Source organism: Phycisphaerales bacterium, from assembly GCA_040217175.1.
Lineage (GTDB): Bacteria > Planctomycetota > Phycisphaerae > Phycisphaerales > UBA1924 > JAHCJI01.
Genome location: JAVJNT010000001.1, coordinates 688518 through 803860 on the forward strand (window position 1 = coordinate 688518; position 115343 = coordinate 803860).

93 protein-coding genes and 2 tRNA genes (1 of these 95 only partly in view) are annotated in these 115343 nt (G+C 68.2%); 52 read left to right on the forward strand and 43 right to left on the reverse strand.

Features of this window, described 5'->3' with window-relative positions; all coding sequences use genetic code 11:
- A protein-coding gene (locus RIA68_03015) for an OPT/YSL family transporter (protein MEQ8316405.1) crosses the window boundary here: on the forward strand, positions 1–190 show its 3' portion. Its footprint begins 2345 nt before the window's first position; the window shows 190 of its 2535 coding nt (coding positions 2346–2535); its start codon lies off the left edge, out of view; it ends in the stop codon at positions 188–190.
- 12 nt (positions 191–202) lie between these two features.
- Entirely contained in the window at positions 203–961 is a 759-nt protein-coding gene (locus RIA68_03020; protein ID MEQ8316406.1) for a hypothetical protein, read from the forward strand.
- Position 962: 1 nt separating this feature from the next.
- On the opposite strand, the gene RIA68_03025 is transcribed toward RIA68_03020, so the two are convergent.
- Entirely contained in the window at positions 963–1970 is a 1008-nt protein-coding gene (locus RIA68_03025; protein ID MEQ8316407.1) for an ABC transporter substrate-binding protein, read from the reverse strand.
- Between the two features lie 258 nt (positions 1971–2228).
- On the opposite strand from RIA68_03025, the gene RIA68_03030 reads away from it, so the two are divergent.
- Genes RIA68_03030 through RIA68_03045 form a run of 4 tightly spaced genes read left to right on the forward strand, consistent with a single transcriptional unit; the run spans position 2229 to position 8699 of the window.
- Positions 2229–4709, forward strand: coding sequence for a secretin N-terminal domain-containing protein (locus RIA68_03030; protein MEQ8316408.1), 2481 nt, complete (start codon positions 2229–2231; stop codon positions 4707–4709).
- A gap of 21 nt (positions 4710–4730) precedes the next feature.
- On the forward strand, positions 4731–6416 hold the full coding sequence (locus RIA68_03035) for a GspE/PulE family protein (protein ID MEQ8316409.1): 1686 nt from the start codon (positions 4731–4733) through the stop codon (positions 6414–6416).
- A gap of 4 nt (positions 6417–6420) precedes the next feature.
- Positions 6421–8109, forward strand: coding sequence for a mechanosensitive ion channel (locus RIA68_03040; GenBank protein MEQ8316410.1), 1689 nt, complete (start codon positions 6421–6423; stop codon positions 8107–8109).
- Positions 8109–8699, forward strand: a complete 591-nt coding sequence (locus tag RIA68_03045; protein MEQ8316411.1) for a DUF1801 domain-containing protein — start codon at positions 8109–8111, stop codon at positions 8697–8699. The genes RIA68_03040 and RIA68_03045 overlap by 1 nt, the downstream gene beginning before the upstream one ends.
- Positions 8700–8705: 6 nt before the next feature.
- On the opposite strand, the gene RIA68_03050 is transcribed toward RIA68_03045, so the two are convergent.
- From RIA68_03050 to RIA68_03060, 3 genes are all read right to left on the reverse strand, one after another.
- Positions 8706–9752 carry a pyridoxal-phosphate dependent enzyme gene (locus RIA68_03050; protein MEQ8316412.1) on the reverse strand — a complete coding sequence of 349 codons (1047 nt, stop codon included), beginning with the start codon at positions 9750–9752 and terminating at the stop codon, positions 8706–8708.
- 560 nt (positions 9753–10312) lie between these two features.
- Positions 10313–10615 (reverse strand): hypothetical protein, encoded by a 303-nt coding sequence (locus RIA68_03055; protein ID MEQ8316413.1) that lies wholly within the window; start codon positions 10613–10615, stop codon positions 10313–10315.
- A 59-nt stretch (positions 10616–10674) separates the two neighbouring features.
- The gene (locus RIA68_03060; protein MEQ8316414.1) at positions 10675–10881 is read right to left on the reverse strand and encodes a hypothetical protein; all 207 of its coding nucleotides are present in this window, start codon (positions 10879–10881) and stop codon (positions 10675–10677) included.
- Positions 10882–10940: 59 nt separating this feature from the next.
- On the opposite strand from RIA68_03060, the gene RIA68_03065 reads away from it, so the two are divergent.
- Both RIA68_03065 and RIA68_03070 read left to right on the forward strand, forming a co-directional pair.
- Positions 10941–12179, forward strand: a complete 1239-nt coding sequence (locus RIA68_03065; protein ID MEQ8316415.1) for an aminotransferase class I/II-fold pyridoxal phosphate-dependent enzyme — start codon at positions 10941–10943, stop codon at positions 12177–12179.
- 6 nt (positions 12180–12185) lie between these two features.
- The gene (locus RIA68_03070) at positions 12186–13139 is read left to right on the forward strand and encodes a calcium/sodium antiporter (GenBank protein ID MEQ8316416.1); all 954 of its coding nucleotides are present in this window, start codon (positions 12186–12188) and stop codon (positions 13137–13139) included.
- 48 nt (positions 13140–13187) lie between these two features.
- Here RIA68_03070 and RIA68_03075 read toward each other — a convergent pair.
- The 4 genes from RIA68_03075 to RIA68_03090 all read right to left on the reverse strand — a co-directional run bounded on the left by RIA68_03075 (position 13188) and on the right by RIA68_03090 (position 15433).
- Positions 13188–13262 (reverse strand) — tRNA-Ala (locus RIA68_03075).
- 85 nt (positions 13263–13347) lie between these two features.
- Positions 13348–14460, reverse strand: a complete 1113-nt coding sequence (locus RIA68_03080) for a glycosyltransferase family 9 protein (protein ID MEQ8316417.1) — start codon at positions 14458–14460, stop codon at positions 13348–13350.
- A complete protein-coding gene (locus RIA68_03085) occupies positions 14453–15070 on the reverse strand; it encodes an HAD-IIIA family hydrolase (GenBank protein MEQ8316418.1) in 618 nt (205 codons plus the stop codon). The genes RIA68_03080 and RIA68_03085 overlap by 8 nt, the downstream gene beginning before the upstream one ends.
- Before the next feature lie 36 nt (positions 15071–15106).
- On the reverse strand, positions 15107–15433 hold the full coding sequence (locus RIA68_03090) for a hypothetical protein (protein MEQ8316419.1): 327 nt from the start codon (positions 15431–15433) through the stop codon (positions 15107–15109).
- A 100-nt stretch (positions 15434–15533) separates the two neighbouring features.
- Here RIA68_03090 and queA point away from each other — a divergent pair, with 100 nt between their 5' ends.
- The 11 genes from queA to RIA68_03145 all read left to right on the forward strand — a co-directional run bounded on the left by queA (position 15534) and on the right by RIA68_03145 (position 29991).
- Complete coding sequence (queA, locus tag RIA68_03095) at positions 15534–16679, forward strand: tRNA preQ1(34) S-adenosylmethionine ribosyltransferase-isomerase QueA (GenBank protein ID MEQ8316420.1); 1146 nt, start codon at positions 15534–15536, stop codon at positions 16677–16679.
- Positions 16680–16752: 73 nt separating this feature from the next.
- On the forward strand, positions 16753–18237 hold the full coding sequence (locus RIA68_03100; protein MEQ8316421.1) for a UDP-N-acetylmuramoyl-L-alanyl-D-glutamate--2,6-diaminopimelate ligase: 1485 nt from the start codon (positions 16753–16755) through the stop codon (positions 18235–18237).
- Positions 18234–19532: a UDP-N-acetylmuramoyl-tripeptide--D-alanyl-D-alanine ligase gene (gene murF / locus RIA68_03105; protein ID MEQ8316422.1), complete on the forward strand. Its 1299-nt coding sequence runs from the start codon at positions 18234–18236 to the stop codon at positions 19530–19532. Before RIA68_03100 ends, murF begins: the two co-directional genes overlap by 4 nt.
- Positions 19533–19535: 3 nt before the next feature.
- Positions 19536–20705: a phospho-N-acetylmuramoyl-pentapeptide-transferase gene (mraY, locus tag RIA68_03110; GenBank protein ID MEQ8316423.1), complete on the forward strand. Its 1170-nt coding sequence runs from the start codon at positions 19536–19538 to the stop codon at positions 20703–20705.
- Positions 20706–20711: 6 nt separating this feature from the next.
- A complete protein-coding gene (locus tag RIA68_03115; protein ID MEQ8316424.1) occupies positions 20712–22073 on the forward strand; it encodes a hypothetical protein in 1362 nt (453 codons plus the stop codon).
- A gap of 119 nt (positions 22074–22192) precedes the next feature.
- Positions 22193–23608 (forward strand): hypothetical protein, encoded by a 1416-nt coding sequence (locus RIA68_03120; GenBank protein MEQ8316425.1) that lies wholly within the window; start codon positions 22193–22195, stop codon positions 23606–23608.
- Positions 23609–23658: 50 nt separating this feature from the next.
- On the forward strand, positions 23659–24636 hold the full coding sequence (locus RIA68_03125) for a hypothetical protein (protein MEQ8316426.1): 978 nt from the start codon (positions 23659–23661) through the stop codon (positions 24634–24636).
- 216 nt (positions 24637–24852) lie between these two features.
- Positions 24853–25962, forward strand: coding sequence for a hypothetical protein (locus tag RIA68_03130; GenBank protein ID MEQ8316427.1), 1110 nt, complete (start codon positions 24853–24855; stop codon positions 25960–25962).
- Between the two features lie 46 nt (positions 25963–26008).
- Entirely contained in the window at positions 26009–28024 is a 2016-nt protein-coding gene (locus RIA68_03135; GenBank protein MEQ8316428.1) for a peptide ABC transporter substrate-binding protein, read from the forward strand.
- 4 nt (positions 28025–28028) lie between these two features.
- Complete coding sequence (locus RIA68_03140) at positions 28029–29036, forward strand: ABC transporter permease (GenBank protein ID MEQ8316429.1); 1008 nt, start codon at positions 28029–28031, stop codon at positions 29034–29036.
- 4 nt (positions 29037–29040) lie between these two features.
- Positions 29041–29991, forward strand: a complete 951-nt coding sequence (locus RIA68_03145) for an ion transporter (protein MEQ8316430.1) — start codon at positions 29041–29043, stop codon at positions 29989–29991.
- Between the two features lie 45 nt (positions 29992–30036).
- Here RIA68_03145 and RIA68_03150 read toward each other — a convergent pair whose 3' ends face one another.
- The 3 genes from RIA68_03150 to RIA68_03160 all read right to left on the reverse strand — a co-directional run bounded on the left by RIA68_03150 (position 30037) and on the right by RIA68_03160 (position 34321).
- Positions 30037–31785 carry a GC-type dockerin domain-anchored protein gene (locus RIA68_03150; protein ID MEQ8316431.1) on the reverse strand — a complete coding sequence of 583 codons (1749 nt, stop codon included), beginning with the start codon at positions 31783–31785 and terminating at the stop codon, positions 30037–30039.
- A gap of 118 nt (positions 31786–31903) precedes the next feature.
- Entirely contained in the window at positions 31904–33076 is a 1173-nt protein-coding gene (locus tag RIA68_03155; protein ID MEQ8316432.1) for a bifunctional methionine sulfoxide reductase B/A protein, read from the reverse strand.
- A gap of 99 nt (positions 33077–33175) precedes the next feature.
- Positions 33176–34321 (reverse strand): alkene reductase, encoded by a 1146-nt coding sequence (locus RIA68_03160; protein ID MEQ8316433.1) that lies wholly within the window; start codon positions 34319–34321, stop codon positions 33176–33178.
- Positions 34322–34692: 371 nt separating this feature from the next.
- Here RIA68_03160 and RIA68_03165 point away from each other — a divergent pair, with 371 nt between their 5' ends.
- From RIA68_03165 to RIA68_03210, 10 genes are read left to right on the forward strand one after another with little or no spacing between them, the layout of a single operon-like run.
- Complete coding sequence (locus tag RIA68_03165) at positions 34693–36111, forward strand: anthranilate synthase component I family protein (GenBank protein ID MEQ8316434.1); 1419 nt, start codon at positions 34693–34695, stop codon at positions 36109–36111.
- A gap of 1 nt (position 36112) precedes the next feature.
- Positions 36113–36751, forward strand: a complete 639-nt coding sequence (locus tag RIA68_03170) for an aminodeoxychorismate/anthranilate synthase component II (protein ID MEQ8316435.1) — start codon at positions 36113–36115, stop codon at positions 36749–36751.
- The gene (trpD, locus tag RIA68_03175) at positions 36748–37767 is read left to right on the forward strand and encodes an anthranilate phosphoribosyltransferase (protein MEQ8316436.1); all 1020 of its coding nucleotides are present in this window, start codon (positions 36748–36750) and stop codon (positions 37765–37767) included. Before RIA68_03170 ends, trpD begins: the two co-directional genes overlap by 4 nt.
- A 59-nt stretch (positions 37768–37826) precedes the next feature.
- A complete protein-coding gene (locus RIA68_03180; GenBank protein ID MEQ8316437.1) occupies positions 37827–38570 on the forward strand; it encodes an indole-3-glycerol phosphate synthase TrpC in 744 nt (247 codons plus the stop codon).
- Positions 38563–39180, forward strand: coding sequence for a phosphoribosylanthranilate isomerase (locus RIA68_03185; GenBank protein MEQ8316438.1), 618 nt, complete (start codon positions 38563–38565; stop codon positions 39178–39180). Before RIA68_03180 ends, RIA68_03185 begins: the two co-directional genes overlap by 8 nt.
- A complete protein-coding gene (gene trpB, locus RIA68_03190; protein MEQ8316439.1) occupies positions 39177–40406 on the forward strand; it encodes a tryptophan synthase subunit beta in 1230 nt (409 codons plus the stop codon). Before RIA68_03185 ends, trpB begins: the two co-directional genes overlap by 4 nt.
- A 3-nt stretch (positions 40407–40409) precedes the next feature.
- Positions 40410–41174, forward strand: a complete 765-nt coding sequence (trpA, locus tag RIA68_03195; GenBank protein MEQ8316440.1) for a tryptophan synthase subunit alpha — start codon at positions 40410–40412, stop codon at positions 41172–41174.
- A gap of 33 nt (positions 41175–41207) precedes the next feature.
- On the forward strand, positions 41208–41954 hold the full coding sequence (locus tag RIA68_03200) for a hypothetical protein (GenBank protein MEQ8316441.1): 747 nt from the start codon (positions 41208–41210) through the stop codon (positions 41952–41954).
- 9 nt (positions 41955–41963) lie between these two features.
- Positions 41964–42941 (forward strand): hypothetical protein, encoded by a 978-nt coding sequence (locus RIA68_03205; GenBank protein MEQ8316442.1) that lies wholly within the window; start codon positions 41964–41966, stop codon positions 42939–42941.
- A 9-nt stretch (positions 42942–42950) separates the two neighbouring features.
- Entirely contained in the window at positions 42951–43694 is a 744-nt protein-coding gene (locus RIA68_03210) for a hypothetical protein (protein ID MEQ8316443.1), read from the forward strand.
- An 87-nt stretch (positions 43695–43781) separates the two neighbouring features.
- Here the strand turns inward: RIA68_03210 and RIA68_03215 are convergent, their stop codons facing one another.
- A complete protein-coding gene (locus RIA68_03215) occupies positions 43782–44474 on the reverse strand; it encodes a hypothetical protein (protein MEQ8316444.1) in 693 nt (230 codons plus the stop codon).
- Between the two features lie 165 nt (positions 44475–44639).
- Here RIA68_03215 and serS point away from each other — a divergent pair, with 165 nt between their 5' ends.
- Together serS and RIA68_03225 are read left to right on the forward strand one after the other, a co-directional pair.
- The gene (serS, locus tag RIA68_03220) at positions 44640–46049 is read left to right on the forward strand and encodes a serine--tRNA ligase (protein MEQ8316445.1); all 1410 of its coding nucleotides are present in this window, start codon (positions 44640–44642) and stop codon (positions 46047–46049) included.
- Positions 46050–46052: 3 nt separating this feature from the next.
- Entirely contained in the window at positions 46053–47405 is a 1353-nt protein-coding gene (locus RIA68_03225) for an APC family permease (GenBank protein ID MEQ8316446.1), read from the forward strand.
- Here RIA68_03225 and RIA68_03230 read toward each other — a convergent pair.
- Positions 47333–48070, reverse strand: a complete 738-nt coding sequence (locus tag RIA68_03230) for a hypothetical protein (protein ID MEQ8316447.1) — start codon at positions 48068–48070, stop codon at positions 47333–47335. The two genes, RIA68_03225 and RIA68_03230, sit on opposite strands and share 73 nt — an antisense overlap.
- 174 nt (positions 48071–48244) lie before the next feature.
- On the opposite strand from RIA68_03230, the gene RIA68_03235 reads away from it, so the two are divergent.
- Positions 48245–48316: transfer RNA gene (locus RIA68_03235), tRNA-Asn, on the forward strand.
- Positions 48317–48375: 59 nt separating this feature from the next.
- On the opposite strand, the gene RIA68_03240 is transcribed toward RIA68_03235, so the two are convergent.
- From RIA68_03240 to lepA, 7 genes are all read right to left on the reverse strand, one after another.
- Complete coding sequence (locus RIA68_03240) at positions 48376–49323, reverse strand: efflux RND transporter periplasmic adaptor subunit (protein ID MEQ8316448.1); 948 nt, start codon at positions 49321–49323, stop codon at positions 48376–48378.
- Between the two features lie 27 nt (positions 49324–49350).
- Entirely contained in the window at positions 49351–51489 is a 2139-nt protein-coding gene (locus tag RIA68_03245; GenBank protein MEQ8316449.1) for a hypothetical protein, read from the reverse strand.
- The gene (locus RIA68_03250) at positions 51489–53099 is read right to left on the reverse strand and encodes an HlyD family efflux transporter periplasmic adaptor subunit (GenBank protein MEQ8316450.1); all 1611 of its coding nucleotides are present in this window, start codon (positions 53097–53099) and stop codon (positions 51489–51491) included. Before RIA68_03250 ends, RIA68_03245 begins: the two co-directional genes overlap by 1 nt.
- 327 nt (positions 53100–53426) lie before the next feature.
- Positions 53427–53846: a PilZ domain-containing protein gene (locus RIA68_03255; GenBank protein MEQ8316451.1), complete on the reverse strand. Its 420-nt coding sequence runs from the start codon at positions 53844–53846 to the stop codon at positions 53427–53429.
- Positions 53847–53875: 29 nt separating this feature from the next.
- Positions 53876–63340 carry an Ig-like domain-containing protein gene (locus RIA68_03260; protein ID MEQ8316452.1) on the reverse strand — a complete coding sequence of 3155 codons (9465 nt, stop codon included), beginning with the start codon at positions 63338–63340 and terminating at the stop codon, positions 53876–53878.
- Positions 63341–63515: 175 nt separating this feature from the next.
- Complete coding sequence (locus tag RIA68_03265) at positions 63516–63914, reverse strand: VOC family protein (GenBank protein MEQ8316453.1); 399 nt, start codon at positions 63912–63914, stop codon at positions 63516–63518.
- Between the two features lie 11 nt (positions 63915–63925).
- Complete coding sequence (lepA, locus tag RIA68_03270; protein ID MEQ8316454.1) at positions 63926–65746, reverse strand: translation elongation factor 4; 1821 nt, start codon at positions 65744–65746, stop codon at positions 63926–63928.
- A 188-nt stretch (positions 65747–65934) separates the two neighbouring features.
- Here lepA and RIA68_03275 point away from each other — a divergent pair, with 188 nt between their 5' ends.
- Entirely contained in the window at positions 65935–67362 is a 1428-nt protein-coding gene (locus RIA68_03275; GenBank protein MEQ8316455.1) for an MFS transporter, read from the forward strand.
- 20 nt (positions 67363–67382) lie between these two features.
- Positions 67383–68486, forward strand: a complete 1104-nt coding sequence (locus tag RIA68_03280; protein MEQ8316456.1) for a GntG family PLP-dependent aldolase — start codon at positions 67383–67385, stop codon at positions 68484–68486.
- Here the strand turns inward: RIA68_03280 and RIA68_03285 are convergent.
- The 5 genes from RIA68_03285 to RIA68_03305 all read right to left on the reverse strand — a co-directional run bounded on the left by RIA68_03285 (position 68461) and on the right by RIA68_03305 (position 72275).
- The gene (locus RIA68_03285; protein ID MEQ8316457.1) at positions 68461–68820 is read right to left on the reverse strand and encodes a PilZ domain-containing protein; all 360 of its coding nucleotides are present in this window, start codon (positions 68818–68820) and stop codon (positions 68461–68463) included. The genes RIA68_03280 and RIA68_03285 overlap by 26 nt on opposite strands.
- Positions 68821–69006: 186 nt before the next feature.
- The gene (locus tag RIA68_03290; GenBank protein ID MEQ8316458.1) at positions 69007–70464 is read right to left on the reverse strand and encodes a FapA family protein; all 1458 of its coding nucleotides are present in this window, start codon (positions 70462–70464) and stop codon (positions 69007–69009) included.
- A 51-nt stretch (positions 70465–70515) separates the two neighbouring features.
- Positions 70516–70902 (reverse strand): response regulator, encoded by a 387-nt coding sequence (locus tag RIA68_03295; protein ID MEQ8316459.1) that lies wholly within the window; start codon positions 70900–70902, stop codon positions 70516–70518.
- A 43-nt stretch (positions 70903–70945) separates the two neighbouring features.
- Positions 70946–71356 (reverse strand): hypothetical protein, encoded by a 411-nt coding sequence (locus tag RIA68_03300; GenBank protein ID MEQ8316460.1) that lies wholly within the window; start codon positions 71354–71356, stop codon positions 70946–70948.
- A gap of 214 nt (positions 71357–71570) precedes the next feature.
- Complete coding sequence (locus RIA68_03305; GenBank protein MEQ8316461.1) at positions 71571–72275, reverse strand: GC-type dockerin domain-anchored protein; 705 nt, start codon at positions 72273–72275, stop codon at positions 71571–71573.
- 345 nt (positions 72276–72620) lie between these two features.
- Here RIA68_03305 and RIA68_03310 point away from each other — a divergent pair, with 345 nt between their 5' ends.
- The 8 genes from RIA68_03310 to RIA68_03345 are packed head-to-tail and all read left to right on the forward strand — an operon-like array spanning position 72621 to position 85121.
- The gene (locus RIA68_03310) at positions 72621–75671 is read left to right on the forward strand and encodes a VWA domain-containing protein (protein MEQ8316462.1); all 3051 of its coding nucleotides are present in this window, start codon (positions 72621–72623) and stop codon (positions 75669–75671) included.
- A gap of 37 nt (positions 75672–75708) precedes the next feature.
- Complete coding sequence (locus tag RIA68_03315; GenBank protein MEQ8316463.1) at positions 75709–76758, forward strand: MoxR family ATPase; 1050 nt, start codon at positions 75709–75711, stop codon at positions 76756–76758.
- 53 nt (positions 76759–76811) lie between these two features.
- Positions 76812–77273, forward strand: coding sequence for a GxxExxY protein (locus tag RIA68_03320; GenBank protein ID MEQ8316464.1), 462 nt, complete (start codon positions 76812–76814; stop codon positions 77271–77273).
- A gap of 1 nt (position 77274) precedes the next feature.
- Entirely contained in the window at positions 77275–78204 is a 930-nt protein-coding gene (locus tag RIA68_03325; protein MEQ8316465.1) for a DUF58 domain-containing protein, read from the forward strand.
- Positions 78201–80303 carry a VWA domain-containing protein gene (locus tag RIA68_03330; GenBank protein MEQ8316466.1) on the forward strand — a complete coding sequence of 701 codons (2103 nt, stop codon included), beginning with the start codon at positions 78201–78203 and terminating at the stop codon, positions 80301–80303. Before RIA68_03325 ends, RIA68_03330 begins: the two co-directional genes overlap by 4 nt.
- Positions 80300–82387 carry a hypothetical protein gene (locus tag RIA68_03335; protein ID MEQ8316467.1) on the forward strand — a complete coding sequence of 696 codons (2088 nt, stop codon included), beginning with the start codon at positions 80300–80302 and terminating at the stop codon, positions 82385–82387. Before RIA68_03330 ends, RIA68_03335 begins: the two co-directional genes overlap by 4 nt.
- Positions 82384–83316, forward strand: a complete 933-nt coding sequence (locus RIA68_03340) for an ABC transporter ATP-binding protein (GenBank protein MEQ8316468.1) — start codon at positions 82384–82386, stop codon at positions 83314–83316. The genes RIA68_03335 and RIA68_03340 overlap by 4 nt, the downstream gene beginning before the upstream one ends.
- Positions 83313–85121, forward strand: a complete 1809-nt coding sequence (locus RIA68_03345; protein ID MEQ8316469.1) for an ABC transporter permease subunit — start codon at positions 83313–83315, stop codon at positions 85119–85121. Before RIA68_03340 ends, RIA68_03345 begins: the two co-directional genes overlap by 4 nt.
- A gap of 6 nt (positions 85122–85127) precedes the next feature.
- Here the strand turns inward: RIA68_03345 and RIA68_03350 are convergent, their stop codons facing one another.
- Entirely contained in the window at positions 85128–85814 is a 687-nt protein-coding gene (locus RIA68_03350) for a nitroreductase family protein (GenBank protein MEQ8316470.1), read from the reverse strand.
- 108 nt (positions 85815–85922) lie between these two features.
- On the opposite strand from RIA68_03350, the gene RIA68_03355 reads away from it, so the two are divergent.
- Both RIA68_03355 and RIA68_03360 read left to right on the forward strand, forming a co-directional pair.
- Positions 85923–86537 (forward strand): LemA family protein, encoded by a 615-nt coding sequence (locus RIA68_03355; protein MEQ8316471.1) that lies wholly within the window; start codon positions 85923–85925, stop codon positions 86535–86537.
- A gap of 24 nt (positions 86538–86561) precedes the next feature.
- The gene (locus RIA68_03360) at positions 86562–88574 is read left to right on the forward strand and encodes a M48 family metallopeptidase (protein ID MEQ8316472.1); all 2013 of its coding nucleotides are present in this window, start codon (positions 86562–86564) and stop codon (positions 88572–88574) included.
- A 102-nt stretch (positions 88575–88676) separates the two neighbouring features.
- On the opposite strand, the gene RIA68_03365 is transcribed toward RIA68_03360, so the two are convergent.
- The 4 genes from RIA68_03365 to RIA68_03380 all read right to left on the reverse strand — a co-directional run bounded on the left by RIA68_03365 (position 88677) and on the right by RIA68_03380 (position 94070).
- On the reverse strand, positions 88677–89387 hold the full coding sequence (locus RIA68_03365; GenBank protein ID MEQ8316473.1) for a hypothetical protein: 711 nt from the start codon (positions 89385–89387) through the stop codon (positions 88677–88679).
- Between the two features lie 468 nt (positions 89388–89855).
- Complete coding sequence (locus tag RIA68_03370) at positions 89856–90179, reverse strand: hypothetical protein (protein MEQ8316474.1); 324 nt, start codon at positions 90177–90179, stop codon at positions 89856–89858.
- 474 nt (positions 90180–90653) lie between these two features.
- Positions 90654–91085, reverse strand: a complete 432-nt coding sequence (locus tag RIA68_03375; protein MEQ8316475.1) for a hypothetical protein — start codon at positions 91083–91085, stop codon at positions 90654–90656.
- A gap of 192 nt (positions 91086–91277) precedes the next feature.
- Entirely contained in the window at positions 91278–94070 is a 2793-nt protein-coding gene (locus tag RIA68_03380) for a beta-galactosidase (protein MEQ8316476.1), read from the reverse strand.
- A gap of 216 nt (positions 94071–94286) precedes the next feature.
- On the opposite strand from RIA68_03380, the gene RIA68_03385 reads away from it, so the two are divergent.
- The 8 genes from RIA68_03385 (at position 94287) to RIA68_03420 (ending at position 103142) form a co-directional block, all read left to right on the forward strand.
- On the forward strand, positions 94287–96149 hold the full coding sequence (locus RIA68_03385; protein MEQ8316477.1) for a TolC family protein: 1863 nt from the start codon (positions 94287–94289) through the stop codon (positions 96147–96149).
- Between the two features lie 48 nt (positions 96150–96197).
- Positions 96198–97814: a phytoene desaturase family protein gene (crtI, locus tag RIA68_03390; protein ID MEQ8316478.1), complete on the forward strand. Its 1617-nt coding sequence runs from the start codon at positions 96198–96200 to the stop codon at positions 97812–97814.
- A 7-nt stretch (positions 97815–97821) separates the two neighbouring features.
- A complete protein-coding gene (locus tag RIA68_03395; protein MEQ8316479.1) occupies positions 97822–98637 on the forward strand; it encodes a lysophospholipid acyltransferase family protein in 816 nt (271 codons plus the stop codon).
- Complete coding sequence (locus RIA68_03400; protein ID MEQ8316480.1) at positions 98634–99782, forward strand: glycosyltransferase family A protein; 1149 nt, start codon at positions 98634–98636, stop codon at positions 99780–99782. The genes RIA68_03395 and RIA68_03400 overlap by 4 nt, the downstream gene beginning before the upstream one ends.
- A 92-nt stretch (positions 99783–99874) precedes the next feature.
- Positions 99875–100120 carry a hypothetical protein gene (locus RIA68_03405; protein ID MEQ8316481.1) on the forward strand — a complete coding sequence of 82 codons (246 nt, stop codon included), beginning with the start codon at positions 99875–99877 and terminating at the stop codon, positions 100118–100120.
- Positions 100121–100164: 44 nt separating this feature from the next.
- Complete coding sequence (locus tag RIA68_03410; GenBank protein ID MEQ8316482.1) at positions 100165–101076, forward strand: hypothetical protein; 912 nt, start codon at positions 100165–100167, stop codon at positions 101074–101076.
- A 48-nt stretch (positions 101077–101124) separates the two neighbouring features.
- Entirely contained in the window at positions 101125–101640 is a 516-nt protein-coding gene (locus tag RIA68_03415) for a DUF456 domain-containing protein (protein MEQ8316483.1), read from the forward strand.
- A 47-nt stretch (positions 101641–101687) separates the two neighbouring features.
- A complete protein-coding gene (locus RIA68_03420; protein MEQ8316484.1) occupies positions 101688–103142 on the forward strand; it encodes a PhoH family protein in 1455 nt (484 codons plus the stop codon).
- 3 nt (positions 103143–103145) lie between these two features.
- On the opposite strand, the gene RIA68_03425 is transcribed toward RIA68_03420, so the two are convergent.
- The 13 genes from RIA68_03425 to RIA68_03485 all read right to left on the reverse strand — a co-directional run bounded on the left by RIA68_03425 (position 103146) and on the right by RIA68_03485 (position 115308).
- On the reverse strand, positions 103146–103586 hold the full coding sequence (locus RIA68_03425) for a hypothetical protein (GenBank protein ID MEQ8316485.1): 441 nt from the start codon (positions 103584–103586) through the stop codon (positions 103146–103148).
- Complete coding sequence (locus RIA68_03430) at positions 103583–104218, reverse strand: tetratricopeptide repeat protein (protein MEQ8316486.1); 636 nt, start codon at positions 104216–104218, stop codon at positions 103583–103585. The genes RIA68_03425 and RIA68_03430 overlap by 4 nt, the downstream gene beginning before the upstream one ends.
- Positions 104215–104781, reverse strand: a complete 567-nt coding sequence (locus RIA68_03435; GenBank protein ID MEQ8316487.1) for a hypothetical protein — start codon at positions 104779–104781, stop codon at positions 104215–104217. Before RIA68_03435 ends, RIA68_03430 begins: the two co-directional genes overlap by 4 nt.
- Positions 104778–106364, reverse strand: coding sequence for a hypothetical protein (locus RIA68_03440; GenBank protein ID MEQ8316488.1), 1587 nt, complete (start codon positions 106362–106364; stop codon positions 104778–104780). Before RIA68_03440 ends, RIA68_03435 begins: the two co-directional genes overlap by 4 nt.
- Positions 106361–107158 (reverse strand): hypothetical protein, encoded by a 798-nt coding sequence (locus tag RIA68_03445; protein ID MEQ8316489.1) that lies wholly within the window; start codon positions 107156–107158, stop codon positions 106361–106363. The genes RIA68_03440 and RIA68_03445 overlap by 4 nt, the downstream gene beginning before the upstream one ends.
- A gap of 37 nt (positions 107159–107195) precedes the next feature.
- A complete protein-coding gene (locus RIA68_03450) occupies positions 107196–108059 on the reverse strand; it encodes a hypothetical protein (GenBank protein MEQ8316490.1) in 864 nt (287 codons plus the stop codon).
- On the reverse strand, positions 108059–109108 hold the full coding sequence (locus RIA68_03455; GenBank protein MEQ8316491.1) for a prepilin-type N-terminal cleavage/methylation domain-containing protein: 1050 nt from the start codon (positions 109106–109108) through the stop codon (positions 108059–108061). Before RIA68_03455 ends, RIA68_03450 begins: the two co-directional genes overlap by 1 nt.
- Positions 109108–109689 carry a hypothetical protein gene (locus RIA68_03460; GenBank protein MEQ8316492.1) on the reverse strand — a complete coding sequence of 194 codons (582 nt, stop codon included), beginning with the start codon at positions 109687–109689 and terminating at the stop codon, positions 109108–109110. Before RIA68_03460 ends, RIA68_03455 begins: the two co-directional genes overlap by 1 nt.
- A 3-nt stretch (positions 109690–109692) precedes the next feature.
- Positions 109693–110103, reverse strand: a complete 411-nt coding sequence (locus RIA68_03465) for a type II secretion system protein GspG (GenBank protein MEQ8316493.1) — start codon at positions 110101–110103, stop codon at positions 109693–109695.
- A gap of 80 nt (positions 110104–110183) precedes the next feature.
- Entirely contained in the window at positions 110184–111392 is a 1209-nt protein-coding gene (locus RIA68_03470) for a type II secretion system F family protein (GenBank protein MEQ8316494.1), read from the reverse strand.
- A 272-nt stretch (positions 111393–111664) separates the two neighbouring features.
- On the reverse strand, positions 111665–113614 hold the full coding sequence (locus RIA68_03475; GenBank protein MEQ8316495.1) for an Hsp70 family protein: 1950 nt from the start codon (positions 113612–113614) through the stop codon (positions 111665–111667).
- Positions 113615–113683: 69 nt separating this feature from the next.
- Positions 113684–114976: a VCBS repeat-containing protein gene (locus RIA68_03480; GenBank protein MEQ8316496.1), complete on the reverse strand. Its 1293-nt coding sequence runs from the start codon at positions 114974–114976 to the stop codon at positions 113684–113686.
- Entirely contained in the window at positions 114961–115308 is a 348-nt protein-coding gene (locus RIA68_03485) for a hypothetical protein (GenBank protein MEQ8316497.1), read from the reverse strand. The genes RIA68_03480 and RIA68_03485 overlap by 16 nt, the downstream gene beginning before the upstream one ends.
- Positions 115309–115343 lie beyond the last annotated feature (35 nt).

Sequence of the window (115343 nt, forward strand, 5' to 3'; positions counted from 1 at the left end):
CCTGAGCATGTACCTGCCGTTCATCTACATCAGCACGTACGGCCTTGGCTGCATCATCAACATGATCGTGGTGAAGGCCAAGGGCAAGCGGTGGAGCGAGGACTGGGGCGTGCCGTTCGCGGCCGGCCTTGTCGTGGGCGAGGCCATCCTCGCGCTCATCATCAACCTCACCGTCCTGGCGATCGGGTAAGGGAGCGCTGCCATGAAGATCCTCGGCTTCCTCATCATCACCGCCGCCCTCGTCCTTGGTGTCGCCGTCTCGCCCACGGCGTACGTGCCACCGCTCGACATGCCCGACGAGCAGCTCGTGGGCCTCACGCTCAACTCCTCGGCGGGCCTGGCCACTCCGGAAGTTCCGCCGGCCGACCCCGCCGCCCCGGGCGAGCCGATCGCGGAAACCAACACGGTGCTGACGGCTGAACTGCTGGACGAGCTCCGCGCCAACGGCGTGGAGCGGGTGCGCGTCAAGGAGTTCTCCTTCGGCCGGTGGACGGGCAAGTGGTGGTTCCTGCTCGCGGTGGTCGGCCTGTTCGTCGGAGCGGCCCTGGTGCGCATGGACATGCGGCAGCGGCTCGCCGCCTCAAGAGAGGGCGAGGGCCTGACGCCCGGCACCAACTCGCCCGACGCCTCGCTGGCGGCCATCATCGAGGCCATCGAGAGCCTCCGCCGAGACCTGCCGCACATGACGACCGAGCACGACCGCGAGGCCGCGATCATCGAGCGGCTGGGCGAGGTGCAGGCCGTGCACGTGCCCGCGTTCGTCGACTCTCGCGAGAGCATCGTCTCGGCCCGTGGCCTGGCTGGCTACGCCGCGGTGATGGATCGCTTCGCCGCCATGGAACGCCAGATCAACCGCGCCTGGTCGGCTGCCGCCGACGCGGTTGACGACGAGGCCCAGGACTGCATCGAGCGCGCGTCGGCGTTGGCGGTAGAGACGAAGGCGGCGCTCGAACCGCGTTAGGTCACAGCGCCTCCCACCCAAACCCCGCCGGCACCCGATCCTCCCGCTCGTGCAGCCACGCCACCAGCCACTCGAACGCATCGACGAGCCTCGGCCCGGGCCGGTTGAAATACTGGTTGCCATCGACGAGCGCGACCTTGCCGTTCTGGACGGCGGGGAGTGATCGGAACCAGTCTTGCCCGGCGATCTCGGCCGTCGCGTGGTGTGTCTGCTCCAGCGTCAGGCCGCAGGGGGCGATGACGAGTGCTTCGGGAGCCGTGGCCGCGAACACCTCTGGCGGGACGGCGATCGACTTGCCCGCCACGCGCTCGCTGTGCATGGCGCCCGCCGCGGCACCGGCGTCTTCCTTGGGAACGGTCTCGTTCAGCGGGTGCCGCCCGCCCGCACGCTCGATGAGTTGCACGGTCCAGTGGCCGGCGATGAACAGCGGGTCGGTCCATTCGAGGAAGCCAACGACCGGCGCGTACGCGAAGCTCGGCACGATCTCGGCCGCCGCGTAGAAGCGCTCCCGAAGCGCCGCGACGGCGCGCGTTGCCTCGTCTTCCCTGCCGATCGCCGCGCCGATGGCCAGGCAGTCGTCGTACACCTGCTCGAGCGTGTGCGGATCGAGGCTGATGACCCGGGGCTCGCTGCCGGTCTTCTGACCGATGCGTCGGGCCGCCGCCTGCACTTCCGGTAAGGCGATGCTGCAGACTTCGCACAGGTTTTGCGTGAGGATGATGTCGGGCCGCAGCGACTCGAGCATCTCGATGTCCAGAGAGTAGAGAGACGGGGGCGCGTCGCCCCCGGACGCGTTCGAGAGCGTTTCGCGGACCTGCCGATCGACGTCGGCCGCCGCGCCCACCGAACCAGGACCGCCGGCGTAGGTGGTCCGGGCGGCGGTCAGTACCGGCAGGTGGCCCAGGCCGTCGGGGAAGTCGCACTCGTGGCTGCGGCCGACGAGCAGGTCGGTGCCGCCGACCAGGCACAACGCTTCGGTGGCCGAGGGCAGGAGGCTGACGATTCGCATACGGGCGGGGCCCTCCCTTTGACGGCTTGCGTGCGTCGAATCCCGATCGCTGCACGCCCGGGCTCGATCAGGCCGATGAGCCCCAGCAAGGCCACATCGGTCGGCGGCTGGACGGGAGGGGATCGGGGCCGAGGACGATCTTCGGATCACCTCGATCAAGTAGCTTCCCGAGCGCGAAGACCATAGAACCCTAGCCCCCGCGCCCCAATGCCTTATGGGGCGACCCGCACGGGGCACGCGACCGGCAGGAGATGGACGATGCCGCAGAGGACCGAACGGGCGAGCAAGAACGAGCGGGGCCTGGCCCTCGCGATCGCGGCCGGGCTTGCGATCTCGCTGGCGTCGACCGCCGCCATGGCCCAGAACCAGCCCCAGGGCAACCCCGCCGGCGAACGCTCGCCCGCACTCGTGCCCGAGCCCGCCGCCCAGTCGGACGAGCCGATCATCATCGGCCCCTTCGCCGAGCCCGTACAGCTCCGCACGCTCTTGGACATCGCCGTCGCCCGCCTGGGCGTGCAGCTCGCGGTCGACACGAGCCTGACCGGCAGCGTGATGATCACCCAGGAGCTGCGGATCCCGCCCGACCAGTACCTGCTGCTTCTCAATTCGTTCCTCGAGCAGAACGGCTTCGCGATGGTGCCCGGCGCCATCGACGGCTTCTTCCAGGTCATGCCGAAGGCCAGCGTCCCATCGAAGCCCGTCGGCGACCTGGCTACGACGCTGGTGATCCGCACGCCGAACACGAAGCCCAGCGTGCTCCAGCAGGCCATCGTGAGCCAGACATCGACGGACGGCTCTCGCATCGCCGCGCTGGACGAACTGGGCGTGCTGATCGTGACCGCCTCGCCGGGCACCGCGATGGAGATTCGCGACCTGGTCGACCGCATCCTGGCCGAGCGCGACCAGCAGCGGCTGATCCCCTTCGAGCTGACGCATGTTGCCGCGGTCGCCGCCCGCGACCAGGTACTCCGCCTCGCAGGGGTTCTCGAAGAGTCGAGTTCCGCGCCCGGCCTCCCCGACCCCCGCGGCCGCAGCGGCCAGCCCGAGGGCGGCGGCTCGTTCGTCTCCTCGGCCCTGAGCAACCTGGGCCAGCGGCTCATCGTGGCGCCATCGGGCAACCGACTGCTCTTCCGAGGCACCGAAGACGAAGCCGACCGCGTCGCCGAGCTCATCAGCATCGTCGACGTGAAGGACGACCTCCAGCCCACGCGGTATCGCACGGGCTCGGCGACCGCGAACGTCGCCGCTCTCGCCGAGCAACGCGGGCTGGGCAGCGTGATCCAGTTCTCGAGCATGGATGATGCCGGCGGGATCGGACAGTTCCCCGGTCAGGTCCGCGGCCTGCCGGGCCAGGGCTTCGGCCAGCCGCAGCCCGTCCAGGGCGGTTCGGCCATCGTCGTCGACGAGATCGGCCAGAGCATCGTCTTCTACGGCACGCCCGAGCAGCACGAACAGTTTGCCGCCCTCGTCGCCGAGTACGACCCGGGCGACGAGCAGGTCGTCATCCGCAATTACGAGCTCGACTGGGCCGAGGCCGAGGCGGTCTCCACGCTGCTCAACGAGCTGATCGAGGGTGCGTCCGCGGCCGCCAGCGGCGACCTCTTGCCCGGCTCGGGCCAAACCGGGAGGCAGGCGACCGCACGGCAGCCGCGATTGCCCGACCAACAGCCCGCACCAGAGGGCGCCTTCGGCGACATCCAGAGCCCCGACGCCTTCGTGACCTACGACGAGTCGACCAACCAGGTCATGGTGCGGGCGCCGCTCAAGATGCAGGCCGAGTTCCGTCGCATCATCGAGACCATCGACAAGCGCCGACCGCAGGTGTTCATCGAGGCCAAGATCCTCGCCGTGACCTGGACCGACGACATGCGGCTGGCCTTCGAGAGCCAGATCATTAACTCGGGCGGCAGCGAAGGACTGTTCCAGACCAACTTCGGTCTGACCGAGCCCAGCGGCGACGCGACCGACCGAAACGTCGTCGGCGACGGCCTGCTGGGCTTTACCTCGGCCGTCATACGTAGCAACTACGTTCCGATCGTCATCAACGCCTTCCAGCGGAACGTCAACGGCCGCATCCTGGCCAGCCCGCAGCTCCTGGTCGACAACAACACCGAATCGACCATCGTCAGCGTCGAAGAGCAGCCCACGACCACGACCAGCCAGGGCGGCGAGACCACCGAGGTCTCCTTCGGCGGCTTCGAGGAAGCCGGCCCGCAGTTCACCGTCACCCCACGGATCAATCCCGGGGGCTTCGTCACGCTGAACTACGACCTCACCCTTTCCAACTTCGTTGGTTCGGGCAGCGATGGCATCCCGCCACCCCGATTCGAGCGCACGCTGACGAGCGAGTCGGTGACGATCCCCAGCGATTCGACGATCATCGTCGGCGGAATCACCATCGAGGACGACGGCAAGACGCAGGTGCGAGTGCCGCTCCTGGGCAGCATCCCCATCCTGGGGTACCTGTTCTCCGATACGTCGTGGAACGATTCGAAGACGACGCTCTACGTCTTCATCACGCCAAGGGTCCTTTACGAGCCGACCATCCGCGACTACGAGTTGCTGACCGAGGGACCAAGAAGGGTCGCCGAGCTCGACGACGACGTACCTGAACTGGAAACCTACATGCTCCGCGTGATGGTGCCCAAGGACTTCACGCCCGGCGGGACCGCCGGCGACGCGACGCCCGACGACGACTACGGCATCGAGATCATCGAGCCCGGTACCCAGGGTTCCTGAGCAGGCCGAGGGCACGCGACCATGAGCAAGCTGACCCTCCGGGGCAACAAGAACGGCTCGAAGAAGGAGAGCAACGGCGCCGACGCGATCAACGCTCGGGCGTCCGGGGATGCGCTCCCGGGCGTCGCTCGAGCGCTGCGGGTCCCACGCCTGACCGCCGACGCGCTGCGTGCCTTCCGCGAGATGCCCGGTTCGGATACCGAGCCCTGGGACATGCTCATCAGCGCAATGGCGACCGACGAGCAGAGCTCGCTCAAGCTGCTGGCCGACCGCACGGGCCTGCCCTTCGTCGCAGAGCCCAGGCTGAACGACAGCGCCATGCGCTTCTATGAGTTGGTGCCACCGGATGTGGCCCGCGAGCGTCACGTCGGCGGCGTCGAGAGCGACGGCCGCACCATGACGGTTGCAACTGCCCAGCCGATGCAGCCGGCATTCTTCGCCCAGCTCGAGGAGCACCTGGGCATGCCGCTTCGGCTGGTGCTCACGCCGCGGGCCGTCGTGCAGAGCCTGGTGAACCGCGGGTACGAGAAACGGCAGGACCTGGTCACCGAGATCATCGAGGAGATGCCCCTCGACGAGGGAGCCATCGCCAGTGCGGCGGGCTCGATCGGCAGCGGCAACGACCTGCTCGCTCTTGCGCGCCAGGGCCCGGTCATCCGCCTGGTGAACATGATCTTGTTCGAGGCGCTGCGTCGCCGCGCCAGCGACGTACACGTCCATCCCGAAGAGACCAGGCTCAACATCCGCCTTCGCGTCGACGGCATGCTGGTCGATGCCTTCAGCCCTCCGCTGAGCCTCGCGCCGGCCATCAGCAGCCGCCTGAAGGTGATGACCGAGCTCGACATCGCCAACCGCCACAGCCCGCAAGACGGCCAGACCACCGTGCGTGTCGGCAGCCACAAGGTCGACATCCGACTCAGCGTCATCCCGACGGTCCACGGCGAGCGGCTCGTCATGCGCCTGCTCGACCAGGGCCAGAACAAGCTCAGCCTCGACACCCTGGGCATGACCCAGGAAATGCAGCAGGAACTGAAGGACACGGTCGATCGGCCCAACGGCATGCTGCTCGTCACCGGACCCACCGGCTCGGGCAAGACCACCACGCTGTACTCGGCGCTGGGCATGGTCGACCGGGCATCGCGCAATGTGATGACCATCGAGGACCCGGTTGAGTACCGCCTCGAGGGCATCAGCCAGATGCAGGTCAACGTCAAGCGGGGCGTGACCTTCGCAGCCGGCCTGCGCAGCCTGCTGCGTCAGGACCCCGACGTCATCCTCGTCGGCGAGGTCCGCGATCACGAGACGGCCCAGCTCGCCGTGCAGGCTTCGCTCACGGGCCACCTTGTGCTCGCCACGCTGCACACCAACGACGCGCCCAGCGCCATCCCGCGCTTGCTGGACATCGGCATCGAGCCCTTCCTGGTGACGAGCTCGCTCCTGGGCGTCATGGCCCAGCGCCTGGTCCGCCGCCTGGCGACCAAGGAAGAGCAGGCCGAGACGGGCCAGCAGTACAAGGGCCGCATGGGCGTTTACGAACTCATGCGCATGAACGACGAGCTGCGCACGCTGACCGCCCAGCGCGCCGACGGCGTGCTGCTCATGGAGGCCGCCAAGCGGGCCGGCTTCAAGCCCATGATCGAGGACGCCAAGATGAAGGCCGCCAGGGGCATGACCGACGAGGCCGAGATCAAGCGCGTGCTAGCCTGACCCCATGCGTGGCTTTCTGAAGTTGCTGCTGTGCACGATCCTGCTCGTCACGAGCGTGTGCGCGGCTCAGGATGCGGGCGAGCCCGTCTACACGCAAGACGAGATCAATCCGTCGCTCGAAGCAATCGAGTCGCTCGATCCACCGCCGGTGCTCGAAACCCCGCAATCGGCGCTCGAGTTCTTCGTAGCGGCGTGCGACGACGACGACTTCACGCGCGCCGCCCATGCGCTCAACTTCCGCTTGATGCCCGACGTGTCGTCGCAAGACGCCGCCCGGCTCGCCGAGAAGCTTTTCTTCGTGATGAACCAGGAGCTCTGGATCGACTGGGAATCCCTGCCCGATCGGCCTGATGGCATGGACGACAGCGCTCCGCTGAACGAGTCGGGCCCGATGATCGGCCAGCCGCGCAAGAGCATCCCGATCGGATCGATCGACTTGGGCGACCGCGACGCGACCATCCGTCTGCAACGCGTCACGACCGGTGGCGATGGAGAAACGCCACGCTGGCTGATCTCGCCCTACACCGTCCAGAACATCGACGCGATGTACGAGGCCCACGGCCCCGGCTGGCTGGACGAACGCATGCCCGAGTGGGCCCGCGTGCGCGGCTGGGGCGGCGTGATGGTGTGGCAGATCATCGCCATGATCCTCACGTTCGTGCTCGCGCCGACCATCGCGTGGGCGGGCACGTGGTGCCTCAAGTGGCTGCTCAAGCGGGCGCCCGTTCCGGCCATCGGAATCTACGACGCGCTGCACTGGCCGGTGACGTTCTTCATCGCGGCGATCATGATCTCGATCGCCTTCAGCGTCGGCCTTTCCCTGCCGGGCAACATCGGCACGATCGTCGACCCGCTGGTACTGCTGCTCGTGGCCGGTACCGGCGCCTGGATCGCCATGCGGGCAATGAATTTCGTCGTCGAAAACATCGCCAAGCGGGCCGTCCGGCACTCGCACGAGGACGAGTCGGCCCAGCAGAGCGTGCTGACGACCGTCACGATCGTCCGTCACGTGCTCGTCCTGCTCATCGCGGCGATCGCACTGGGCATCGTGCTGTCACAGTTGAGCGGATTCCGATCCATCGGCATCGCCCTGCTGTCTTCGGCCGGCGCGGTCGCGCTCATCGTGGGCATCGCCGGCCACGCCGTGCTGGGGAATCTGATCGCGGGCCTGCAGATCGCCTTCACCCAGCCGTTCGCGCTGGGCGATTCGGTCTACATCCAGGACAACTACGGTACGATCGAAGACATCACTTACACGTACGTCATCGTTCGAACGTGGGACTACCGGCGATTGGTCATCCCCATCCGCTACTTCATCGACAACTGGTTCGAGAACTGGAGCCTTCGCGACGCGTTCCTCGTCAAGCCGATCTACCTGCACGTCGACTACAGCGCGAGCATCGACGCCGTGCGCGAGAAGTTCATCGAATTGGTCAAGGACGACGACGATTGGGCGAGCGATCGCGACGACCCGACCGTGCTCGCCTACGAGGCGAAGGAAGAATCGCTCATCGTCCGGCTGACCTGCGCCGCGAAGGACCCCAGCACCGCGTGGGACCTGCACTGCCGCATCCGCGAGCAGATGATCGAGTGGTTGCAAGACGTCGAGGACGGACGCTGGCTGCCGCGGCAACGGATCGACGTTGCGAGGCTCGACTCGGGTCAACAGGCTGACGCACAGGAGGATTCGTGATGCCGACCGCCAAGCCCACCACAATTCCCGCGTACATGAAGTCGCTGCCGGCCGACCGCCGCGAGCTCGTGCAGGCCATCCGCGACACGATCAACAAGAACATCGATCCGGTGTTCGAGGAGGGCATGCAGTACAACATGCCCGCGTGGTACGTGCCGCACTCGGCCTACCCCGCCGGCTACCACTGCGATGCCAAGCAGCCCCTGCCCTTCGCCAGCGTCGCCAGCCAGAAGAGCCACGTGGGCATCTACCTGTTCTGCCTCTACCAGGACGAAGCCAGGCAGGCCGAGTTCGTGAAGGCGTGGAAGGCGACCGGCTCCAAGCTCGACATGGGCAAGAGCTGCATCCGCGTGAAGAAGCTCGAGGACGTGCCGCTCGACGTGCTGGGAAAGGCCATCAAGAAGATGAAGGCCAAGGCGTTCATCGCGTCCTACGACGCCGTTCGGCCCGATGGGCCCAAGGGCATGAACGCGAAGGGCGCGAAGGTCACGAAGAAGAAGGTCGAGAAGAAGACGACTACGAAGAAGAAGGCGGCGACCAAAAAGACGACGAAGAAGGCCGGCAAGAAGACCGCGGCGCGCAAGAAGTAGGCTTCCCTACCCCTCGCCCACGCCGTCGATCGCCGCCAGATCGACGTTGCCCCCGCTCAGCACGATGCCGATGCGTCGGCCCGCGACCGCGCCGGGCTCGTCGTGGGCCAGCCGCAGCAGGCCGGCGACGCCCAGCGCCCCCGACGGCTCGACCACCAGCTTGAATCGCTCCAGGCAGAATCGCATCGCCGCCACGATCTCGTACTCGTCGACGGTCACGAACCGGTCGACGTGCCGCAGCACGAGCGGGAAGGTGTACCGCCCGAGGCTGGGCGTGCGCGTGCCGTCGGCGATGGTGTCGGGGTTGCGCACCGCGTGCAGCACGCCGCTGCGGAAGCTCCGCGCCGCGTCGTCGGCGTTGGCCGGCTCGACGCCCACGACCTGGCACCCGGGGCTCATGCTGCCAGCGACGATGGCCGAGCCGCTGAGCAATCCCCCGCCGCCGCAGGGCGTGAGCAAGAGGTCGAGCGCGCTAACGTCCTCGAACAGCTCGAGCGCCGCCGTCCCCTGGCCCGCGATGACGTGCGGGTGGTCGTAGGGCGGGACGATCGTCAGCCCCTCGGCCTCGGCGATGGCCCCGCCGACCTCCTCACGCACCTGCGTCGCCGCGTCGTACTCGACGATCCTCGAGTTCTCATGCCCCCGCCGGATCTCGCGTTTGGTCGATTCAAGCTTCACGCGCGGCGCGTTGGTCGGCATGACGATCACGGTCGGGATGCCCAAGTCGGCCCCCGCCCGCGCGATGGCCTGGGCGTGGTTGCCGCTGCTGTACGTCAGCACGCCCTTCACGCTCTCATCGAGCTGCAACAAGGCGTTCGTCGCGCCGCGGATCTTGAAGGCCCCGGTGTGCTGGAGGCTCTCGCACTTGAGGAAGACCTCGGTCCGCTCGCCCTTCAGCTGCCGCGCCAGGACGTCGTCCAGCGGCGTGCGATCGAGCACCGGCGTCCGCCGCACGCGGCCGGCAATGCGTTCCGCGGCCGCACGCACCTCATCGAACGCGACGGCGTCGACCAGGGACATGTCCGGCTTCGATCCCTCATGGGTCGCGGGCATACCCGAGCCTATGCAAACACGCACGAAAAAGGCCGGAGCTCCGAAGAGCGCCGGCCGTTGGGATACGCGTCCTGTGCTTCCGCAGGAGCCGTTCCCGCGCGATCACCGCGCGGCACGGACCCCGTCGGGTCCGTTGGTCAGCGCAGTGACCCGTCGTTGGACCTCTGCTCGAGATCCTGACTGAAGTACGACACTGGATCACCTCCTTTATGCACGGGCCCCTTCGGGCCGACCCGCCCGGCCGCCGCGGCCCTCAACCTGCAATGGGTCGAAGCAGGGCCGCCGTCGGGCTCTTTCCCCGGAGTCGGCACTCCGGGCACACCGCCTGGTCCGCACCAGCGAACCAGTCGCCGCGGCCGCTCTCGCCGGGGGGTGCACGGGCCTTGGTCCCATGCCCCGCGGCGTGCGCTTCGCGGACGCGTGGGATTGTACGTTGCGTCGGGGGCGTGGGTTCCCACCGGGGCCACACCTTCAGAGCCCGCTTCGTAGAAACGTTCAGACCGTCATCACTCTTTAGCCGTCGCGGCTAGCTAGTTCTACGCGTCTCAAGCCGTGCGTGCTCACGCACGCGCCTCGGATGCAGTGGCCTCGCCGCGTCGCTGCCACAGGCCAGCCAGGATGACCACGGACAAGAGCAGCAGGTACACGACGATCAGAAGTGGCTGGGCGACGGGCTTGTACTCAACCGGCGCGAGGAGCTGGGCGATCGTGGCAACAACCAGGATGACCACCGCAAACGAAGAGGTTCTCGGGCAAGCGTCGATGTCGCACACCGTGCCGCGGCGACGATACGACCAGAACCCCAGGCCTAGCACAAGCAGCAGGCCGGCAGGGATCAGGATGTATTCCAGCAACTGGACCATCGCCACTGCATCGTACCGTTCTCACCTCGTCGACTTTGTGTATCTAGCACTCTTTCCTGCTATTTCAGTTCCTCGAACGCCCCCTTCTTCGCCTCCTCATCCAGGTACTTCTGGAAGTCGCCGGTCTTGTAGCTGACGAAGCAGAAGACGTGGTGCAGCGTGACCCATTCGAGGTCGCTCTCGTCCTTGTCCAGGTCTTGGCGGAGGCGGTTGAGCTCGGCCAGCAGCTTCTCGGCGCGGATGGTCTGGTGGGGATCGTCGGGCATGGAACGGGGCTCCTGTGGAGGTGTGGACCGAATCGGCCCAACGCTACGATGATGGTGCCATGACCGCCACCGACCCTGCCGCCTCCCCCACCCTTCAGTCCATCCAGTCCGAGCGCCTCGCCGCGCTGCCGACCTATCTCTTCCACCGGCTCGACGCGGCCAAGGCCGAGTACCGCGCCCGCGGGCCGGGGGCGCCGCTGATCGACCTCGGGGTTGGCGATCCCGATCGCCCGACCCCCGACTTCATCGTCAGCGCGCTCCGGCAGGCCGTGAAGGACCCCACGACCCACCGCTACCCCGCGAGCAAGGGTTCAAAGAAGTTCCGCCAGGGCGCGGCCCGGTTCATGCAGCGGCGCTTCGGGGTCACCGTCGACGCCGATCGGCACGTGCTGGCGTGCATCGGCAGCAAGGAGGGCATCGCCCACCTGCCCCTGGCGGTCGTCAACCCCGGGCGGGCGATCCTGTGCCCGAGCCTGGGCTACCCGGTCTACCACGCCGGGGCGATCCTGGCCGACGCCCGGCCGGTCAGCATGCCGATGCGGGCCGCCAGCGGCTGGACGCCCCTGTGGGAGGAGGTCCCGCCCGCCGACGTCGAGGATGCGGCGCTCATGTGGGTGAACTATCCGAACAACCCGACCGGCGCGTCGGTGCCGCTGGACTTCTACACGCAGGCCGCCGGCTTCGCGCGCGACCACGGCATCATCCTGGCCAGCGACCAGGCGTACAGCGAGCTCTACTACGAGAAGGACATGCCCGACAGCCTCTGGAAGGCCAAGGGCACCGACATCGACCGCGACCCCTTCATCGAGTTCCACAGCCTGAGCAAGGGCTTCAACATGACCGGCTGGCGCATCGGCTTCGCCGTGGGCCACCAGGCCGTCATCGACGCGCTGGCCAAGGCCAAGGGCCCCATCGACAGCGGCGCCTTCACGGCCGTGCAGGAAGCCGGCATCGTCGCGCTGGAGAACTTCGACCACGACGACATGGACGCCCTCCGCGCCATGTACGTCGAGCGCCTCGACGCGACCATGGAGGGCGTCAAGAAGATCGGCGCCAAGGCCGAGCGGCCCAGGGCCGGCCTGTTCGTCTGGGCCCAGTGCCCGGCCGAGAAGGGCGGGGCGCCGATGGACTCGTGGGCGTTCGCCATGCGGTGCATCGCGGAGGCGGGCGTCAGCCTCGTGCCCGGCGCGGGCTTCGGCGAGGACGGCAAGTACTGGTTCCGCATCGCCATGACCGTCGAGGCCGAAAAGATCGCCGAGGCATTCGGCCGCGTCGCGGCCATCGACTGGAGCAAGTAGCCCTCGATGCTCACCGCGCTGCTGATCGTCCTGTCGCTGGCGATGCTGACGGCGGGCGCCGAGTTGCTCGTGCGCTCGTCCGCGGGGCTCGCGCGCCGCATCGGCGTCTCGCCCTTCGTCATCGGCGCCATCATCGTTGGCTTCGGCACCAGCACGCCCGAGCTGAGCGCCTCGACCGTTGCCGCCCTCCGCGGCGCGGGAGACATCGCGGTGGGCAACGTCGTGGGCTCGAACATCTTCAACGTCGCCATGGTGCTGGGCGTCGCGGCGCTGATCCGTCCGGTCTCGACCGACCCTAAGGCCATCCGCTTCGACTTGGCCGTCGCGGCGGCGGTGTCGTTCATCCCATGGCTCTCGCTCCTCACCGGCGGCGAGCTGCCCCGGTGGATGGGCGTGCTCATGCTCGTGGGCCTGGCCGCGTTCGTCGTGCGCTCGTTCAGGCACGGCGCGGTCGATGACGCCGAGACCGAGATGGGTACCGCGATGGCGGGCGAGGTCGCGCGCGGCAAGAGCCTGGCACTGGGCATCGTGGGGAGCGTCGCCGGGCTCGCGCTCCTCGTCCTTGGCGCCAAGTTGCTCGTCGACGCGGCGGTCGGCATCGCCCGCGATGCCGGGCTCAGCGAGCTCGTCATCGGCCTGACGATCGTGGCCATCGGCACGTCGCTGCCCGAACTCGTGACCGGCGTGGTGGCGGCGCTGAAGGGCCATGCCGAACTGGCCCTGGGCAACGTGCTCGGGTCGAACGTCTTCAACCTGCTGGGAATCCTGGGCGTGGCGACCATCATCACGCCCCAGCAGATCGCCAGCCAGACGCTCTGGCTCGATGCGCCGCTCATGCTGGGCCTGGTGCTCGCGCTCGCCGTGATCGCTTACACCGGCAAGCGGATCAGCCGCGTCGAGGGCGTCGTGCTGACCGCGCTCTGGGTCGGCTACGTCGTCACCCTCCTGCTCATCGCCTAGCAGCGTCCGCGCAAGAAAAACCGGGCCCAATCGGACCCGGCTGTCGAGTGGAGGCGACCGGACTCGAACCGACGACCTCTTCCATGCCATGGAAGCGCTCTACCAAAGCTGAGCTACGCCCCCGACGTGTTCGGATTGTCGCCCGGATGGCCCGATGGCCGCTCCGAGCAGGGCCGACATAGTAACAGCCTCGGCGTCCCGCGGCCAGTCAATCATCGGCCCGCGTGGGGCTGCGGTTGAGCAACCCGTCGACGGCCTCTCGGACCCGATCGAGCGAGATGCGATCGATCCGGCTGCGCTGCGGGTCGTCGTTGGCCGTCTGGCCCTCGGGCAGGTCCGGATCGGCCAGCACGATCGCCTCTCCGGCAGGCGCTGGGATCGTCGTCCAGCGATGGTCCGTCGGCCCGAACAGGCTCACAACGGGCACGCCCAGGGCCGCCGCCATGTGCCGGGGCCCGGTGTCGTTGGTCACCATCAGCGAACTTCGCGCGAGCACGCCCTTGAGCGACGCCAGCGAGCCGCCGTGGTCGGCCAGGCACGCCGGCTCGGCCACCGACGCGTTCTGGATCGCGCGTGCGATGCCGACCTCCGCGGGCGACGCATTGATGACGCTCGAAAGGCCGTGCTCCTCCACCAGCCAATCCGCCAACGCCGCGTATCGCTCGGTCGGCCAACGCTTGGCCGGGTTGTTGCCGCCGGGGTTCAGCACGGCCAGCCGTGCATCTGGCGAGATGCCCGCGCTCTCGAGCACCTCGCCCGCGCGTGCCGCCTCGTCGTCGGTCAAGGCCAGTTCGAGGCGCGCATGCTCAGGCAACGGCGCGATCGCCGCCCGCGCATCGACCGTTCGATCCGCCAGCACGTCGAGCAACGCCCGCGCCGCGTGGTGGTAGTACGCCGCCGCTGGTACGACGGCCCACTCGCCGTCTTCGCGTCGAGGAGCAGCGAGCCGGTGCGTCAAGAGCATGCCGCGGCCATCGCGGTCATACCCGAGCCGTAGCGGCACGCCCGCGATGCGACTCGCGAGCGCCGTGGAGAACGAGTTGGTCAGCAAGAGCGCTGCCCGGTAGCGACGGGGCCGGAGCTGGGCCGCCACCCGCTTCGGACCGAACACGCCGGACATCGGCGCCACGTGCACCTCGTCGAGCGCATCGAGGCCCGCGAGCACCTGGTCGACCCCCGGCCGGCAGATGGCGCCGATGAACCAGCCGGGCAGCGTCTCGCGGATCAGGCGCAGGGCAGGCGTCGCCATCACGGCATCGCCGACCCACGACGGCAGGACGATCAGCAGCCGCCGGTCGTGCTCGCCAAACGCCTCATCCATGCGCACCCACCGGATGCCGTGCAACGCGATCCAAGGCGGCCGCGAGCGTCATCTCTCCCGAAAGAAGGAGGCATCGACTCGGTAGCAGACCCGCGGCCTCTCCGGCCTCGACATCTCGCACGGCGTCGCCCACCATCCACGAACCAGCCAGGTCGAGCCCGAGCAATTCGCTTGCCGCCAGCAGCATCCCCGGCTGCGGCTTGCGCCACGGATGCTCGCGGCAGAGCTCGGCAGGCCCCGCGCCGTTTGGGTGGAACGGGCATGCGAAGCACGCCTCGATGCCCGGCCCAAGCACCTCGATCGTGCGCACGCACGCGGCCTCGACCTCGTCGAGCGTGGCACCGCCCCGAGCGACGACGCCCTGGTTGGTCACGAGCACGACGGCGTACCCCAGCGAGACCGCTCGCGCGCACGCGTCGATCGCGTCCGGCAGCGGTCGGATCCACGCCGGGTCGGCGAGGTCGCCCGGCGTACCCGCGAAGGCCTCGGCCGGGAGCGTCGCGTTTGCGATGAGGGTGTCGTCGCGATCGAAGAAGACCGCCGGCCGGCGCGGGCCAGGCGCGGTGCGGGCATCGGGCAAAGCGCGGATTTCGGGCGGAAAGACGACCACCGGCCCAGTCTAGCCGGCGCTTGCCCGGTGCCGGGCCTAGATCGTGACGTCGATGATCGAGCCGATGGGCAGCAACTGCTGGATCGTAATCTGCGGCGTCTCGCGGACCGGGAGTTCGTAGGGCAGCGGCACGGGGCTCACGTCGGCAAGCTTTGGCGTACCCGCCTGCGGGGCGGCCGGGGCGTGGCAGCGACGGCGGCAATCCTCCCCGCCCGCCGCCTGGTCGCTCCGCCTCCCGGCCGCCCGCTCGAACTGGGTATCGCGCTCGTGGGCGCGGTTGACGTGCTTGAGGTGCTCGCTGAATCGCAGCGGCTGGTGGGCCTCATGCGAGAGGCCGATCGGGCTGTCGGCGATGCCGGACACGCCCGACACCATGAAACAAACGTGCCACAGGCCTTAGACCGATAATGTCGGCCCTCCCACTACCTGGAGGTCGCTTGGCGGTGGCATCGTGGTGTCAATGATGCTGCTTCGCAACACCGACGCGTTGCCCGAGGGCCACATGCTGCGGACACGAGACCTCGACTACGACCTGCCGCGGGAGCTCATCGCGACCGCCCCTGCCGAGCCGCGCGATAGCGCCAGGCTCCTCGTGGTCCGAGGCCAGGACCGGCTCGAGCACGCCGTCTTCCGCGACCTGCCCGGCTTCCTGGCTGCCGACGATCGCGTCGTCGTCAACACCAGCCGCGTCATCCCCGCCCGCCTGCTCGGCCGGCGAGAGGACACCGGCGGACAGGCCGAGGGCTTGTTCCTGGAGTTCGGCGACGAGCCCGGGCTGTGGGTGTGCATGGTCAAGGCCCGGCGGTTCAAGCCGAGCGCGCGGATCGCGCTGTTCGATCAAAACGGCGCCCCATCGCCCCACGCGATCGAGTTGGTCGACCGCCACCCCGGAGTCCCTGGGGCCTGGATCGTTCGCCTCGTTGGCGGTCCGTGGGAGGACGCCTGGCAATTCAAGATGCACAGCATGGCCGTGATCAGCGAGGTCGGCCACGTCCCGCTGCCGCCGTACATCCGCAGTGCGAGGCGCGACGACGGGCAGGACGACGAACGCACCGAAGACTTGGAGCGCTACCAGACCGTCTACGCCGACCCGGCCGAGGCGGGCTCGGTGGCCGCCCCGACGGCAGGGCTGCACTTCACGCCCACCGTGCTCGAGGCACTCGCCGGCCGGGGCGTTGTCCGCCGCGACGTCACGCTCCACGTCGGGGCCGGCACGTTCCGAGAGGTCGAGACCGAGCTCGTCGAAGACCACGACATGCACCACGAGCTGTGCCACGCCCCGGCGAGCGTGATGGACGACCTCCACACCGCGCGGCAAGGCGGCCATCGGGTGGTGGCGGTGGGCACGACGGCCGCCCGCACCATCGAGGCCGGCGCCGATGGCCCCGGCGGGTGGTTCGAGACCAACCTGCTCATCACGCCCGGCTACCGGTGGAAGCTGGCCAGCGCCCTGATCACCAACTTCCACCTACCACGCTCGACGCTCATGGCCATGGTCGCCGCCCTCCTGCCCGGCGGGGTCGAGCAACTCCAAGACGTCTACGCCCAAGCGATCGAGGCTCGGTACAGGTTCTATTCGTACGGCGACGCGATGTTGGTGCTGCCGTGACGCGCGGCGGCGAAATCTCCGCGCCGCGCCCGGTCATGGCCGATGCTCTGGCTGCCGTACCGTCGAGCGACCCATGCTGCTGAGCGACCTCATCCGCGACCTCCCCATCACCGTGCACGGCTCGGTCGATGTTCGTATTGCCGGCGTCTCCGAGGACAGCCGAAGGATCGATCGCGGCTGGTTGTTCGTCGCCAGGCCGGGCGTCAAGAGCAATGGTGACGCGTTCGTGTCCGACGCCCTGGAACGCGGGGCAGCGGCGGTGCTGGCCAGCCATCGCCACGAGGCGACAGTGGCTCTCGTCTGCCAGGATCCGGCCAGGATCGGCGCCGTGCTGGCCGAACGATGGCACGGGTCGCCGAGCTCGAGGCTCGGGCTGGCGGGCGTCACCGGAACCAACGGCAAGACCACCGTCGCCTGGCTGCTTCGCCGCCTTCTGAGCACGGGCGGGCACAAGAGCGGCCTGATCGGCACCATCGAGATCGACGAGGGTGCCGGCGCGAGGCCGGCCGACCTGACAACCCCGGCGGCCGAGGACCTGAGCGCCTCGCTCGCCCGCATGGTCGGCCATGGCTGCGACTTCGCGGCCATCGAGGCGTCGAGCCACGCGCTGCACCAGCACCGGGTTGCCGGGCTGCGGTTCTCCGTAGCCGTCTTCACGAACCTGAGCGGCGACCACCTGGACTACCACGGCACGATGGACGCCTACGCCGACGCGAAGGCCCTGCTGTTCTCGTCGCTCGAACCGGACGCGCTGGCGATCGTGAACGCCGACGACGCGGCGAGCGATCGCATGCTCCGCGACTGCCGCGCGACGGTGCTGCGGTGCTCGATGCACGGCCCGGCCGACGCCACCGTGCGCATCGTTGCGGCAGACCTGGAGAGCCACGTCGAGATGACGGGGCCGTGGGGAACCGTCGAGGCATCGCTGCCGCTCGTGGGCGACCATAACGCGATGAACGCGCTCCAGGCCGTCGCCGCGGCACATGCCCTGGGGCTGGGTCGCGATGACATCGAGCACGCGCTGCCCGCACTCGGCCCGCCGCCCGGCCGGCTCGAGCCGGTGAAGGTCGATGGCGTCGATGGCCCACGCGTGCTGGTCGATTATGCGCACACCGACGACGCGCTCGAGAAGGCGCTGCTCGCGGTAGCTAGCCGAAAGGGCGAGGGCAGGCTCTGGGTCGTCTTCGGCTGCGGCGGGGATCGCGACCGGACCAAGCGGCCGCGCATGGGCGCCGTCGCCGGCCGGCTGACCGACCGCGTGGTCGTGACGAGCGACAACCCCCGGACCGAAGACCCCGAGTCCATCGTGCAAGAGGTGCTCGCGGGCGTGCCCGGGGACGTCTGGCAGGCGAGCGACCCGGACCGCGAGGCGGCGATCCATGCCACGATCTCGCAGGCCGACGCCGCCGACGTCGTCGTCATCGCCGGCAAGGGCCACGAGGACTACCAGATCGTCCGCACCGACTCCGGCGGCACCGCCAAGCGGCCGTTCGATGACCGGCTGGTCGCGCGCGAGGCCTTGCTCCGCCGGCCGAGCCTGGCCGGAGGCAAGCGATGATCCCGCTGGCTCGATTGCCCGAGTTGCTCGACGGCCGCTGGCTCGCGCCCGGCGAGGGCGTTGCAACCGGCGCGAGCATCGACACGCGGACGCTCGAGCCCGACCAGGTGTTCTTCGCGCTACCGGGCACTCGAGTCGACGGCCACGACTACCTGGAGCAGGCAGCGGAGCGGTGTACGAGCCTTGCGGTCGTCGAGCGTGACGTGTCGCCGCCGGACGGGCTGCCCGTCTTCCGCGTCGCGAGCGTGCAAGGGGCGATGTGGACGCTGGCCGCGTGGTATCACTCGACGCTCCGCGCGCGTGTAATCGCGGTCATGGGCAGCAACGGCAAGACCACCACCGTGCGCATGCTGGCGGCGGTGCTTGGCGAGGCCATGCACGTCCACGCATCACAGCGATCGTTCAACAACGCGCTGGGCCTCCCGCTCACGATCTTGAACTGCCCGGCGGACGCCGACGCGCTCGTCTGCGAGCTGGGCGAGGGCGAACCGGGTGCGCTCGCGCGATATGCCGGCCTTGCTCGGCCCGATGCTGCAATCGTCACGAGCGTCGGCCGGGCGCACGTGGGCGAACTGGGCGGCCTCGAAGCCGTGCGAGCGGAGTTCCGTGAGGCACTCGAGACCATCGGACCGGACGCCACGGCGTTCGTGCCCGAAGGCGATGTCTGGCTGCACGAGCGCGGCAGCAAGGCCTTCGCGGTCTCGAGTGCGAGGCACGCGACGGGCGGGATCGAGTTCGAACTTCCCGACGGCAGCGCCTGGACCATCCCCGTCGTCGGCCTGCACAACGCCTCGAACGCGGCGGCCGTGATCGAGGTCGCTCGCGAGTTGGGCGTCGATGACCACGCGATCGAGGCCGGGCTCCGGTCCTTCGAGCCGGCCGACATGCGGCTGGCGGTCCGCGAGATGGGCGGCGCAACCGTGCTGGTCGACTGCTACAACGCCAACCCGGATTCCATGGCCGCGGCCCTGCGCACGCTGGCGGAGGTCGCCCAGGGCCGGCACGCGGTGGCGGTCGTCGGAGACATGCTCGAACTCGGTGAGGATTCGGAGGCGTGGCACCGGGAGATGGGCCGCCTTGCGGGAGCGTCGGCCGACGCGTGCGTCTTCATCGGACCGGCGTCGCAAACCGCGTTCGAGGCGGCGGACGCCGGCGAGTGGTTCGAGACGGTCGAGGACGCTCAAGCGGCCGTCCGCCGCCACGCGGGCCCGGGGGCGGTGGTGCTGCTGAAGGCATCCCGCGGCATGGCGCTCGAACGCCTGCTCGACGCCCTGCAACGAGCCTCGGTGGCCTAGCGGGTGCTGTACTGGCTGACCAAGCTGCTCGACGGGGCGCTGCCCGAGTGGATGATGACGCTGCTGCGCGTCTTCTACCAAGAACAATTCCGGGCGCTCGCGGCGGCGGTGCTGTCGTTCGCCTTGGTCCTGTTCTTCGGCAAGCCGACGATCGCCCAGCTCGTGAAGTTCAAGATCGGCGATGCGGGCCTGACCGATGCCGAGGCGCTGCGGCGCGGCGCCGCCTCGAAGAAGAACACCCCCACCATGGGCGGCGTGCTGACGAGCGCGGCGGTGTTCGTGTCGACCATCCTGCTGGGTGACCTGGGCAACTTCTACGTCACCGCCGGCTTGCTCTTGATGATGAGCCTGGCCGCCGTGGGGGCGGCCGACGACGTACTCAAGATGCTCGCCTCTCGGCGGGAAGGCGGGCGGCAGGGCCTGCACAGCTGGGAGAAGCTGCTGTTCCAGCTCGGCGTGGGCGCGCTGATCTCGTACTTCGTGTACCGGCACGGGTCGGGGCAGGACTTCGCGCACGTGCTCAACCTGCCCTTCCAGCGGACGACGCTGCCGGGCACTGGCGGGGTCAACCCGGCGGTGCTGTTCCTGCCGATGGGGGTGTTCGTCGTGCTGGGCACGCTGATGATCGCGGGCCTGAGCAACGCGACGAACATGACGGACGGCATGGACGGTCTCGCCGGCGGGCTGAGCGCCATCGTGGCCGCGGGCATCGTGGTGCTGGCCATGATCGCCGGCTGGCAGGCAACGGCCCAGGACTTGCTGGTGCCCTACGTGCCCGGAGCGGAGGAACTCGGCGTGCTAGCCGGGGCGCTGCTCGGCGCCTGCCTGGGCTTCCTATGGTGGAACTGCTACCCGGCCCAGGTTTTCATGGGCGACACCGGGTCTCTGGCTATTGGCGGCCTGTTCGGGTACGTGGCCCTGGTCACCCGTCAGGAGGTCGTGGTCCTGCTCATGTGCGGGGTCTTTCTGCTGGAGATCGCATCCGTGGTGCTCCAGGTCGGGTATTTCAAGTGGACGAAGCGCTCGGGGCAGGGCAAGCGGATCTTCCTGTGCGCGCCGTTCCACCACCACCTGCACCTGAGCGGGCTTGCCGAGCCCAAGGTGGTGGTCAGGCTCTGGATCGTCGGGGTGTTGTTGCTGGTGCTTGCGCTGGCATCGATCAAGCTTCGGTGAGGACCCTTGACGCACGCAAAACCTCCCCAACCCGCTCGGCATCGGGGCGCTCGACGCAGCGTCGCGCTCGGCCTGGCCCTGGCACTCTCGGCCGGGTATCCGGCCTTCGTCGGCCTGCCCCTGCCAGCCGCGCTGCGTAGCGCCACTCAGCAGGCGGCCCGGGCCGACGACGTCGAGTCGCTGCGACAGAAGGCGCAGGAGCAACTCGCGGGGGTCGAGGGCCTGCGCTCGCCCGTGCGGCTGCTCTTTCGGAACGGTGAGTTCGTCGACGGAGAGCTCGTTTCCGAGACGGTCGAGAAGGTGACGCTCAACGTCGCGGGCATCGAGACCACCTTTGGCCAGTCGCGCATCGCACAGCTCGTGCGCCTGCCGGACTTGGCGACGCGGTATCGCCAGTGGCGAGCGGAGATCGACGACGGCGACGTGGGCCACATCGAGCAATTGATCCAATGGCTCGCGGGCGAGGAGCTCTACCACGTCGCGCACTACGAAGCGGCCAAGCTCTCGGTGAACCGGCCCCGCGACCCACGCGTGGATGCGCTCCTCCGGCGGATGCGCGGCATGGCGGCCTTGTTCGAGCAGCGCGGCCAGGGCGTCGCGCGCAAGCCAAGCGAGAACGAAAGGCCGATGCCGCTGCTCTCTCGCGAGCAGGTCAATCTGATCCGCGTCTACGAGCTCGACTTGCTGGATCCGCCGCGTATCCGCATCTCACCGCGCGACGTGCAGGAGTTCCTGCTGGCTTATCGCGAGGATCCCAGGGTGCCGCAGACGCCCGAGGGCCGCCAGGCGATGATGGCGGGCGACCCGGTCGACGTGTTGCGGCTGATGTTCGAGCTCAAGGCCCGCGAGTACTACGACCGCGTCCGAGTGCTCGACGATCCGGCGACGGTGAAGATGTTCCGACGCGACGTCACCGGCTGGCTGGTCGCCGGCTGCGCGACGTCGCGCTGCCACGGCGGGGTCGAAGCCGGCTCGCTGCGGCTGGCGAACCGCAACGCCCGCGGCGAGGGACAGGCCTACACCAACTTCCTCGTGCTCACGAGGGCGACGCTCGCCGACGGCACGCCGTTGATCGACCTCGAAGAACCCGACAACAGCCCGTTGCTGCACCTGGGCCTGCGGCGTGAGGGCTCGCGCTTCCCCCATCCGGAGGTGCCGTCCGATCGCGGCGACGGAGACGACTGGCGTCCGGTCTTTTCCCGAACCGAGGACGCCCGGTGGCGGCAGACCACGGCATGGGTCCGCTCGCTCTACCAACCCCGGCCGGAGTACCCGATCGAGTATCCGCCGCGAAGTGACCTTCAGGCCGAGGAGGCGGCATCTGATGTCCCGTCGGGTGAAGCGTCGGACGATGGGGGCCCGCCCTAGACTGGCCGCTGAGAACCGCTCGGCCACTCCGGGCGAACAGAAGACGCACGGAGCAGATCACCCGGCGAGGTGCGATGGCACCGCCGGCAGGTATTGGAGGCGTTTGGATGGCAACTCGCGTGGCAGATCGTTCCGGTCGCGGCATCGTCGCACTCCTCGCGGTCGCGGGGATCGCGGGCTCGGCGTTCATGAGCGGGTGCGAGCAGGAAGACCCCAGCGCCACGGCCCTCTCGGACGCGGCCATCCAGATCCGCACGATTTCGCCCGGGTCGGTCCCGCCAACGAGCGACGACTTCGCGACCTCGCAGTACCGCTTGGCGTCGGGCAAGCTCGATGCCGCGGCGCGCGACGGCAACGACGCTCAGAAGGCGATCGCTGCGATCCTGAGCGCTGAGATCGCCATCGGAAACGCACGCCCCGCGATGACCGCACTGGCGCGCATCGAACACGAGATCGGCTCGAAGCTCACGCGGATGACCTCGCTCGAAACCGCGCGTGTCTCGGCCCAGCAGACCGCAGAAGCCCTGGGTTCCTATGACCCATCGGCCGAGCGCGAGGCAATCGAGCAGCAGGCTTCCGAGCTCCAGCAGCAACTCAGTGATGCCCAGGACGAGCGGCAACAGCTGGTGACGCAGGTCGAGTCGCTGAACGCCCAGATCGCTGGTCTGGAGGGCGAGGTCTCGACCATCCGGGGTCAGGAGAGCCAGTTGCGTGATCGTGCCTTGCGCGAAGATCCGATCACTGCTGCACAGACTTCGATCGAGGCGCGTGAGGTCGGCCGGCGAGCCGACGCACTGGAAGTCCAGGCAAGCAACCTCGACGCTCGTCGCTCCGTGCTGGGGCCACAAATCGAAGCACTCGAGGTCCGGGTCAATGCGATCGATGCCCGGCTGGCAATCCTGAGCCAGGCCGGTGCCACGGTTACCGCAGAAGCACAGCGTTCGATGATGGAGGCCAGCGAGGCCCGCGACCGGGCTCAGGAGTTTTCCGCCGAACTCATGGCTCTGGCCAGCGAAATCTCGGCGCTGCACCAGGACGAGGCCCAAGCGGCCCTGGGCGAGGCGCGGCAGGCTCTCGAACGGGCTGTCTCCGCCGCCCGGCGGGCGAATGACGACGCGGTGAACGGCAACCTCGCAGCAGCCGGAGCGTCGCGATCGCTTGGCGACCTGCTCGCCCGCCGCGCTGCGAGCCTTACGCAAACCGCCGACGTTTTTTCCGGCCTCGCTGACCGCGGGCAGGGCGACCAGGCCCGCCGGCTGAGCGATCTTGCTGACCAGCTCTCGCAGCGGGCCGACGCGTTGAAGGGCGACGCCATCTCGGCGCTGGAGTCGGCCGCGAGCGGACTGCGCCGCGTGCGAGCCCAGGGCGAGACGCGTGAGGCTTTGCAGAACGCTGCCGACGATCTCGATAGCGCGATCGAGAGGCTTGGTGGGGCTCGTTCCGGCGCCGACGACGATTGGGCCGATGAGCAGCCGGCCGACGAGGGAACGCCCGGAATGGATGGGGATGATCCTTCCGGCGAGATGGGCGGCTGAGGCTGTTCACGCGGCGATGACGCAGGTCTCGCAAACCTACTATCGCCTGCATGACGACTACCGAATCTACCGACGTGACGCATACGGACCCAGGACCCGACCTCGTCGAGGTCAAGATGCACATCGCGGGGCCGAAGGCTCCTGTTTCAGGCGTCGTGACCCGGAACGATCGATGCACTGCCGGCAGCCGGGCCGCCGGCTTCGTCCGTCACGTCGAGATCGACGTATCTCAGACGCCGTTAGCAGGCTCGTTCGTGCCCGGGCAGAGCTTTGGCGTGCATGCGCCGGGCGAGGACCATCGCGGGAGGCCCCACGCGCTTCGGCTGTACTCGATTGCTTCGCCTGCCGAGGGCGAGGACGGGAAGGGCGGCGTCATCGCCACGACGGTGAAGCGGCTCATCGACGAGAACGCGGCGGGTCCGGGCTTGCATCTGGGCGTGACCAGCAACTTCTTGTGCGACCTTCGGCCCGGTGACGAACTCAAGCTCAGCGGACCCAATGGCAAGCGGTTCGTGCTGCCAGCGAGGCCCGACGAGCACGACTACGTGTTCTTCGCGACCGGCACGGGCATCGCGCCCTTTCGCGGCATGGTGCTCGATCTGCTGAAATCGACCTCGCGGAGCCGCATTGCCCTGGTCATGGGCGCCCCGTACGAGACCGACCTGCTCTACGACGACGTGTTCAGCGCCCTGGCCGAGACGCACGATCGATTCACGTACCTCCCGACGGTGAGCCGACACGCCCACCGGGACGCTTCGCCGGGCTGCTACGTGCAGGACCGGCTGGAGCGCGATCGCGGCGTGCTGGGCGAGCTGCTCTGCAGCGATCGCGGGCTGGTGTACGTGTGCGGCCTGCTGGGCATGGATCTTGGCATCGTGCAGGGCATGGCCAGGACGATGCCGCCCGAGTGGCTGGGGCGATACCTGACGATCGACCCGGCGGTGGCCGGCGAGATTGACGGATGGACGCGCAAGATGGTGCACCGCCAGGTCAAGCCAACTCGGCGGATGTTCCTCGAGGTATATTGAGGCGTCTTGCCCGGTATATGATCGGGATCGATGGTTGGGCCCGGCCGCTCGATCGTATTGACGGTGGGCCGGAGTTCGACTAGGTTTGGGGCCCCTGGAACCGCGAGGCCCGGGGTTGGCGTACCGGACAGCCTCTGCCGGCTGTTCATGCCGATCTGTGCTCGGGCCGTGCTGGCCCCGCTTTCTGGATTGCGTTTGGCGTAAAGGAGCCAGCCCTTGCGAGGAACCCTGCCGCGGATCTTGGCGGTCGTGCTGGCGTTCGTATTCGGCGCGGCGGCGTTCGGGCAGACCGAGCTTCCCGACGGCGTGACGACCAAGTCGAGCCTGAGTCCTTCCGAAGAGCAGGCGATCGCCGACTGGGCAACCAGCAACTGGGCGATGGTGTCGGGCGACTCTCCGGTCGATGCTCGCGAAGCGCGTCGACGGCTCGTCGCGCCGCTGCTCGATGCCGAAACGTCGGCTGGCTTCCGGCTCGCGATGGATCGGGCGCTCGCCGAGGAACTCCAGCGGGCGATCCAGGGCGACGACGTGTTCCGCGGCGTGAACGCGTGTTTGCTCTCGGGCTGGCTGGGCACCGATCGATCGGTGCGGGCGCTGACGGAGAACGTCCGCAGCGATCAGGTCGCTGTTCGCTTCGCGTCGGTCTCGGGGCTCGGCTATGCCTTCCGCGTTGCGGGCATCGGGCCCGTGGCGTTCCAGGGCCAGGTGGGGAACGCGGCGGTCGATGCACTGGCGGGCGTGCTTGCCTCCACTGAGAACCAGAGCCTGCTGGACGCTTCGGTCAAGTCCATGATCGAGGCGATGTCGGTGCCCGACCAGTCGATCTCGGGCTTCGGGGCGAGGTCGGCCGAGCGGCTGACCACGGCGGTGGGAGAACGGATCAATACGCTGCCGATCGACGAGCACTTGGACGCCAGGCTGCGTCCGCTGCTGCGGGCGATGGGCGACGTGCGTACCCAGGTCACGCAGCGGCGCGGCAACATCTCGCAGGGTTGGCAGACGGCCCTGATGGAATTGCTCGGACGCACCGGGGCACTGGGCTTCCGCTATGTTCGGGCGGAGCGAGCCGGGACTCTCGGCGGCGGCGACGGCGAGCAGGTACGCACGACCGTGGAGACGGCCCTTCGGGTCTCGGGCACCATGCCCACGCTGCTGCCGCTCGATCGCGGCGTGCAGGACCGCCTGCGGCAGCTCGACCTGGCATCGAACTTCGATCGGGCGTCGCGGGACGGCGGCAACGGCTACCAGCAGGCGAGCAACAACCTCTGGAGCGTGCTGGACTCGGAGTTCAACCTGCCCCGAGGCCGCTTCAACCTCGACAACTGAAGCGATTTCGATCGCTCTTGTCCTGTCGGGCGTCGTACACTGCGCGATGCTGAAGATCCTTGCGCCCGTGATCCTGCTGGTGCTCGTGGTGGCGGCCACGCTGGTGACCGACCGGCCGATGCCGCGGGCCGACTTTGCGTTCGTCAACCGCGGCGACGTCAACACGCTCGACCTGCAGAAGATGAGTTGGATGCAGGACCTGCGGGTGGCCCGCATCCTCTTCGAGGGGCTGGTGGCCAACGACGTCTTCACGCACGACTACGCCATCATCCCAGCGACCGCCGACCGGTGGGAGCTGAGCGACGACGGGCTGGAGTACACCTTCCACATCCGCGAAGACGCCCTGTGGAGCAACGGTGAGCCGGTAAAGGCCGGCGACTTCGTGTATAGCTGGCGGCGGGCGATCCTTCCCGATACGGCGGCGGACTACACGAAGCTGTTCCAGCTCATCGAGGGAGCGACCGAGTTTGCCGACTGGCGGCAGGACCAGCTCGACGCGTTCAGCGAGAGCCCGTTGACGGGGGAGGAGCGCCGGCTGGAAGCCGAGGCGTTGTGGGAAGAGGCCAAGGCCAAGTTCGATGAGATGGTGGCGCTCGAGGCAATCGACGACCGGACGCTTCGGGTGAACCTGAAGCTACCGACGCCCTACTTCCTCGATCTGCTGGCGTTCGCGGTGTTCTACCCGGTGTATCCGCCGCTGGTGCGGCAGTACGAGAGCGTGGATGCGCAGACCGGGCTGATCCAGGCCAAGACGGGCTGGACGAAGCCGCCTGAGCTGGTGAGCAACGGGCCGTTCATGCTGACGAGCTGGCGATTCAAGCGGGACATGCGCTTCGAGCAGAACCCCCACTATTGGAACCGCGACTCGCTGAACCTCGAGACGATTAGCACGCCCTCGATCAACGATCCGAACGCCGCCGTGCTGGCGTACACGTCGGGCGTGGTCGACTGGGTGAGCGACGTGACGCCGGCGTACCGGGCCGACATGCTGGCCGACAAGATGGCGTTCTACCAGGAGAACATCGAGCAGTACGAGGAGCTCAAGGCCCAGGGCTACGACATGTTCGAGATCGATCGGCGGCTGCCCGACGATCCCCGCAAGGACATCCACGCCGTTCCAGCGTTCGGCACGTACTGGTACAACTTCAACTGCCTACCCACGCTGCCGGACGGCCGGCGCAATCCATTCTCCGACGCGCGTGTGCGGCGGGCGTTTGCGATGACCATCGACAAGCAGAGCATCGTGCAGGACGTGCAGCGGCTGGGCAATCCGGTGGCGCGGACGATCATTCCCAAGGGTTCGATCGGCGGCTATACGAGCCCCGAAGGTCTCCCGTGCATCAGCGATGCCACGACCGAGGAAGAGAAGCAGGCGATCGTGGCCGAAGCGCGTCAGTTGCTGCGGGACGCGGGCTACGCAACGCCGGCCGACGTACCGACGATCGAGATCCTGTTCAACAAGGACGGCGGGCACGACCTGATCGCCCAGGTCGTGCAGAAGAACTGGCAGGAGTACCTGGGCGTCAGCGTCCGACTGGCCCAGAAGGAGATCAAGGTCTTCCGCGATGATCTCAAGAAGCAGCGATACATGGTCAGCCGGGCGGGCTGGTACGGCGACTACGGCGACCCCACGACGTTCCTCGACATCAATCGCATCGACGACGGCAACAACGACCGCAAGTACCACAACCCTCGTTACGAGGCGCTGCTGGATGAAGCGGCCGTCGAGCTCGACCCCGAGAAGCGGATGGCCTTGCTCAGCGAGGCCGAGCGGATCTCGATGGACGAAGACCTGCCGATGGTCCCGCTGTTCCATTACATGACGGTCTACTTGTTCGACCCCGACACGCTGAGCGGACTCAACCCACACCCGCGGACCGAGCAGAACGTCTACCTGTTCGACGTGCTGGGCGACGGCAAGGGCACGGACGACGTGCGAACGATGCCGCTGCTGCCGCCCCTCTCTCCGACTGCGGGGCTCGACCCGCGGGGCGTCGAGACGGCGATCCTGGATCGTGACGACCTGTTCGCGCTGCGGACGAAGCCCTCGGACGAGAACTGACCACATGCTTGGACTGATCATCCGACGGCTGGTGCAGCTTCCGATCATCGTGCTGGTGATCTACACGCTGACGCTTGCGCTTGCTTGGGCGATACCGGGGAATCCGCTGGAGAACCCCGAGGGCCGCCAGCCCAAGCCCGAGGTCATCGAGGCGATGAAGCGCCAGTACAACCTCGACAGCTTCCCGAACTTCTATTGGTCCTACTTGGCGAACGCGACGGGCGTGAAGTACGCGGCCGATACCCTGAGCGGCGAACTTGCCCGCGAGCGTGAGCGGGCGGCGGCGGAGGGTCAGGCGCCGCCGCGGCGGTACGTATTCGACTTCGGGCCGAGCCTGCAGTACGAGGACTGGACGGTCAACGAGATCGTGCGCGACTCGCTGCCGGTGTCAATTACGCTGGGTGCGATCGCGATCCTGATCGCACTGGGCGTCGGCGTTGTTGCTGGCATCGCGGGTGCCGTGAAGCCCAATTCGTTGGTCGACCTCGGCACGCTGATGGTGGCGTTGATCGGTATCAGCCTGCCGAGCTTCGTGATCGGAACGGTCCTGCTGCTGATCTTCCCGGTCTGGCTGGGGATCGGCGAGGTAGGGTCGAGCGCCGGCCCGTTGGACATGCTGCTGCCGGCGGTCACGCTGAGCCTGCCGTTTGCGGCGTATATCGCCCGCCTGACGCGGATGGGCATGATCGACGCGCTCTCGACCGACTACGTGCGCACGGCCCGGGCCAAGGGCGTGAGCGAGCGCGTCGTGCTGCTGCGGCACGCGCTCAAGAACGCGTTCCTGCCGGTGCTCAGCTATCTCGGACCGGCGGCGGCGCTGGCGATGACAGGCTCGTTTATCGTCGAGCGCGTGTTCAACGTGCCGGGCATGGGCCAGCACTTCGTCAACGGCGTGCAGAACAAGGACCTGTTCCTGATCATCGGCGTCGTGCTCGTCTTCGCGACCATGCTGGTGCTGTTCAACCTGGCCGTCGACGTGCTGTATCGCTGGGTCGATCCGAGGATCGCATAGTCCGATGGAACCAACCGTCCAGTACGTGGGCGAGGCCGCGCCGGGCTCGCTGGTGCATCGCCTCAGGCAGATCGCCGAGGCCGGGTGGTTCCACGCGATCGTGGTCGGCGTCATCCTGGTGGCGGCGATCAACGTTGGGCTCGAGACCTATCCGCAGATCATGGAGCGCGTCGGCCCCCTGCTGCTCGGGCTCGACAAGCTGATCATCGGCATTTTTATGGCCGAGTTGGTGATCCGCATCGGGGCGCACTGGCCGCGGCCCTGGCGGTTCTTCCTGAGCGGGTGGAACGTCTTTGACTTTGTCATCGTGGCCGTCTGCCTCTTGCCGCTGGGCGGGCCGTACGCCGCGGTCTTGCGGCTGGCCCGAGTGCTGCGCGTGCTGCGGCTGGTGACGGTGGTGCCGAGGCTGCGGGTGCTGGTCATCGCGCTGCTGCACGCAATCCCGTCGATCATCTACGTCACGCTGCTACTGGTGCTGCTGTTCTACGTGTACGCCGTGATGGGGACGGTGCTGTTCGGCAAGAACGATCCCGTGCACTTCGGTACGCTGCAGGACAGCATGTTCAGCCTCTTGCGGACGGTGACGCTCGAGGACTGGACCGACCTGTACTACATCCAGAGCTACGGCTCGGACGTCTACCGGCCGCCGGGCATTGATCGCTATCCGCACGCGCAGCCGCAGGCCATGCCGGTCGTGGCGGCGGTCTACTTCGTGAGCTTCGTCATCATTGGCACGATGATCGTGCTGAACCTCTTCATCGGTGTGGTCATTAGCTCGATGACGGAGGCCCAGGCCGAGAACGCCCGCGTCATGCTGGAGCAACGCGGCGAGGGCGACGACATGGGGGCCCAACTGGCCGCGATGGAGCGACGCATGCAGGAGATGGCCCATCAGACGTCCGTGCTGCGATCTGCCGTCGAGCGCGAGAACGGCCCGGCCAACGGATCGCGTTGATCCATCGACCAGGCCTTGACCAGAGAAGTCCTTGAAGTCTCTTGGTTATGGGCAGCCGGCGACGAACTCGTTTTGGAACGCCAGGAAGTCGAAGATCGTGAGCTCACCGTCGCCGTCGAAGTCTGCGGCGGGGTCGCCGCTTGCGAACAGGTTCTGGAAGACGAGGAAGTCGAAGATGGTCAACTCGCCATCGCCATCCAGATCAGCGCGGCACGGCGCGGGCACGCCGGTATCGCCGAAGAGCATGATGGGGGCGCTGGCCGCATCGCCGGCGTGCCCGAGCAGCGGCTGGTAATCGAACCCACCGATGCCGACCAACGCGGGCTGCCACGAAGGGCCCGCAGGGAACGGGCTGGGCGGCAGCATCACGGGCTCGGGCGTCGTCCCCTGGGCGACGAGCTCGATGTGGTAGCGGCCGGGAGGCAGCGGCGGCAGCCATTGCATGTCGACGAGCGCGTCCTGGATCGGGTTCTTCTGGCTGCCCTCGTCACCCTCATGCACGGCGTACATGCCGGTGAAATCGGTTTCCAGCAACCGGTTGTCGCCGAGGTCGCCGGCGATGACGCGGCCGGTGGGTCCGGGCTCGCCCGCCCAGATGCGGACGCCCACGGCCTCGAGAGGCTGATCGTCCTCGGCCCCCGGATGGATCAGGCGGAGCATCACCTCGCTGAGCGCCCACTCCTGCTCTGGCGGCACGACGAACGGCTGGGCGATGCTCAACTCGCCAGGAATCAGCGGAACGCCCAGGGGCAGGTCGACCGGCACTTGGTAGACGGGCGAGAGGTCCTCGCCGCCATCGAGGTCGGTCGTAATGTACACGTCTCCGGCGGCTGCACCCGCGGCCTCCTCGTGCTCACCCGCACCACCCATCTCGATCTCGACGTCCAGGTCGTGGTCGTCGTCGCCGGGCATGTCGAATTCCATTTCGGTGCGGTTGGCCAGGTCGAAGCTGAACGTCGACGCGGCACCAACGGGCGGCACGGCCACGCCCGCGTATACGCCGGTCGCGATTGACTCAGTGATCACGCCGTCCTTGGCTTTGATGATCAGGCGGCCACGCTCGGGCGTCACGTCGCCCGGCATCTCGATCCGGAAACACATCGTGCGTGCGGTGTTCGAGACCTCGCCGTTCTCCCACTCGAAGACGCCGTCCTGCACGAAGTTGTCGATGTCGATGAGCAGGTGCTCGGTCATGGTGCCGGTGGTCCGGTCAAAGACCCGTCCGATCACCGGATCGATGCGACGCACCTTGCCGATGCCGCCCTGGATGCCCGGCTCGGCCCGCCATCCGCCGACCCAGCCGATGCGGCCACGGCGGTCCATGCCGCGGCCTCGGTAATACAGCCTCGCCGCGGAGAACGCGCGACCATACGCCGATCGGGCGACGCTGACGTCGCACAGGTCGACGCTGCCGAACACGCTGATCTCGCCGACTGCGTTGCCGACGACGAGCGTGGTCACGTCGGCCTGGCTGTTGGCCTCCGAGATGGTGCCGGCGGCGGCGATCTCGGTGAAGGTCGTCACGCCGAGGCCTACGACGTTGATGGCGCGTTCGTCTTCCTTGTCCTTCATGCGGCCGCAGCGGGCATAGGCATACTCGCGGTGCTTGAGAGCCAGGTGCGGGGGAAGGTTGCCGCGCGTACTGACGTCGAACTCGTGCTCGACGAGGTAGTCCTGCGCGGATGCCGTCGAAGCCGAGAGCCCGGCAACCGCCACGAGGGCGGCCACCATTCCTGCCGGAACGCTCATCAGGCTTGGGATTCGAGACTCTTTGGTCTTATTGCAGTTCAACATGGGTTGCTCCTCTCGAGCGTGTTCGGGGGTGGCCGCGTGCCAAGCCCGACAACGAGGAGCGCACGAAAAGGCGGCCACTCACGCGGCCGCCATGGATCGGGCAGGAGCTTCGGAACGATTACTTCTGCTTGAGCTTTTGCGGGAACTTTGATCGCACCTTTTCGATCTTCGGAAGCGCGACGTTGCAGATGTAGGGCTGGTCAGGATTGAGCTCGGCGTAGTCCTGGTGGTAATCCTCGGCTACCTGGAAGCCGTTGAGCGGCTCGAGGGTGGTCACGATGGGGTCGCGGAACTCGCCCTTTTGGCTGGCGATGAACGCCTGGGCGGCCTGCTTTTCCTGCTCGTTGGCGTAGAAGATCGCGCTGCGGTAGTGCGTGCCGACGTCGCCGCCCTGGCGGTTGAGGGTGGTCGGGTCGTGCGTGGCGAAGTGGACCTCGAGCAGGGCTTCGTAGGAGATGACCTTCGGGTCGTACACGATGCGGACCGATTCGGCGTGGCCGGTCGCGCCCGTGGTGACCTGCTTGTAGGTGACGGGCTGGACGTCGGGGCTGACATGGCCGCCGGTGTAGCCGCTCGTGACGTCGTGGACGCCTTGGAGCTGCTCGAAGACGCCCTCGACGCACCAGAAGCAGCCGCCGGCAAAGTAGGCCACGCCGACCTCGCCCAGCGACGCGACGTCACTGGCTTCGGTGAAGGCCAGGCTCTCGCTATTGACGCAGAACCGCATGCCGGTGGGCTGCGGGCCGTCGTTGAAGACGTGGCCGAGGTGGCCGTCGCAGCGAGCGCAGAGGATCTCGGTGCGGATCATGCCGTAGCTGGTGTCTTCCTTGATGTTGATGTTCTCGTTAGCGACGGGCTTGAAGAAGCTGGGCCATCCCGTGCCGCTGGTAAACTTGGCGTCGCTGGCGAAGAGCGGGAGCTGGCAGCCGGCACAGGCGTAGACGCCGTCCTTCTTGTTGTCGAGCAGGGTGCCGCAGAAGGCGGGCTCGGTGCCGGCGTTGCGGAGGATCTTGTAGGCCTCGGGGCTCAGCCGCTCCTTCCACTCGGCCTCGCTGAGCTCGAGACGGGGCATCTGGATCGGGCCGACGAGGCTGCCGTTGGTGTCGAACACCCGCAGGGAGGTCGTGCTGCCGGCGGCTGAATCGGTGGTAGACATGATGGAGCCCTCTCGGACGGTCTGGTTTGATGCCAACGGGAAGGGACGGAGCACGCTCGCTACGGCGACGGTCGCCGCCACCAACGCGATGAACGAGGTTGAGAGCAGCCGGAAGGCATGGGAGCGAGGAGTCATCGTCGGGTTCCTCCGGAGGATCATCGTACGAGCGATGCTTTACGGGCGGACAACGGACCATGGAGACGCTTTATTCGGGACCGTCTGTCAGCCGAAATGTCAGTCGTTCGGTCCGTCATCCAGGGTCGGATAATCCGTGTAGCCCTCGGGGCCACCCCCATAGAACGTCGACTGGTCCCACTCGTTCAGCGGGGCGTCACGCCGGAATCTTTCGGCAAGGTCCGGGTTGCTGATGAAGGGCTTGCCAAAGGCGATGGCGTCGGCCTTGTCGTCGTCGATCCGCCTTGCGGCGTTCTCGGCCTCGTACTCGCCGTTGCCCACGTAGGCCTGACCGCCGGCATCGCGGAACGCCTTGCGAACGGCGCCGAAGACCTGCTCGCTCTCATCGTCGCGAGCCGAATCGCGGAATGCCTCGACGACGTGGATGTACGCCAGGCCGAGCTTGCCGAGTTCGGTGGCGAGATACGCGTACGTGTCAATCGGCAGATCCTGCGGGTCTTGATCGCCCTCGGCCATCGGGCTGACGCGGTAGCCGACGCGGCCGGGCTCCCAGACCTCGAGCACGGCGTGGGCGACTTCGAGGCAGAACCGCGCGCGATTCTGGAGCGAGCCGCCGTAGTCGTCGGTTCGCTTATTGGTCGAGCTTCGCAGAAACTGCTGGAGCAGGTAGCCGTTGGCGCCGTGGATCTCGACGCCGTCAAAGCCAGCGCGCTTGGCGTTCGCGGCTGCCTTCCGGAATTGATCGACGACGCCGGAGATCTCGTCGGTCTCGAGGGCCCGCGGCTCGCTGGTGGGCACCATGCCGCTTTCCTTGCTGGTGTAAGTCTTGCTGTCGGCGCGGATGGCCGAGGGGGCAACGGGCTTCTGGCCTTCGGGCTGCAGGTCGACGTGGCTGATGCGGCCGACATGCCACAGCTGGGCCAGGATGAGCCCGCCCTTCTGGTGGACGGCATCGGTGACCTTCTTCCAGCCCTCGACCTGCTCGTCGCTGTAGATGCCCGGCGTGAAGGCGTAGCCCTTGCCCTGGGGGCTGACCTGGGTGGCCTCCGAGATGATGACGGCGGCGCCCTTCAGCGGGTCGGCCCGCTGGGCGTAGTACTCGGCGTTGAGCTCCCACGGCACGTCGCCCGGCTGCTTGCTGCGGCTGCGGGTAAGGGGGGCCATCCAGACGCGGGTCTTGGCGTCGAGCTGGCCCGCGATGAGGGGCGAGAGGAGGTTGGCGAGCTTGGTTTCGAGCGTGGTCATAGACCCATGATCTACCCGAGCGGCCCCATGATTCCCCGGACGCCGAAGACCGCGTGGATCTCCCCATGCCACGGCCGATATCCGCAATGTCGGCCCCGTGCGGGCGATTGGCCTTGATCGAGGGGGGGTTCTTCGGCATAATCGTCGGCATGAGCCGCTCCTGCTCCAAACCCACTCCCTCGACCGGCCGCGAGCGCGGCTGGTGGTGGCGTTGGTGCGAGGGGCGTGGCGTTCGTGGCTCGCGGCTGGCTGACTAGCCCGCCGAGCCTGCTCCCCGCCCCCACGCGGATCTCGCCGAGGGGGTGTGTGGCCGGACCCCTCGTCCGAGTCGATAGAAGATCGACCCCCGCCACGAGGACGCCCATTCGGCCATGCAAGCCCCGTTCGACATCCCGGCCGATCTTGATACGCCGGTCTCGGTGTTCCGCAAGCTGAGCCCGTTCTCGCCTTGCTTCCTGCTGGAGTCTGCCGAGAGCGGCACGCAGCTCGCGCGGTACTCATTCATCGGGCTCGATGCCGCGTTCACGGCGCGGTTGCCGGCGGATGGCTCGCCGGTGCAGATTCGGAAGGGCGGCACCGTCGAGGAGATGGCGGCCCCGACGGATTCGGCGGGATTCCTCGCGCTGCTGCGCGAGCTGCGAGATCGCGCACCGGCGCTGTCTCCCATCCCAGGCAGCGTGCCGTTCGCAGGCGGCATCGTGGGCGTGAGCGGGTACGACGCGGTGCGGTTCTTCGAGCCCCTGCCGGCTCCGGCCGGCCGCGAAGCGACGTCGCCGGTCGCTCTCTATTGCGCGCCCCGGAGCGTGCTGGTCTTCGACCACCTGACGCGGCGGATGGCGCTGCTGCACGCCGGCGAGGACTGGGAGCGCGAGTCGCTGCGGCGCGAGATGGTGCACGCGATGCGTGGAGCGCATCCGGCCGAGTCGGTGCGCAGCGGGCATGCGCCGCCGAGCCACAGCGTCTCAGAGCCGGACTTCCTCGACCAGGTGGCCGCCGCCAAGAAGGACATCTACGACGGCGAGGTGTTCCAGCTCGTCCTGAGCATCCGCAGCACGGGCGAGGCCCATACCGAGCCGTTCCAGGTCTACCGGGCGCTGCGGATGCTCAACCCCTCGGCGTACATGTACTTCCTGGACATCGAGGGCGTCCGCGTCGTCGGGGCGTCTCCCGAGGCGCTCTTCCGCTGCCACGGCGGGCAGGCGATGCTGCGGCCGATCGCGGGCACGCGCAAGCGTGGGCAGAGCGAGGAGGAAGACCGGGCGCTCGAGGCCGAGCTGAACGCCGACCCGAAGGAGGCGGCCGAGCACGTGATGCTGGTCGACCTGGCGCGCAACGACCTCGGGCGCGTCGCGAAGCCGGGGACGATCCGCGTCGATCCCTTCCGCACCATCGAGCGATACTCGCACGTCATGCACCTGGTCAGCGGCGTGCGCGGCGAGCTCGAAGACTCGGCCGACGCGATGGACCTGATGGCGGCCTCGTTCCCCGCCGGCACGCTGGTAGGTACCCCCAAGGTTCGGGCGATGCAGCTCATCGACGGGTACGAGCCTGTCGGGCGGGGCTTCTACGCCGGCGCGGTTGGGTACTTTGCCAAGCCCATCAATGGCGCCTTGGCCGGTGCGGACAAGGCCATCTGCATCCGCACGCTCGTGTTCGAGGACGGGGCGTACGCCTATCAGGCGGGGGCGGGCATCGTGGCCGACTCGCAGCCGCAGGCCGAATATCAAGAAGTTCGCTCGAAGGTCGCGGTCCTCGAGAAGGCACTCGAGCTCGCCCGGGGAGGGTGGTGAGATGGCCCGCGTGCTGATGATCGACAACTACGACTCGTTCACGTTCAACCTCGTGCAGTACATGCGCGAGCTCGGGGCCGAGGTGCTTACCCATCGCAACGACGCGATCTCGGTCGACGTGGCGCGGGCGCTATCGCCGACGCACCTAATGGTGTCGCCGGGGCCGGGGCGACCGGACGACGCCGGCGTGACCATGTCGATGATCGAGTCCTTCGCCGACGAGCTGCCGATCCTGGGCGTGTGCCTGGGCTTTCAGGCCATCGCCGCGGTCTGGGGCTCGCCCATCCGCCACGCCGCGTGCCTGATGCATGGGAAGCCTTCGGACATCGAGCACGACGAGAAGGGCGTGTACGCGGGCGTGCCGCAGCGGACGCCGGTGGGCCGCTACCACTCGCTGGGCGTGCACGAGCACGAGGTGCACGCGGACTTCGTCGCGACGTCGCGCGACGTTGATGGCGGCGAGCTCATGGGGATCCGGCACCGGTCCCTGCGCATCGAGGGCGTGCAGTTCCACCCCGAGTCGGTGCTCACGCCGTGGGGCGGCACGATGGTGGCGAACTTCCTGGGCATCCACGATCGACAGATCAAGCCGCCCTACCCGGCGCGCATGTACGCATCCACGGCGGAGACCGCACGATGAGCTCGGAAGCGTCGCCGATGCTGGAGCGGTTGCTGCAGGGCGATTCGCTCGACGAGAATGCCGCGCACGCGTTGGTGCATGCGCTGGCTGATGGCGGGGTCGAACCACCCCTTGCCGGGGCGCTGCTGGCGGCGCTGCGGGCCAAGGGCGAGACGGCAGCCGAGGTACGCGGGCTCGCGCGCGGGTTGCGTGAACTCGCGACGACGCCGCCCTTCGAGACGCCCGCCGACGGGTGCGACCTGGTTGGCACGGGCGGCGACGGCAGCAACAGCTACAACATCTCGACCGGCGGTGCGATCCTGGCCGCCGCTGCGGGTGCGACGATCGTCAAGCACGGCAACCGTTCGATCAGTTCGAGATCGGGCGCTGCGGATCTGCTCGCGGCGCTCGGGATCGAGGTGCCCATGCCCGATTTGGCGAAGGCGCTTCGCGACTCGCGATTCGTGTACCTTCACGCGCCAGCGTTCCACCCGGCCATGGCCGCCATCGCACCGATCCGCAAGGCGATGGGCGTACGGACAGTCTTCAACATCCTGGGCCCGCTGACGAATCCGGCCCGGCCGCCGTTCGCGGTAATCGGGGCGTTCTCTCCCGGGGTCGCCCAACTCACGGCCGAGGCGCTCGCGGGGCTCGAGGTCAAGCGTGCGTTCGTCGTGCACGGCGAGCCGGGATGGGACGAGGCAACCCCGTGTGGTCGATTCCTCCTTTTTGACGTGCACGATGGTCGCGTGGAGCGGACGACGCGAGATCCTCGAGAGTTTGGCATCGACCGGTGCTTGCCCGAGGACCTGCGTGGCGGCACGCCCGAGGAAAACGCCGAAGCGCTGCGGAGAGTCGTGGGCGGGAACGATGCCGGTCCGCATCGCGATGCGCTCGTGCTGACGGCAGGGCTCGCGCTCGAGGTGTCGGGGAAGGTAAGCGACCTGGATCAGGGCGTGTCGCAGGCTCGTGAGGCCATCGAGGATGGTCGGGCCGCCGCGTTGCTGGATCGTCTCGGATCGATGGGCGACTCGTGATGGGGAGTAACTTCCTCAAGGAGATGGCGGAGGCTTCGGCGGCAAGGGCTCGCGCCGCAATGACACTTCAGTCCCTTGCCAGTCTTCGGAGCAGGTCGTTCGACACGCCGCCTCCGAAGGCTGTCTCACTCGGCGACTTCGGATTGATCGCCGAAGTGAAACGGTCGAGCCCCAGCGAGGGCGTGCTCGCGGCCGACTCGCTCGATGCCTTGTCACAGGCACGAACCTATGCGGATGCGGGCGCCTCGATGATCTCGGTGCTCACCGAGCCGTCGCGCTTCGGTGGGAGCGAGGACGACCTCCGGCAGATCGCGCGGAGCGTCGACGTGCCGGTGATGCGCAAGGACTTCCTGGTCGACCCGTACCAAGTCGTCGAGGCACGGGCGTGGGGCGCCTCGGCCGTGCTGCTGATCGCTCGCATCCTGGACGACGAGGACCTGCGTCGCATGCTCAACGAGAGCGAGGAAATGGGGCTCGTCGTGCTGGTCGAGGCGTTCGACGGCGAGGATCTCGAGCGAGCCAACGCTGCGATCGAAGGCCGAGCCAACGTGCTGCTTGGCCTGAATTGCCGAGACCTTGCCACGCTCGAAGAGGACGTCGGGCGGTTTCGAGAAGTCGTCGATCGCTTTCCCGCTGGCGTGCCGAAGATCGCCGAGTCGGGCATCGCGACCGGGCGGGATGCCGCCGCCGTGGCAACGCTCGGTTATGACGGCGCGCTCGTTGGGACGGCCCTGATGCGATCCGACAACCCGGGAGCCCTCGCTCGCGCGATGATCGAGGCCGGAAGGGCGGCCCGTGGCTGACCGCGTGCGCATCAAGGTGTGCGGGCTGACGACGCCAGAGATGGTGGACGCCTGCGTCGATGCGGGCGTGGACGCCGTCGGCGTCGTGCTGAGCCCGTCGCCCCGGCAGGCCACGCCGGGGCGGGCCGCGGAGCTGCTCTCGCACCTGCCGGGCTACGTCGCGGGCGTCGCGGTGTATCGGCACCCCGACGCAGAGCTCGTCGAACGCGCCATGAGCGTGCTTCCGCCGTGGACGCTGCACCAGTCCGACCGCGCGGACTTCACCGACTCGCTCGCGCTCGCGCGTGAGGACCGGCGCGTGCCGGTCGTTCGCCTGGGACCATCTTTCGAGCAAGATATCGCCGGGCTCGACGGCCGCATGGTCCTGGTCGAGGGGCAGGAGTCCGGCTCGGGCCAGCCCGCACCGTGGCAGGACGCAAAGCCTTGGGTGTCGCGGTGTCGTGTGGTCATCGCCGGCGGGCTGCGCATCGACAACGTCACCGGCGTGGTCCGATCGCTCCGACCATTCGCGGTGGACGTATCCTCGGGCGTCGAGCGCGAGCCGGGCGTGAAGGACGCCGGCATGATTCGCGAGTTCGTAGCAGCCGTCAGGCAAGGGGAACGCGCATGACCGCGGACACGCAAGGCCTCCTGCGGGCGCTCATCGGCGGCGCGCTGCCCAACGAGCACGGCTTCTTCGGCCCCTTCGGCGGTCGCTTCGTGCCCGAGACGCTCGTGCCCGCGCTCGATCGGTTCGAAGCGGGCGCTCGAGATGCGCTGGCCGACGCCGCGTTCCACAACGAACTGAGGCAGCACCAGGAAACGTGGGTCGGCCGGCCGACGCCCCTGATGTATGCACCGCGCCTGAGCGAGGCATGGAAGGCGCAGGTGTGGCTGAAGCGCGAGGACCTGGCCCACACCGGAGCCCACAAGATCAACAACGCGCTCGGGCAGGCGCTCATCGCCAAGCGGATCGGGGCCGAGCGGATCGTTGCCGAGACGGGCGCGGGCCAGCACGGCGTGGCGACGGCCGCGGCGTGTGCTCGTGTCGGCCTGCCGTGCATCGTCTACATGGGCGCGAAGGATGTGGAGCGACAGGCCCCCAACGTCGTGCGCATGCGGCGCATGGGCGCGGAGGTCCGGCCAGTCACGACCGGCGACGCGACGCTGCGCAGCGCCGTCGACGAGGCCATCCGCCACTGGGTGGGCGATCCGCAGGGCACGCATTACATCCTCGGTAGCGCCGTCGGCCCCCACCCCTTCCCGTGGGTCGTCCGCGAGTTCCAGAAGGTCATCGGTATCGAAAGCCGGCGGCAGATGCTCGAGCAGGTGCACGGATTGCCCGACCTCGCCGTCGCGTGCGTGGGCGGCGGGAGCAACGCCATCGGCTTCTACCACGGCTTCCTGGGCGACTCGAGCGTCGAGATGCACGGTGCCGAGGCGGGCGGCGTCGGCGCGGCCGTCGGCCAGCACGCGGCGACCATGAGCGGCGGCACGCCGGGCGTGCTGCATGGCTCGCGTTCGATGCTCCTCCAGGACGAGGACGGCCAGGTGAGCGACACGCAATCGGTGTCGGCCGGGCTCGACTACCCCGCCATCGGCCCCGAGCATGCGCTGCTCGCGCACGTCGGGCGCGTGAGGTACCACGCCGTACGCGATGGCGAGGCGATCGCGGCGCTCGACGAACTGTCAAGGCTCGAGGGCATCCTGCCGGCCGTCGAGCCCGCGCATGCTCTCGCACTGGCCAAGCGGCTGTGCGAGGGTCGCGACCACCCCACCGTGCTGGTCAACGTCTGCGGGCGCGGCGACAAGGACATGCCGATCCTGACGCGGCTGGCCGAGCAGGAGGGTCGCTGAGCCATGCACGCGCACGAAGCGATCAGCAAGGCGATCACCGACGGCCGCGACGCGCACGGTATCGCCCTGGTCGCGTACGTCACGGCCGGGTACCCGAGCATGGAGGCCTTCCCCGCGATCCTTAACGATGCCTGCCAGCACGCGGATGTCGTCGAAGTCGGCATCCCCTTTAGCAATCCCATCGCCGACGGCGGCTCGCTGCAGGAGACCGCCCGCGCGGCGCTTGCGGCCGGTGCGACGATGAAGAAGATCATGCACACGCTGCGTGACCTGGACGGCACCCTGGCCGCCCCGCTGCTGCTGATGGGTTATCTCAATCCGCTGCTGGCCTACGGGCTCGATCGGCTCGCCGAAGACGCTTCGAGCGCCGGCGTACGCGGCGTGATCGTGCCCGACCTGCCCCTCGAAGCGCTCGATATCGCCAAACCCCTGAACGACGCGGGGCTCGCCACCATCGGCATGGTCAGCCCCGTCACCAGCGACGCGCGCCTCGCGCGCATCGCCGCGCACGCAAGCGGCTTCGTGTACGCCGTCACGAGCGTGGGCGTCACGGGGCAGCACCGCTCCGATCAGTCGGACATCGTCGAGTACCTCAAGAAGGTCAAGGCCACCGCGACCATCCCCGTCTGCGCCGGCTTTGGCATCCGCGAGAAGGCCCACGTCGACGCTCTGCGCGGCGCGTGCGACGGCGTGATCGTCGGCTCGGCGCTCATGGAGGCGGTTGGCGAGGGGCGGGACGTCGGGTCGATCCTCCAAGCCCTGCGCTGAACCCGATCGCCGTACCTGCGGTAGACTCTCGCGATGCGTTGCCGCCGCACCATCCGCACGCTGGTCGTGTTCGTCCTGCTTGGGACGGTCGCGACGGTGCTCTCATCGTGGGCGATCCATGGCACGCACTGGCTCATCCGAGATCGCACGACCGACCTACGGCTCCTGTTCTTGATGAGCGGCATCGAGCCCATCCCGCCGCAGGCGTGGCCCGCGGTGCGCGTCGACGCGACTCCCGCGCTGCGACTCCGCGACACTTCCGTGCAACCCGGATCGTCGGGGGCCCAGATGGGACTCGGCTGGCTACGAGAGCGTCACGAGGCCTCCTCGCGTTCCGCCGATGCCGCCATCGAAGGTGCGGTCGATGAGATCCTGTGGCGCACGTCGACCGGCTGGCCGTGGCCCGCCCTTGGAAGCGAGGACTACGCGGCCACCGGCCATCGCGACGGGCGCATGAGCATCCTTGCCAGGACGCCCAGGGCCTCCCTGCCGGGTGGGCTGGTGGTCCAATCGCGTTTGCCCATCCCCCTGTTTGCCGAGTTCGCGCTCCCCGTGCTTCCGCTCTGGCCCGGCTTCCTTCTCAACACGCTCTTCTTTGGCTTGCTCCTGTTCGGCGCGTCGCGCACGTCGGGCCCGATTCGTCGCGCGCTGCGTCGGCGGCGTGGACGGCGCGCGCGGTGCGAGGACGACCGAGGCGGCCTGGACGCCGAGGCCGCGTGCCTGGAGTGCGGGGCGGAGGCGGGCGCACGAAAGGCAACCGCGCCCGCCGTTGCGACGTAGGCTCTTGCGATGCGTTGGGGCCGGGCCATCCGCACGCTGGCCGTGTTCGTCCTGCTGGGGATGGTCGCGACGGTGCTCTCGTCGTGGGCGATCCATGGGGCTCACTCCTGGCGTGTGCAATCGATCGCCAGTCCGCCCCAGTCGTTTGTCCCGGGCGTGACGTGGCCGTTCGATCCCGATCGAGCCCAGCGCATCGACATCGACACGACCATCAGCCCGGGCGAGATCGGCGTCGACCTGCAGGGCAGCATCTGGGTCGAACTGCGCAAGTCCAGGGCAGCCGGCGCGCCGTACCTGAGCGAGGCGCACGGGGTCACGGCCGACGCGGTCTGGCGCCGGCACCACCGGCCGCGCGATCGGCTCAGCCCCCTGCCGGCGTACCCGTTCCCCTACCTGGCGTTCGAGGGCTGGGAGAGCGGCGTCGGCTGGCGGGTGCTGGTCAGCGAGGTCGACCTCTGGAACGACGCGTTCGATCCCGAGCACGGCCGGATCACCGAGACGCTCATCGTCGTGCGTCCGGGCTGGCCGATCGCATCCATGGAGGTCGGAGCGCACTATGCGCAGGTGGTCGAGCGCCATCCGCCGCACCCGACGATGCGGGTGCGCTACCGCGGCTACAAGCGCGTGGAAGAGGTGCATCACCCGCCCGCCGTCGCACGCTCGAGCGGCATCGAGTTGTGGGCCGCCCCGCGGCCGCCGGTCGCCGCCGCGCCCGCCTTCCCCATCAGATACGCCGTCACCGACCGCTTCGCCCTCCCCCTGCTCCCCCTCTGGCCCGGCTTCGCCATCAACACGGGCTTCTACGCCCTGTTGCTGTTCATCGCGTGGCGCACGCCGAGCGTCGTTCGTCGCACGCTGCGGCGGCGGTGCGGGCGGTGTGCCCGGTGTGGGTATGACCGGGGCGGGCTGGGTCCAGGAACCGCGTGCCCGGAGTGCGGGCAGGGAGCGGGCGCTGGCGTGGCAACCAGGCCCGCTGCCGCGACGTAGGCTCGCTTGATGCGTTGGGGCCGGGCCATCCGCACGCTGCTCGTCTTCATCCTGCTGGGGATGTTGGCGACGGTACTCTCGTCGTGGGCGATCCATGGAGCGCAGTGGTTCGCGCGAAACCGGTCGGGCGGCGGGCCGCTGACGTACTGGCACGGTGGCCTCACGCCAATGCCCCCCGAGTCCTGGCCCGCCGTGCGCGTGCGCCCGCCACAGCCCGTGCCGCTGGAGGCCACGCTCGTGCAAGCGATCTTCTCGCACGCGCAGTTCGGCATCGGCTGGCTCCGCGAGCGGCACGAAGCGAGGTCGCGCGTCGGCCCGGCGCCCACGAACGATTGGGTCGAAGAGCGGCTCGTGCGCACGACGATCGGCTGGCCGTGGCCCGCGATGCGGCGCGACTCCTACGAGGCCGCTCGCTGGTGGGGCGGCGCATCGCACGCGTATGCGGCCACGCCGGCCGCGTCGCTCGCCGGCGGCCTGGAGATTGGTCCGCCACCGCGCTCCACCAACACCGACCGCTTCGCCCTCCCCCTGCTGCCGCTGTGGCCCGGCTGCTTGCTCAACGCGGTGTTCTACGCCCTGCTGCTGTTCGGCGCGTCGAGGTTGCCGGGCGCCCTGCGTCGCGCGCTGCGGCAGTGGCGTGGGCGGTGTATTGGGTGCGGATATAGCCGCGAAGGGCTGGACGCCGGCGTGGCGTGCCCGGAGTGCGGGGCGGTCGCTGGGCATCCGTCGCGGCGCTCGGCCGTGGCGAGGTGACGCGGACCTGCGTGGGGGTCGTGCGTCGACGTGCCTGCTCGCAACGTCGCCGCGCCCGTTCGGGCCACGGCGTTCGCGTGCGCCCGGTCAGCCGCCCCGCTCGTCACGCGGCGGGATCCGCCAGTGCTCGGGCGGGTCCTCGGGGCCGAACAGGCCGATCGACATGCGATAGCGCACGTCGTCGCGCTGGGCGATGAAGTTCTCGCGTTTCTTGTCGTCGGTCTCCATCGCGATGAGCCGCTCGAGGGCGGCCAGCTCGAGGTGCGGGCGGCCGTGCTGCGAACCGCTCTGCATGCCGCTGAGGATCATCCGGACGTGGCTCTCGATGGCTTCGGCCATGCGCTCTCGCATGGATCCGGTGCCGGCCATCGCCAGCCAGCGGTCGCGGTTGGCGTCGATGACGGCCAGGACCTCGACGCTGGCGTCCAGCCGCCGCTGGTGGTCGTGCCGCTGCGTGTGGATCTCGATGATCTTCCGGCCAGCCTCGATGATGGCCGGGGCGTCACGCAGGCGGTCGTCCTCCCACAGCTCGCGCATCGCGCGCAGGTATGTGATGCTGGGCGTCGCGTCGCCCTCGGACCGCGCCCGCGAAACCTCGGCGCCGAGGACGTGGCCGAGTCGCCGGCGGAGGTCGACGACGAGCCCGAGGTCGCCGTCGGGGCTCATGTGCCGGGGCGGCGGGCTGGCGGTTGCGCCGCCGTCCTGCGAGGAGCCGGCCGGGGCGATGGCGGCGACGGCCACGAGGGCCAGGGCGAGCACGGGCGTGGATGCGCGTGGCATGACGGGCCTCCTTAGGAAGGAAGGGTAGTCGGGAGGCCGTGTCACGCGGTCGTCACGAGCTTCGGGGCGTCGGTGTCGCCGCAGGCGATCGGGGTCCGGAGGGTCCGGCATGCGAGGGATGGCGGGATGCCGGACCCGCCGCGCGGGCGCGTACCATGGCCCCCCATGATCGACCTCAAGCACCTGCGCGAAGACCCCGAGCACTACAAGAAGGGCGCGGCCCGCAAGGGGTCGGGCGTCGACATCGACCGCGTGCTGGCCCTGGACACGCAGCGGCGCGACCTGACGACGCGGCGCGAGACGCTCAAGGCCGAGCAGAACAAGCTCGCCAAGGAGATGGGGCCGCGGATGGGGCAGCTCTCCAAGGCCCTCAAGGACGCCGACGGCGACGCGCGGGCCGAGCTGCAGGCCGAGATGGAAGGGCTGAAGGCCGGGCCGGCGAGGCTGAAGGCCGAGATCGAGGGGCTCGAAACCGAGCTGGCGGGCGTCGAGCCCGAGCTGCAAGGATTGCTCCTCACGATCCCCCAGCCGCCCGACGCCGACGTGCCCGATGGCGCGGGCAGCGAGGACAACGTCGAGATCCGGCGGTGGTCGCCCGAGGGCTTTGACCCCGCGACGCCCTTCGCCGAGCAAAGGGGATTCGGGGCCAAGAGCCATACCGAGATCGCCGAGCAACACGGCCTCATCGACTTCGAGCGCGGCGTGAAGCTGAGCGGCTCGCGCAGCTACGTGCTGACCGGCGACGGATTCCGGCTGCACCAGGCCGTGCTGCGGTACGCGTTCGACCAGATCATCGCCAAGGGCTTCACGCCCGTCAGCGCCCCGAGCATCGTGCGCGAGCACGCGATGGTCGGTACGGGCTTCTTCCCCGGCGGGCGCGAGCAGACGTACGAGGTGGGCATCCACGAAAAGGGCGACGCGGATCAGCCGCAATGGGAGGCCGACGGCTACCTCACCGGCACGGGCGAGGTCGGCCTGATGGGCTTCCACATGGACGAGATCGTCGACGAGGCGGACCTGCCCATCCGGCTTTGCACGCTGTCGCCCTGCTACCGCCGCGAGGCCGGGGCTGCGGGCAAGGACACGGCGGGCCTGTACCGCGTGCATTACTTTGAGAAGGTCGAGCAGGTGGTCATCTGCAAGGCGGACGAGGCCGAGAGCCGCCGCTGGCACCAGGAAATGATTGGTTACGTCGAGGAGCTCTTGCAGGGCCTCGGGCTGCCGTACCGCCTGCTCCAATGCTGCGCAGGCGACCTGGGCCAGAAGAACGCCGACATGATCGACGTGGAGTGCTGGATGCCCAGCCGCGGGGAACAAGGCCAAGGCGACTGGGGCGAGACGCACAGCGCCAGCCGGCTCTACGACTTCCAGTGCCGGCGGCTGAACCTGCGGTATCGCCAGGGCGGCGCGCAGGGCAAGGGCGCGACGACGTTCTGCCACTCGCTGAACAACACCGTGCTCGCGAGCCCGCGGTTCCTCATCCCGCTCATCGAGATGCACCAGAACGCCGATGGGTCGGTCACCATCCCCGAGGTGCTGCGGCCGTACATGAACGGGCAGGCAACGATCGGGTAGACGATGACCACGCCGACGAACGAGCTCCGCCGCGTCATCACCCTGCCCGGGGCTGTTGGCATCGGGCTGGGCTCGATCATTGGTACCGGTGCGTTCGTCACGCTCGGCCTTGGCGCAGGGCTGGCCGGGCCGTGGCTCCTGCTGGCGATCGTCATCGCGGGCGCGCTGGCGATGTGCAACGGCCTGAGTAGCGCCCAGCTCGCCGCCGTGCACCCGGTGAGCGGCGGGACGTACGCGTATGGCTACCGCTTCGTGCACCCGCTGGCGGGCTTCGCGGCCGGCTGGGTGTTCCTGATCGCCAAGACCGCCTCGTGCGCGACGGCGGCGCTCGGTCTCGGCGGGCTCATCGCATGGGCCACGGGCAAGCCGGGCGATGGCGCCACCATGACGCTCGCCGCCCTCGGCTCGCTGCTGGTCGTCGCGGCGATGGCGCTGGCGGGCGTGACGCGGTCGGTGCGGTTCAACTTCGTGCTCTTGTTCGTCACCGCGTTCGCGCTGCTGACGATGGTGATCGCGGCAGCGCCGGCGGCGTGGCGAGGATGGCAGGGGCTGTCGTGGTCGGCCATCGCCGATCGACCGATCTCCGCCCCCGGCGTGCTCGAGACGGCGGCCCTGTCGTTCGTCGCCTTCGCCGGCTTTGCGCGCATCGCGACGATGGGCGAGGAAGTCCGCGAGCCACGCCGGACCATCCCCCGTGCAGTCGTCATCACGCTGGGCGTCGCGATCGTGCTCTACGCGCTGGTCGCCTTCACCGGGCTCGGCGTGCTCGGCGCAGCCGAGTTCGGCTCGCGCGCCGCCGAGGACGCCGCCCCGCTGCTCGCCGTGGCGAAAGCGGTCGAAGCCCCCACGCTGGCAATCATGTTGGGGATGGGCGCCGCGGCCGCGCTGCTGGCGGTGCAGTTGAACCTCATCATGGGCCTCGCCCGCGTGGCGCTCGCTGCCGGTCGGGAGCGAGATCTGCCCCCGCCACTTGCGCGTGTCGATCGCCAGGGCGTGCCCGCCATCGCCACGGCGTGCGTGGTCGCGGGCATCGCGCTGTTGATCGTCGTGGGCACGGTGCCCCACGCCTGGTCGCTCGCGGCGGCGGCGGTGCTGGTGTACTACGCCATCACCAACATCGCCGCGATGCGCGTCGGCGAGGGCAGGTTCATCGCGCGCTCGGTCAGCACGCTCGGCCTCACCGGTTGCGTGTCGCTCGCCGCGTTCATCGAGCCGATCGTGCTCGGCGTCGTCTTGGGCCTGCTCACGATCGGATTTGGCGTCCGATTCGCAAGCCACAAGCTTCAGCCGCCGCCAGTGCCCTCGCCCGGATCGGCCGCCGGCTCGTCGACGGGATCGCTCGCGGGATCGCCCTGATCAATGGGGTCGACGGGATCGGCCGGAGCCTCGCCGGCCGGGGCCGGAGCGCTCACGACCTCGCGGCCAAGCGTGTCGTTGATGAGCCGTTCGATCTGCTCTGCAACGTCAACGTCGTAGGGCTCATTGGCCACGCCGACCTCGTCGGCCTTGTTCTGGGCCGCCTCGATGTAGAGCCGGACCTGAGGAGCGGTCGGGTTCTGCAGCGGCTGCAGGTCGCCCTGAGGATCGCGCTGCGAGATTGGCTCCAGCACCGGATCGAGATCGGCCAGCACGAGCTTGTCTTCGATGAGGCCTCGCTGGAGGCGCTGGGTGGCCAGCTCGCCCGCAGCGCGCTCTTCGTCCGTGATGCCATCGACGCTCAGGCTGTTGGCCTCGATGTACTCGAGCAGGCCGACTGGCAGCAGCGGGTGGTCTTCGAGCTCCTGGATCACCAGGCCCAGGTCCTCGAAGGTCACGTCGCCGGCCTCGAACGCGGAAGTGAGCTGATCGATCTGGGTGTTGATCCGGGTCTGCTGGCCAGCAGGAAGCTTCGACTCCTGCACCGCGGCCTTCATGCCGGCGTTCATGGCGCCGGCGGTCCAACCCTTCCAGTTCATCCACACGATGACGCCGCCGATGACGACGAGCGCTGCAACGACGCCCAAGACGGCCAGGCAACCCACGAGGAGGTTGCCCCGACGAGCGGCGACAGGTCGAAAATGCGTACGGCAAATGTTTGGCACTTGGAATCCCCCGTTCTGGACGTGCAACGAACCGCGAATCTTTGGCCCGCACGGGCCTGCGTTCTCTTGACGCTGGGAAAGTGGCGCTTACGCTTTCGGCTCGATACGTCGTGATCCCCGATAGCTCAATGGTAGAGCGAGCGGCTGTTAACCGCTAGGTTGCAGGTTCGAGTCCTGCTCGGGGAGCTTCTGGAGCCCGCATCTTCATGGTGCGGGCTTTCTCGTTCGAGCTTTCGCCGGGGTGCTCAGCCGTCGCGCCCCGCAGCGACCGCCGGCATCGCAGCTTCCTCCTGCTCGAAGCGGGCAAGTTCATCCGATGTCGGCAGCCGATCGGCGGCAGTCGCGAGCACGCCTGCCGGAACCCGTCCAGCGGGGAGTTCGAAGTCGAAGACGACCCGCATGGTGCCAGAGGTAGGCTCGATCTCGGGCTCGACGTACCTGGCCCTGGCGAAGACGACCGCGTCGAGCGGCTCGTGCAGGTGGATTGCGTAGGTGTTGCCCGCTCGAACGTCGAGTGCCGCGGCCGCGGGCAGGAACAAATCGGTGCTGAGCTGATCAATATCGCTCAGGAGTGCGACGGGATCGCCACCACGGACCACGGCGCCGTCCTCGACCATGCGTCGGACCACGACGCCGTCGAAGGGCGCTCGGATGCGGTGTCGCTCGACCTGCGCCAGAGCTTCTCGCGAACGCAATTCTGCCGCGTCCTGCTGTTCGCGGGCCTCGACGAGCTCGGTTTGGGCGATCTCGAGTTCGAATTGTGCGTTGACGACCTCCTCGTCGGTCGCCGCGCCGCGCTTCTGGAGCGAGCGCGTGCGATCGAGCACCCGCTCGGCATTCGCAACACGCAGACTCGCCCGGTTGAGCCTGGCGCCCTGATCGGCTTCCTGCCTTGCCAGTGCGGCAGCGGCGACGGCGACTCGATCGTCGAGCCTGGCGATGACCTCGCCTTGTCGAACACGCTGACCCTCGGTCGCAAGCATCTCGAGCATCAGGCCGTCGAAGGCGGACCCAACGGTCACGGATCGGCGTGGCCTCACCACACCGGGAAGGACCTGGTCGGGTGATTCGACCTGGATGATTCGTCCCTCGTCCCCGGTGGCCGTCGCCGACGGGGTCGGATCTTCGACGTGCAGCGTGTGCACGCAGGTCGCGATCGCAGGGAGGACGAATGCCTTGGCAAGAGCGTGCATGGTCAGTTTCCTCGTGCGCGCTGAGCGCTATCGTTCACTGAATCCTCGATTGATCTCGTTCATGAAGGCGGCGAATCGACGGCGCGCCATGGCCGCCGTCGACATGGGCCGCACGGGCATTTGTGCGACCAGAGTGGCGTTGGCCGGCGGCGTCGAGTCTCGGTCGAGCGCGATGCGAATCTCGCGATATGGCGCCACGGCCCGCCCCGTCGTCGGATCGATGGCAATGCTGAGCGACTGTGCAGCCTTCACGACCGCCGCGTCGAGGCCGCGACTGCTCGCGTCGCTGATACCGATGACGGTACCGGTATAGCGGGCCGCAGGATCCGAAGGCGAGCGGCAGGTGAGCTCGTCACCGATCCGAAGCCGTAATCGCTCGTGGTGCTCCGGGCCCAGCAGCAGCACGGCCTGAGCGCCGCCCGAGCCAACCTGGACGAGCGGATCCCCCCGGCGGACGCGGATACCCGGCCGATCTACGAACGTTGCCAGGACTCGTACGGGCCCGGCAGCACTGATGCTCAAGGCACGCGCGTCTCGCTGGACGTCAACGAGCGTGGCGGCCACGGCCTGTTCGCTCGCGAGCCTGTCGTAGGCCTCCCCCGGCGACCGCAGGCTCGCTCGGACGGTCTCGGTTTGCTTCACGCGGGCGTCGGCCAGCACGGTCCTGGCCGTGGCGTCGATCGCGTCGTTCTCGAGCGCGAGGATCTGAGACCCGGCGGGATATACCAGCCCGACCTGGCCCGTGGTCTCTCGGACGATGCCGTCGCTGGGCGCGTGGATCGTCTCGATGTGTTCGTAGGAGCTGATGCCACGCGCCGCAATGGGCCACGAGAGTGGAACGAGCAGGACACCGCCAACCACGAGCATCGCACACGCACCGACGACGCAGGCCGCGCGGCGGCGTCGACCGGCCAGTTCCTCGGCCTCTCGTACGTAGCGTCCAAGGGACAGCAGGATCCGCCCGATCAAGAGGCTTAGAAACACGCCAGCCAGTGCGATGCCCAGCCCGCCGAACTTCATCACGAGCACCGTTGCGATGGTGGCCATGATGACCACGCGGTAGGAGAGCTGTGCGACGCCGAACGAAAGCAACCCGACGGATCCCCATGCCCAACGATCGGGCGTCGTGCTGCGAAGGCCGAAGAACGCCCGCTTTGCCACCTTTGCCAGCACTTCCTCGCACCGAGAACGGAGGTTGGGTACGCCAGCCAGATCGGAGACGAGGTAGTACGCGTCGTAGCGAAGCAAGGGATTCATATTGAACAACAGCGTGGTCACCGTCGCGAGCAGGAGCGCTTGGTAGGCGACCGTATTGAGGACCGAGGGCCCGGTCGTTGCCCAGACGAAGAGCGCGATGATGCCCACGATCGACTCGAGATACACCCCCGCCACCGTCACGACGACGCGTTGCTTGGTGCTCGTGAACGACCAGGCGTCCGTCGCATCGACGTATGCCAGCGGCGTGAAGAGCACGAGGTACGCGCCCATTTCCGGGACGTGGCCGCCAAAGGCCTTGCACGCATAGGCATGCCCGAACTCATGGATGACCTTCAGGCCGATCAGCGTGGCCCAGAGCAGCACCAGGTTGCCCCCGGTGAAGGCGGCCGCGACCGGCGCGGTCAGGTCGTTCCAGCGGGTGAAGACGACGAGCAGGCTCGCCACGGCCAGCACGAACCAGGCCGCGACCGCGGGCTTGGTGAAGAGCCAGCTTGCGAATGGAAGCGTCCGAGTGAGGAATCGGTCGGGATTCAACAACGGAACACGCAGGAAGAAGATGCCCAACGCCCGCGACAGCCTCTCGGCCTGCCGGCGACGCTGGAAGCGTTCGTAGAGCACGGCGCCATCGCTCAACGGGAGGACCAAGAGGTTGCGTTGGTGCAGGCTGACGATGAACTCGTAGAACCGCTGTTCGTCCTGACTCGTAAGGATTCCCCGCTCGCACAACGAGTCAAACGTCTGGCCGAGCGTGCGAGTCCGGTCGAGGGCCGAGAGCACCCGATAGTCTTCTGGATCGAGTCGATGGGTCTTGAAGGTGATCGGATCTCGGAGCACGTAGGCCGGGCCAGACCGGAACCGGTGCCGCGAGATGCTGAGCTCGTGGCGCACCGACACGACCGCATCACGGAGACGGGCGGCCAGATCGGGATGTGCGGTCGCAGTAGACATCACCGGATCCAGAAGTTCAGATGGGCATAATCGATGACGTGGTGCAGCCCGACCCACCAGTTCGGCCGTTCGCCTGCATCGATCATGGCGATGCCCTCCATGCCGGGTCGGAGCCACGCTTCGCCTTCGGCCAACCGGCCGCGCGCTACGAAGACCGGGCGACCGTCGCGTAACGTCGCGGCGGGCTCGACGCGTTCGAGCACCAGGAGTTCAGCGTCCTCGGGCCTTGCGTGGCTGGCGAAGCGGACGTCGACGCCCGGCGTCAGGTCGGTCACCCTCCGCTCTGGTACGTCGATTCGTAGCTCGAGCGCCCCGTGCTCAGCGATGGAAAGCAGCGGCTCGCCCAACGGCACGAGCCGCCCCCGCAGGGCTGACAGCTCGCTGCCTACCACCGTGCCCGAAACCGGAGCGGTCATGACGGCCCGCTCGATCTGTGTCAGCACGAGATCGAGCTCGGTCTGGTAGATGTCACGCTCGGCGCGGGCGATAGCCGCTGCGGAGGGATCGCCCGATGCAACGGCGTCCCGCAGCCGGAGTGACGCTTGGCGCACCTCGGTCGCCAGGTGCTCGCGTCGAACGGCGTGATCGCTTGCATCGAGCACGATGAGCACCTGCCCCCGCTCGACGACGTCGCCCGATCGTACGAGCACGTCCGCCACCGACGCATCGAGCGATGATGCCACGACGACCTCGTTAGCGGCGACCACCGTGGCGTCGGCGGCCACACGATACATGGTGGGCTTGAAGATCAGCCAGAGTGCAATAACGATGCCGGCGGCAATCACGGCCTTTCGGGTCCAAGACTCCCGCCGCGTGACCCAGGCGATGCCTTGCTCGACGCTGGCTCTCGCGTGCGACGGTAGTGAGCGAGTCGACTTCTGCACGAGCGGGATGGCGGCAGCTAGCGGCGACAGCAGCTTCTGGAGCGCCGCGAGTTCTTCGGGCCGGAACGGATCCGAAGCGTCTCGCACGAGCGAGACGACGCCGATGGCCGTCTCTCCGGCGATGAGCGGCAGGCTGACGATCGCATCGCCGCCGATGGCAGCGCGCCAGCGTGCATGCAGGAGTCCGCCCTGCGAGTCGGCGGTCGTCGCCCATTGCTCACGCTCCTGCTCCACGATCATCTCGCCCGCGTCCAGGCACTCGCACATCGACTGTTGGACGTGGTGGATGCCCGGGCTCCGCTCGTTAACGTGGTCGAGCCCTGAGACACAGACCACCCTGAGCATGTTTCCTCGCACCAGTCCGAGCGCGGCCTGGCCGCAGTCGTATCGTTGCTTGATCGCGTTGGTGAGCGCGAAACCGAACTCGTGGATCGATCGGTACTGGCCGGCCCGCGAGAGCACGCGGGCGACCTCGTCTGCCTGCACCGACTCGGCGGGCTGGCGATCGGGCACGAGCGCGCGCGAGCCGACCAGCAGCGCGGCTCGCAAGTTGAGCCGCACTCGCTCCGCGTCGCTTTCGCCTCGCCAGGGGCACAGCATCGCGACGCCACCCACAGATTCGCCTTCCTCCGACTCGATAGGGGCCGCAAGCAGCACGAAGGTAGGAGACCCCTCCTGATCGCCAAACACGCGGCCAACAGAGCGTGCGTGCGATCGGGCGTCCATGGCTGCCGATCGAATCGCTTCACGCCAGCGGTCGATGCCGTCTGGCCCCTCGGCCGAATCGTGCTCGAGTTCTTCTCTCCCGATCGAGAGCGAGATAGCGCCTGCTAGTCCGCCAAGGCCGCGATGGAGGATCGCGAGGAACTCAATCGCCCGCTCGCGAGCCCCCGCGGGCGACCGCGACAATCGTCCGACTTCGGCGAGGAGCTCCGATGCCGACGCGGGCTCAGCGGTTGGTGCGTCGGCGGGGACTTGCCGTGGCTCGGAGTGGATGGTCGCCTGATCTGTCATGGCTCTGGTCGTGCTTTGGGGCGTTCCGCGTGTGCGTGCTTACAGGAGGTCTTCCGCCTTCGATCGTGCTCCCACCGGCAACTCAACGGGCTCGAGGAAACGCAGGCCGGCCTCGAATGCGTCCGAACGAACCTGCCGGCCGCGGAGGCAGAGCGCATACACAGGGGCGATGTCAACCTCGGAGCGATCGAAGCTCAGGTGGTACACGTCGCCAACGAGAAGCGGTCGGGGCAACAGCAGCTGGGTGCCGCCCGAAGAGATGTCTCCGGTGATGCCGTGGAGCGGCTTTCCGGTGCGCTCGCTCAGGGATCCGCGATCGACGACGACCCGAGTCTGGATGATCAGGCGTGTCGATTGACGGGCGGCCCGTGCCGCCTCGCCCGTGCTTGCCGCGAGCTCGGCCACCAGTTCGGCGCCGCGCGCCGAGTCGTACCGAGATTCGTGTTCGTTCGTCAGCATGCTCGCGCTCCGGTCCTCGTCGATTCCGCCTACCGGTCCGTCCGGTCGTGCTTGTTGGGTCCGATAGATCGAACCATGGCCCACAAGACACCCACGAGCGTTGGCGCCCGTGTGGCCTGCTGCTCGATCGGACGGGCCCGCTGGATGTGGTCATCGGTCGATTCGGGCTCCGTCTCGCGATCAATGGCCTCAGGCTCGGCACGTCGATCCGACCCTTGCTCTTCTGGCAACTCGAACAAAGGAGTGCCGGGCGGTTCGACCGAGTCGACCCGCGCCGTCTCGGGCGAGAAGGGCGTGATGACACCGACGAGGCTCGCGATTGGATCGGTCGGGCCGGCCTCTGGGAAGCCTGTGGCGGCCTCGTCCGAGATCGATTGCACGTCGGCACGCAACTGATCGATCGCGGCGTCGAGATCGCCCGACCACTTTGCTGATGCATCGTCGTCGGCGTCGTATCCACTGCTCGGAGTGGCAACGGATGCCGGTTCTTCGGGCGTGTCGAATGCCTGGGGCTCGGTCGGCTCGCCTTGCGGCTCGGCCTGCGGACCGGCGATCACATCGACCCGGATGACAGAGGTTGTCGAGCTCGCATCACCCGAAGCGTCCGTTGACGTGGCGGTCACGCTCAGGTCGAAACCGCGAACGTCGCCGAGCGGCGGCTTGATGGTCAGTCCGTCGAGTTGGTCGGGCTGCACCATCCAGACGCCGCCGCCGATGGCTTCACCCGCGCTGAGCACCGCGCCTTCGGGCACGCCCGCAATCGCGATTTCCAATCGCTCCGAGCCGTCGAGGTCGGTCAGATTCGTGCGGATCTGCAGTTCGATGGGCCCGTCTTGCGATCCACGGGCATCCGTGACCGCCAACGCGGGCGCGTCGGCGACCGCCTCGACGTTGACTTCGATCGTCGTCGCCGTCGACACGCGCTCGCCCGATTCCTCGATCGAGGTAGCTTCGACCGTGAGCTGGAAGCTGCCCGCATCCTCGGGGGCCGGGGTGAGGGTGAGGCCGGGCAGGTCGGCGGGTGCGAGCCGCCAGACGCCGAATCCCCGATCCTCGCCCGCGCTGAGTGATGCACCCTCAGGCACGCCCAGAATCATGAGCTCCAGTTGCTCTGATCCATCGCCGCCTTGCAGCGACGACTCGATGTCCAGGGCAAAGGGTTGATCCTCGAAGCCCGAGGCGTCGGCGGTGGCGAGCGTCGGCGCCTTCTGGGCCGACTCGATCGAGACGTTCATCGTGACGACCGTACTCGACGCATCATCGGCATCGTCGCTCGAGTTTGCGGTGACCGTGAGCGTGAACTCGCCCGAGGCATGTTCGGGCGGGGTCATGGACAGCCCGTCGAGATCCGCAAGCGAGAGCACCCACGTGCCATCTCCCCGATCGACGCCGGCGCTCAGCGTTGCCCCGTCGGGTACGCCTTCGATCGTGATGGACAGACGCTCGGACCCGTCCGTGTCGGTGAGTGCTGCGGCGATGTCGATCGCGACCGGTTGGCCCTGCACGCCGAAGGCATCGGTGACCTCGAGGACGGGCGCGTCGGCGACTGCTTGCACCGAGATGTTGATCGCCGCGTGGGTGGTGGCGACCGACTCGCCTTCGGCCGACGAAGCAACGACGTCGAGGACGAACTGGCCCGACCAGTCCGGTGCGGGCGTCAGGGCCAGGCCTTGCAGGTCGGTTGGATTCAAGATCCATACGCCGTCGCCCTGATCTACGCCTGCGTTGAGCGACGCCCCTTCCGGAACGCCCGAGATCGTCACCGCGATCGACTCTGATCCGTCCGCGTCCTGCGCAATCGCGTCGACGCGCAACGGGATCGGTTGGTCTTCGACGCCCTGGGCATCGGCCACGAAGAGGGCGGGCGCATCTGCGCTTGCCTGGACGGCGACGTCGATTGTCGAATGGGCGGAGGATTGGTGGCCATCCTCGTCGGTCGCAACCGCCGTGATGGTCAGCGTGAAGCCGCCCGACGCACCCGCGGGCGGCGTGATGGCCAGCCCGTCCAGGTCATCCGACGATAGCAGCCACGAGCCATCGCCCTGATCTACGCCAGCGCTCAGCGAGGCGCCAGCCGGGACGCCGTCGATGGTGACCGTCAGTGCTTCCGAGCCGTCCACATCGGAGAGCGTCGCCTCGATGCCGAGGGCGATCGGTTGGTCCTCCACGCCCGACGCATGGCTCGTTGCCAGCGAGACCGTGTCAGCGACGCCTTCGACGTGCACGCTGATCGTCGACGCCGAGGTCGTGACGTCACCCGACTCGTCGGTCGCGATGGCGGTCACGGTGAGTTCGAAGTCGCTCGCATCGTCGGCGGGCGGCGTCATGGTCAGACCGTCGAGGTCCGCCGGCGAGAGCGTCCACGAGCCGCCGCCCTGATCGACCCCGGCACTCAGCGTCGCCCCATCGGGTACGCCGGCCACCACGACGGTCAGCGACTCGGAACCGTCGTCGTCGACGAGCGCGGCGTCGATATCGAGAGCGATGGGCTGGTCCTCGAAGCCCTCAGCATCGGCAACAGACAGCGTTGGGCCGTCGGCCACGCCCTGCACCGTCACCGCGATCGTCGCGGTCGAGGTCGCGCTATCTCCGGATTCGTCCGTCGTCGTCGCGGTCACGACGAGCGAGAAGTCGCTGGAATCGTGCTCGGCAGGCGTGATCGTCAGTCCATCGAGATCCGACGGCAAAAGCGACCACACGCCGCCGCCCTGATCGGTCCCGGCACTGAGCGTTGCGCCATCGGGTACCCCGGTCACGACGACGGTCAACGACTCGGAACCGTCGTTGTCGACGAGCCCGGCGTCGATGTCCAGGGCGATGGGCTGGTCCTCGAAGCCCTCGGCATCAGCAACAGACAGCGTTACCGCGTCAGCCACGCCCTGGACCGTCACGCTGATCGTCGACGCCGAGGTAGCGACGTCGCCCGAATCGTCGGTCGCGATAGCGGTCACGGTGAGCTCGAAGTCGCTCGCATCGTCGGCGGGCGGCGTCATGGTCAGACCGTCGAGGTCCGCCGGCGAGAGCGTCCACGAGCCACCGCCCTGGTCTACCCCGGCACTCAGCGTCGCCCCATCGGGTACGCCGGCCACCACGACGGTCAGCGACTCGGAGCCGTCGTCGTCGACGAGTCCGGCGTTGATGTTCAGGGCGATGGGCTGGTCCTCGAAGCCCTCAGCATCGGCAACAGACAGCGTTGGGCCGTCGGCCACCCCCTGCACCGTCACCGCGATCGTCCCGGTCGAGCTCGCGGTATCTCCGGATTCGTCCGTCGTCGTCGCGGTCACGACGAGCGAGAAGTCGCTGGCGTCGTGCTCGGCAGGCGTGATCGTCAGTCCATCAAGATCCGCCGGCGACAGCGACCACACGCCGCCGCCCTGATCGGTTCCGGCACTGAGCGTCGCGCCGGTGGGCACGCCCGAGATCGCGACGTCGAGCGCTTCCGAGCCGTCCGAGTCAACCAACGCGGCGGAGACATCGAGCGCGATCGGCTCGTCCTCGTTCCCCACGGCGTCGGCCACCGCCAGCACCGGAGCGTCGGCCACGGCCTGCACCGTGATCTCAACGACGGCCGAGCCATCGGACCATGCTTGGCCGTCCGAGGCGCTGAATCGAAGCTCGGTCTGGCCCGACCAGTGTGCGTCGGGTTGGAACTGGAGTCCGCCGGCTGCGACATCGGACGCGTCGATCACTTGTCCGGCTGCGAGCAGGTCGCCGTTCAGGCTCAGGACGCCGTGCTCGGGTAGCACGTCGATGCGGAACTGCTCGACCGCATCGCCTTGGTCGATCTCGCTGGCCGACAGCACGATCGTGGCAGCAGCATCTTCGACGCTCGAGATGGACGCGCCGTGCACGATCGGTGCATCGTTCACGGCCGACACGTGGATTGTCGCAGTACTGGTCGTGGTGGTCTCATCTCCGGAATCAGCCTCGCGCGCGGTCACGCTGACGTCGATGGCGAAGTCCTGCTCGTAGTTTGCGACGGGCGTGATGGTGAGGCTGTCGAGATCCCACCCCGTCACGTCGATGGGCACGCCCACGCTCATCTGCGAGTTCACGCCATCGCTGAAGACCGTTCCAACCGGGGCGCCCGACACCTCGACGCGGCTGATCGACTCCGAACCATCGACATCAACCAACCCGTGCGTGATCGACAGCGGGGCCGTCCCGTCCTCGCTCATGAAGACGTCCGACACGGTCAGCGTGGGCGCATCGGCGACGCCAACTACCTCGATCGTGAACGTCGCAGGCACGTCCGACCAGACTTCACCATCCGACGCGCTGAACGCGAAGGACACTTGTCCGTGGGCATCGGCTGCGGGCGTGTACACGAGCTTGCCGCTCAGCACGTCGGTGGCGGCGACCTCCTGCCCGGCAACGACCGCCGCGCCGTCGAGCGTCAACGACCCCGTAGCCGGCAGCGACTCGATGCGGAACGTCTCGACCGCGTCGCCCGTGTCGAGCTCGAGCGCATGCAGGCTCACCACCGTGGGCGCGTCCTCGCCGATCGACATCGAGCCGTTCTGGGGCAGCGGCGCATCGTTGACCTGATTGACGTGGACCGCCAGCATCGCCGCGCCGACCGTTTGGTCGCCATCTGCCTCGGTGGCCGTGGCAGAGATGGTCAGTACGAAGTCCTGGTCGTGGTCTGGGCCTGGCGTCATCTGGAGCGACGAAAGATCGAGCGCCGAGATGTCGGCGCTACCGTACCAGGCAGTCGCCGTCGTCACGCCGTCCGTGAAGACGCTGCCCGCTGGCGCACCGGTCACGATGACGCTGGTAATGGTCTCGGATCCGTCGGTATCGACAAGGGCCACCCCCACCGCCAGCGACATCGACTGGTCTTCCACGCCTGACGCCGGCGAAGTCGTCACGATCGGGGCATCGGCCTGGCCCACCACCGTCACGAACTGTGTCGCCGACGCATCGGACCATGCTTCGCCGTCGAACGCGCTGAACTGGAAGTCAGTATGACCACTCCAGTCTGCCGGTGGTGTGTATGTCAGCTTTCCGCCAGCGATGTCAGCTGCAGTTACCACGTCTCCCGCCGTAACCGCGACGCCGTCGAGCAGCAGCGTCCCCTCGCCTGGCAGCGAGTCAATACGGAAGCTATCGACAGCATCGCCCAAGTCGGGGTCGGCGCCGTTGAGCACGATGGCGGTCGCTTGATCTTCGAGGACGATCGAGGTTGCGTTCACGGCTTCGGGCGCATCGTTCTCGCCGATGATGGTCACGGTCACGGTATCAACGACCGTGTGCTCGCCATCGGTCGTCGTGATCTGGAACGAGAGTTCGGCGTCTTCGAGCAGGTTGGGAGCCTCGAAGCTGGGCGTCAGCGCGAAGGAATCGCTGAGTTCGACCATGGGACCGCCGGTCTGGACCCAGGTGTGCGTGAGCTCACTTCCTTCAGGGTCGTTCGCCGTCGCTGCAAGCGTCACCGTCGTTGACTCAGGAGCCGAGAAGTCAGGGCCGGCGTCCAGCGTGGGAGCGTCGTTGTCGGCGTTGACCAGCACCATCACGCGGTCGATGACCGTGGTCGTGCCGTCGCTGGCGGCCACTTCGAAGGTCAGGTACGTGTTCGAGACGTCCTCTAGCGCGACGAAGCTCGCGTTGGCAGTGTCGTCACCAACGAGCGCTACCGATGGCCCGCCCACCTGCGTCCACTGATACGTCAGCGAGCCACTGTCGGCATCGGTCGCTGCCGCGCCCAGTACCACCGTGTCGCCCTCGTCCACGGATTGGAACGGGCCTGCATCGACTACAGGAGGGTCGTCCACGGCCTCGACATGGATGGTAACGGAGTCGGTCGCGGAAAGCACGCCGTCCGAGACCGTCAACTCGAACGTCAGGTCCGCGCCCGCGATCAGATTTGGCGCCTCGAATGTCGGCGCCGCCGCGCTCGGGTCCGAGAGGGTGACGGATGGCCCGCCGGTCTGCACCCAGTTGTAGGTGAGGGCGTCCTGGTTGGGATCCGAGGCAACCGAGTCGAGCGTCACCAGATCGCCTTCGGTGACCGTCTGGTCGTTGCCGGCCGAGACTTCCGGCCCCTCATTGCCGGGCTGGGCCGTGAAGGTCACGAGTTCGGTCGCGACGCTCGTCCCGTCGGATACCTGGAGCTCGAACGAGACGTCGGCCGCAGCCTGCAGCCCGCTCGTCGAGAATCGCAACGCGGGGGTATCGTCCTCGAACATCTTGACCGACGGGCCGCTGACCTGCACCCAGCGATACGAAAGGTTCTGGCCTTCCGGGTCGGCCGACGTCGAGCCGATCTCGTACACACCTTGATTCAATTGCGTCGGCTGGTCATCGACGTCGAGCGTCGGACCGTCGTTGTCCGCTTCGACCTTCACATGGATCTCAACGGTCTTGGAGCCCGTATCGTCTTCGACCGTGACCTCGAAGACGTAGTACTCACCGGTAAGATGCTCGGGCACGGTAAACGTGGGGTTTGCGGCGTCATCGGCACTCAGCGTGATCGACTGCGTACCGCCGACCTGTCGCCACGAGTAGGACACCTCGCCCGTCGACTGCACGACGCCCGCGTCGAGCGTGACCAGGTCGCCCTCTGGCGCAATGAGTGGCGCAGGAGGCTCGACGACGAGTGGCGTGCCGCCACCGCCGCTGCCACCCCCGCCGCTTGACCCGCCACCGCCGCCATTAGACTCGCCGCCCCCGCCACTGCCGCTTCCTCCACCACCGCCTCCCTTGTTGTTGCCGGCCTCCGCGGGCTCGATGGTGGTGCTGAACGTCTCGGTCGTCGTGGTCTGGCCGTCGCTGACCTCGACCTGGAACGTCAAGACGGTGGCCTCCGTGACGTCGGGGGCAGTGAACGACGCCGTAGCACCGTTGGCGTTCGAGAGCGTGACCGTTGGCCCTCCGATCTGGCTCCAAGCGTGCACGATGGCCTTGCCCTCGGGATCGCTTGCCGTCGCGGTGAGCGTGCCGGTCTGCCCGGACTCGAGTTCCACATCGCCGGAAACGACAACCTCCGGCGCGTCGTTGTCACCGATGATCAGTACGTCGACCAAGCCGACCGTGGTCGACGAACCGTCCGAGACGGCGACCTCGAAGGTCACGTAGGCGTTGCTGACGCCCTCGGGCGCAACGAACGATGGCGCATCCGTGTCGGCGTTCACCAGCGAGACCGCAGGGCCGCCCGTTTGCGTCCATGCGTAGCTCAGCCCCTGGCCCTCGGGATCGACCGCAACGACGCCGAGCGAGACGACCTCGCCCTCGTCGACCGACAGATTCGGGGCCGACGTGATTCGTGGCTTATCGTCGTTGGCCTCGACGGTGATGGTGATGGAGTCGGTCGAGGTGTTCGTGCCGTCGCTGACGGTCACCTGGAACTCGAGATCGGTGTTGACGACCCCCTCGGGCGCAACGAACGTCGGAGTCGCGCCGTCGGCGTCCGTCAGCACCACGGCCGGGCCGCCGGTCTGCGTCCATGCGTACGTCAGCGTCTGGCCTTCGGGGTCCTCCGTGACGGCCGTCAGTTGGACGCTCGCGCCCTCCTGGGCCGTTCGATCAGCGCCGGCGTCCACGAGGGCCGCGTCGTCGTTGGCTTGAACGAACACCGAGACCTGAGACGTCACCGTGTGCTCTCCGTCCGAAGCGGTCACCTCGAACACCAACTCGGCATCAGCGGCGAGGTTCGGAGCCGTAAACGTCGGCGAGCCCGTGTCGTCGCCGCTGAGCTCGACCGTCGGCCCGCCCACCTGCGTCCACGATTGCACGACGGGCTTGCCTTCTGGGTCGACCACCGACGACGACAGCGTCACCGCGTCGCCCTCGGTCGCGAGCTGGTCGGGGCCGGCGTCGACCACGATCGGGTCGTTGTCGGCTGCCACGCCGATGGTCACGGTCTCGACGACCGTGGACGTGCCGTCGGAGATCTCGACCTGCAGCCGGATGGTGGTGCTGGCCGACAACTCGGGCGCCTGGAAGCTGGGCGACGAGGTATCGACGCCGTCGAGCGAGATCGCCGGCCCGGAGACCTGCGTCCACGAATAGCTCAGCGGCTCAACCGAGCCCGACACGCCCATCGCCGACACCTGCACGAGCGTCGACTCCTCGGCGATGATCGGATCGATGCGCAACGTCGGCTCGCCGGTCGTGCCACCCACCATCACGTGGTCGACGTTCTCGAAGTGGACCTCGAAGCTGCCTCCGCCGGCGAGGTCGACGACGATGACGCCGCCCTGCGCATCGATCGAGACGTCTTCCGCGTCGTATGCCGACAGGTCGATGACGTTGTACCCACCGCCGCCGTCGACCGTGAAAGCCTGGCCCGCCGTCGCCGCATCGAACGAGAATGCGTCGTCGAAGGTGCTTCCGATGACGTGTTCGACGCCCGCCGAGCTCGCATCGAACGCCACGCCGCCGCTCGCGCCGGCAAACGTCACGGTATCGCTGCCGCTCCCGCCCGAGATCGAATCCGTTCCATCGGCGATGAAGAGGTCATCGCCCGCTCCACCGACGAGCGTGTCGGCGCCGTCGCCGCCCGCCAGCGTGTCATCTCCCGCACCACCTTCGAGCGTGTCGCTGCCGGTGCCGCCGGTCAGCACGTCATCGTGGTCGCTACCGACCACGCGCTCGATTCCCGACACGCTCGCCGTGCCTTGGCCCGTGGCGACCCCAGATCCGAGGTCGACGTGCATCCCCGAGGCGGCGGCGGAGTAGTCGAGCGTATCGAAGCCCGTTCCGCCCTCGATCGCGTCGTCGCCCGGCCCGCCGATGATCAGGTCATCACCCCCGCCAGCATCCACGACGTCGTCGCCCTCGCCGCCATCGATCGTGTCGGCGCCCTCGCCGCCTCGCAGGGTGTCTCGGCCGACGCCACCATCCAGCACGTCGTCGCCGGCGCCGCCGTCGAGCACGTCGTCGCCGGTACCGCCGGTGAGCGTGTCATCCCCGCCGGCGCCATCCAGCAGGTCGTCGCCACCACCGCCGTCGATGACGTTTGCGCCGTCGTCGCCCGTCAGCGCGTCGCCGTAGGCAGAACCGATGACGTTCTCGACGCCGATGACCGCGTCGCTGCCCTCGCCGCTGGCAGACTCCGAGCCCAGATCGACCGTGACGCCCGCGTCGGCGTCCTCGTACGTCACCGTGTCGACGCCCTCGCCGCCGACGATCAGGTCGTCGCCGCCCCCGCCGCTCAGCAGGTCGTCGCCCGAGCCGCCGGCGACGACGTCGGCGCCCGAACCGCCGTGTACCTGGTCGTCGCCAGCGCCGCCGTCCAGATAGTCGTCTCCGCCGAGGCCGAGCAAGATGTCGTCGCCATCGCCCGCTTCGGCGATGTTGGCCAGCTCGTCGCCCGTGTAGAGGTCTGCATTAGCGCTCGGCCCGGCGATGCCCTCGCCCGTCTCGGCGTCGACCCAGGTGCCCGAGAGCAGGATCCGATCTTCGAGTGACTCCGGCTTGAGTGCGGCCCGACGCTTGGGGCGTGGGCCTGCCGAGCCCGATTCTTCAGTTGGATCCCGGCCTTTCCGCGTCATGGCACCTCCCGATGCCCGAGCATCGACAGGACCGGCGCTCATCTTGGGCGTGGTTGCCGCAGACTCGGTCGTTCCGGGCCAGACGCCCAAGGCTGCAGAGCTGCTGACCCCGATTTGGCGGAGATTGCGGACCTTTTATCGGTCAGTGGGCCACGAGTGGCCGCGCTCGATCGCCTCAGGCCGGCCAGATGTCGGCATCCATGAGCTCGACCGAGTTGCCGGCGGGATCGCGCACGTAGATGGATCGGCCGGGTCGGAAGTGACCGCCCGACCAGGTGACCTCCTGCTCGATCTCGACGCCGAGCTCGGCCAATCGCGCCGGCCACGCGTCGAGGTCATCGACCAGGAACGCCACGTGCCCCGGCCCGGTCGCCCCGTGGCTGGGCACCGGCCGCCCGGGCCGACCCGACCACGCCGGATCGAACAACAACAGCACCGACCGCTCGTCGACCCGCAGCGCCACCATGTGCTCGTCGGGCGTGCCGACGGGGCGAAGACCGAGCAACGACTGGTAGAACGCGGCGCAGCGGAGAGGGTGTGGGGTGTAGAGGATGGTTTCGAGGAGGGAGGGCATGGGGCGCGTTGCTAATCCTCACTCGTATCCAACACCGCCATGAACGCCGTCTGCGGGATGCTCACGCTGCCCACGCTCTTCATCCGCTCCTTGCCCTTCTTCTGGGCCTCGAGAAGCTTGCGCTTTCGGCTGACGTCGCCGCCGTAGCACTTGGCGGTCACGTCCTTGCGGAAGCCCTTGATGGTCTCGCGCGCGATGATCTTGCCGCCGATGGCCGCCTGGAGCGGGATCTCGAACTGGTGGCGTGGGATCTGCTTGCGGAGCTTCACGAGCAATTGCCTCCCCCGCTGCTCGCTGCGTTCCTTGTGGGCGATGAGTGCGAGCGCCTCGACCGGGTCGCCGTTGATGAGGATGTCGACCTTGACGAGGCTGTCTTCCTGGTAGCGGTCGATCTCGTAGTCCATCGTCGCGTAGCCGCTGGTCATGCTCTTGAGCTTGTCGTAGAAGTCGTAGATGATCTCGGCCAGCGGCACCTCGAAGGTCAGCAGCTCGCGCGTATCGCTGATGAACTGCTGGTTCTTGTAGATACCCCGGCGGCCTAGGCACAGCGTCATGATGTCGCCGATGTATTCCTTCGGCGTCATGATCTCGACCTTGCAGATCGGCTCGCGGATCGCCAGGATCATCGACGGATCGGGCAGGTCGGCGGGGTTGTGCACCTCCACCGTGTCGCGCTCGCCGCCCTTCGTGCGGATGTCGACGAGGTAGCTCACGGTGGGCGCCGTCTGCACGACCTCGACGCCGCCCTCGCGCTCGAGCCGCTCCTGGATGATGTCCATGTGCAAGAGGCCGAGGAATCCGCAGCGGTAGCCAAAGCCGAGCGCCTCGCTGTGCACGGGCTGGAAGGTGAAGGCGGCGTCGTTGAGGCTGAGCTTCTCGATGGCCTCGCGCAGGCTCTCGAAGTCGTTGCCCTTCTTCTCGCTCGTGGCGGGGTAGAAGTCGCAGAACACCATCTGCCGCGGCGGCTCGTAGCCCTCGAGCGGCTCGTCGGCGGGGTCGATGTCGAGCGTGATGGTGTCGCCCACGCGCACGTCGCCCAGCGTCTTAATGGCGGCGATGAGGTAGCCCGTCTCGCCCGCGTGCAGCTCCTTGGTCTTGGTTGGCTTGGGCGTGTACTTGCCCAGCTCGGTCACCACGAACGTGCGCCCGAGGCCCATCATGCGGATCTTGTCGCCCGTCTTGAGCTTGCCGTCGAAGAGCCGGATGTACACGATGACGCCGCGGTAGTCGTCGTACACCGCGTCGAAGATCAGGGCCCGCGTCTGCTTGACCTTGCTGGGCCTGGGCTCGGGCAGCCGCTCGCAGATGGCGTCGAGCAACTCGGGGATGCCGATGCCGCTCTTGGCCGAGACGCGCAGGCAGTCCTCGGCCGGGAAGCCCAGGGCCTGCTCGACCTCCATCGCGATCTCGTCGGGCCGGGCGCCCGGCAGGTCGATCTTGTTGAGCACCGGCACGATCTCGAGGTCTTGGGCCACCGCGAGATAGGCGTTGACGATGGTCTGGGCCTCGACGCCCTGGCTGGCGTCGACCACCAGGATGGCGCCCTCGCACGCCTTGAGCGCCCGGCTGACCTCGTAGCCGAAGTCGACGTGGCCCGGCGTGTCGATGAAGTTGAGCATGTAGGGCTTGCCGTCGTGCTGGTGCATGACGGTGACGGCCGACGCCTTGATGGTGATGCCGCGCTCGCGCTCCAGCTCCATGTCGTCCAGGGTCTGCTCGCGCCGCTCGCGATCGCTCACCGCGTTGGTGGCCTGCAGCAGCCGATCGGCCAGCGTGCTCTTGCCGTGGTCGATGTGGGCGATGATGGAGAAGTTGCGGATCTGGGCGTCCATGCGGTCGGGGTGCTCCGGCTGGGCGGGATGCTGCTGATGCGGATTCGGGTACGGTGGCCGATCGGGAGCCGCCGCGAAGCCTTCATTGTAGATCGCACGCGGCCCGGAACCGGCCCGCCGAGGGCTCTCACGCCCCCCGGGCCACCCCGCAGCGCTTGCCTTGGGCAATCCGCGGTCAACGATGACCGGTGAGCCCCACCACGCCGACCACGCCCGACGCGAGGCCCGCTCGCAAGGCCTCGCGTTCTGTCGCGTTGCGGGTGCTGCTGAGCTTCCTGCCCCAGTCGCTGCCGCCGATGGCCCGGGCCAACTACCGGCGCGAGGCGCTCGCGGCGGTCTTCCTGCCCTTTGCCCTGGCCGCCACCGAGGGCGCGATCATCAGCGTGCTCGTCCGCGTGGCCTACGAGGACCGCGTCGATCGCATCCTGCTGAACTTCGCCGTCGGGCTGCTCGCGGCGGCCCCGGCCATGGCCAACATCACGAGCTTCGTGTGGGTAAAGCTCAGCCACGGCTCGCCCAAGATCCGCTTCATGAACATGCTCCAGCTCGGCCTGATGGCGCTGGTGCTGCTCATCGCCATCAGCCCTCGCAACGAGGTAGGCCTGGCCCTCACGACGCTGGCGGTCATCGGCGGACGCATGTTCTGGGCGGGGCTGGTCACCATCCGCTCGACCGTTTGGCGGTACAACTATCGCCGCGACGTGCGGGCCCAGATCACCGGCAAGTTCGCGACCATCCAGGTCCTCTCGCTCGCGCTGCTCGGACTCGGGCTGGGCCAGGCCATGGACTTCGACGATCGGGCCTTCCGCATCATGCTCCCCCTTGGCGTGCTCATCGCCGGTGTCGGCGTCTGGCACTACTCAAAGATCCGCGTGCGGCACGAGGCGTCGCTGTTGAGCGGCGAGCGCAAGGGAGATGCGCGACGGTCGGTGTCGCTCAACCCGTGGTCGGTGGTGCGCACGCTGCGGGATGATCGCCCGTTCGCACGCTTCATGGCGGCGCAGTTCCTGCTGGGCATGGGCAACATGATGGCGGGCGCTCCGCTGGTGCTGGTGCTGCGCGAGCAGTTCGGTTTGGGCTACCTCGCGGGCATACTCATCGCGAGTTCGATCCCCATGGGGCTCATGCCGATCTTCATCCCTATCTGGGCGAAGCTGCTCGACCACACGCACATCGTGCGATTCCGCACGATCCACAGCTGGGCGTTCCTCGCCAATCTTGGCCTGATGATCGCGGGCGTCTGGACGGGCCAGATCTGGCTCGTGGTCCTCGCCGTCGTGGCCAAGGGCATCGCCTTTGCCGGCGGCGTGTTGGCATGGAACCTGGGCCACCTGGACTTTGCGCCCCCGGGCCGAGAGTCGCAGTACATGGGCGTGCACGTCACGCTCACTGGCGTGCGTGGCGCGGTAGCCCCGATGCTGGGGGTCTCGATCTATACCATTGCGGCGAGTTCGGGCTTCGAGTTCAGCCCCGGGGCGTGGACGTACGGGTTGTGCCTCTTCGTCGCGAGTTGCGGCACCGCGGCGTTCTTCGCGCTGGCGAGGGACCCAGCCGTTCGCGATCGCATTCGTGAGGAGCCCTACGAGACGGCGCCCCCGAGCAGGACCAACGACTGACGAGTGTGCGAGGAGAACGCATGGGTCAGGAATCTCAACTCCCGACGGTCGACCTGCGGAGCGACACCGTCACGCGCCCCACCGACGCCATGCGCGAGGCCATGGCCCGGGCCCGCGTGGGTGACGACGTCCAGGAGGGCGACCCGACGGTCCGCGAGCTCGAGGCCCGGGTCGCCGAGTTGCTCGGCAAGGAGGCCGCGCTCTTCGTCCCCAGCGGCACGATGGCCAACCTGCTGGCCATCAAGACCCAGACGAGCCCGGGAGACGAGATCGTCGTCCACGAGCAAGCCCACATCTACCACTGGGAAACGGGTGGCTACGCGGCGGTGGCCGGCTGCTCCATCCGCCTCGTCCCGGGCGAGCGCGGGCAATTTGCGCCAGAGACGCTGCGCCGGAACATTCGATTCGAGGACCAGCACTGCCCGCCCACCCGGTTCGTCGCGATCGAGAACACCCACAACAAGGGCGGCGGCCACGTCTGGGAGCTCGATGCGGTCGATGCCATCGCTGAAGAAGCCAAGTCCCTTGGCTTGCGCCTGCACGTCGACGGCGCGCGCCTGTGGAACGCCAGCGTCGCGACGGGTACGCCGCTGACGCGTCTGGTCGAGGGCGCCGATAGCGTCAGCGTCTGCTTCTCCAAGGGGCTGGGCGCGCCCGTCGGCTCGGCCCTGGCCGCGGACGCCAAGACGATCGCGACCGCCCGTCGCTGGCGAAAGCTGCTGGGCGGCGCGATGCGCCAGTCCGGGGTCATCGCCGCCGGCGCACTGCACGCCCTCGAGCACCACGTCGATCGGCTCGCGGACGATCATGCGAATGCAAGGGTCCTCGCCGATGCGGTGGCCGAGAGCCCCGGCATGGCGCTCGATCCCGTCGACGTGCGCACGAACATCGTCTTTGCGCGACTCGCGCCGGAGGAACCGCTGGAGACCCAGCAGGGCCTCGCCGACGAGTTTTGTGGCATGCTCGGGCGCGCGGGCGTGGGCGTCTTGAGCGAGGGCGACGGCCGCGTTCGGGCCGTGTTCCATCTGGGCGTATCGACGGATCAGGCGCGGGCAGCAGCGCACGCCTGGAAGCAGTGCGCTGCCCAACTCGCCGGAGTTAGCTCGCCCGGCACCACTGGGTGATTTCACCGCTTGCCGCGAGCATGGCGGCCTTGGAAAGCGCCTGCTTGCGGGCGGGCGTCAGGTTCTCGAACTTCACGCCAACGACCCAGCCGAAGAACCAACGCCGTTCGACGCGGGTGATCACGCCCTCGAAGTCGAGCTTGCCCATGCCCCAGTCGAGCCGGAGCGACACCTTGTCGCCCACCCGTCCGGGCTGCGGCCCCTTGCCGGACAGCTTCAGGCCGCCGGCCGAGAGGTCGACGACCTTCCCCAGGTCGCACTGAACGCCCTCGGGCGAGATCCTGCCGGTGCGTCGTTGCTGGTCTTGCTTTGGTTGGCCTGGTTCAGGTCTCATGTAGGGCCACCGCATCATGCCTCGATCCTCCGTGTCCGAACATCAGACCACGGGAGAGTCGAGCAGACAACTTGATTCGTTCGGCATCTACATCGGCGCGAACGTGGCGGCCGCCCAAGCGAATATCTCGTACTGGATTACCAGTTATCCCGAACCTGGAGGTCCGCAACTGCGGTGGCCCTGGCCTTAGGCAGCCTTCTCGGACGGTCGCAAGAGGGCGCTGTCCAGCCATCGCCGGAGGTCATCCAGGTCGATGGCCTCGCGATCGACGTGCATGACCGCCTTGCTTGCCAACGGCGTGGTCGACTTCGAGCCGGGGCTGCGGAACACCATGGCGTCTTCCGCGTCAAGCAGGACCTCGACCGGCCCCGAGATGGCCTGGCGTACCGTGGCGGCCTGCGTCCCGATGGAGAGCGTGACGCCGGGCATGATGGACTTTTCTACGCGGAGTACGACGCCCGACATGCGCTCGTAGGCGAGTAGCACACGCTCCAGGGCCATTCGGATCGACGGCGCGCGCGACTGCAGCCGCGCGATTTCGGCTTCGACCTCGGGAGCCGCGCCGCTGCCAGCTTCGGCGACCTTCGCTCGCAGCTTCTCGAGCCGACCGCTGGTATCTCGCAGCGTCTCCTCGAGTAATCGGGTCTGGGCGTCCAACCCCGGATCGCACCCGATCCGCACGAGCGTCTCAGTCTCCGCCTCGCCCCCAAGCGTGCGGACATGGGCTCCGAAGCGGAAGGAGAGCTCTCCGCTCACCACGACGCACTCGGGCGAACGCACGTGCCGCCCAACCGTGGTGATGCAGTTGGACAGCTCCTTGCGGACGCAGAGGTCGTGGCCGACGTCTACGTTGGTCGCGTCGAGATAGCCGGCACTCACGTTGCCCCCCACCGTCAGCGTTCCCTTGCCCCGGCCGGCCATGCCTCGGTGCAAGGTGGTCGAGCCCGCGACATCGAGGTATGCCGCCTCGACGAGCTCATGGACCTCAAGGTCGCCTCCGACAGTTACCTGGAACTTGTCGCGAACGCCCTCGCGCACCTGGACGTCGCCCGGGAAGTCGACGTTCCCGGTACCAAAATCCACCGACTCGTCGATGTCGAGCATGGCCTCGACCGCGATGCGGCCCTCAGCCACGTGCAGGCAACCGCTCTGGAGCGCGAACAGCACGCCTCCGGCACGCATTTCCACGCTCTCATCGCACCTGAGCGGGGCCTCCTGGCCGGCCGTCGCCTTGATGGGCGATCCATACACGTCGATGCCGTCGGCTGGATCCGTTGGCGCGTGCAGCACGCCCAGCTTCTGGTCCTGGTGTACGACCACGATCGACGTATGCGCGTAGTGATCAACCGACGTGTCGTCCGAGCTCGCTGCAGGCGGCGGCTCGGGTGGCTCGAGCTCGGGTGCGAGCTCGAAGCGTCCGTTGGCGCCGTGCGTCGGCGCCGTGCCCTCGGCCACGACCGCCTCGGCCATGGCGTCGGGCTCCCGCCGCAACTGCTCGACGAGCGCCTCGATCGCCGGCTTGAGGCGGCGATCCTCGTGGATGCCCTGGCTGGTAAGAATTGCCTCGATGGCCTCGACCGTGGCGTCGGCATTGTCCTCATTCGGTTCGACGCGCAGCGAGGCGCGTACGTTGTCTGAGGACACCGTCAGACTCGTTGCTTGCTCGAACGCTTCAGGAGCCAATGATGGTCACCCTCACCGAGACGAGGCGGCGAGCACGGGGCCGGCGGCCATCGTCTCCTGCACGCGTTGGCTGAGAAGATCGGGCGTGTACGGCTTGGCGAGGAAGTTGCTGGCACCGGCCTTGATCGCCTCGACCACGCGTTCCTGTCGATTGTCGGATCCGATCAATATCACGGGCGTCGATCCGTCGCAACGTCGGAATGATCGCAAGAAGCTCATCCCGTCCATGCCCGGCATCAGTTCGTCCACCAAGATGAGATCGGGACCGATCGACTCGGCCAGTGCAAGGCCTTCCTCTCCGCCGCACGCTTCGAAGACCTCTGCGTACTCGAGCTGTACCAAGATTGACCGGGCGATCTCTCGCATCGTGGTCGAATCGTCGATCAAAAGAATCTTCATCGCGTTCATGCTCCGGCGTTTCATCGCGCGCTGCGGACTCGATTCACGTCAGGACGACCGCGACGCGGGCGTCGCCGTACTCGGTGCAGACCTCTACGCAGGCCCTTCTCTGCTCGGTAGCCTCCAGGACACCATGATCGAATTGGCAGGTCGGCCCGGCAAGCGTGTGGGCCAAGATCATGGAAGCGAGCTCGCCCATCGCGTCGGTGCAGGCGGCATGGTCTTCCGACGCATCACGACCCGAGAAGAGCGAAGCAAATCGTTCGACCGTCTCGGCCCGAGCAGCCAGGGTCAGCCGCCAGCCGTTGCACTGGTTCGATTCGATGATCAATTCGCCGTGCCCAGCGTCGGCGGCAACGCCGCAGCCGCCCTCGATCTCGGCGTGCAACTGCATCGTCGTCCACAGCACGTGTCGCGCGCTCTCGCACAGCGCAGCCACGAGATCAGAGTCCATCGGACGCCCCTTCTCTAGTAATCACGAATCCAGGATGAGTTTCGACCCGACGGTGCCCGCACTTGAGAACGACCGGAAACCGAGGGGCTCGTCCAGCATTCTCGGACGTTTCCGGGGTGCAGGCGCGGAAAGAAACCACCCCCGCGTGAACGGGGGTGGCCGGGTCAGCATGGAATGTGGGACGGAGCCGGGCGCGAGTCCCGGCTGGCCTGGCTTAGTCGCAGCCCGCGTCGAAGGCGTTCTGGAAGCACAGGAAGTCGAAGAGGGTCAGGTCGCCGTCGCCGTCGCAGTCGGCGGCCAGGTCGCCCGAGTCGAAGGCGTTCTGGAACGCCAGGAAGTCGAAGATGGTCAGGCTGCCATCGCCATCAAAGTCGGCGTAGCAGGGACCCGAGCCGTACGTGAGTTCCATGGCGTCCATCTGAATGAACGCGCCGCCGAACAAAGCGCCCTCGATCTCGATGGTCGTCACGCCGCCGGCGACTTCCCAGCCGTTCCAGCGCCACGCGCAATCGGGATCGATCTCGATGACCGCGGTGTCGACCACGGCACCCGAGGCATCCAGGAAGCGGGCGGTGGCGTCCGGGCCGCTCGTGTCGGCGTTGGTGCCGAAGTAGCCGCCGAACATGCCGACCTCGTCGGTGAACTCGTACACCACGAAACCACCGGCCGAAGCGGCCAGGCGGGTGCCCTCGAACGGGCGGATGACGCAGCGGAAGCTCCAGCCGGTCGTGGTGTGCATAGAGCCGCCGGTGCTGATCATCTCGGCGGTGCCGTCGAACACCGGGTGGGACGGCGGGAACCCGCCGGGCAGGCCGTCGAAGCCTTCCTGGAGGTCACCGGTGAACGGACCCACGGGCGTGACCTGAGCCAGCGCCACGGCGGGAACGGCGAGCAGCGATGCAAGAGCGATCGTCTTCATGGTTGATACCCCTCTATCCTCTGAACGGGGAGAAACCCCTAGTCACGATGGGGACGCAGCACAACACAGCAGTCCTCACGGCTGGGTATGCCCCACTTCACCTCGTCGTTTCGGAACTTGGTACACATGAGGGCCGATTAATATTTGGTGTGTGTTTGCATGTGACGCGATGTTGCCGAATTGCCAGGGCTGAGCAGAACCGCCGATGGACGATCTCGGTAGGATCGAGTAGCCGGCGAATTCTCGCCATAGCCAGCGCCGTCCCAAGATGAACGGAATCATGCCGCCGCCCCGACCTTGCACCAGCCCCGCGGAAGTCGCGGCCCCGAGTCGGTGGGGTGGCCCTTGCTAGCGGTTCTCGCCGTGCTCCGAGTCGGGCCGATCGAGTTTGCCCAGCCCCAGTGGTTCTGGCTGCTGGCGATCCTCGTGCCGCTGGCCGTGCTCATCGGGCGGAAGAGCCTGTCGGGCATGGCGACGAACGGCCGGCGCGTCGCGCTCGTCGTGCGGCTGTTCGTCCTGGCGATGCTGGTGGCTGCACTCGCCCGGCCCTCTTCACGCGACGCGGCCGAAGACGTCGCAGCCACCATCGTGGTCGACATGAGCCGGTCTGTGCCAACCAGCGTGCAGGAGCGGGCGCGAGCGTTCGTGCGTGATGCGGCCGAGCAGGGCAAGGAACCGACCGACCGCATCGGCACGGTCGCCGTCGCGGGCGAGGCGATCATCGAGCACCTGCCGCGCACGATGGCCCCCGAGATCGACCGGGCGTTCGCGGGCCGGACCGACCAGACCAACATCGCCGAGGCCATCCGCCTCGCGCTCGCGGTTCGTCCCACCGATGCGGCGTACCGGGTCGTCCTGATGACCGACGGCAACGAGACGACGGGCGACTTGCTGGCCGAGGCGCGGTCGGCCCGAGCCCAGGGCGTACCGGTCGACGTGCTGCCGTTGCGGTACAACTACCAGGACGAGGTCATCGTCGAGCAAGTACTGGCGCCTGCAACGGCCCGCATGGGCGAAAACGCAAACCTTCGCGTCGCCCTGCGCTCGAACAGCGCGAGCAGTGGAACGCTCACCATCACCGCCAACGGCTCGCCCATCAACATCGCGGCCGACGGCCCCGGTCCGGGCGTGCGTATCGACCTCGATCCGGGTCTGAACACGTTCGTCGTTCCCATCCGCATCCCCGGCACCGAGGTGCTGCGATTCGAAGCGATCTTTGAGCCGGACGCTTCCGTCGCGGGCGACACCATCCTCGAGAACAACCGTGCGCTGGCGACCACCTTCGTGGCGGGCGAGGGGAAGGTGCTCGTTCTCGTCGAGGATCCGCCGACGGCCCAGCCCTTCCTCCAGGCGCTCACCGAGGCGGGCGTCATCGCGGATGCCCGGCCGTCGGCGGCGATGCCCGACAGCCTCGTGGGCCTCGGTGCGTACGACGCAATCGTGCTCATGAACCAGCCCGCGGCCAACTTCAGCCGCATGGCGATGGACCAGCTTCGTCAATACGTGCATGATGCGGGCGGCGGGCTCGTGATGATGGGCGGGCCAAACTCCTTTGGCGCCGGCGGGTGGATCAACAGCCCGCTCGAGGACGCGCTGCCGATCCGCCTCGACCCGCCGCAAAAGCGGCAGCTCCCCAAGGGCGCCATCGCGATCGTGATCGATACGTCGGGGTCGATGGGTGGAGGCGTGGGCGGGCTCGGCCAGAGCCAACTCGACATCGCCAAGGAGGGCGCGCTCGCGGGCATCAACACGCTCTCGGCCCGCGACATGGCGTCCGTCATCCGTTTCGACAGCAGCGCGGGTCTGGTGATGCCGATGGCCGAGCTCTCCGACCGCGGCGCGTTCGCGGCGGCAATCCGGCGAATGCAGGTCGGCGGCGGGACGAACATGGCTCCGGGCCTGATCATGGCGCTCGAGCAGCTCGAAGCCGCGCCGGCGGCCGTCAAGCACATCATCGTGCTCAGCGATGGCCAGACCATGGGCGGCGAGCGTGAGTTCCGCTCGATCATTCGCCGCGCGCTGCAGTCAAACGTGTCGATCTCAACCGTCACGATCGGCGACTTCAGCAACGACGCGCTCATGCAGGAGATCGCCGCTGCGACCCGCGGCAGGTACTACCCAGTGACGATCGCCAACAGCAAGGCCCAGCTCCCCGAAATCTTCATCCGCGAGGCGCAGACCATCAGCCGCCCGCTGGTATGGGAGGGCACGCCGTTCGTGCCGGCGTTCACACCCGGACTGACCGAGGCCTCGCGCGGCATCCGAGGCGTGCCACCGATCAGCGGCTACGTCGTCGCCGGCGAGCGCGAGGGCATGTCTGTCGTCACGATGCGCGGCCAGGAGAACGACCCCGTGATGGCTCAATGGCAGCACGGGCTTGGGCGCGTGATCACCTACACCAGCGACGCGCTCAGCCGCTGGAACCCCATGTGGCTGGCCTGGGGCGACTACAAGCAGTTCTGGGAGCAGCACGTCCGCTGGACCATGCGCGCCAGTGGCGACGCCAACGTCCGCGTCGTGACGACGCGTGAGGGCGACCGCACGCGCGTCGTGGTCGAGGCAACCGACGCGGGCGGCCAGCGCATGAACTTCGCGACCATTAACGGCCGCCTGGCCGCGCCCGACGGAACGGGCATCGACGTCTCGCTGCAGCAGACCGGGCCGGGCATCTACGAGGGCGTGTACCAGACCGAGCAGTCGGGCTCGTACCTCTTGAGCCTCAACTACGACGCGCCCGGGAGCGACGGGCAGCGCCTGCGCGGCAGCGCCCGCGCCGCGATCGACCGGCCGTTCGCCGACGAATTCCGCGCGACGCGCACGAACGAGGCGTTGCTCCGCCAAGTTGCCGAGATTACGGGCGGGCAGGTACTCTCGGCAGACACCATCGACGAGACGACCAACCCGTGGCGCCGGCAGGGCCTCGAGATGCCCGTCGCGCTGCAGAGCATCTGGCTGCTGGTCGCGATGATCGGAATCGGGCTGTTCCTGCTGGACGTCGGCATCCGCCGCGTCCGCGTCGACGTGCGCGGCATCGGCCGGTTCGTGCAGAAAGCACTGAACTCGAAGCAGCAGACGCAATCGCAGCAGATCGATGCATTGAGGGCTGCGCGAGCTAAGGCCCAGGACCGACTGAAGCGGCCCGACGAGGGCCCAAGCCAGAAGGTCCGGGCCGCGATGCGGGCCAGCGAGCAACAGGCGACCGCCAAGGCCCGCTTCGAGGTGTCCGACGAGGACCTGAAGCGGCAGAAGGGCAGCGTGGTCGAGGGAACGGGCAACGGCGCGCCCCAGCAGGCCGCCAAGCCCAAGAAGGACGCCACGCCCGACGAGGAAGAGCAGGGCATGTCGCGCCTGCTCAAGGCCAAGCAGCGCACGCGCGACGAATTTGAGGATAGATAGGGCTTATTCGGCACCCATCAGGCAGGAGTGAATCACCATGGCAGCAGAGCAGGACATGCAGACACCAGAGGCCGTGAAGGAAGCCTGCCAGAAGTTCGGCGAGCAGTTCAGGCAACTGCGTACCGAGGTCGGCAAGGCCGTCGTCGGCCATACCGACGTCGTCGACGCGGTGCTCATCTCGCTGTTTGCCGGCGGAAACGTCTTGCTCGAGGGCGTGCCCGGGCTCGGCAAGACGCTGCTTGTGCGATCGCTCAGCGAGGCGTTGCACCTGCACTTCAGCCGCATCCAGTTCACGCCCGACCTGATGCCCGCCGACGTCATCGGCACGACCCTGGTGAGCGAGGACCAGGAGACGGGCCGGCGGAACTTCGTGTTCCAGAGGGGCCCGATCTTCGCACAGATCGTGCTGGCCGACGAGATCAATCGCGCGACGCCTAAGACGCAGAGCGCGCTGCTGGAGGCCATGCAGGAACGCAGCGTCACCGTCGGCGGCGTGACGCACGCGCTCGAGAAGCCCTTCATCGTGCTCGCAACGCAGAACCCCATCGAGCAAGAGGGCACGTACCCGCTGCCCGAGGCCCAGCTCGACCGATTCATGTTCAAGGTCAACGTGGGCTACAGCCAGCTTCAGGACCTCATGACGATCCTCGACCGCACGACCGGCCAGGAAGCGCCGAAGGTCGAGCCCGTGATGGACGGGCCGAGCATCATCGAGGTGCAGAAGCTGGTGCGTGGGGCCATCATCGCCCCGCACGTCAAGGAGTACGCCGCGCGCCTGGTGCTCGCGACGCACCCGGGCGGCCAGTTCGCGGCGGGCGGTGACAACGGCCCGGTGGCCAAGTACATCCGCTGCGGCGCCAGCCCCCGCGCGGCCCAGGCGTTGCTACTGGGCGGCAAGGTTCGTGCACTGATCGACGGCCGCTACCACGTCAGCTATGCCGACATCCGCGAGACGGCCATTCTCGCCCTACGGCACCGTGTGCTGCTGAACTTCGAAGCCGAGGCGGATCGGGTGGACCCGGACGACGTCGTGAAGAAGATCATCGAGCTGACGCCGACCGAGCCGGTGGCGACGCGGGTGGCGTGAGTCGGAGGCTTGAACGCGAAGGTCGCGAAGGGCTCGAAGGTGGAGGGGATCCGATGGCTGGCTCCATGCGATACCGGGATTGTTCGCCAGAAGTCGAAGCTCTCGCAAGCAGAGTAATCGGCGCAGCAATGGAGGTGCACACCTGCCTGGGGCCGGGATTGCTGGAAGGGTTGTATGAGGATGCTCTCTGCGTCGAACTCGCCGCGATGGGCTTGCCCTTCCAGAGACAGGTCGAAGCCGTTGCGGAGTACAAGGGCGTCCCATTGCGAAGCCAGCGGCTGGATGTGGTTGTGAACAGTAACATCGTCGTCGAACTGAAAGCCGTGGAGCGAGTCCAGGACGTCCACAAGGCCCAACTACTCTCCTACCTCCGCATGACCAACCTCCCCCTCGGCCTCCTCATCAACTTCAACACAACCCACCTCCGCGATGGCTTGTCCCGAATCCTCAACGAACGAGCACTTTCCTCTTCTTCGAGCCCTTCGCGACCTTCGCGTTCAACAAATCCGAGTTGAGATGCTCAAAGATGCCTCCCCAAAACGCCCGCAGACCGTCGACGACCTGCTCGACGCCAACCTCGTTGCGCAATTGTCGCGTGTCGACTTGCAGAGCCGCAAGATCTTTCGTGGCAAGGTGCAGGGCGAGCGACGCAGCAAGAAGCGGGGCGAATCGGTCGAGTTCGCCGACCACCGGCCCTACGTCAGCGGCGACGATCTGCGGCACGTCGACTGGAACATCTACGGCCGGCTCGATCGCCTGTTCCTTAAGTTGTTCCAGGAAGAGGAAGACCTCTCGCTGCATGTTGTTCTGGATTGCAGCGGATCCGCCGACTGCGGCTCGCCGAACAAGTTCACGTTCATGCAGCGTGCCGCGATGGCGCTGGGGTACATCGGTCTGGTGAACCTCAACCGCGTGTCTGCGACGGCCATCGCACGAGCAGAGGACGGGACGGGCGTGCTGACCAGCGTGCGCAATCTCAGAGGCCGCAGGCGTGTCCACGAGATACGCCGATGGATGTGCAGCCTCGAGCCCGGCGGCGACCTGCCCTTCACCGATGCCTGCAAGCGCATCGCGCTCTCGCGCACGGGCAAGGGCGTGATGGTTGTGCTCAGCGATCTGCTGATCAAGGAGGGCTACGAGGACGGCCTGCGCCTGCTCGCCGGCCGGGGCTACGACCTCGTCGTGCTGCAGGTGATGAGCCCGCAGGAACTCGAGCCAACCGTCGGCGGCGACCTGCGCCTGCGGGACGTCGAGGATCGCGACCACGCCGAGGTCACCATCTCCGCCCCGCTGCTGAAGCGATACAAGAAGGTCGTCGAGGCGTACCTCCGTCAGGTCCAGGGCTTCTGCGCCGCCCGCGAGATTACGCACCTGACCGTCCGCAGCGACACGCCCATCGACACGCTGCTGATGGACTACCTGCGCAAGCGGGGAGTGCTTCGTTGACCTGGCTCACCCCCGCCATCGCCGGCATTGCTGCGGCCATCGCCGTGCCGAGCCTGCTGTTGCTGTACTTCCTCAAGCTCCGCCGGCAGGACGTCGAGATCAGCTCCACGCTCTTATGGAAAAAGGCCGTGCAGGACCTGCAGGCCAACGCGCCGTTCCAGCGGCTGCGCAAGAACATCCTCCTACTCCTGCAGTTGCTCGCGTTGGCGGCCGTGCTCATCGCGCTCGGGCAGCCGCAGGTCGAGGGCGAGCGTGCGGCCACGGGCCGGCACGCGATCGTGATCGACCGGGGCGTATCCATGCGCGCCGTCGACGGCGTCGATGAGAACGGCAACGCAGTGAGCCGCCTCGATGAGGCAAAGCGGCGGGCGCTCGAGCTCGTTGAGACGCTGCGGGAGCCGGGCGTCTTCGGCATGACCGAGGCCGATCAGGCCATGGTCGTTGCCTTTGACGGCACCGCCGAGATGCTTCAGCCGTTCACGACCGACAAGCGCCTCCTGCGCGAAGCGATCGAATCGATCGAGCCCAGCGATGCGCCGAGCAGGCTCGACGAGCCGCTCCGGCTCGTACGTGCCCAGGCGCCGCTACAGGCTCCGCCGGCCGAGGCCGAGGGCGAGGCGGCCGAGCCGCTGCCCGGCAGCGTCGGCACCATTCACGTCTTCAGCGACGGCCGGTCTGAGGGCGGCGAGGCCGTCGACCTGCATGCGGGCGATGAGGTGTCGTTCATCTCGCTCGGCCAGACCGAGACCGGCAACGTCGGCATTACGGCTCTCGATGCGCGCCGCCAGCTCCGCCAGCCCGAGGACGTGTCGGTGATCGTCGGCCTGCAGTCCACCATGCGCGAGCAGGCGAGCGTTGCGGTCGAGCTGCTGATCGACGGTAACTCAGTCGCCGCGAGGCGTCTGGCGCTCCCTCCGGCGACCATCGAGCAGCGAACCAGCGACGCTGGCGAAGCCATCGAACTGGTCACACCCACCACCAGCGGCGTCGAGTTCCAGGTCCGCCGGCCCGGCTCGGCGGTCATCGAGGCGCGAATCCTCGACGCTTCCACCGGAGAGGCCCCCGACGCGTTCGACCGCGACGACCGTGCCTGGGTCGTGCTGCCGGGAGCCAAGCGGTTGCGTCTGGCGCTGGCCACCTACGGCAGCCTCGTCTTGAGCGAGGCGCTCTCGTCCCTGCCCGTCGAGCGGGTCGAGGTCTTTACGCCTGAGGCATTCGAGTCAATCGACGATCCCTTCAGCCGGTTCGACGTCGTCGTGCTCGACGGCTGGTTGCCCGATGCGCCCGAGGGCAGTGAGCTCGGGTTACCGCCGGGGAGTTGGCTCGTGTTCGACGCCGTTCCATCTGGCCCGTCATCGCTGATCGATCGCGGCGAGGGCCCGCCTTCGGAGATCGTCGACTGGCGTCGCGACCACCCAACGCTCCGCGGGTTGGCCCTCTCGGCCGTCCGCCTTTCCACCAGCCGCGTGGTAGAAACGAGCGAAGACGGTTCGGCCACGGTCATCGCTTCGGCCGGTGTCGGTCCGGCGATCGTCGGGCTTTCGTCTGCCCGCACGCGTGCGGTCGTCGTGCCGTGGGACATCGACGAGAGCAACTGGTGGCTCGAGCCCAGCTTCATCGTGTTCCTGGGCCAGTCGGTCCGCCACGTGACCGACGGCGGCCCGGGTGACGCGCAGCGCGCGAGCAGGCCGGGCGTCGCACGAGGCGAAACCCTCCCCGAGGGCGTCGATACGGCACAACTCGTTCCACCCACCGGCGACCGGCTGACCATCGCTGTCGACGACTCGGGCCAGGCCATCGCCGGCCCGCTCAGCGAGATCGGGCTGTACGCACTGTCGTGGGAAGGCCCGCCCGGCCCCAGCGACACGCGCGACGGCAGCCGCAGCGAGCGCCGCTTTGCGGTGAACCTTGCCAGCAGCCAGGCATCGGACATCACGCCGAAGCGCGAGCTCGTCATACGAGCAGAGCGCGTCGGGGCCGCAGTAGACCAGGACGGGCGCGATCGAGCGCCGAAGCCGCTCTGGCCCTGGTTCATCGCCGCAGCGCTCGCGATCATGATGCTCGAGTGGTTCGTCTACAACCGGAAGGTGCAGATATGAGGGCGGCGATCGTCCTGGCTGCTGTCCTGTGCGCGTGGTTCGTGGCCACCTGCCAGGCCCAGAGCGAACAGCGCCTGTCCGGCCCAACCGTGTTGCTCGACCTGGGCTTCAACGGCACGCTGCCGGCCGATCGGTGGGCGCCGGTTCGGGTCGTCGTCAGCCCGCTCGAGGAAGCGGTGCAGGGCGTGGCGCGCATCCGGGTGACCATGCCGAACGGCTCCATTATCACCACGCTCGTACCCGTTGCCACCACGCCCGGCCGCGAGACGATCGTGCCCGCGACCGTGTGGATCCCTCCGTCGATCGGTAGCTTGCACGTCGCGTTCCTCAGCGAGTCGGGCTCGATCATCGCCCAGACGTCCTACGGAGCCGTCGCGGGCGCGCAAGCCGTTAGACTGCAGCCGCCGACGCACATGCCCATCATCCTGGGCGTTGGCACGCCGTCGCTCCGGCTGGCGTTCGGCCTCGAGACCTACGAACGCGATTTCAGCGGCCCCGGCGGCGAGATCGTCCGCGCGCGGGCGGCCGTGGCGCGGGTCGTGTCCGCCGTTCCGCCAGCAATCGGATTGCCACCCTGGATGCCGACGGACGCCATGGCCTACGACGGGCTCTCGGCCGTGGTCATCGATGGAGCCGTTGCTGATCGCTTGGAGCCCGACGCCCTCGACGCGCTCCGCGAATGGATCGTCTCGGGCGGTCGGCTCCAGGTCGTCAACGCCAACAACAACGGGCTGCGGCTCATCCTCGGCCAGTACCTGCCCGAAGGCCTCTCGATCGGCCCGACTCGACAGGTCGAGATGCCCGACGCGCTGGGCGGGCCCGGTCCGATGGCCGCACGCACCTTCGATGCATCGAGCATGCCGACGGCTTGGAAGGCCGAGTGGCAGGGCCTGACGGCCACCGGCCCGGTCGGACTGGGCATGGTGTCGATCACGGGCTTCGATCCCGACGTCCTGGCGGACCAGGATCGCATCTCGGCCACGGAGATGGCCTGGCACACGATGATGGGCCCGCTCATCACCGACCGGCTCGAACGCGGTCGCCGCCTGCTCAACGGCACGCAATGGGACGATACCTCCCTCGAAACGGTCTCGACGATCGCGGTTCTCGACTGGGTGTCTCGTGCTCCGGTCGTCGGCAGGGGCGCGTTCCTGGCAATCTTTGCGATGATGTTCGTGCTCGCGTTCGCGCTTGGCCCGATCGACCGCTTCATCCTGAAGCGGCTGCGCTCGCTGCACCGCTGGTGGCTTACCGCCGCGGCGTGGATCGCCTTGGCCACCGTCGGCGCCTGGATGGCGCCTTCGCACGTCCGCTCGGGCCCCACGAGCGTCGGCAGCATGCGCGTCGTCGATTCATGGCAGGACCCGACCGGCGAGACGCTCGCCTGGCAACACACCGTGAGCGGCATCTTCCTCAACCGCTCGGCTTCGATCTACTTCGACGACCTCGAACGCACCTCGTGGCTCTCGGCGGCGACCCATCCGTGGCAGCCTACCACGATGGGTTCGCTCTCGCTTGTGTCGACGGGCTCGGCCCCGGTCGTCCGACCGACCACGGGCCGTCTCTGGACCACCCGCAACTTCGAGCAGCAGGGCCTCACAACGTTGCCGATCTCCGTTCGATTCTCAGAAGATCGGAGAAGGTTCGAGCTGCGGCTAAGCGGACCGGGGGTCGACCGCATCGAACACGTCGCCGTGCGGACGGATCGCCGCTGGCTGCACCTGCTGCCCGGTGGATCGCCCCGCTACGAAGGCTCCGATCTGGTCCTGCGTGCGATCGAGCGAGACCTCTCGACGCAACCCCCGCGGTCGATGGATGTCGGCGTGCTGACGGACTCCTACGACGGCCTACGTCCATACATGTATGGCTACAGCGATCGCCAGCCGCCGCCGTCGCTCGTCATGCAGCAAGCCGGTCCCGCCCAGCGCGGCGCGGCATTCAACGCACTGAGCAACACCGACGAGTGGGCCGTGGTCTATCTCGCGTGGGAGAGCGACGATCCGCTCATCGCGTCCGGCGTGGGCGAGTCGTTCGATACCTCGTGGATCGCCCGGATTGCCGTCCCCGTGGAGCGCACGCCATGATCGAGGCACGCAAGCTGACCAAGCGCTACGGAAAGCTCCTGGCGCTCGACGACCTTTCGCTGGACATCGCGCCGGGTGAGGTCTTTGGATTCATCGGCCCCAACGGTGCGGGCAAGAGCACGACGATGAAGATCCTGGCGTGCCTGATGAAGGCCGACTCGGGCTCGGCAACCGTCGACGGCCATGACGTCCGCACGGACGGCCCCACCATCCGTCGGCTCATCGGCTACATGCCAGACTTCCTGGGCGTCTACGAGGACCTCACCGTCGACGAATACCTCCAGTTCTTCGCGTCGGCCTTCGACATCCCCCGCAAGCAGCGCAGGAGCGTGGTAAGCGGTGTGCTCGAGCTGACCGACCTGGCCGACAAGCGGCGAAGCCCGGTCGACGGGCTCAGCCGAGGCATGACCCAGCGCCTGGGCGTCGCCCGCGTGCTCATCCACGATCCCAAGGTGCTCCTTCTCGACGAGCCGGCCAGCGGCCTCGATCCGCGCGCTCGGATCGAGATGCGCACGCTGCTGGCCGAGCTGGGCCGCATGGGCAAGTCGATCATGATCTCGAGCCACATCCTCACGGAGCTGGCCGAGCTCTGCAACACCATCGGCATCATCGAGAAGGGCAAGCTCTTGTTCTCGGGCAGCCTGGAAGACGCGTACCGCAAGGCGTCGCTGGGCGATCGCGTCCGCATCACGATCGAGGGCGGCTTATCGACGGAGGTTGCCGCCGCGGCCCTCGAGGGCGACGGACGCGTCACGCGCGTCTCGACCAACGGCTCGGCGATCACGGTCGATCTCGGTCCCGAGGTCGAGTCCCGGCACTTTTTGGTCGAGAAGCTCGTGGCCGCCGGGGCCCGCATCGGCGCGATCCGTCCCGAGGAAGCCCGCCTCGAAGACGCGTTCCTCCGCCTGACCAAGGGCAGCGTGCAATGAAGCGGCTGCTGTCCCGTGCCCTACGGCTGCCGAGGTCGATCGCACGCACGTTCGTGGGGCCGATCTTCCAGCGCGAGGTCCGCGCCTTGGGCCGCCGCCGTGCGCCACACTGGGTCCGCGCGGGCTATACGCTCGTGCTGCTCGGCATCGTCTCGCTCGTGTTCTTCGCGGTGTGGGACACCGACCAGGGCGGCATGTACGCCCAGCAATCGGTGCTGGAATACGTCGCGCCGGCGATGCTCAGCACGGTCGCCGTCGTGCAGATGTTCGTGCTCGCGCTCATTGCGCCGGTGCTGACCGCCGGCGCCATCGCCGACGAGAAGCGACAGCGCACGCTCTCGACCCTCCTGACCACGCCATTGACCAGCCGCGACATCATCATGGGCAAGCTCGGCTCGCGGACCGTGCAGCTCGTGATCCTCGCGCTCGTGCCCATGCCGCTCCTGCTGGCGCTTCGCGTCTTCGGCGGCGTCGAGGCCGAGGCCATCTTCGCAAGCGTCGCGCTCGCGCTTGGCGTCGGCATGCTGGGCGCCTCGCTCGCCCTGATGTTCAGCATCTGGCATCGACGCACGCCCTCGGTCGTCTTCTTTGCCCTGTGCTCCACGGCCGTGCTCGTGTTCATTCCCTGGCTGGGCATGATGGCCACCGAATGGAGCGTCGTGCCCAACCAGGACAACGCCTTCTTCAAGTGCATCGCGCCCATCGCCCTCGTCGCCGTCTTGTTTCCCGAGGACATCGCCGGCCCCACGGTCGCCAGCGTGCGGGAATTCTGGGTGTCCACGCTCGCCTATCTCACGGTTGTCACGACGGCGGTCGTACTCTTCTCGATCTACGTGCTCCGCGGCGTGCTCAAGCGCGAAGCCAGCGGCACCGAAGACCGCCGCGCCGTGGCCCGGCTGCTCGCGCCCGGCGGCGACGACACGGTGAAGACCAACCAGGCAGTCGATCGCGACAGCCGCACGGTCGGAGATCGCCCGGTCCTGTGGCGCGAGCTCCGCCTGACGGCGATCGGCAACGGCAAGCGCACCCTCATCGCCTTTGGCATCGGCATCGGCATCCTGCTCTTCCTGTACGCTATTGCCGGGCTCGACCATTCGGGCCTGACGACGACGCTGCTCGTCATCGCCGCGCTGGCCATGACCGTGCAGGCCGCCCTCTCGACGCCGACGTCCATCAGCAGCGAGCGCGACGCGGGGAGCTGGAGCGTGCTGCTCGCCACGCCCGTCAGGCCCGCCCAGGTCGTCGTCGGCAAGGCGCTCGGCTCGGTCCGACGCCTGTGGCTCGTGCCCGCCGTCATGGGCTTCCACCTCGTGCTCGTCATGGCCACGGGCTGGTTCCACCCCATCGCCGTGCTGCACGCTGCGCTGCTCCTGGGCGGGCTCATGCTCCTGCTGGCGGGTACCGGCGTGCTGCTTGGCCTGATGTGCAAGCGCGGCGTGACCGCCTCGGTCCTGAACATGGCCGTCCCGCTCGTGCTCTTCCTTGGCGTGCCCATCGCGATCAACGCCTACGTCGAGCTGGGCTTCTACCGAAACTTCGACGAGCGCAGCGAGCTGCTGGGCAACGTCATGATGTTCTCCAACCCGTTCGTCCTGCTGACCGAGGCGAGCACCACCGCCACGGCCGAGTGGGACCGCTTCAGCTACTTCCTCCGCTACGAGAAGATCCGCGGCGGGGGCACCATGCGGCCCTTGGTGTTCACCGGCATGGTGCTGGTGAACGCCGCGGCGCTCGCGGCCATCGGCGCCGCGGCCCTGGGCCTCGCGGCGTGGCGGTTCAACCGCTTCGCGGGCCGGCCCAGCTAGCGCCGGCTACTCGTGCCACACGCTGATCTCGCCGAGCGGCTTGCGCTGCAGCTCGGGCACGACCGCGTCGTCGACCGGGTAGCCCACGGGGATGAGCAGGAACGGCCGCTCGTTCTCCGGCCGCTCGAGCACCTCGCGGAGGAAGCCCATCGGGCTGGGCGTGTGCGTCAGCGTCGCCAGCCCGGCATGGTGCAGCGCCGCCAGGAGCATGCCGGTCGCGATGCCCACCGACTCGTTGGTGTAGTACGTCTGGCCGCCGTCGTCGGTCTTGGCCAGCTTGAAGACCACGATCAGCCACGGCGCGATCTCGAGGAAGGGCTTGCTGTCGTCGGTGCCGAAGGGGCGCAGGTCCTCGAGCCACTCTTCGCTCGCGCGGCGGCCGTAGAACTCGCGCTCCTCTTCCTCGGCGGCGGCGCGGATCTTGCTCTTGAGCCCCGCCTCGCCCACCACGACGAATCGCCACGGCTGCTTGTGCGCCCCGCTCGGGGCCGTCCCGGCCGCCAGGATGCACTGCTCGATGACCTCTCGTGGCACCGGCTTGTCGCTGAACATCCGCACCGTCCGCCGGCGGTCCATGATCTCGTAGAACCGCCGCGCCGCGTCGAGGGGCGAGCCCTCGGGGCGGTAGGGATCGAGGGGCACGAAGCCGGCGGGCGGGTGGGTCGCGTCGGTCGAGTCGGTCGAGTCGGTCATGGCCGATTGTTCGCCCCGCACGCCCGAAAGCCCGTACGATCTTTCCCGAATACTCTCCCGGGGGGCGATGGGCCCCTCAGGACTCGTACGGGAAGGGGAGCATCGCTCATGGCCTTGTGGATCATTCTGGTCATCGTCGGCATCGCTGCGTTCATCGGGCTGGGCGGCATCGGCTGGCTCATCGCCGTCTACAACAAGCTGGTCCAGCTCAAGGAGCAGTTCAAGAACGCGTTCGCCCAGATCGAGGTGCAGCTCAAGCGGCGCCACGACCTCATCCCCAACCTCGTCGAGACCGCCAAGGGCTACATGGCCCACGAGCGCGAGACGCTCGAGGCGGTCATCGCCGCGAGAAACCAGGCCGTCAGCGGGCTCAACGACGCCGCCGCCAACCCCGGCGACCCCGCCGCCATGCAGGGCCTTGGCAGCGCCGAGGGTGCGCTGACCGGCGCGCTCGGCCGGCTCATGGCCGTCATGGAGGCCTACCCCGACCTCAAGGCCGACGGCCAGATGATGAAGCTGCAAGAGGAGATCACCTCGACCGAGAACAAGGTCGCCTTCGCCCGCCAGGCGTTCAACGACGGCGCCACCCGCTACAACATCTACAAGAAGAGCTTCCCCAACAACGTCGTCGCCGCCTTCTTCGGCCATGGCAAGGACGCCGGCCTGCTCGAGTTCCAGGACTCGGCGCAGATCCAGGAGGCCCCGAAGGTCGCCTTCAGCTAGGCCGCCCGGTAGCCTGACGCGACCATGGCCGACCTGCAGACCACCGACTTCTTCGGACGCCAGGAGACCGCGCGCAAGCGTACGGCGCTCCTGGTCTTCTTGTACGTCTGCGCGGTCGTGCTCACGTGCGCGGCGGTGGCCGCGCTCGCCGTCCTCATCGCGCTCTTCACGATCGACGAGAAGGGCGGCCGCGGCCCCGACGTCGCCATGCTCGCCCTGTTCGCCGGCGGCGGCGCGGTGGGCGCGGCGCTGCTCATCGCGGGCGGCACCGCCTACCGCATCAGCGAGCTGCGCGGCGGCGGCACGACGGTCGCCCTCAGCCTGGGCGGGCGGCCAATCGATCCCTCGACCAGCGACCCCGACGAGCGGATGGTCTTGAACGTCGTCGAGGAGATGTCCATCGCCAGCGGCGTGCCCGTGCCGCCGGTCTTCATGATGGAGCAGGAGACCGGCATCAACGCGTTCGCCGCGGGCTACTCCCCCGGCGACGCGGTCATCGGCGTCACGCGCGGCTGCGTGCACGGGCTGACGCGCGACGAGCTCCAGGGCGTCATGGCCCACGAGTACAGCCACATCCTCAACGGCGACATGCGGCTGAACATCCGCCTGGTCGGCATCCTCGGCGGCATCGTGCTCTTGAGCCTCGCCGGGTACACGCTCATGCGCGCCACCTACTACGGCTCGGTGGTCCGCAGCCGTGATAACAAGGCCGCCGCGATCATCCCGATCCTCGGGATCGGCCTCATCGTCATCGGCGGCATCGGTTCCTTGTTCGCCCGCCTGATCCAGGCCGCCGTCAGCCGCCAGCGCGAGTTCCTTGCCGACGCGAGCGCGGTGCAGTTCACGCGCAACCCCGACGGCATCGGCGATGCGCTCCGCCGGATCGGCGGGGCGCCCAAGCGGTCGGCCATCATGAACGCCCACGCGCGTGAGATGAGCCACATGTTCTTCGGCAACGCGGTGAGCGCGAGCAGCTTCCTCGGCGGTTCGCTCGCGAGCCACCCGCCGCTCAAGAAGCGCATCCGCGTCATCCAGCCGAAGTGGGACGGGACGTTCTTGAAACCCCGCCCGCCCAAGCCGCTGCCCCAGGACAAGACAACCCAGAAGAAGCCCGGCCCGCGGCAGCAGCTCGAGGACATCATGCGCGAGCGGATGGGCGCGGCGCAGGGCATCGCGCCCGCCGGGGCCGCGGCCGCCCTCCCCCTGCTCGCGCTCATCGGGACGGCGAGCGAGGCCCACGCCGGCCACGCGCGCACGCTGCTCGACCGCATCCCCGAGAAGCTGAAGGCCGCCGCGCGCGACCCGTACGGGTGTCGCGCCGTCGCGTACGCGCTGTTCGTCCACTGGACCGGCGACGACGCGGCCATGCGCACGCAGCTCGACGTGCTCGACAGCCAGGGCGACACGGGCGTCGCCGCGCTCGTGCGCGAGCTGGCCAAGGACGCCGCCGGGCTCGACGCCGACCTGCGGCTGCCCCTGGTCGACCTCTGCCTGGGCGCGCTCGCGCGGCTGAGCGAGAGCCAGCACCAGAACTTCCGCCGCGTCGTCCACCAGCTCGCCATGGCCGACGGCAAGCTCACGACCAACGAGTGGGCCACGCTCCGCATCCTCGAGACCCATCTCGACGAGCGCTTCGAGGATGCGCGCCCCCCCGGCGTCAAGTACTACGCCATGGGCCAGCTCGGCCCGCAGCTCAGCGCCGTGCTCGGCGCGGTCTGCCGCGCGGGCCAGCAGCAGCCCGGCGCGGGCGACGACGCCTTCGAGGCCGCCGCCGAGGTGATCCGCCGCGGCCCGGGCATGGCCCCCACGCTCGAGTTCCCCAGCGCCGCCGACCGCGCGCCGGCCAGGCTCGACGCCGCCATCGCCGACCTGCGCACGATGGCCCCCCGGCTCAAGCAGGTCGTCCTCCAGGCCGCCGCCGTCGCCATCGCCCACGACCACGAGGTGACGCCCGCCGAGGCCGACCTGCTCCGCGCCATCGCCGACCTGCTGGGCGTGCCCGTGCCGCCGCTCTTGCCGGGGCAGAAGCTGGTATGACGCCGACATGAGACAACGGGCCGGGGGCGAACACACCCCGGCCCGTCGTGCACCTCGTGGAGCTGCGATTGGCGGGGGACCGGAGCCCCCCACGGCGTGGGCCTAGCCCGCCTGCTTGCCGCTGGCCTCCTCGGGCGCGATCGCGCCCGCGGTGGCCTGCTGGTTCCCGCCCGCGCCGAAGGGCAGGGCAACCGGCGTCGAGTAGGCGCTCGTACCGCTGGGGCGCTCGGCCCGCACGCGGTAGTGCACGCCGGCGACGCCGCTGGGCGTGCCGGGGTCGATGAACTCGCGCTCGATGACCGTCGCGGCCGTCGTCCAGGGCGTAATCGTCCCCTGCGTCGTGACGGTGCGGCGCTGCACGGTCCAGACGGTGCCGCCGTAGCGGGTCGACTCGAAGCGGAGCACGGCGCGGCCCTCGGTGTCGAGCGACACGCGCAGGTCCGTTGGCACCTCGGGCGCCGGCAGCTCGCCGGGCGTCTTGGGCGCGGGGATCTGCGCGGCCGCGTACACCTCGTCGGGGTTGGCCTGCTGGCTCGCGAAGAAGCGGATCTTGCGGACCAGCTCCCGCGCGAGCGTGCGGTTGGTCGCCGCCGCGTCGTGCCACGTGATCGTGCGGGCCTTGGCGGTGTTGACCGCCGCGGTGCGCAGATCCAGGGCCGATTGTGCGGCGTCCGAGCTATTCGTGAGCGCCGTGGTGTCCTCGGCGCTGAGGCCGATGGTCGCGGCGTTGTCGGTCCAGAGCTGCTTGCGTTCTTCCGTGAACTGGAGCGACGCCCGGTCTCCGCTGGGCACGGTTCCGCTGCTTTCTGCCATGATGATTTCGTTCTTGAAAGGAGTTTCAATGCCGCCGGCGCCCGTGCCCCGGCGCGGCGGCCCCGGACGCGCGTCCGAGAGACCGCCGAACCTAAGTTCGACGCGATCGGGGCGCGACTTCACTCGGCCCGAGAAAAAACTTCCACGGCCCGCACGCCACCCCGCGCGCTCGGGCAACCCCGACGGCCCGAGAACACCGAAAAACGCGGCTCAGAGGCCCTGAGCCGCCCCGCGCGTCCAGATAATCGCGCGGCAGGGTTCCCCGTCCGTACGGACGGAGAGCCCGATCGTGCGATCGGACGACCCAATCGCACGATCGGAGGGCCCGAGCGTGCCGCCATGTGGCCCGAGCATGCGACCGGAGAGCCTCACCGCCCGCTCGGAGAGCCCGAGCGTGGCGTTGGGGAGCCCGGCGGGGCGGGCGCGGCCAACGATCGGGCGAAGGATGCGCGCGATGGTTGGCCGCGCCTACTCCCGATACCGCGTGTGGTAGGCATGCGCATCGATCCAGCACGACTGCACGCCTCGCGGCGTGAACGGGCGGCCACACTCGGGGCACTCGCCCCCTCCCTCGTCGTGACTGCGAAGGTCGTAGAGGCAGTTGGGGCACAGCGTCCAGTCGGCATCGCGGGCCTCGTCGAACACACGGGACATCCGGCGGACCGACAGGCCGATGATTGCCGCGCCCAGGGCGACCAGCGTCCAAAGCACGTAGTCCATCCACGGGCCGCCCGAGGTTCCAAGGCGCTGCAGGGCCAGCAGCGTCCCCCCGCCAGCGAACAGGATCGCCAAACCCCCAACCATCGCGTTCGAGGCGCGCAGGTACGCGGGGGGCAGGTCGCGACGGGCAGGGTCGCGACGACCGCGATGAGCCCCGTCACGCGCTGTTCGCCTGCGCCACTGGTGATTCTATGTGTGCCGCGGCGCGCGGGGAATGACCTCGCTCGATCGACGAATGTTGCAAGCCGTGCCCGCGCGCTTCCGCCGCGGCTCAGCCGCCGCTCAGCCGCCGAACCCGCCCGCGCCGTGCCGATCGCCCCGGGCACGTTCCTGCTTCTCGAACTCCATCCACCCGATCTGCATCGACGCGTGCTCGTACGCCCGGCCGCACTCGGGGCAGGCGCCGAACCCACCTCCGCGCCCTCCGCGACCTCCGCGTTCACACCCCTCCCCACCTTCGAGCCCTTCGCGACCTTCGCGTTGGATCCCATTCGTTGGCCGCGTGCTCACGCCCGCGGCTCGGACGGAGGCAGGCGTTCGCTCGATCTACTTGCGCTTCAGCCGCCGCGCCGCATCAACCCACTGCGCGCGGACGGCGTCGTGCTCGTAGGCCCGGCCGCACTCGGGGCAGGTGCCGGTTGCGTCGAGCGTGCGCAGGTCGTAGGTGCAGTCGGGGCAGAGCAGGTGGTCGTGCGCCGCGGCGCGGCGGATGGCGCGCTTGCTCGCGACGTGGCACAGCAGGAGGCCCGGTCCGGCCACCGCCGCGCACGACCACACGAGCCAGGCGTTGGGGCCCGCGAGCACGTCCCATGTGTCGAGCATCATCGTGACCGCGAGGGTCAGGAACACCGCCAGCGAGAGCACCATGCCCCAGCGCTTCGGCCGCCGGATCGCCTCGGGCACGCTCGCGTCGAGCATCATCTTTCGCGCATCGGGGGCGAGGGCGGATCGGAGGCGTTGGCGGAGCGTGGGGGGCACGCGAGAGGGTAGTGCGACCGGGCGTCAGTGCCTTCCGCGACCTTCGCGTTCGATGCCCTCGGCGCGAAGACCCCCTCCGCCTCGAAGACTCGGCACCTCCCCCGCTGGGAGCGGGGGAGGGAGCAGGAGCTCCGGCCCCGGTGCCTGATGCCCGATGCCCGGTGCCTCACTCGTCCGTGTTCGACCCGCCGCCTAGGCGTGCACGACCGCAGCGCTCGCGTCGTACGCCAGCTTCACCTTCGCCGGCATCGCCCCGTGCTCGTCGAAGATCGCAAGCTCGTTGTGCTTGCCGGCCTTCAGCAGGCTCGCGGGGACGTGCATGGTGGTTGCGTTGCCGGTCGGCTTCTTGTCGGCCGTCGCGACGAAGTAGCGGCCCAGGTGCTCGCCGTTGACGTAGGCCTGGCCCTTGGTCATGCCGCTCAGGTCGACCATGAGCGGCACGCCGGGATCGGTCCACTCGAAGCTCGTCTTCCACCAGGCCGGGGTGCCGAGCTTCGCGCTGGCCTTGAGGTTGGCCTTGGGCACGGGCTCGTAGGCGCTGGGCGCCGGCTTCTCCCACTTGGCGAAGGCCCAGTCGGCCTTGCCGGTGACCTCGTTCGTCCCCTCGTCGATGCGCAGGGCCGCCTTGATGTCGGCCAGCATCGCCTGGCCCTCTTCCATCGTCTGCGGGCCGACGACGCCGTCGTCGTGCAGGGCAAGATGCAGCACGTTGGCGCCGCGCTTGATCTCGTCGGGCTCGAGCTTCAGGCCCGTGAAGCCCGCGTCGTCGAAGCACGCCAGCGGCTCGTCGTTCAGCAGGAAGAGGCCTCGACCTAATCCGCCGCCGATCGAGAGGAACAGCGGGCTCTTGCGCCGGTGCGTGAAGTTCCACACGAAGCGGAAGGGCGCGGTGTGGTCGTTCTGGTGCACGTTCCACATCGGGCTGCGGAAGCCCAGGAGGTCCGTCGGCAGGTGCTGCTCGACGACCGGGCCTTCCATTTCAAGAGGTGCCAGCTCGAACGCGTGGCCGAAGACGCCCTTGCGCTCGCCGAAGAGGATGCCCGCGGCCGCGCGGCCCAGGTTCTCGGCGAGAACAACCATGGAGGTGTCGGTCTTGGGCAGCTTGGCGTCGACCGTCTCGGCAGCGCCGGGCCCGAAGCCCGCGACGCCCAGGGTCTGGCCCTCCAGGTACACATGCAGCCGGTCGGCGGCCTCAGGGAAGGCGAGCTTGACCTTCTCGCCGCTGAGCTTGCCGGTCACGCGGTACCAGCCGTAGCCCGAGGGCGCGCCCAGCGTCGCGAGGTCGGCCGGTCCGTCGATGCTAGCGTACTTGGCGCTCTCGCCGGTGCAGTACTCCTCGGTGTCGGCGGTCGACCAGTCGAGCGCGATGCGCTTGGGGGCCTTCTTGGTGCCCGCGGCCGGCGGCTCGTGGTCGTGCGTCTTGATGGTGCCGTCGGCCTCGACGCTCATGTAGTCCTTGGAGCCGGGCAGCGCGATGGGCGTGCCGTCGGCCGTGATGCCGGCGACGCCCACGTAGGCCTTGCCGTCGTGCACGAAGCACTCGTCGACCTGCTGCTCGTTGCACACGATGACGAGCACGCCCTCGTGCTCGAGTGCCTGCGGGCTCTTGCCGCGCGGCACCGTGACGTGCAGGGGCGAGCCGTTGATGCACACGATGCCCTCGGTGGCCGCCGGGCCGTAGGCGATCATCATGGAGCCCGAGCTGGTCAGCACGCTGAGGTTGGTGTAGTCCAGCGTGTGCTTGCTGGTGAGCTTGATGTCGTGCAGCAGCCACGCCACGCCCTGCTCGCCAAGGTGCACGGGCAGCGTCGTGCCGTCGGCCAGCAGCAGCGTGCACGAGGCCTTGGTCTTGCCCGAGCCGCCGGCGGCGAGATCGAACACGAGTGCGACGCCGCCCTGCGAGCCGTTGAGCTGGACGATCGAGACCTGGCCCTTGGCGTCGCGCGGGGGCTCGCCGGGGTGCACGACCATGGGCCGCAGCTCGGGGTTGAGGTGGGCCAGCACGCGGGCGAAGCTGCTGGCGAACATGCACGCGCGGCGCACGACCAGCATCGCCGGCGTCGCCCGGCCCGCCGCGTCGATCAGCCCGCCGCGATCGGTCGCCGCGTACGACCACGAACGATTCGCCAGACGCCCGCCCGAGAAGCCCACGTGGCTGCCCGGCGCGAAACGCGAGAGCGTGAACTGCCCAGCCCCGGCGAGGATCTCGACGATCCGGCGGAGCAGGGCGCCACCGTCGACCGGCTCGGCCTTCTCGCCCCACGTGGGCGGATCGCCAACGGCAAGGTCGAGGACGACGCGGGGCCGGTCGGGCCGCACCTCGCTGAGCTGGCGGAGCGAGGCCAGCAGGTCGTCGCTGCCCACCCAGCAGTCGATCTCGGCCTCTTCGCCCGCCCAGAGGTTGTTCGAGTTGATCACCGGCACGCTGAGCCCCGCCTCGCGGATGTAGCGATAGAGCTCGCCGAGGTACTTGGGACCGAGCTCGTTGTCGCCGCACGTCCACTGGTGCTCGTTCTGCACGAGCAGGATGGGCCCGCCCTTGCCCGCGGCGTTGATCTGCAGATCGCGGATCTGGTCGGCAACGGCGCTGATGTACCGCGAGCACGCCTCGAGGAACGGCCCGCTGTCGGCCCGCAGCTCGTGGGCGGGCAGCTGCGTCAGCCACGTCGGCAGGCCGCCGAAGTCGTGGTCGTCGCCCAGCACCGGGCCGAGCCGGAGGATGACGTAGAGGCCCGCCTCGTGGGCGAGCTCGACGAACGCCCGAAGGTCGGCGTCGCCAGCGAAGTCGAACTGCCCGGGCAGCGGCTCGTGCCGCGACCACTCAAGAGGAACCATGACCGTGTTGAGGCCCGACAGCTTCGCCGCGTGCAGGCGGTCGGCCCACTCGGCGCGTGGCGTGTGCGTGTACGAGACGGTGCCGCCGACGATCCAGATGCGGCGTCCGTCGAGCATGAAGCTGCGGCTATCAAAGGTCACGGTCGGCATGCGTGGTGGCTCCCTGCGGGCCCATCGGCAGCGCTGGTTCGGCAAACCCGTTCGTTTCCCAAACAAAGACCGCCGGTTGTGGTGAACCGAGATATTAGACTCGAAGTTCGCGAATGGCCAGCCCACGCGGCGCATCCGGTCGCTCGTCGCACGTGCGACGCCGCCATCCCCAACGCCTCGCAACCCGACACGCGCCTGGCCGTACCATCGCCGCACATGCACCGCTCCAACCGCTTCCGACCCCTCGTGCTCGCCCTTCCCGCCGCGACTTTGCTCGCCGCGCTCGCCGGCTGCGGCGGGCTCGCCAGCATCGATCGCCGCATCGACAAGCTGGTGCTCGATCGCTCGGCCCTGCTCGGCGCGAATGCTGCGCCGGCCGATCGCGACTTCCAGACGCATTCCGGCAACCTGAATCGCAGCGCCCAGCTCGAGACCAGTCCGGGCACGCGTAACCCCGACACCGAAGACCTCTTCTACGTGCAGGCCGAAGCGGCGAGGCTCGAGGCGACCTCCGTCGAGCAACGCCTGAACACGTACTACACCGACGCCTCCGATGCGCTCGACGTCGCGGTCGGCGTTGGCTACGGGGACAGCAACCCGGACGACACCGAAGGCGGAGACGGCGAGCAAGCGCGATCGCTTCCCGACGACCTGGTCATCCTCGACCTCTCCGGCGTGCTCGCCCAGAGCCAACGAACCGGCCGCGAGTTTCTCGACGCCCAAGAAGATTACATCCTCTCCGCGATAAGCCTGCTCCGCGAGCGCCATCTCTGGGGCCCGCGATTCTTCAACGACACCACGCTCCAGGTCGCCGGCCAGGGCGACGACGGCGCCTTCGAGAGCGCCGCCACGCTCATCAACGAGCTCCGCCTCACCCAACGCCTGCCCTACGGCGGAGACGTCGCGGCCCGATGGATTGTCAACGCCACCGAGCAGCTCCGTTCGAGCGCCACCGAGGACTACCGCCAGTCGTCCCAGCTCGTACTGGAGGGCGACATACCCCTGCTCCGCGGCGCAGGATCCGTCGCTCGAGAAGACCTCATCCAGGCCGAGCGAGATCTGGTCTACGCGGCGCGCGCATTCGAGCGTTTTCGTCGCGACTTCGTGGTCGACATCGCGAGCCAGTACTTCAACCTGCTGCAGACCGCCGCGAGCATCCGCAACCAGCAGGAACAGCTCGAGAACCTCCGCGATACGCTCGAGCGACAGCGGGCACGCCAGGAAGCCGGCGAGATCGCGCTCTTCGAACTCTCGATTACCGAGAGCAGCGTGCTGAGCGCCAACAACCGGCTGCAGGGCGCCTTCGAGAGCTACATCGTGGCGCTCGACAGCTTCAAGATCCGACTCGGGCTCGACCCGAGCACGCCGGTTGCGCTCGCGCCGCTCACGCTCGAACTGAACGACCCGGTCGCGACGCCGACCGAGGCCGCCCAGCTCGCGCTGCTCTACCGCCTCGACCTGCAGACCACGCGGGACCGCGTGCTCGACGCCCGCCGTGCCGTCTCCAACAGCCGAAACAATCTGTTGCCCGACCTCGACGCCTTCGCCGAAGTTGGCCTGCCCACCGATCCCGACGAGCGCGAGGGCGGGCTGGGCTTCGACCCCGACAGCATGCGCTACTTGGCGGGCATGCGGTTCAGCCTACCGCTCGACCGCGAGATCGAGCGCCTGAACTTGCGGTCCAGCCAGATCAGCCTCGAACGCTCGATCCGAGCCTTTGAGCGGGCCCGAGACCAGGTCGTCGTGGATGCACGGAGCCGGCTGCGGAGCATCGAGGTCGCCCGCTTCCAGTTCATCCTGGCCGAGCGGCAGGTCGAGATCAACGAGCAGCGCCTCGAAGAGCAGGAGATCCGCGCCGACGAAATCACGCCACAGGAATTCGTCGATACCAACGCCGAACTGCTCGACGCGCGAAATGCCAGGGACGCAGCGCTCACCGATCTTCGCGTGGCGATCCTGAGATACCTGCGCGACACCGGCCAGCTGCGTGTTGGCCGCACCGGGGAAATCCTCCCACTCCCGGGGATGGGCCGGATCATTGAGCAACCCGAGGCGGGAGAGGCGCCCGGCGACGGCTAAAATTACGCAAGGCGAGCGGCCGACAATCGCCGCCGCAGGAGGCCGTCGATGGGTGAATCCAACCGTTCCCGAGCGCAACTCCAGGACGGCGGCGTCGTCATCGTTGGAGCCGGCCTGGCCGGATTGTCCTCGGCCGTGGAGCTCGCCGGCAAGGGCATCCCCGTCACGATCATCGACGCCAACAACCACCTCGGCGGCAAGATGAACCTGCTCGAGGAAGACGGCTTCACCTTCGACATGGGCCCGACCATCATCACGATGCCCCAGGTACTCAAGGGCATCATCTCGCGGACGGGACGCCATCCGTCGGACTACGTCGACCTGATCGACCTCGACCCGCAGTGGCGGTGCTTCTTCGACGACGGCACGCGCATCGATCTTCGCCGCGACCCGCAGCAGTGGGCCCGCGAGATGGACGAACAGTTTCCCGACGCCAAGCCCGGCGCGGGCTTCCTGAAGTTCTACAACTTCAGCCAGCGGATGTACCGCCTGAGCGAGAAGGTCTTCTTCTACAAGGACCTCGGCGGCATCGGCGACATGATCAAGAAGCCGCCCACCGAGCCCGGCGTGGCCAAGGACGCCATGGCCATGCGGCTGCACTCGACCGTCGGCGCGACGATCGAGAAGATGATCCCCGAGCCGCACGTCCGCCAGGTGTGCGAGCACTTCCTGCAATACGTCGGCTCGAGTCCGTTCATGGCACCGGCCGTGCTCAGCCTCATCGCCTCGGCTCAGCTCGACCACGGCTGCTGGTACCCCATGGGCGGCACGCGGATGGTCGCACGCTCGCTCGACCGCATCGCCGACGAGCTGGGCGTGCAACGCGTCACCGGCCACCGCGTCACCAAGATCCTGAGCGACGGCGGCGAAGCAACGGGCGTGCAGCTCGACGACGGCCGCGAGATCTCCGCCTCGGCGGTCATCTCCAACTGCGACGTCCAGCGAACCTATGGCGACCTGCTCAAGGGCGCCGACGGCGCCGCGCTCGAACGTCGACGCATCGCCGGCAGCTACAAGCCAGCGTGCAGCGGCCTGGTGCTCTACCTCGGCCTGCGCAGGCAGTACGAGCACCTCGCGCACCACAACTTCCTGTTCTCGCGCGACAGCCACCAGGAGTTCGACGACATCTACCGCAAGGGCATCCCGGCGCGAGACCCGACGCTCTACATCGCGGCGCCCTCGCGCACCGACGCAGACCAGGCGCCCGAGGGCGGCGAGGCGCTCTACATCCTCATCCACACGGCCGCGCTCACCGACGAACACCAGTGGCTCGAGCGCGGCGGCAAGCCGGGCAAGACGCTGCTGGACTACCGCCCCGTCGTCATCGACAAGCTCAAGCGCCACGGCATGGAGGACGTCGAGGACCACATCGCCGTCGAGCGGTACCTCACCCCGCCACAGATCGAGCACATGTACAACGCCACCGGCGGCGCGATCTACGGCCTCGCCTCGCACGGCCGGCTCAAGGGCGGGTTCAAGCCGCGCAACCGCTCAAAGGTGCTCGACAACCTCTACATGGCCGGCGGCAGCGTGAACCCGGGCCCCGGCGTGCCCATGGTGCTCATGAGCGGCGTCACCGCGGCGTGGTCGCTGTGCGAGGACTACGGCATCGATCACGAGGCGGGCCTGGGAGCCGCCGACGAGCAACTGGCCGCCACTGCTTAGGACCACCGTGGACGCCACGCCGGCCATCTTGCCGCACGATCGACGAGCGTGGTTCTGCCGGCTCTTCCGCTGGTACGCCAGCCGCCTCATCCGCAAGAACTTCAATGCGATGCGGCTCGCCCGCGGCGGTGCGCGGGTACTGGCGGAACTCGACTCCCACGACGGCCCCACCATGCTCCTGCTCAATCACCAGAGCTGGTGGGATCCGATCCTGACCGCCGCGCTCGCCGACCGCTGTGCACGGACGCGTCAGGTGTTTGCGCCCATGGACCGCGCCATGGTCGAGCAGTTCAAGTTCATGCGAAAGCTCGGCCTCTTCGGCGTCGATCTTGACGACCCCGGAGCCTTCAAGGCGATGGTCAAGTACGCCAGCGAACTCGCGGCGTCCAATCCGCGCCCGAGCTTCTGGATCACCCCACAGGGTGGATTTGCCGACGTCCGGGCGCCGCTCGAGCTGCGACCCGGCGCCGCCGCCATCGCCTCGCGGCTCGACTCGGCCGGCCGCCCGACGCGCGTCGTCAGCCTGGCCGTCGAGTACACGTTCTGGGAAGACCGCAAGCCCGAGCTGTTGTTGCTCGCCACGCCGTGCCGATCCCCCGAGCGTTCGACCACCAGCCACTGGCAGCGCCGCATGACCGAGTCGCTCGACGCAACGATGCGCGACCTTGCCAAGCTGTCCGTCGCTCGTGATCCGGCGGCGTTCGAGACGGTGCTTGGCCGGGGATCATCGGGCGTCAATCCCGTCTACGACGCCGTCCTTCGCATGACCGGTCGGCAGGCATCGATCGAGTCACACAAGCCCCGCACGGAGCCGAGTTCGTGATCCTCGTCGTCTTCCTCGGCATCGCGCTGCTGATCTCGCTCGGCGCGCTCGCCTTGACCGTCGCGAATCTCCGCCTCTACCAGCCTCCACCGAAGCAAGACGACGCGGTCGGTCGCACCGTCAGCATCTGCATCCCCGCGCGCGACGAGGAAGCCAACATCGAGCAGTGCGTCCGCTCCCTTCTTGCGTCGACACACCGGCAGATCGAGGTCTTGGTCTACGACGACCAGAGCAGCGACGCCACGCCGGAGATCCTCGCGAAGCTCGCCGCCGAGGACGACCGAGTCCGCGTGGTCGAGTCCGTCCCGCTACCCGACGGCTGGAACGGCAAACAACACGCGTGCTGGCGATGCGCCCAGCAGGCGACCGGCGACCTTTTCCTCTTTACCGACGCCGACGTGCGGTTCGAGCCCGGCGCCATCGCCGGCACGCTCGCTGCCTGGCAGGTGCTCGACAACCGCGACGCCGAGCTGGGCCTCATCTCAACGTTCCCTCGCCAGATCGTCCGCTCGCCCGCCGAGTTGCTGGTCGTCCCGATGATCTTCTTCATCCTGTTCAGCTACCTGCCCATGAGCCGGATGCGCTCAACCACCGACCCGTCAACGTCCGCCGCCTGCGGCCAGTTCATCCTCGTCAGCCGCGCGTGTTACGACGCCTTCGGAGGGCACGCCGCCTTCAAGGACACCATGCACGACGGCGTGAAGATGCCGCGGGAGGCACGCAGGTCGGGTTATCGGTCAGACCTGTTCGACGGCACTGCTCTCGCCTCCGTGCGCATGTATCACGACTTCACGAGCACCTGGCGCGGCTTCGCCAAGAACGCGTACGAGGGCCTGGGCTCGGTCGGCCTGCTGGCATTTCTCACGGTCATGCACGTCATTGGCCACCTCTTGCCGTGGGTGGCGGCGGTGGCACTGCTCGTCTCCGGAAGGGCCGCATCGCTGGCCATGGTCCTCGCGCTCGCCTGCATCGGTTCGCACCTCGCCCAACGCCTCCTGCTCGCATCGCGGCTGAAACTCCCCGCCCTCACCGCACTCGTGCACCCGTTGGGCGTACTGGCCATGACCCTCGTCCAGTGGGACAGCTATCGGCTCCACCGCACGGGCAGGCGATCGTGGCGAGGCCGGACGGCGCCGCAGGCCTGATCTGGGTTGGCTCGACCGTCGTTGTGGCCGATGTCAGGGAGTGGCTCGAAACACCCAACCCAAGCGGAACCAATCGGTACAATGACCATCAGATGACGCCCGATCACCTACCAAAACGCGTCCGGCCAAACTCGCTCGGCGAGGCGTTCCGCCTGACGCACGAGCGGTGGCTGAATAGAGCGATCAAGAATCCGCGTCGCTACCCGACCATCCCGTCGATCCGGGTCGATTCGGGCGGATTCGATCGGCTGACCGATAGCCCCCTGGGGCGGTCGTGGGCCGATCAGTGGTGGCACGATACCTTTCGCTCCATGGACACCTCCTCGCCCGACGCGTAGGGCCGGGTCCGTACCGCCTCGATCGCAACGCCCACGGAGAACCCATGGCCGAGACCCAGCAAGCCAAGCTCAGCCCGCGCTACTGGATCAAGCAGGTCGTCCTCGCCGTCCTGGTCTTGGGCCTGGGCGTGTGGGGCTTTTACGACGGCTTCATCCTCTATCCCGCCCAGGCGGTCAAGTTTGCCGAATGGACAGAGTGGGAATACCTCGACTTCCTCGACAACCCGCCGCCCGCCGCGTCGGCAGGCGCCAACCTCGGCGTTGCGAGCATCCCCGATCCCGTCGAGACCTACGACCGCCTCGGCAACCCCAGCTACAACCGCAATCCGGCGACCATGGACGACGTGCGTGGCAACTGGCTCGACGCGCTGAGCATCGTCAATCGCCTGGACCCGCAGTACACCAAGTACCCGCGCGAGAACGCTGACGAGGGCGAGATCGGTTCGGCGTTCGAACGACTCGCAGCGCTCCGCGAGACCTGGGGCGACGTCGACCGCGGCAACGCGCCGAAGCGCCGAAGCCGTTTCGATATCATGGCCCAGTACCCGATCTTCCTGGTCGGAGCCGGCCTTGGTCTGTACTTCGCCTACGGCCTCTTCCGCGCCCTTGGCACCAGGTACGCGTGGGATCCGGACGCCAAGCGCATCACGCTCCCCGGTGGCATCGAGGTGGAGCCCGAGCACGTAGCCGAATTCGACAAGAGCCAATGGCACAAGTTCTACGTGGTGCTGCGCCTCAACGACTCGCACCCGACGCACGCTGGCAAGAACATCAAGGTCGACCTGTACCGGCACCAGGGCGTTGAAGACTGGATCCTCGAGATGGAGCGCGAGCGATTCCCTGATCAGGCCGAGGCCACGCCTGACGACGCCTCGACGTCTGAGATCGACGAAGCGGCAAAGCCCGAGGCGAATGCCGGACCCGACGACTCCCAAGAACCGGGCAAGACTCCGTAGCCCCGCCCCTCCCGCCGGAGCGCACGCATCTGGATCGCCTTCGCCATCGTGCTCACCCTGGCCGCCCTGATCGGGCCAGCCATCGTTTTGGTGAGCTTGCCGGGACTTTGGCTGCTGACGCTGGTCACCCTTTTCGCCAATCTTATTGGCTATTGGCTGGGCTACTGGCCGGGCGATGACCCGATCGTGTCGTGGTGGATCTTCGGCTTTACGCTCGCGTGCACGCTTGCTTCCGACGTCGTCGATTGGACCGCAGGCGTCTTGGGCGCCAAGCGCATGGGCGGAACGCGTCGTGCGATGATCGCAGCGTTCGGGGGCGGCATCATCGGTGCCATCGCCGGATCATTCGTGCTCCCCATCGTGGGCACGCTCCTCGGCGGAGCCGTCGGCGCGGGCATCGCCGCTATGCTCGTCCATCGGACGGGTCAGGAGGAAACCTGGAAGCAATCCGCCAAGGTCGGGGCCGGCGCCTCGGCCGGCTGGTTCGCGGCCATCGTCGTCAAGTTCGTCCTGTCCATCATCTGTGCCACGCTGCTCATCATCGCCGCGTGGTCTACCTGGTAGCTTCCTGACCCACCGCGAAACTGCGAGAGAGAATCCGAGAGAACACCATGGCCACCACCGCCACAACCAAGACGCCGGTCATCAAGCAATTCGTCCTTGATACCAACGTCCTGCTGCACAACCCCAACGCCCTGTTCGTCTTCCAGGACAACAACGTCGTCATTCCCTTCGCCGTCATCGAAGAGCTCGACAAGCTCAAGCGGCAGGAGGACGACATCGGCCGCAACGCGCGCGAGGTCATCCGCCGGCTTGATCGCCTGCGCGCCAAGGGCACCCTGACCGAGGGCGTGCGCTGGGGAGACGCCAGCCCCCAGGCCGGCGCCGCCGCCTCAACGGGCAACGGCACCACCGGGCTCATCCGCATCGCAATCTCCGACACCAGCCGCCCGCACGCCATCGCCGAAGACACCAAGGACAACCGCATCATCGCCGTCGCGTGGGAGTTGCAAGAGAAGGGCAACCGCGCGGTCTTCGTTTCCAAGGACCTCAACGCGCGCATCAAGAGCGACGCGATGGGTATCCCAACCGAAGACTTCCAGAACCAGAAGATCGACGCCGACCGGCTCTACACCGGCTACGTCACCGCCGCGGTCGAAGGCCACCTCATCGATCAGCTCTACGACGAGCGGATGCTGCCGCTCGACCCCGTCCACGAGGCACTCGCCGCCGACCACGACGAAGAAGACCCCACGCTGCCAGCCGAGCCCGAGGAGATCCTGCCCAACGCGTTCGTGCTCTTGAAGGATGAGCAGGACGAGAACCACACGGGCCTGGCCCGCCGCTTGGCCGACACCGAGCACCTCATCCCCATCAGCCCGCCGCGCAAGCCCATCTTCGGCCTGCTCGCGCGAAACGTGCAGCAGACGATGGCCCTCGATCTGCTCATGGACGACGAGATCCAGATGATCACGCTGCTCGGCAGCGCCGGCACGGGCAAGACGCTGCTCGCGCTGGCCGCCGGCATGGCCAAGGTCTTCCAGGAAGGTCGCTTCGACAAGCTGCTCGTCGCACGACCCATCATGCCCATGGGCCGCGACATTGGCTTCCTGCCCGGCGATAAGGACGAGAAGCTCTTCGCCTGGATGCAGCCCATCTTCGACAACCTCGAGTACCTGCTCAGCACCCGTGGCGCCCACGGCCAGGCCGCCGACAGCCACACGAACGAGCAACGCATCGACAAGATGATCGCAGACGGCAAGCTCGTGCTCGAGCCGCTCACCTACATCCGCGGCCGCTCGATCCCCCACCAGTTCATGATCGTCGACGAGGCGCAAAACCTCACACCACACGAGGTCAAGACCATCGCCTCGCGCGTCGGCGAGGGCACCAAGCTGGTGCTCACCGGCGACATCGGCCAGATCGACAACCCCTACCTCGACAGCTCGTCCAACGGCCTGTCGTACGCCGTCGAGAAGATGAAGGGCCTGGGCCTGGTCGGCCACGTCATGCTGCAGCGCAGCGAACGCTCCACGCTCGCAAGCCTCGCGGCCGAACGCCTGTAGGAGTCAGGAGTCCGGAGTTTCGGCCGGTGCATCGGTCACGTCGACCGTGATGCCGTCCGCCGTGATGCGCAGGACCATGACGCCGCCAGGATCCAGCGCCCGATCGACGGCGTGCGTCACCGCCTCGCCGTCAACGCCCGCCGTGAACGAGATCGACTCGACCTGCGCCGGGCCGAGGCCGTCGTACACCGTGATAACGGCCCCGCTCGGCAGCAACGACTCGATCCCGCCGACGTTCTGGTTGGCCGGTACCCGCAGCGAGACGACCGTGTCGATCATGGATCCGCCGGTACCGTTGACCACGTCCAGCCTCACCGGCCCCTGCGTGCGCTGCTGGAGTTTGGGGTAGATCACAACCGCCGCCAGCGCGAAGATGGCAAGGGCGAGCAACAGCGTCACCGCCTGGCGGATCGCATTGGGCTTCTTCTTCACGTTGTCGCTCATCCGGTGGAACTCATCTCGAGCTTGCGCTGCTGGCGGTCGATTTCTCGCGCCATCAACTCGCGCCACTCCTGGTCGGGCTCGAGCATCTCAGATCGTTGAAGCACCTCGAGCGTGGTGTCGTCGGCGTAGTGGATGCTGCGGCACGCGAGCGCCAGCCCGCGTACGGCCCGAATGTCGGACTCGTCGATATCGATCGCCCGCACGTACGCGTCGATCGCCTCGCGGGCGTGCCCCATCCGGTAGTAAGCGACGCCCAGGTGGTAGCTGGGCCGAGAGTCACCGGGCATCAGGAGGTGAGCCTGCCGGAAGAACCTCACGGACATCGGCAGGTTCTCGTTCTCCAGGTGCAGTACGCCCAGGTTGAGGTGCGCCGTCGCGAATCCGGGGTCGAGCCCGATCGCCCGCTCGAGCAGGGCGGCTGCTTCGGCAACGCGTCGCTCTTGCTTCCGGTCGTTGTCGTGGTAGACCTCATAGGCCTGATTCACGAGCCGGACGGCCTCCTGCTTCTGGGCCGTATCGTCTGGCACGATCCCGCCCAGGTCCCTCTTGAATTCTTCGGTCCTGTCCGTCGCACACCCAAAGGCGCACACCAGACACGAGAGGATGGCAACGGCCAACGCACGGTTGGTCATGAGGCAAGCTCCGGCTTTACGAACGTAATGGACAGTTGCCACTGGGTTGGCTGGGGCACGAGGTCGAGCCGGGATATTTCTACCCCCGGCACCAACTCCTGCACCTTCGCCACCCAACTGATCAACGCTTCGAGATCGCGGCTCGTGACGCGATCGTACTGGTAGATTCGCTCGACGATCTCGTCCAGGTCGTTCTGCCGCTGGCTCGAGAGCGAAGGTGCGGGAGAAAGGCCGACGGCCTGCGCGGCGGTACCCGCGAGCGTCGTGAAGTTCGGAACGGCCTCCAGGCCGCTCCCGCCCTGCTGCGCCTCGGCCTCGCGGTGTCTCTCGAGCCGGCTGGTCTGCATCGCAACGCTCGTTGCCGTGTTGACCTCGCGACGACGCTCGCCCATCGCACCGCCAAGCACGGAACGGCCGTACATCATGTAGATGAGCCCCGCCAGCACGACGATGGCGCCCAGGTACAAGAAGCCCCGAGGCTTGTTCCGCTGCTCTCGGGCCGCGGCCCGTGCGGCAAGCTCGGACCGGCTCGTCGTCGAGCCATCTCGCTCGTAGTCGCTCACGGCTGGCCTCCCTGGCGAGTCCACGTGCCCGCCATGCGCACCGTGTACTCCGAGCCTCGCTGGGTCGCGGTCGCCTGCCAGCGGATCGGGCCACTGTTCATGTCCAGATCGCTCAGAAGCGAGTCGATGCGTCCCACGATCGCATCGTTCTCGGTCGAGAGTTGCACCGTAAATCCAAGTGAACTCGCGTCGATCTTCTGGAGTTCCACCTCGTCGCCCAACTCGCCGAGTAGGAACGACAACGACTCGAGTTCCCGCACGATGGGCTTGCCCTCGGCTCGCGTAATCTCGCTCGCTCGGGTCTTCTGGTCGACCACGCCGGTGAGCATGAAGATCGGCACGATCGCACCGGTGATCTCGCCAGCGGGAAGGCCCAGGTCCTGCTCAACCTTGGTCATGTCCGCCAGGTAGGCTTCGCGCACCCGGTCGGCATCCGCGCGAACAGCCGGGGCCTGGCTCTGCCAGCGGAAGCCCAGCGCCGCAAGAGCGATGCCGCAGCAAGCGAGCGCCAGACCGGCAACCTGGTACACCCTCCGCGTCGCACGGCCGGGCCGGAGCGCCAGCGAGGACATCGCATGCCCGGGCGCGAGGTCTCCGCTCACATCCGTGCCATGGGCTCGGAGTAGTTCGAGCACCGGATCCTCGAAGACGTCGACGTCCACGACCGCCTCGGGCCAGGAATCGGCCAGCGCCGAGGCCACGCCCGGCACCGAGAGCGTGTCGGCATCACCGACCACGCGCTCGCCGGCAACGTTGCACGAAGCGATCTGGATGCGACCCGGCGCCACGCCCACCTGGGCACTCCACGCCACCCAGTCGTTCACCAGCCGTGCCACGTCGTGCGTCGTGACGATCGGGCCATCGTCGTGCAAGCCAAGTCGGATCGAACCGGCCGCCAACAGCGTGTCCTCGCGGCACCAGCCCCACAGCAGACGTCCCGAGGTCGTCACCATCACCCCACCACTGACCGTCGGGCTATCGGCCACGACGCGTGCCGAATCAACCGAGCTGGCCGCGTCGGGCGAAGCCATCCAACCGAGCAGGTGCCACAGGCTCGCCACGCCGGTAAAGCCAACGCCGTGCCGATCGAGCTCGTCGATCAGCAGCCGGACGATCGCGTCGGGCGCGACAAGCACGCCCACGCGGACCCCCGCAGGCGACTCGTACGCCGGCCCGAGCGTCTCGATGGCGGCCTCGACGGGCGTCGGCCGCGCGCCAAGGGCTTCGGTGTCTTCGGCTTCTTCCTCGAGCCCGAAGTCGGCCTCGTAGTCGTCCTCGACCGCCTCGCCCCCGCGCCCGTACGCACTCCGCACCGCGCCGGCCTCGGCCGTCGCCGCCTCCACCCAGGCGCAGTGCGCGCCGGTGGTGTCCAGAACGATCAGCCCCAGCTTGTCGCCATCGATCGAGAGCCGCTCGGCGATCCACTCGGCCGCCGCTTCGGCGTCTTCGGCCGCCTCGGACACGTACCGGCCTTCGGCCCGCGGGCTCATCCACGCCGCCTCGGCGTGCTGGCCGATGAGGCGAACCGCGCGGATGCGATCGCCCCGCTCGTCTCGCTCGATGAAGCAGACACGTTGGCTCACCGATCGTCCTCGGCGCCCGCCCCGGGGCCATTGTTGTTGTTGCCGGGCGTGCCACCCGCGGGCGGCCGGCTCGTGCCGCTGTTGCCCCCGCCTCCGCGGCGACCACGATCGCCCTGGTCCGAGCCTCCTCCGCCCGAGTTGCCGCTCGACTGTGCTCGCTGCATCGCCGTGGGCATGCGCGTCCGCGTCACGCCTTGCTCTTCGAGCGTCTCGGCCTTGGGAATCGCGCCGGGCGGCGTGATGATCTGGCTGCCCGCGGCGAGGTCACCGGCCGCGCCCATGTCGCTCACCATGAGGATGGGCTGCCCGATCGTCAGCTCGCGTTCTTCGCCTCGATACCGCACCCGCGCGTAGCCGGGCCGGACCTCCAGCACGTCGACCGACCCGCCCCGCTGGCCTTCGGCGATGGCCGTCTGCGCGGCGCCCTCGCGGATGACGGCCATCATCGACCCCGGCTGCCCGATCGCCGCCACGAGCACGATGTCCTGCGGCGGAGCTTCTTCGCTTCTGGGGTCTTTCGGGCCTTCGTCGGGCTTGTCTTCGGGCTTGAGCGTGTACACCGAAGACAGCCCAGACGCGATGAGCGGCGGGAACGGCTCGTATTCGTCTTCGACCGCACCGCCCGCAATGGGAGCCGACGGCGGCAGCACCACGGCGGGTGCCGGCTCGACCGATCGATCGACAACTACGGCGCCGAGCGCCATGCCGACGAACGCCACGCACGCGACCCCAGCGGCGATCTGGATGCTCCGTCGCTTCTGAAGCGTCCCCGCCCGACTGTGACTGCTTGCCATTCGTAGATCCCCTATCGCCGCACGTGCGACTGCTACTTTAGCGTCCGCGTGCGCCGTACTCGACCATCTCCGCCTCGTCCATACGCCGCCACAACAGGAACGGCCCCAGCGGCGCGAACGCGCCACTATCGGCACGCTGGCGGATCTCTCGCCCGTCGACCTCCACGATCGCTTCGTACATCGATCCCACGCGGCCCCGATCATCCATGACCGAGATCCGAAGCCGCCAGAGATCGGCCTCGCCCACCAGCAGCCGCTGCATGGTCCGGCGGTCCTCCATCTCGGTCGCGTAGTCGGCGATGACCCGCCGCAGCCACTGCGTGCCGCGCTCGCCGTCGGCGTCTTCCCGGGCCAGCACGACGTCGCGTGCCAGGGCCGAAGCCTGCCCGTCCCCGATCATCGGGGCCACCGCCGCGGCGATGACCTCCTCGGGCGCCGTCACGGCGCTGATCGCCACCGGCCCGACCGTCCTGGTCCACTGGTCGAGCGTCTGCTGGTCGCCGGCTCGCATCAGCACGCTGTCGTACGCCCCCTGCGCAAACGGCAGTTCGGCCTCTGAGACACCGTCGAACACCGACAAGACCGACCCCTGGGCGTCTTCGACGTCCAGCCGGATCGTGCGACCACCACCCATCGTCAGGTCGAGCGCGTGTCCGCCCTCCTTGGCGATGTCGTTCAACCGTCGGCTCGCGCCCGTCAGCCACGCGCCGGCGATTTCGCGCACGCCGCGCTCCAGGTGGCGATCCTGCGTCCACCGCATCTGGCGGATCGTGGAGCGCGTCTGATGGCCCTGCCTTTCGAGCATGACCGCGATCGCCATCGTGGCAACCATCGACAGGATGACCACGAGCGGCAGCGCAAAGGCCCGCGATCGGCGTGCGATGGCAAAGCTCGGAGGCATCAATTGCTTCCCCCGCCCAGGCCCGAAGTCCGGCCGCTTTCGTCCGTCGCGCTCCCGGGCCCGCCATCACCAACTTCATCGCCGGATCCATCTCCGTCGGCGTCGTCTTCGTCTTCCTCGGTTCCGATTGTCCACGCGAGCTCGAACAGCCAGGCGACCGTCACGTTCTGGGCCGTGGTCAACTCGAGCTCGCCGTAGGCGGCCAGGTCGAGCTCGCCGAGCACCTCGAACTCGTCGCGCCACTCGCCTTCCTTGAAGAACTGCCACCGCGCCCAGACGACGCTGTCCATCAGCATCACCGCACCGTCGACCATGGCAGGGTCCAGGCCCTCGGCCTCGATCAGCGCCGCGTCGTCCGCATCGCCAGCGATCGGCACCCACCACAGGCTGAAGACCCGCAGTCCCAATTCGTTCAGACGCCGCTCATCGCGGAAGACGAACGATCCGCGGACGGCCCCCTCCTCATCGACCGACGAGCCGATCTCGACCGGGGCCATGCCCAGTTGAGCAATCCGCATCCGCCGCTGCGTGTCTGCGTAGGACGGAACCACGGGTGGAGCGCTCAAGGCAAGCTCCAGCCGTTGGGGCATGGTGCTTTCGGGCTGGCCGAGACCCTGCTCACCGATGCGGACGCGCCGCACCATCGGAATTCCGGAAAGCATCGGATCTCGCTCGAGCAGGACGCGGGGACGAAAGCTCCTCACCGTGGCGGCGAGAGCGTCGAGCGAGTCTTGGTCGCCTTGCTCGCCCTGCCCGCCGCCGAGGCTCCGCCCCTCGGCCACTGCAGCCTCGGCCTGATCCTGGGCCGTGCGCGCAGCCGAGGCCGTTTGCTGATCCTGGCGGGACATCACGAGCAGCGAACCCAGCGCTCGGCTGGCGACGCGCTGCGTTCGTTGGAGCTGGGAGCTCTCTTCGGCGCGCACCTCGGCGATGGCATCGGCCCGCTCCATCGTGTGGAACATGCCCATGGCCGCGAAGAGGATCACCGTGCCGATGACGATGGCCATCGACAGCTCGATCAGCGTGAAGCCGCGCGCCGGAGTGGTCATCAGCCACCCCCCAGCGATCCACCGGCGGGTGCCTGCGAACCGCCCGAGGTCGGCGTCGAACCGCCGCCCATGATGCCTTCCATGATGGTGCCGTCTTCAATGCCGCGTTGCAGCGTGTCCGGATTGCGTGTCGCGAGCGGATCGAGCATCCGGCGGACGATGATGCCAGGAATGCTGGGGTTCGGCGAGTAGGCGCCGCCGCTGTCCTCGTGCAGCCACACGCTCACGGTCAGCTCACGCAGCCGCGTCAGCGAGAGCGGCGTGGGCTCGTCGGTCGCGTTCGGGTCGTACACATCGATCGGCGCAGCATCATACGTCCAGCGGTACAGGTGCCGGCCGTAGGCGATGGGCCGCCCGCCCTGGGGCATGTTGTCGGGGCTGTCCAGGTACATCACCACGACGCGGTTGGCAACCTCGGACGCACCCGCAAACTGCTCGGCCCGCTTCTGCTGCAGCACGAGGTAGTTGAGCGCGCCGAACACGCCCATGGCCACGATGCCCAGCAAGGCCGAGGCGAGCACCGCCTCGAGGAACGTCATGCCCCGCCGGCTGCGTGCGAGATGTGCGCGTGGCGCGGGCATGGCTTACTGGCCCTGTTCCTCGTTCATGGTCCAGACGTTGATGTCGTCGGCGGTCGTGTACTGGCCATCCTCGCCGGCGCTGATGAGGTCGAAGGGCCGACCATCTTGCCCCGGGGCAGCGTACCAGAATTGGTTGTCCCAGCCATCCAGCGGAACCTCCTCGAGGTGCCCTGGCACGAGCGCCTGCAGCGCGGCGGGGTACTGGTTGTTGATGCCCTGGTACTCGGTGATCGCTCGGCGGATCGTGGTCATGCTCGCCTCGGTCGCCGTCGTCTTGCCGCGCAGGAGCGCGGGCGCGAAGGCGACCGTCGCCACGCCCATGAGCACGCCGATGATGAGGATCACCAGCGTGAGCTCGAGCAGCGAGAAGCCGCGTCGTGCGTGGCGAGAACGTGTGTGCTTTCTATCGCTCATGTGTGCTTCCTCGGTCTCTCTTCTCACACTTCTTCGATGCGCTCGGCGTTCGACGCCGTCGGTCGACGCTCGATTCTGCTTCAACCCATGTCCATATTGGCCGTTGCCGTAAAGAGCGGCAGCATGATGGCGAGCACCATCGAGCCGATCATCAGGAACATGAAGATGATCAGCCCGGGCTCGAGCACCGCGAGCGCGCGCGTGCTGCGTCGCTCGACCTCGTCGGCCATGTCCTCGGCCAGGCTCTCGAACGCTTCTTCCAGGTCGCCCGAGCGCTCGGCGGCGATGAGCAGCTTGCGCACCGGCAACGGCAACGCATCGACGTCTTCGATGAGCTGCGCCAATTGGCCGCCCTCGACGAGCCGGCGCTGCAGGGTTTGCAACTGCCGACGCAGCTTCGCGTGGCTCACGGTTCGGAACGCCACGACGAGCGCGTCGGCCAGCGTAACGCCCGAACGCGTCATGGCGGCCATGACCGAGAAGAAGCGCGTGGTCTCCTGGGCCAGCACCAGCTCGCGCATGCCGGGCAGGCGGCGCACGACGTTCCACAGCGCGGCGAGCACCGCCTTACGCAGCACGATCGTCGCGATAAGCAGGCCCAGCACGATCAGGAAGAAGACGCCCAGGTTGTCGCGGATGGTCTGCCCCGCCGTCATGAGCGCGACGGTAAACCACGGCAGGTCGCTGCCCATGCTCGAAAGCCGCGAGCCGATCATCGGCACGATGAACGTCAGCATGCCCCAGCCGGCCAGCACGCTCACGCCCAGCACGATGATCGGGTAGAACATCAGCGTGATGGCCTGGCTGCGGACCTTGACTTGCCGCTCGGCGGTCTTGGCGATTTGGCCGCAGGCACCGCCGAGGTCGCCCGTGCGCTCCGCCGCCCGGTAGACCGCCGAGGTGACCGGATCGACGATGCCAACCTTGCCGCAGGCGTCGGCGAACATCGCGCCGCCGGCGACCTGCGACCGCACCCGGCGGATGCGGTCGGCGTGGCTGGCGTCGACGGCCGACGCGGTCACGTCGAGGGCCTCGACCAGCGGAACGCCGCGGGAGACGAGCTGGCCCAGCACGGCGTTGAACTGCTCCTGGTCCTTCAGGCCCATCTGGCCCGAACTGCCCAGCCAGCCGGGCAACCGACGGGACCACACGAGCACCCGCCGCTCGCGACCCAGCACCGAGGCCAGGGCCCGCTCGCTGGCGGCGCTGCGCACGCCCAGCCGCTTGCCGCCCTTGGGGCTCGAGGCAAGGAAGAGGTATGGGGATGGTCCCTTGGCGGCTCTGGACATTCGTGTTCCGTTCGTTCCCCTGATCGACCAATGCGAGCCCGAAGCGACAGCCCCGCCGCTGCTTCCAACGGCCCGCACGAGAGTCTAGTTCGCTCTGGCCACGCCGCAAGCCCTGGGCGCGAGAGCGCCGGCTGATTGCGCGAGGCCGGTGTCCTTGGTGTCAGATCCCGCCCGGTTTGAAGGCAGCCCGGGGTGGGATCGCTGGTTTCTCCGTCCGCCATACAGGGATGCGGCCGGCCCGCACGCCCGTCAGCCATCCCGAGCCATCCGGTTCAGGTCGTGCGGCCTGGCATGCCCTTGAGGGACGCCGAGATCGACGCCTCGTGCAGGGGCACACTGGCCTCGTCCATGGCCTGCTTGGCGGCGGCGAAGGCCTCGGCGTCGACCGAGCGCCAGTCGGCCCGGGCCCGATCGGCCATCGCCCGAACCGATTCGACCGAGGCTTCGATCCTGGTCCGCAGGTCATTGGGTAGTTGGTCGCCGACGCGGCCGAGAGCTTCGGTGATCCACTTGACGTCGAGCGAGGCGTGGGCGACGAGGTCGACGACGCGGTGGCGCGTCATGTCGTCGCGGGCGTGCTCGATGGCCTGCGCCTCGATGGCGTCGACCTCGTCGCGCGTCAGCCCATGGTTGGGAATGACCTGGAGCGTGGCGGTCTGGCCCGATCGCTTCTCCATGGCCGACACGCTGAGCACGCCGTTGGCGTCGACGAGGAACTCGACTTCCAGTTGCGGCACGCCGGCGGGCATGGGCGGGATGCCTCGCAGGTGGAACAGCCCGAGCTGGCGGCAGTCCTCGGCCATCTCGCGCTCGCCCTGGAGGACCTTGAGCTCGATGGCGGTCTGGTCATCGACGCTGGTGGAGAAGGTTTCCTTCGCGCGCGCCGGCAGGGTGGCGCCGGCGACGATCAGCTTGGCAACGGCGCCCCCCACCGTCTCGATGCCAAGGCTGAGCGGGATGGCGTCGAGCAGCAGGCTGTTGCGGCTGCGGCCGGCGAGCGTCGACGCCTGCACCGCCGCGCCAAGAGCCACGACGCGATCGGGGTCGAGGGCGGTGTAGGGCTCGAGCCCGAAGAACGCGCCCACGGCCTTGCGCACGGCGGGGATGCGCGTCGAGCCGCCAACCAAGACGACGGCGTCGATGGACTCGCCGCCGGGCTGCTTCGCCGCAGCCTTCACGGCGCGCTCGCATGCGGCGATGGCCCGCTTGATCATGGGTTCGATGAGGGACTCGAACTCCGTGCGCGTGACCGTGCGGTCGTACGAGCGGCCGCCGCCGAGGTCGATGGCGATCTCGGCCGCGTCGCGATCGCTCAGGCGGTGCTTGACGTCCTGGGCGAACGTCAGCAGGGCGCGGCGGGTCTGCGGGGGCAGGGCCGAGAGGGCGTCGGCCAGGCGATCCGTCAGGCCGAGGTCGAAACGTTCGTTCGCCTCGGTCAGGAACAGGCCGACCAGGGCGTGGTCGGCGTCGTCCCCGCCCAGCCTCGTGTCGCCGTCGGTGGCGAGCACCTGGAAGATGGCCGGGGCGTCGGGCTGCGGGCCCGGCGTGATGCGGAGGATCGAGACGTCGAAGGTGCCGCCGCCCAGGTCGAAGACGGCGACCGTCGTGGGCTCGATGCTGGACCGCTGGGCCGAGCCCAGTCCGTAGGCGAGGGCTGCGGCCGTCGGCTCGCTGACGATGCGGACGACGTCCAGGCCGGCCAGGCGTCCGGCGTCGCGGGTTGCCTGGCGCTGGCCGTCGTCGAAGTAGGCGGGCACGGTGACGACGGCCTTGGAGACCGGCACGCCCAGGGCCTGCTCGGCCCTGTCCTTCACGGCCCGCAGGACGTCGGCGGAGACTTCCTGGGGTGTACGTACGACGGGCGGGCCGTCGGCGACGGGGATGGCGACCGCCACCATCTCGCGCGGGCCGTCGACGATCTGGTAGGGCAGGTACGGCGCATCGCCCGCGGCGTCGGCCAGGCTGCGGCCCATGAGCCGCTTGACGCTGGCGATGGTCGTTTGCGGGAACTCGACCGCCCGCTCGCGCGCATCGAGCCCCACGATGGCGGCCAGCGAGCCGTCGGCCCGCGGCTCGTAGCGGACGACGCTGGGCACGATGCCGGAACCTGTAGCGTTGTCGCCCAGGATGCGCGGCCCGGCGTCGTCGGCGTAGGCGGCGAGGGAATTCGTGGTGCCCAGGTCGATGCCGATGATGGGCGCGTTCGAGTCGTTCGGAGGCATTGCAAGAGGCTAGGGGAGCGCCCAAGCGCTCTCCGGCCACCTGGGGATGACCGCGGCGCGGCCGCCGCGCTACGGGCAGCCGGCGTCGAAGGCGTTCTGGAAGGCGAGGAAGTCGAAGGTGGTGAAGTCGCCGTCGCCGTCGAAGTCGGCGCGGGGGTCCATCAGGTCGAAGAGGTTCTGGAACGTGAGGAAGTCGAAGATGGTGAGCTCGCCGTCGCCGTCGAGGTCGGCGGGGCAGGCGGAGGGACCGCACCGGTTGAGCAGCACGCTGACGTTGACGCCCTGCGCGTTCGCGGTGGCCAGGTCGGGCGCGCCGTCGCCGTCCAGGTCGCCGATCGCCACAAACCAGGGGACTCGGCCGGCGTCGTAGCTCGCACCGGGCGCGAAGGCGCCGTCTCCATCGTTCAGCAGCACGCTCACGGTCTCGTCGAATCGGTTCGCCGTGACCACGTCAACATCGCCATCGCCGTCGAGGTCGCCGATCGCCACGGACTGGGGGTAGTCGCCCACGCCGTAGGCGACATCGTCGGCGAACGTTGCATTCCCGTCGTTCATCAGCACGCTGACGTCGTCGCTGCCGTCGTTGGCCACGGCCAGGTCGAGGTCGCCGTCACCGTCCAGGTCGCCGATCGCCACGGACGCCGGCGTCGTGCCCACGCCGTAACGTATCTCGGGCGCAAAGCTGCCGTCCCCATCGTTGAGCAGCACGCTGACGTCATCGCTGAGTCGATTCGCGACGGCCAGGTCGGCGTCGCCGTCGCCATCGAGGTCGCCGATCGCGACCGAAATGGGCCTGTCGCCGACGCGGGGGGCGGACCCTCCGGCGAATGTGCCGCGGCCGTCATTCAAGAACACGCTGACCACGACGTCGGCCTCGTGCGCCACGGCCAGGTCGGCGTCGCCGTCGCCATCGAGGTCGCCGATCGCCACGGAGAACGGCCGCGAGCTGGTTACGTAGCGTGCAACGGGTATGAAGGTGGCGTCCCCCCTGTTCAGCAGGACGCTGATGTCGTCGTCGAAGGAGTTGGCCACCACGAGGTCGCCGTCGCCATCACCGTCCAGGTCGCCGATCGCCACGGACCTGGGTTGTTCTCCCGCGCCGTACAGGACGTCCTCGGCGAACGTTCCATCCCCGTTGTTGAGCAATACGCTGACGCTGGCGGTGGCGCCGTTCGCCACGGCCAGATCGGCGTGGCCGTCGCCGTCCAGGTCGCCGATCGCGACGCAGAGGGGGAAGCTGTCCACGCCGTAGAGCACCTGCGGCGCGAAGATCTCGGTTGGGTCGCAGGCCTGGGCGAGCGCTGCGGCCGGCGCCATGGCAGCGACCATCGTCGCGGCGGTCATCTTCAGGATCGAGTGCACGGCATCGTCCTCCCTCGGATCGATCGCGAAGCCAAAGCTGCCCGCAGCAAGAGTCTACGGCCGCGGGCTCGGGCGGTTGCGGCCGGGACGGTGGTGGTTGTTGCCCCCCGTGGCCAAGCCATGAAACGCTCGAGCCGCGTGATTGCGCGGCCGGTTTTCTTCATCGAGAGCGCGGCTCGCTTCATGTGGCGGCCGAACTTTTTCATGGAAAGGTCGCGCCACTCCATGAAGAACTCGCGCCGCTTCATGGTGCGGCCCGAGTTTTCCATGAGAAAGCCGCGCCGCTTCATGGCGCGGCCGGAGTTTTTCATGGCAGAAGTGCGTCGCACCATGATAAACTCGGGTCGTTCGTCCTTGTTTTCGGACC

Bases quoted from the DNA above. Each gene is read 5' to 3' on its own strand.
- RIA68_03020 (MEQ8316406.1), top strand. From the start codon at position 203: ATGAAGATCCTCGGCTTCCTCATCATCACCGCCGCCCTCGTCCTTGGT.
- RIA68_03025 (MEQ8316407.1), bottom strand. From the start codon at position 1,970: ATGCGAATCGTCAGCCTCCTGCCCTCGGCCACCGAAGCGTTGTGCCTG.
- RIA68_03030 (MEQ8316408.1), top strand. From the start codon at position 2,229: ATGCCGCAGAGGACCGAACGGGCGAGCAAGAACGAGCGGGGCCTGGCC.
- RIA68_03035 (MEQ8316409.1), top strand. From the start codon at position 4,731: ATGAGCAAGCTGACCCTCCGGGGCAACAAGAACGGCTCGAAGAAGGAG.
- RIA68_03040 (MEQ8316410.1), top strand. From the start codon at position 6,421: ATGCGTGGCTTTCTGAAGTTGCTGCTGTGCACGATCCTGCTCGTCACG.
- RIA68_03045 (MEQ8316411.1), top strand. From the start codon at position 8,109: ATGCCGACCGCCAAGCCCACCACAATTCCCGCGTACATGAAGTCGCTG.
- RIA68_03050 (MEQ8316412.1), bottom strand. From the start codon at position 9,752: ATGCCCGCGACCCATGAGGGATCGAAGCCGGACATGTCCCTGGTCGAC.
- RIA68_03055 (MEQ8316413.1), bottom strand. From the start codon at position 10,615: ATGGTCCAGTTGCTGGAATACATCCTGATCCCTGCCGGCCTGCTGCTT.
- RIA68_03060 (MEQ8316414.1), bottom strand. From the start codon at position 10,881: ATGCCCGACGATCCCCACCAGACCATCCGCGCCGAGAAGCTGCTGGCC.
- RIA68_03065 (MEQ8316415.1), top strand. From the start codon at position 10,941: ATGACCGCCACCGACCCTGCCGCCTCCCCCACCCTTCAGTCCATCCAG.
- RIA68_03070 (MEQ8316416.1), top strand. From the start codon at position 12,186: ATGCTCACCGCGCTGCTGATCGTCCTGTCGCTGGCGATGCTGACGGCG.
- RIA68_03080 (MEQ8316417.1), bottom strand. From the start codon at position 14,460: ATGGATGAGGCGTTTGGCGAGCACGACCGGCGGCTGCTGATCGTCCTG.
- queA (MEQ8316420.1), top strand. From the start codon at position 15,534: ATGCTGCTTCGCAACACCGACGCGTTGCCCGAGGGCCACATGCTGCGG.
- RIA68_03100 (MEQ8316421.1), top strand. From the start codon at position 16,753: ATGCTGCTGAGCGACCTCATCCGCGACCTCCCCATCACCGTGCACGGC.
- murF (MEQ8316422.1), top strand. From the start codon at position 18,234: ATGATCCCGCTGGCTCGATTGCCCGAGTTGCTCGACGGCCGCTGGCTC.
- RIA68_03125 (MEQ8316426.1), top strand. From the start codon at position 23,659: ATGACGACTACCGAATCTACCGACGTGACGCATACGGACCCAGGACCC.
- RIA68_03135 (MEQ8316428.1), top strand. From the start codon at position 26,009: ATGCTGAAGATCCTTGCGCCCGTGATCCTGCTGGTGCTCGTGGTGGCG.
- RIA68_03140 (MEQ8316429.1), top strand. From the start codon at position 28,029: ATGCTTGGACTGATCATCCGACGGCTGGTGCAGCTTCCGATCATCGTG.
- RIA68_03145 (MEQ8316430.1), top strand. From the start codon at position 29,041: ATGGAACCAACCGTCCAGTACGTGGGCGAGGCCGCGCCGGGCTCGCTG.
- RIA68_03150 (MEQ8316431.1), bottom strand. From the start codon at position 31,785: ATGTTGAACTGCAATAAGACCAAAGAGTCTCGAATCCCAAGCCTGATG.
- RIA68_03155 (MEQ8316432.1), bottom strand. From the start codon at position 33,076: ATGACTCCTCGCTCCCATGCCTTCCGGCTGCTCTCAACCTCGTTCATC.
- RIA68_03160 (MEQ8316433.1), bottom strand. From the start codon at position 34,321: ATGACCACGCTCGAAACCAAGCTCGCCAACCTCCTCTCGCCCCTCATC.
- RIA68_03165 (MEQ8316434.1), top strand. From the start codon at position 34,693: ATGCAAGCCCCGTTCGACATCCCGGCCGATCTTGATACGCCGGTCTCG.
- RIA68_03170 (MEQ8316435.1), top strand. From the start codon at position 36,113: ATGGCCCGCGTGCTGATGATCGACAACTACGACTCGTTCACGTTCAAC.
- trpD (MEQ8316436.1), top strand. From the start codon at position 36,748: ATGAGCTCGGAAGCGTCGCCGATGCTGGAGCGGTTGCTGCAGGGCGAT.
- RIA68_03180 (MEQ8316437.1), top strand. From the start codon at position 37,827: ATGACACTTCAGTCCCTTGCCAGTCTTCGGAGCAGGTCGTTCGACACG.
- trpB (MEQ8316439.1), top strand. From the start codon at position 39,177: ATGACCGCGGACACGCAAGGCCTCCTGCGGGCGCTCATCGGCGGCGCG.
- trpA (MEQ8316440.1), top strand. From the start codon at position 40,410: ATGCACGCGCACGAAGCGATCAGCAAGGCGATCACCGACGGCCGCGAC.
- RIA68_03200 (MEQ8316441.1), top strand. From the start codon at position 41,208: ATGCGTTGCCGCCGCACCATCCGCACGCTGGTCGTGTTCGTCCTGCTT.
- RIA68_03205 (MEQ8316442.1), top strand. From the start codon at position 41,964: ATGCGTTGGGGCCGGGCCATCCGCACGCTGGCCGTGTTCGTCCTGCTG.
- RIA68_03210 (MEQ8316443.1), top strand. From the start codon at position 42,951: ATGCGTTGGGGCCGGGCCATCCGCACGCTGCTCGTCTTCATCCTGCTG.
- RIA68_03215 (MEQ8316444.1), bottom strand. From the start codon at position 44,474: ATGCCACGCGCATCCACGCCCGTGCTCGCCCTGGCCCTCGTGGCCGTC.
- serS (MEQ8316445.1), top strand. From the start codon at position 44,640: ATGATCGACCTCAAGCACCTGCGCGAAGACCCCGAGCACTACAAGAAG.
- RIA68_03225 (MEQ8316446.1), top strand. From the start codon at position 46,053: ATGACCACGCCGACGAACGAGCTCCGCCGCGTCATCACCCTGCCCGGG.
- RIA68_03240 (MEQ8316448.1), bottom strand. From the start codon at position 49,323: ATGCACGCTCTTGCCAAGGCATTCGTCCTCCCTGCGATCGCGACCTGC.
- RIA68_03245 (MEQ8316449.1), bottom strand. From the start codon at position 51,489: ATGTCTACTGCGACCGCACATCCCGATCTGGCCGCCCGTCTCCGTGAT.
- RIA68_03250 (MEQ8316450.1), bottom strand. From the start codon at position 53,099: ATGGACGCCCGATCGCACGCACGCTCTGTTGGCCGCGTGTTTGGCGAT.
- RIA68_03255 (MEQ8316451.1), bottom strand. From the start codon at position 53,846: ATGCTGACGAACGAACACGAATCTCGGTACGACTCGGCGCGCGGCGCC.
- RIA68_03260 (MEQ8316452.1), bottom strand. From the start codon at position 63,340: ATGACGCGGAAAGGCCGGGATCCAACTGAAGAATCGGGCTCGGCAGGC.
- RIA68_03265 (MEQ8316453.1), bottom strand. From the start codon at position 63,914: ATGCCCTCCCTCCTCGAAACCATCCTCTACACCCCACACCCTCTCCGC.
- lepA (MEQ8316454.1), bottom strand. From the start codon at position 65,746: ATGGACGCCCAGATCCGCAACTTCTCCATCATCGCCCACATCGACCAC.
- RIA68_03280 (MEQ8316456.1), top strand. From the start codon at position 67,383: ATGGGTCAGGAATCTCAACTCCCGACGGTCGACCTGCGGAGCGACACC.
- RIA68_03285 (MEQ8316457.1), bottom strand. From the start codon at position 68,820: ATGAGACCTGAACCAGGCCAACCAAAGCAAGACCAGCAACGACGCACC.
- RIA68_03295 (MEQ8316459.1), bottom strand. From the start codon at position 70,902: ATGAAGATTCTTTTGATCGACGATTCGACCACGATGCGAGAGATCGCC.
- RIA68_03300 (MEQ8316460.1), bottom strand. From the start codon at position 71,356: ATGGACTCTGATCTCGTGGCTGCGCTGTGCGAGAGCGCGCGACACGTG.
- RIA68_03305 (MEQ8316461.1), bottom strand. From the start codon at position 72,275: ATGAAGACGATCGCTCTTGCATCGCTGCTCGCCGTTCCCGCCGTGGCG.
- RIA68_03315 (MEQ8316463.1), top strand. From the start codon at position 75,709: ATGGCAGCAGAGCAGGACATGCAGACACCAGAGGCCGTGAAGGAAGCC.
- RIA68_03320 (MEQ8316464.1), top strand. From the start codon at position 76,812: ATGGCTGGCTCCATGCGATACCGGGATTGTTCGCCAGAAGTCGAAGCT.
- RIA68_03325 (MEQ8316465.1), top strand. From the start codon at position 77,275: ATGCTCAAAGATGCCTCCCCAAAACGCCCGCAGACCGTCGACGACCTG.
- RIA68_03335 (MEQ8316467.1), top strand. From the start codon at position 80,300: ATGAGGGCGGCGATCGTCCTGGCTGCTGTCCTGTGCGCGTGGTTCGTG.
- RIA68_03340 (MEQ8316468.1), top strand. From the start codon at position 82,384: ATGATCGAGGCACGCAAGCTGACCAAGCGCTACGGAAAGCTCCTGGCG.
- RIA68_03345 (MEQ8316469.1), top strand. From the start codon at position 83,313: ATGAAGCGGCTGCTGTCCCGTGCCCTACGGCTGCCGAGGTCGATCGCA.
- RIA68_03350 (MEQ8316470.1), bottom strand. From the start codon at position 85,814: ATGACCGACTCGACCGACTCGACCGACGCGACCCACCCGCCCGCCGGC.
- RIA68_03355 (MEQ8316471.1), top strand. From the start codon at position 85,923: ATGGCCTTGTGGATCATTCTGGTCATCGTCGGCATCGCTGCGTTCATC.
- RIA68_03360 (MEQ8316472.1), top strand. From the start codon at position 86,562: ATGGCCGACCTGCAGACCACCGACTTCTTCGGACGCCAGGAGACCGCG.
- RIA68_03365 (MEQ8316473.1), bottom strand. From the start codon at position 89,387: ATGGCAGAAAGCAGCGGAACCGTGCCCAGCGGAGACCGGGCGTCGCTC.
- RIA68_03380 (MEQ8316476.1), bottom strand. From the start codon at position 94,070: ATGCCGACCGTGACCTTTGATAGCCGCAGCTTCATGCTCGACGGACGC.
- RIA68_03385 (MEQ8316477.1), top strand. From the start codon at position 94,287: ATGCACCGCTCCAACCGCTTCCGACCCCTCGTGCTCGCCCTTCCCGCC.
- crtI (MEQ8316478.1), top strand. From the start codon at position 96,198: ATGGGTGAATCCAACCGTTCCCGAGCGCAACTCCAGGACGGCGGCGTC.
- RIA68_03405 (MEQ8316481.1), top strand. From the start codon at position 99,875: ATGACGCCCGATCACCTACCAAAACGCGTCCGGCCAAACTCGCTCGGC.
- RIA68_03410 (MEQ8316482.1), top strand. From the start codon at position 100,165: ATGGCCGAGACCCAGCAAGCCAAGCTCAGCCCGCGCTACTGGATCAAG.
- RIA68_03420 (MEQ8316484.1), top strand. From the start codon at position 101,688: ATGGCCACCACCGCCACAACCAAGACGCCGGTCATCAAGCAATTCGTC.
- RIA68_03425 (MEQ8316485.1), bottom strand. From the start codon at position 103,586: ATGAGCGACAACGTGAAGAAGAAGCCCAATGCGATCCGCCAGGCGGTG.
- RIA68_03430 (MEQ8316486.1), bottom strand. From the start codon at position 104,218: ATGACCAACCGTGCGTTGGCCGTTGCCATCCTCTCGTGTCTGGTGTGC.
- RIA68_03445 (MEQ8316489.1), bottom strand. From the start codon at position 107,158: ATGGCAAGCAGTCACAGTCGGGCGGGGACGCTTCAGAAGCGACGGAGC.
- RIA68_03450 (MEQ8316490.1), bottom strand. From the start codon at position 108,059: ATGCCTCCGAGCTTTGCCATCGCACGCCGATCGCGGGCCTTTGCGCTG.
- RIA68_03455 (MEQ8316491.1), bottom strand. From the start codon at position 109,108: ATGACCACTCCGGCGCGCGGCTTCACGCTGATCGAGCTGTCGATGGCC.
- RIA68_03460 (MEQ8316492.1), bottom strand. From the start codon at position 109,689: ATGCCCGCGCCACGCGCACATCTCGCACGCAGCCGGCGGGGCATGACG.
- RIA68_03465 (MEQ8316493.1), bottom strand. From the start codon at position 110,103: ATGAGCGATAGAAAGCACACACGTTCTCGCCACGCACGACGCGGCTTC.
- RIA68_03470 (MEQ8316494.1), bottom strand. From the start codon at position 111,392: ATGTCCAGAGCCGCCAAGGGACCATCCCCATACCTCTTCCTTGCCTCG.
- RIA68_03475 (MEQ8316495.1), bottom strand. From the start codon at position 113,614: ATGCCTCCGAACGACTCGAACGCGCCCATCATCGGCATCGACCTGGGC.
- RIA68_03485 (MEQ8316497.1), bottom strand. From the start codon at position 115,308: ATGGTGCGACGCACTTCTGCCATGAAAAACTCCGGCCGCGCCATGAAG.